The organism is Seonamhaeicola maritimus, assembly GCF_008056315.1.
Taxonomy (GTDB): domain Bacteria; phylum Bacteroidota; class Bacteroidia; order Flavobacteriales; family Flavobacteriaceae; genus Seonamhaeicola; species Seonamhaeicola maritimus.
In genome coordinates this window covers 1-114329 of record NZ_VRKQ01000024.1, presented here as the reverse complement: position 1 = coordinate 114329, position 114329 = coordinate 1, and the positions used below count along the sequence as shown (strand labels likewise).

The window sequence follows — 114329 nt, the reverse complement described above, 5'->3', positions numbered from 1 at the left end:
CATCTTGGTTATGAGGATAATGTAAGTTTTGATGGTGTAACCAATGCAAATCAACTAAGCGGGTGCTATGTTTTGTCTAATGCCATTACAGTAAATAGAACAGCTATTAATGGAGGAAGTATTACTGGAGGCACAGATAACAGTTTTAGTTTTACTGTAGGTGATGAAACGGCTGATAAAATTGCAGCAGACGCTATTACTTTAACAGGCAATGTTGGGACAAATTCTAAATGGTTAGTTACTGATGAGGATGGAACAAAAATCTTAGGAGTACATGATAATTATACAGATCCAGATTTTGATGGTGCAGCAGCAGGAACTTGTAAACTATGGCATTTAAGTTATGAAGATGGCATAGAAGGTCTTACAGTTCCAGATGAAGGAGATCATTTAGTTTCAGGTTTAACTGGAGCTTGTTTTGATTTATCTAATCCAATAACCATTGTTAGAACGGCAAGCACTTCTGGTAAAATTGCATTATATCCAAATCCTTCTAAGGGAAGTGTGACAGTTAAGTTAATTAATTTTTCAGCTGATAATGTAAATATAAGCTTGTTCAATTTGAACAATTCTATGATTTATAATGAAGACATAACATTTAGAACAGTGTTCAAAAAGCAAAGTTTGGATGTAAGTGATTATGATAGTGGAATTTACTTTGTAAAAGTTACTAACCTTGATTCAGGTGCGGTAGCAATTAAACAACTGGTGATTGATTAAATTAATTAGACTTTATATAAAAAGGCTTTAAACTAGTAGTTTAAAGCCTTTTTCTTTGAATCATTCCTTTCCAGCGTAATTGTCTGATGAACTTACCTTGTTCTTCGGTTATCAATTGTTGGGGTTTTTCCTTTTTCGCCTTAAAATAACCACCTAAATAATCTATGAATAATTGTAAACTTCCTTTTTTGAAAGCCAATTTCATGGCCGATATCAAAGTGATGATGAAACCATAACGCATTTTGTACATAGCTTCACCTTGTAAATACTTTGAGGCTTTGTTGTAGCTTATACCCGTTGGTTTAAGGTGTTTTATGTGTAGGAGCTCATCAGTTAAAATCTCCCAATTATAATATTTAGCAAGAAGTTCATCAACAGTGTCCCAACCCATGGATGATTTTAACTTACCAATTTCTAAAAAACATTGTTTTCTATAGGCTTTTAGAGCACCTCTAATGTGATCTTTTCTAGTGAGATTTTCAAGAATCCATTCTCCGTTTTTTTCAATATAACAAAACCCAGAAGCCATTCCTAAGCGTTCATTCTGTTGAAAATGACTTGCTAATTGATGTAAGTAGTTGTCTTGAAAAATTAAGTCGGCATCAAACTTACAAATGACATCGTAATGCTCATCTAAAGTTTCAAACCCTTTGTAAAATGCATTAATAATTTTAGCTCCAGGTAGGTGCTGATTTGACGATTTTGAATTGACCAGTTTTACAAAATCATATTTAAAAGAATAACCTTCAACTACATCAGATGTTTTGTCGGTAGAATTGTCATTTACAACAACAATTTTCTTTGGTTTTAAAGTTTGATTGACCAAAGAATCTAAAGTTAATCCAATTGAATTTTCCTCGTTATGAGCTGGTATGACAATGTAGAAATTCACGATATAAATCTCAACATAAAAAAAACCTTATCCAAGTTTTTAGAATTATTTTAAGAGAGATCATAAAATTGTTTAGTTATTCACTCTTTCAGCATAGACAATATAATACCTTGGTATGAACCAACGTAAAATAGGGCGGATTCCAATTTTTTTTGTCGGATTAGTCCATTTTTGGTGGTCAATTATTTTCCAACCAGTTTTTTCTAATAACCAATCAAACTGCCAGTCTTCAAATTCATGATAGTGTCTATCCCACTTATCAGTTTTACTTCTATAAGCAGGAGAAAACCATAGTTTTAAAGGGATGCTGGCTACCAACTTATCTGCTTTTATATTCTTTAAAACTGTGTAAGGAGATAATAAATGTTCAAATATTTCGAAAGCAGTAACAACTTTGGCATCTGATTTTATCAGGTTACTCAAGTCTTCATCTAAATCTTCTCCCTTTGTGTTTTTAACAGAATATCCATGTTCAACCATAATTTTAGAAAAAGGATTTTCAACACCAAGGTCTAAAATGTTTTCTGAACTGGAAATGTGTTTTTTTAAGAATAAAATTGTGTGCTTAAAGCGTTTATTAGGAAAGCTTTTTTCGTACATTAAGGATAGGGCTAATATTTATAAACAATAGCGTTAATATGCATTCCGGCTCCAACGCTGGCGAAAATAACCACGTCTCCTTTAGTCAAGTTATGGTTCTCCATTTTGTTGTTTTTTACCAAATCAAGTAAAGTTGGTACTGTTGCTACTGAGCTGTTTCCTAAGGTTTGAATACTCATAGGCATTATATGTTCAGGAATTTCAGTTCTATAAAGTCTGTAAAAACGTTTTAAAATGGCTTCATCCATTTTTTCATTGGCCTGATGGATAAAAATCTTCTTAAGGTCTTTTATATCTACACCACTATTATCCAAACAGGTTTTCATTGCCTTTGGAACATTCACTAAAGCAAATTCATAGATTTTACGACCATCCATTTTGATGTATCGCGTATCTCTGCATAATTCTTGATTATTGGAGTTTCCAAAGTAGAGATAATAAGCCTCATCATAAGTGTAACTAGCTGTCTCATGAGCTAAAATTCCACCTTCTTCCTCAGTTGCTTCTATAATGGTTGCACCGGCACCATCAGAAAAAATCATAGAATCTCTATCATGTTTATCAACAACTCGGGAGAGTGTTTCTGTACCTATAACTAAACAACGTTTGGCCATTCCTGATTGTATAAAAGCCTTGGCTTGAATTACACCTTCAACCCAACCTGGGCAACCAAATAGTAAATCGTAGGCAACACATTTGGGGTTTATTATGCGCAAACTGTGCTTTATTCTTGTTGCAATAGATGGTAACATGTCACTTTGAATACTGTTACTTTTTACATCACCAAAATTTTGTGCAACTATGATATAGTCTAAAGTTTCAGGATCAATTCCTGCATCTTCGATGGCTTTTTCGGCAGCAAAGAACCCTAAATCAGAAGAATTGTGATGGTCTTTTGCATAACGACGTTCAGCAATTCCTGTAATAGCCTTAAATTTTTCTAATATAACCTCGTTTGGAGCATTAATTGAAGAACCGTCAGTATTTAAAAATTCATGATTGTGAAAGCTCTCATTCTTTTCAATGGTATCAGGTATATAGCTTCCCGTTCCGGTTATTTTAATATTCATAGAATATGTTTTGCTATTAATTTTTTACTTAAAAAGCTAATATAAGCGCTATATCCAAATTATTGAATTCACCGTTAAAATTATTACGATGTTCAACACCGTAATTTAAGCCTCTACATAATCTTCTATTGGCGCACAAGAGCATACCAAATTTCTATCTCCATAGGCATCATCAACACGTCTTACACTAGGCCAGAATTTATTATCTCTAATATATTCTAACGGGAACGCAGCTTTTTCTCTTGAATAGGGGAAATCCCATGTGTCCGCTGTTATCATATCCATGGTGTGAGGTGCATTTTTCAAAACGTTATTTGAATCTTCTTTTATAACACTATCAATTTCTGCTTTAATAGAAATCATGGCGTCACAAAATCTATCTAATTCTTCTTTGCTTTCACTTTCGGTAGGTTCAATCATTAAAGTTCCTGCCACAGGGAAAGACACCGTAGGTGCATGAAAACCATAATCCATTAAACGCTTTGCAATATCAGTTACTTCAACACCATTTGCTTTAAAAGGTCGGCAATCTACAATCATTTCATGTGCTGCTCTACCACGTTCACCAGAGTATAATGTATTAAAATGACCATCTAATCTATGCTTAATATAATTGGCATTTAAAATTGCCACTTTAGTAGATTCTGTTAAGCCCTCGGCTCCTAACATTTTAATATAACCGTAGGATATTAAACAAGCTAAAGCAGAACCAAAAGGAGCGGCAGAAATAGCAGTAATAGCTTTATTTCCACCAGTTTTGAGTACTGGATTTCCTGGTAGGAAAGGCGCTAATTGTTTGGCAACACAAATAGGGCCAACACCTGGTCCACCTCCACCGTGCGGAATTGCAAAGGTTTTGTGTAGGTTTAGGTGACAAACATCTGCACCAATATTTCCAGGGTTTGTTAAACCAACTTGAGCATTCATGTTGGCGCCGTCCATATAAACTTGACCACCATTATCATGAATAATCTGAGTAATTTCTTTAATGGCAGATTCATATACACCATGTGTTGAGGGATATGTTACCATTAGAGCTGATAAATTGTCTTTGTGCTTAATAGCCTTTTCGCGTAAATCGTCAACGTCAATATTACCCTCGTCTGTAGATTTGGTAACAACTACTTTCATGCCCGCCATAACAGCACTTGCTGGATTTGTTCCATGAGCAGAAGAAGGAATCAAGCAAATGTTTCGATGACCCTCACCACGTGATTCATGATAAGCTTTAATGACCATTAAACCAGCAAACTCACCTTGGGCTCCAGAGTTTGGTTGTAAAGATGTTGCTGCAAAACCTGTGATTTCTGTTAACTGATTTTCTAACTCTTTTAACACTCTTCTGTATCCTTTTGCTTGTTTTTTAGGAGCAAAGGGGTGAATATTACCCCATTTAAACCAACTTAAAGGTAACATTTCGGATGCTGCATTTAACTTCATAGTGCAAGAACCTAATGAAATCATAGAATGATTAAGCGATAAATCCTTACGCTCTAAAGATTTTATATAGCGCATCAATTGAGTTTCTGAATGATGTTTATTAAATACATCAAGCGTTAAAAAAGTTGACTTTCTTTGAATAGATGATTCTATATTATTTACTTGTTCTACATCCGCAATAATAATTGTGTCTTTATCAGCAGCTTCAGCAAAAACGGATATTAGATAATTTATGTCTCTGATTGAAGTAGCTTCATTTATGGAAATAGTCACCGTATTTTTATCCGGATAATATAGATTAACCTTTTTCTCTCTTGCTACTTCTTTAATCTTTTTAGCATCTGTTTTAATTTGAAGCGTATCAAAGAATGATGAGTTTACCTGGTTATAGCCTAAAGTCTGAATAGCTTCAGCTAATTTCGATGCCTTGTTGTGTACATTGTTAGCTATGAATTTTAAGCCTTTAGGACCATGAAAAACAGCGTACATTCCTGCCATAACGGCTAGCAATACTTGTGCTGTACAGATGTTAGATGTAGCTCTATCTCTTTTAATATGCTGCTCTCTGGTTTGAAGAGCCATACGAAGTGCTCTGTTTCCATTGGTGTCTTTTGTAACTCCAATAATTCGACCAGGAATATCTCTTTTATAGGCTTCTTTCGTTGCAAAATATGCGGCGTGAGGTCCGCCATAACCCATTGGGATTCCAAAACGTTGCGTAGTTCCCACAACAACATCGGCACCAAAATTACCAGGCGCTTCAAGTTTAACAAGACTTAAAATATCTGCGGCTACAGCTACCTTAATATTAGTTTCTTTCCCCTTTTCTATGAACGATTTTATATCTGTAATTTGACCATCTTTTCCAGGATACTGTAAAATAGCTCCGAAGAATTCTGGAGAAAAATCAAATGATTCTTCTTTTCCTATAACTAATTCAATACCAATTGGAGTTGCTCTAGTTTGCAATAGCGAAAGCGTTTGAGGTAATATATTTTCAGAAACAAAAAACTTATTTATACCAGCTTTTTTCTGAGCGCGTTCACGAACAGCAAACAATAAGCTCATAGCCTCGGCAGCAGCTGTACTTTCATCTAGTAATGATGCATTGGCAATTTCCATTCCGGTAAGTTCTATCACCATCGTTTGGAAATTTAGAAGAGCTTCCAATCTCCCCTGTGCTATTTCAGCTTGGTAAGGAGTGTAAGCTGTATACCAACCCGGATTCTCTAATATATTACGTTGTATAACAGCAGGCATTACTGTTGGGTGATATCCTAAACCAATATAGGTTTTGTAAGCTTTATTAGTTTTAGAAACATCATGAATATGCAATAAATATTCATGCTCTGTCATTGGTTCATCTAAATTCAACCCATCCTTTAGACGAATTTCATCAGGAATGGTTTCATAAATTAACTGTTCAAAAGACTCTAGACCAAGAGCGTTTAACATTTTCTTTTGGTCATCTTCATTTGGACCAATATGACGCAGAGCAAAAGCGTTTGTATTCATTCAATTACAATTTGTTATACAATCCGCAAAAATACGTAATATTTAATGTTGTTAATTGCATTAATTGGAAAGTTTTTAACCGTTTGATGACGTTATTAACAGTTTCTTTATTTTTGTTTAATGGGCATAGTTAAACAGGTATTTAATTTCTACATTAATAGTAGTATTCATGTTGCTTTGGCAGTATGTTCTTTAACATGGATAACCCTTATTGAATTTCAAGTTCCGATAGATAAAACCCTATTGTTTTTTGTTTTTTTTGCATCTGTAACCGGATATAATTTTGTGAAGTATTTTGGAATTGCAAAATTTCACCATAGACGGTTGGCAAGCTGGTTAAAAACCATTCAAGTTTTTTCGTTCTTCTGTTTTTTATGTCTGGTGTTTTATGCATTGAAATTGCCAATGAAGACTTTGTTGTATATGGTTTTATTTGGAATGCTTACTTTTTTTTACGCGATACCTTTTTTACCAAAACGTTTTTTTGTTGATAAGCAACAGAACTTAAGAAGCATTGGTGGTCTAAAAATTTATTTAATAGCTTTAGTATGGAGTGGTGTAACCGTTTTTATTCCCTTAATTAATAACGAGTTTCAATTAAATACAGATGCTTTTATAACAGGTGTTCAGCGTTACATGTATGTTATTGTTTTAATGTTGCCCTTTGAAATTAGAGATTTGCGGTTTGATAGTTTAAAACTCTCTACTGTTCCACAAAAAATTGGGGTTATAAATACTAAAGCGGTAGGAGTCATTTTATTACTCGGTTTATTTACATTGGAATTATTTAAAGACGAATTAAACTTAGTTCAAGTTTTAGCTTTAGGAGTAATTCTTCTCTGCACACTATCATTAGTTGTTTTGGCTACAAAAAAGCAGGGGAAGTATTATAGTTCTTTTTGGGTAGAAGGGTTGCCTGTTTTATGGCTAATAATTTTGAAAATAATGATTTAGGAAGCTTGTTCTTCAATAGCTCTGTCAAGTTCTTTTTTCATATTTTTTTTGCAATTTGGGTCTAAACATTCAACTTTAGACTGCTTTATTTTCTTAGTAAGCTTACCGTTGTTATTAGAATACTCTCTGCAAACCTTGCAATAAATTAAATGTAAATTCAGTTTTATTTTTTCCCATAACGTTGATTCCTTGTACTGTGTCTTATCGCATACATGATTTGCTTCTTCACACGGAATCATTATCCTAAACTTCTTACTCATAATTAAAACCAATTTTCTTTTAAGCAACTTGCCATAGCTGTACGCGCTCTATGAATAATTACCCAAAGGTTAGACGCTGTAATATTTAGTTCATTACAAATAACTTCGGTTTCAAAACCTTGTATTGTTTTCATTTTAAAAACCTCGGCTTGTTTTTCTGGGAGTTTACTTAAACAGTTGTAAATGGCATCCCCTAATTCGCTGTTCTGCATTTGGTCTTCTGCAGTTTTATCAAATGGGTCTGCAACTCGCTCTTCTAGCCAATCGCCTTCAGTTTCATCGTCTTTATAATTAATTCTAACTTCAGCTTTACCTTTATTAGAATTAATTTTCCGATAGTGGTCAATAATTTTTCTTTTTAAAATTGATATAAGCCATGTACGTTCACTGGCTTCTCCTTTAAAATTTTTCATTGACTTTAAGCCCGCCAAAAAAGTATCTTGAACCAAATCTTGAGCAATCTCTCTATCACTAACACGCGTTATAGTGTAGTTGTATAGGTAATCAGAATATAAATCGATCCATTTATTTGGATTAATTTGATGGTTGGGCATTGTCTAGCAATTGTTTTAATACTACCAAAAATAAGATAAATAAATGAATATTCTGTATAGCTTGATTGATATTAAAAATTACTGAGGAACACCTCTTTGAATACTAACTTGAGAACCATTTATTAAATAGGTTGAGAGATGCTTTAAGTTCTTAAAATTTGTTGGAAGAAGTTGTAATAAACGGTTATCAAGAACTGATTTACTTAATTGATATGTTTTCCAAGGTTTATGGTAGATGTTATATCTAACTGTTTTATTTTTTTTATTCTTAATAAAGGCAATGTATCTATCAACAACAAAATGTTTTAGGGTATTTTTTTTGAGGTCCTTGGTGCTATAACTAGCTTCAGCTTTAATAGCGGCATCTCGGAAATTATAGCTTAGTTTTAAACTATCTTCTTTTATTTGTTTTTTTAAACCGATATCTTTAAAAAAATAAGGCTCGTTATATAATGTGTTGCCTACTAGGGCTATTAAATGCTTTGGTGCAAATTCTTTTATAAAAACAACTCCTCTAGAGCCATCTGTTTTTGATTTTGCATAAAAACGAAAATTTATTTGTCCAAAGTGTTGATGAAATGGCACTTTAATACCAAAGAATTTTACTTTGGAAAAGGTGAAAGCAACTAGGCTAATTAATGCTTTTCCATTATATAGATCTATTGCTGTATCTTTTGGCAAGTAAGGTTCAAGGACTGACTTTTCAACTTCAAAAGTAGACATGATTAGGTCTCTCCATTCACATGTCATAAATATTCTTTTTTGATTCATTTTTATTATTTTTAAACTTTCAGAAAATATTGAAAGATGTATTTAAATTTTTTATTTTATCAGTTTTAGTAAAGATTTTGTTACCCAGTTTTGCTCTTGACTTACTAGTTTGTTAATCATACTATCAGCTGTTTCTGTTAAGTCATGGAGGGCTTTTGTTTGTTTAATAAGTTCTTTAGTTTTTGCCGTACCATCATTTTTAATAGAACTTACCTCTTTTAAGGTTTTAATAACTGGTTTTATTTCACGTCGGCTTCGTTCTTTAGCAATATGTCTCGCCAATTCTTCCACATCTTTTTCCGTAGTGAAGAATTCTCTACGTTCACCTGGAACCAATTCTTTAGTAACAATACCCCAATCCATGAGCTGGCGTAAATTCATACTTGTATTGCCTCTAGAGATTTTAAGTTCCTTCATAATGTCCTCCATCGAAAGCGGTTTCGTAGAAATAAATAACAGTGCTTGTATCTGTGCCATGGCTTTATTTATACCCCACATAGAACCCAAACTCCCCCAAGTACTAATAAACTTTTCCTTTGCTTCTTCGTAATTCATATAACAAAGATATAATTAATTTCTAAACTTTCAATAATTATTGAAAGTTTATTATTTACTTAGAGCTTAAAACCTTAAATTTCATTGCAGTTACTTTAGTTTCTATAACCCTTTTGTGTGCTGATTGTCATTTCGAACATAGTAAGAAATCTCATTATGCTGTCAAAATTATGAGATTCCTCTTCGTACCTCATTCGGAACGACAAAGTGCTTATAACAAGAATTTCATTCTTTAATTAAAACTGTAGATTTCCAATCCATAGTGGTTTATTTGATTTGAAGAATGACATGATTAATATACTTTAGACTTTAATAGTGAGGCTAAAATTATTTTCATTAATTTTAGAATGTGATTAATAAGGAATATAATAGGAGAGATGTTTTAAAACTATCTGGACTTGCCGGATTGGGAATGGCGTTGTCTCCGTTACTGTCTTCATTTAATTTTAAAGATGAAATTTTGTTAAGAAAAATACCGTCTTTTAATCAAAGTTTGCCGGTTATAGGTTTGGGCACATGGCAAACTTTTGATGTTGGAAGTTCTATGGCAGAAAAGACTCGCTTAACAGAGGTTTTGGAAGAAATGAATACCTTAAAAGGAACTGTTATCGATTCATCTCCAATGTATGGGACTTCAGAATCTGTAGTTGGTGATTTAACTCAAGAATCAGATTTTAAGGATGATTTCTTTTACGCCACTAAGGTATGGACCAAAGGCAAAGACGAAGGAATTGGTCAAATGCAGAATTCATTCAAACGAATGAAACGAGAGCAAATGGATTTAATGCAAATTCATAATCTAGTTGATTGGAAAATTCATGTAAAAACACTGCGCGATTGGAAAGAGCAAGGTAAAATTAAATATTGGGGCATCACGCATTACACCGATGATTCTCATGCTCAATTGGAACAAGTAATTAAAGCTGAAAAACCCGATTTTGTACAGTTCAATTACTCAATTTTATCACGTCATGCAGAAAAGTCATTATTTGAAACGGTTGATAAATACAATACAGCTACCCTAATTAACAGACCTTTTGAAACTGGTAGATTGTTTAGAGCTACCAAAGGAAAAGAAATTCCAACTTGGGCTAAAGACTACAATATCAATAGTTGGGGACAGTTTTTCTTAAAGTTTATTTTATCTAATGAATTGGTGACCTGTATCATTCCCGGGACTTCCAAACCGCACCATATGATTGATAATATGATGGCTGGTTATGGTAAAATGCCTGATCAAAAGGGTAGAGAGAAAATGTATAACTATATTAAATCGTTGTAAAAGAATTACTTTTCAATTAACCCTGCACGTTTTAATAGTGCTTCAGGTTTTGGTTCTTGCCCTCTAAAACGTTTATAAAGTGTCATTGGGTTTTCTGTTCCACCTTGAGATAGAACATGGTCTTTAAATTTCGTGGCAACTTCTTTACTAAAAATCCCTTCTTCTTTAAAGTATTCAAAAGCATCAGCATCCAAAACTTCAGCCCATTTATAGCTGTAATAACCGGAAGAATATCCACCTTGAAAAATATGGGCAAAAGCTGTACTCATACAGTTTTCCTGAACTTCAGGGTAAAGCGTGGTGTTCACAAAGGTTTCCGATTCATGTTCTTTTACAGAATTAATTGTTTCAGGTGATGCTCCACCGTGCCAACTCATGTCTAGTAAACCAAAACTCAGTTGGCGCAAGGTTTGCATGCCTTCGTGAAAAGTAGCCGATTCTTTAATCTTCTCAACTAAATCCATGGGGATGAGTTCACCAGTTTCATAGTGCTTAGCAAACAATTCTAAGGCCTCTTTTTCGTAGCACCAATTTTCCATTACCTGACTTGGTAATTCCACAAAATCCCAATATACACTGGTCCCCGATAAACTTGGGTAAGTAGTATTTGCTAACATACCATGAAGTGCGTGCCCAAATTCGTGGAATAACGTAGTTACTTCGTTAAACGTTAAAAGAGATGGTTTGCTTTTTGTAGGCTTGGTAAAGTTGCAAACTATAGAAACGTGAGGTCTTGAGTTATATCCATCTTTGATATACTGTGGTTTAAATGAAGTCATCCAAGCACCGTTTCTTTTGCCTGCTCTCGGGAAAAAATCGGCATAAAAAATAGAAACTAAATTGCCATTATTATCTGTTACTTTATAGGTAAGCACATCTTCATGATATTTATCAATGTCATGAATTTCTTCAAAGTTTAAATCGAATAATTTATTGGCAACAATAAAAGCACCATCAATTACATTTTCTAATTTGAAATATGGTTTTAATAGTTCATCATCTAAACTAAACAGTTTTTGCTTTAGCTTTTCGGCGTAGTAAGCGCCATCCCATTTTTGGAGTTGATCCAAACCATCTAGTTCTTCAGCAAATTCATTTAGGTTTTTAAACTCTCGTTCTGCAGCTGGTTTAGCTTTTTCTAATAATTCATTTAAAAAGCTTTGAACTTTTTCTGGCGTTTCAGCCATACGCTCTTCTAAAACAAAATGTGCATGGGTTTTATACCCTAAAAGATTTGCGCGTTCATGCCTTAGTTTTACAATGTCTAGAACGATTTTTTGATTGTCTAACGCGTCATTTTTAAAACCTTTACTACCGGCAGCCAAAGACAATTTTTCACGTAACTCTCTTTTATCAGCATAAGTTACAAAGGGAATATAACTTGGGTAATCCAAAGTAAATAACCAACCTTCTTTCTGTTTAGATTCGGCTAGTTGTTTGGCAGCTTCTTTGGCTCCGTCTGGCAAACCGGATAAGTCAGATTCATCCGTTATAAGCATTTCAAACTTATTAGTTTCCGCTAATATGTTTTCTCCGAACTTAAGTTTTAACTGACTCAGCTTTTTGTCAATTTCACGGAGTGTTTCTTTCTTGTCTTCGGGTAGATTAGCCCCATTTCTTGAGAAGCTTTTGTATTTTTTATCAAGTAAGGTTTGCTGTTCGATAGTTAAGTCTAATTCGTTTTTAGATTTGTAAACGGATTTAACACGTTCAAATAAATCTTCATTTAAAGTAATGTCATTACTAAACTCTGACAATAAAGGTGAAACTTCTTGAGCTATTTTCTGAATAGAATCATTAGTTTCTGCAGAATTTAAATTGAAAAATATACTTGAAATTCTATCTAATTGTTCACCTGAATAATCTAAAGCTTCAATTGTGTTTTCAAAAGTAGGTGAGTCAGAATTATTGATAATTGCATCAATTTCTGCCTTTGCATCTTTGATACCCTGCTTAAAAGCTGGTAAAAAATGGGAATGCTTTATTTTTGAAAAAGGAGCTGTGGTATAAGGTGTTTCAAAAGTATTTAGTAATATGTTTTGTGACATTTTTGTAGGAAATATGTTAAAATCCAGAATTTACTATGCGTACATAATAAATTTTTTATATTTTAGCTAGTGAAAAATTTTAAGAGTGACTAACTCAGAAAAGATTATATGTTTATAGCTAGAAAGCCTCGAGTGTATTCTCGGGGCTTTTTTTATTGTAAATCTTTGGCAGATTCGTTTACCTTAATCTTAAGACCTTCTTTATAAGCAACAATTTTATCGAGCACACAAGAATCATTAGATCCGATGATTTGAGCTGCTAAAATTCCTGCATTTTTTGCGCCATTTAAGGCAACCGTGGCAACAGGTACTCCTCCAGGCATTTGCAAAATTGATAATACAGAATCCCAACCATCAATAGAGTTACTACTTTTAACGGGAACACCAATTACAGGAAGTGGTGACAATGAGGCAATCATACCCGGTAAATGAGCTGCTCCACCTGCACCAGCTATAACTACGGCAAAACCTCTGGTGTGGGCATTTTTACCATAATCGAATAATTTTTCTGGAGTACGGTGTGCCGAAACAATATCAACTTCAACCTCAATATCAAATCCTTTTAAGATGTCTATAGCATCTTGCATAACAGGAAGGTCACTTTTACTTCCCATAATTACGCCTACTTTATTCATAATTATTTGCTTATAACTTTTATCGATTTTTTTACTTCTTCAGCAATTCTTCTGGCCTCGTTTAAATCTTCATTTACAATGGTTACATGTCCCATTTTTCTAAAAGGTCTGGTTTGTTGTTTTCCGTAAATATGCGGTGTAACACCTTCCATTCCCATTATAGTTTCAATGTTTTCATAAACTACATTTCCTGTATAGCCTTCGGCACCTACTAAATTAACCATCACACCACCAACTTTACTATCGGTTCTGCCTAAAGGTAAATCTAAAATGGATCTCAGGTGTTGCTCAAATTGAGAAGTGTAACTGGCCTCAATAGTTTGATGGCCCGAGTTATGTGGTCTTGGAGCTACTTCATTTACCAAAATTTCGTCTTCTTCAGTTTGAAACATTTCAACAGCTAATAAGCCAACGTGGTCAAAAGCTTCAGAAACCTTTAAAGCTACTCCTTCGGCTTTTTCAGCTACTTCAGCATCAATCCTAGCTGGACAAATTACGTATTCAACTTGGTTAGCTTCTGGGTGAAACTCCATTTCAACTACGGGGTAACTTTTAATATCTCCAGAAACATTTCTGGCTACAATAACCGCTAACTCATTTTTAAATGGAATCAAATTTTCAGCTATACATTCTACATTTGGTAAGCCTTCTAAATCTTTAATAGATCTTACAATTTTCACACCTTGTCCGTCATATCCAAATTGGGCACTTTTCCAAACAAATGGGAGAGACAATCCACCATGATTTATAGCTTCTTTAATCTCAGAGCTGTAAGCAAAACGAGAAAAAGGCGCCGTAGGAATGTTATTGTCAACATAAAACAACTTCTGTTTCGCTTTATTCTGAATAGTCTTTAATGTCTTTGAAGCAGGATAAACTTTAATACCTTCTTTTTCTAAAGTTTCTAGTGCATCAACATTTACATTTTCAATTTCAATGGTTAGAACATCTACCTGTTTTCCAAAGTTATAGACGGCGTCATAATCCATCAAATCACCAAGCGTAAATTCATTACAAGCAATCTTACAAGGCGCTTCGTTACTTCCATCCATTACCAAAGTTTGAATGTCAAATTTTCTGGTATTATAAAGTACCATTTTACCAAGTTGCCCACCACCTAGAATGCCTAGTTTAAAATCAGAAGAAAAGTAGTTCATTAATGCAGTTTTTACTGAAACTTTTAAAGTACTGCAAAAATACACTTAAATATGAAATTCCTTGGAAATCATAAATCAAAAAATCGGTATTACTTAATCTATTGATTATCTTTGCCACTTCTAAAAGCTATTTTAGATGATTAAGCTACACGATAAATACTTTAAACCATTTGTTTCTGCAAAAGAAATAGATGCTGCCTTGGATAAATTAGTTGCCCAAATCTCTAATGATGTTGGTGATGAAATTCCTGTTTTTGTGGGAATTTTAAATGGGTCGTTTATGTTAACAAGCGACTTTGTGAAAAAATATCCTAAACCGTGCGAAGTTCAGTTTATTAAATTGGCTTCGTATGAAGGCCTGAAATCTTCGGAAGATATTCAAAGATTAATTGGGCTAACACAAGACCTTACAGGTAGAACGGTAATAATTCTTGAGGATATTATTGATACGGGTAAAACCTTAGCTGAAGTTCATCGTATTTTTAAAAATGAAAATGTAAAATCGCTTAAAATAGCAACGCTTTTTTACAAACCAGAGGCTTATAAAAAAGATTTTAAATTACATTATGTAGGTATTGAAATTCCGGATAGATTTATTGTTGGCTATGGTTTAGACTACGATAATTTAGGAAGGGATTTACCAGAAGTATATCAAATAAAAGAAAAACAACACATGACTAACTTAGTGCTATTTGGCCCTCCGGGAGCAGGTAAAGGAACACAAGCAGAATTTTTAAAAGAGAAGTATAATTTAGTACATATCTCCACCGGTGACGTTTTTAGATTCAATATTAAAAACGAAACTGCTTTAGGTATGTTAGCTAAATCTTTTATGGATAAAGGACACTTAGTTCCAGATCAAGTTACTATTGATATGCTTAATGCTGAAGTTGAAAAGAATGCTGATGCAAACGGATTTATTTTTGATGGTTTTCCTCGTACAGATGCTCAAGCGAAGGCTTTAGACCAATTAATGGATACCAAAGATTCGGCAATTAATGCTATGATTGCTCTTGAGGTTGATGATGAGATTTTAGTAAAGCGTCTTCTGGAAAGAGGAAAGACTAGTGGTAGAAAAGATGATGCCGATGAAAATGTGATTAGAAATAGAATTAAAGTTTATTATGATGAAACGGCTATTTTAAAAAACTACTACACTGGTCAGAATAAATATTACGGTGTTGATGGTGTTGGAAGTATTGAAGAAATCACTGAGCGTATAAGCGCTGTTATTGATAGTCTTTAGTTAAGGAGTTTATTCGTTTAGTTGTTTAGAATTTAAACTCACAACTAAGCAGCTTAACAGAGAACAAATAAACCAAAGAAATGACTGAAGGCAATTTTGTTGATTATGTAAAGATTTATGTGGCGTCCGGAAACGGAGGTAAAGGCTCTGTGCATTTGCATAGAGAAAAGTACATAACAAAAGGAGGGCCTGATGGAGGAGACGGTGGTCGTGGAGGTCATGTTATACTTCGGGGAAATCCTAACCTTTGGACACTCTTTCATCTTAAATTTAAAAAACACGTTCGTGCGGGTCATGGTGCCCATGGAAGTAAAAGTAGAAGTACTGGTGCTGATGGTGAAGATATGTATATTGATGTTCCTTTAGGAACCGTGGTCAGAGATACTGAAACTAATAATATTCTTTTTGAAATCACAGATGAGGGAGAAGAAAGAATCATTGCGCAAGGAGGAAAAGGTGGTTTAGGAAACTGGCATTTTAAATCTTCTACTAATCAAACACCACGTTATGCACAACCTGGTTTACCATTAGAAGAAAAGCACGTTACACTTGAGTTAAAGGTGTTGGCAGATGTTGGTTTGGTTGGTTTTCCTAATGCAGGAAAATCTACATTGCTTTCAGTAATTACTTCAGCAAAACCTAAAATTGCTGATTATGAGTTTACCACACTAAAACCCAATTTAGGCATAGTTGAGTATCGAGATTTCCAGACCTTCGTAATGGCAGATATTCCTGGAATTATTGAAGGTGCTGCAGAAGGAAAAGGCCTAGGTCATTACTTTTTACGCCATATTGAGCGTAATTCAGTTTTACTATTTTTAATTCCAGCAGATGCTGATGATATTAAGAAACAATATGATATTCTTCTTGATGAACTGAGACGTTACAATCCTGAAATGTTAGATAAAGAACGCTTAATTGCCATCTCAAAAAGTGATATGCTAGATGATGAGCTAAAAGCAGAACTTAAGGAAGAATTAGATAACGAACTTCCAATTCCATACTTGTTTATTTCGTCAGTTGCTCAACAAGGCATTCAACCACTTAAAGATGCTTTGTGGAAAATGTTGAATGATTAAGCGTTACCACAAGGGTCGGGCTTTACGTTACAATCTTTTTTCGTGCCTCAAAAAGGATTTCTACTGGAATCCCTAACGCACATGTCTGCTACTTTTAGCTTTACTTAAAAACATGTTTCGTTTTGAAATGTTGTACTAAAAGTATGTATAAACTATTGGCTTAGATTAATTCAAGAGCAGCCTTAATCTCATCTTTTATTTTTTGAATCTGTTTATAGGTGGATGCCTTTCTCGAATAGTTTATATTAAATAGGGTACGGTTGGCATCATACAAACTATAAAGTGCCATAGCTAATCGATGGTCATTTTTAACCAAATCCCTTAAATCTGAATCAGACAATCTACTATTAGGCGGAATTCCTAATTCTTTAAGAAGCTCTATAAGATAGTCTAGATGTGGTTTAAGAATGCTTTCTTCGTTTCCAATCGCACTTAACATACGGGCATAATAAAACTGTATACTTTCTCTTAATTTTTTGTCTCTTATAACTTCTATGTTTCCAGTAGATGTCAAATCAGTAATTGTTGTTTGTGTAAGGTCAAAAATTCTAAATTCTGTTAGCAAGGTTATTTGTTCTCCAAAACATTTTAAATCAAATTTTCTAGTTGTTAATAGAGAATCTTTATAAGTAACCTCATTATTATTAATGTTTACGCCTTTATATGCTAATTTATGTGGTTGTCCTTTTAACAAAATTGAAGAATCAGCTCCTAGTTTGTTTAAAGCATCTTCGGCTAAAATTAAATTTATAGCATTATTTGTGATTACTTGTGTTAGATCTTTTTGGTCATGTTCCAAGTCTTCAAGTAACCGGATAAGGTACTCTTTTTCAAGTACCCTATTTTTTCGTGCTTCATTCCAATTGTTAATTTGTAATGCTAATAAAATACCAATTACAACAAGTATTATTTCACCTATTGCATATTTGAGATACTTTCCTGTTTTACCTTCAGAAAGTGAATTTTGTCTTATTTTTCTAAAGAATTTTATCATTGGTTATTAGTTGGTTATAATAAGACTCAATATAAAGATAAATCCCGCTTCAATAAATTTTATCCACAGTTATTCTAAAGTCTCGTTTTTTTGTCAAAATCAATGCATACAAAATCTAGGTATTATTAGTGACTATTAAAAAACAAAATTCAACATTGGAATTATTTTTCATTAACTTTAATCAAAAATTTGCTGCAAATGAAATCTTTCAAATTATTATTACTTGCCTTACTCATAGTTGGTTGCGCACCTATACGTGTTAGTTATGATTTTGAAAAAACTACTAATTTTTCTAAATATAAAACTTACCAATACTATGGTGATATGAAGACAGGTTTGAGCGAACTTGATACCAAACGCTTATTAGATGCAATAGATTCAAAAATGAACGCATTGGGAATTAAAGTTTCTGAAACCCCTGACTTTTTAATCGATATAAAAAGCGCCGAATTACATGGAGCACCGGGTCAAACAGTTGGTGTTGGTTTAGGAGGTGGTGGCGGTAATGTTGGCGGAGGTATTTCAATTGGTATTCCGGTTGGTCAGTCTAATGTAAACAGACAAATTACCCTTGATTTTGTTGATGAAAAGGGGAAGGGTTTGTTTTGGCAAGCTATTAGTGAATCTAGTTTTAATCCAAGTGCAACTCCAGAAAGTCGTGAAGCACGATTAAAATCAATCGTTGAAAAAATATTAACTAATTATCCACCTAAAAATTAAAATTATGAAAAAAATCTTATCAGTTCTAGTGTGTTTTGTATTGACTTTGTCTATACATGCACAAAGAGAAATAAAAGCAGAAGAAGGGTTTACACCAAATGTAGGTGTGCTTGTTTCCATGTTAAATGATATGAAAAATCGGGTTGAATATACTGTTAAAGATTTAGACGTTGAATCCACTGACTTTTTATTAGATGAAAATGCAAACTCTATTGGAACTTTGATTTTGCACTTAGCGGCAACTGAAAAATTTTATCAGGTTTATACATTTGAAGGTAGAGAGTTTAATGACAAAGAGAAAGAAGTTTGGGGAACAAAAATGTCTATGGGTGATGAAGCGAGAAAACAATTTAAAGGGAAACCTATCAGTGAATATTTGGATGTTTTTACCAAGGTAAGAGAAAAAACATTAGAATATTTAAAAGAAAAAGATGATGATTGGTTGGCTTCTACTCCTGAAGGTTATAGAATGAATAATCATTGGTCTTGGTATCATGTTATGGAACACCAATCAAGTCATTTAGGACAAATACTTTTGATTAAAAAGAGAATTCCTTAAAAAATGTTTACTTTAAAGCAATAAATATTGATTAGTCTTACCTAATAATTTTTGGTAGTTTTGTTTGCGATTGTACCTAAGTTCGCAATTTACTAGTTTCTAAATTCTCCCTAATTATTGTTTTAAAATGACGCAATGTGCATAAGAATTTATTAAATAACACCTTTTTTAAGGTTATTACTTATAACAGTATAGTTGTTTTTGGACGGCTAATTACTTCATTTATTGTTTCAAAGGTCAGTGCGATTTATCTTGGTCCATCAGGATACGCTATAGTAGGTAATTTAAAAAGTATTTTACAAGGCATCTTGGGTGTTACTTCTACAGGGTTTCAAAGTGGTGTCATAAGATATGTTACCGAGAATAAAACGAATAAGGAAGAACTTAAAATTGTTGTTTCTTCAATTACATTTTTAAGTATACTTATTTCAGGTATAATTGGTATACTTATATTTTTCTTTTCAGAACAATTAAGTATTTATATTTTAAAGGATGTTTCTTTTACTGATGTTTTTAAGTGGTTTGCATTATTACTACCATTTGTTTCATTAAGTTTTTTAACAGTTTATATAGTTAATGGCTTGCAAAGGTACAAGCTATATACGGTAGTTGTAAGCTTGTCTAACTTTTTAAATGCTTTAATTTCATTTATTTTAATTTACTATTTTGATCTTAAAGGAGCCTTATTTGCCAGTATAATTGTACCTGCTTTTAGCTTTTTATTTGGTTTTGCTTTCAAGGAAATTCGCAATATTTATTCGGGTGTTATTAAATGTTATAAACAGCTTTCAATAGCTTTTGTGAAATCAATCTCAGCTTATCTATTCATGGCGGTTTATTCCTCCCTATTAATCAGCTTTTCTTATTTGTTTATTAGAAATGAATTAATTGATGGTTTAAGTGCTTATAGTGCTGGTTTATGGGAGGCAATGAATAAGATTTCATCATTTTATATGATATTTTTCTCTTCATTATTTACGCTTTATTTATTGCCTCAATTGACACTTAATAAAACTGTAACTGGATATTATGGAATAATGAAAAATTATTTTAAATATTTGATACCTTTCATGATAGCTGTATTTTTAGGTCTATATATTTTTAGGATAATTGTAATTAAAGTGTTTCTAACAGATGAATTTAAATCTATAGAGCAATATTTTATTCTTCAATTTATCGGTGATTTTATAAAAATTGTTGCTTTTTCTTTGGCATACCAGTTTCATGCTAAAAAGATGGTTTCTTCATATTTTATTAGTGATGCAATTCTTTATGGAACTTTTTATTTTTTTAGTACTTATTTTATAGAGCAATTTAATCTGCAAGGTGTTTTTTACGCTTATATTGTTAGTACCTTATTGTATTTATCTTCAGTTAGTTATTTTGTATATTTCAAACGTTCTAATTATTTAAACAGTGAAATTTAAATACTATAAGATTTTCATACTTTTTTTTCTGACTATACTGCTAAAGTATCTGTTTTTATTTCTTTTTATAGACTTTTATTTTGTTGAAAAAGGAGATTTTATGGAAGACGTTTTATTCTGTTTTTCAATTATTGCTATTTATTTTGGCAATATTTTTAAAAGACAATTTCTATATGATTTATTGTCTCTCACATATCTGTTTTATTTTGTTTTAGAGACCACTTCTTATATTGCAGTTTCTTCAAACTTTTCTTCTTCATATATGTTTCTTTTAATAGAATCTAACAAAGAAGAATTAACAGAATTTTCTGCTTCATATATAACCTTACCAATTATTTCTTTTATAATATTAATGGCCACTTTATTTTTTCTAATTAGAAAAGTGAGAATAACATTAAATCTACCAAAGAAACATCTTATTGGAGTATTTTTATTTATTGGAGTAATTGTTGTTTTAAAGATGACTGGTTTAATAGAAAGAAATGCTTACCATAATGTTGTTAGAGGTGTATACGGTTATATCGAGTTGCAAAATAGCGTCAAGTTTAATAATAATATTTTAAAAGAAGATATTAATATAACTTCAGATAATGAGGTTTTCGTTTTTGTTCTGGGAGAATCGACTACAAGTCAACATATGCAGCTTTATGGTTATGAAAGAGAAACAACTCCTTTTTTGGATTCTCTTAAGGACAATCTTCATATTTATGATAACGTTATTTCTAGTCACGTGTTTACTCTTAAGGTTGTGCCAAAAATAATTACCTCTTTAGACTATAATAGTTCAGGTGATAGCACTACTAGTCTTATACAGATTTTTAAGGGGGCTGGTTTTAAAACCTATTGGTTAGCTAATCAAAGAGCAATTAGTTTTCATGATAATGTAATTAATAAAATAGCTTCTTCTTGTCATGAGTTCAGGTTCTATACTCACTTGGATGATGTTAAAACTACTACCCTCGATGATGTGATTTTTCCAGATTATAAAAGAATTTTAAAGGAACCTGGTAAAAAAGTGATTTTTATTAAATTGTTAGGAACTCATTTTGATTATAACAAGCGCTATCCTGAAGATTATGATAAATTTACAAATAGCAATAAATCCACAAAAAAGCAACGTATTATTAATTATTATGATAATGCTGTATTATATAATGATTATATAGTTTATTCATTTATAGAAGAGCTTGAAAAGCATAATAAGAAAAGTGCACTTTTATATTTATCAGATCATGGAGAAAATGTTTATGATGATTCTGATTTTTTTGGACGTTCAGAAGCTGTGTTAAGAGAAAGTATGTTTGAAGTTCCATTTTTTGTTTGGACCTCTAAAGACTTTGAATTTCCTAATGATTTTGAATACAAACCAAATAGAGCTTTTATGACAGATAATACATACGAAAGTATAGGGCATCTTTTTGGTGTTTTGTATAGTGATATGGATAAAGATAAGAGCATTTTTAGTAAGTCATTTAAAGAAAGAAAAAGAATAGTAATTGATAGTATAGATTACGATTCTTATTTTTTAGAAAAGCATGAGTAAAAAAATATGTATACTTACAGATAGCTTAAGCTTTGGTGGTGCTGAAAAAGTGGCCGCTAACATGTCTATCTCTTTAAGTAATAAAGGATATAATGTATTTATAGTGTCAATGTTAAATGACGTTGACTATAAGTATAAAGGAACCTTGTTTAATTTTGGTGTGATAAAAAGGGATTATAATAATTTAGGAGCTTTTTTAAAATTTATTTCATTTTTTAGATCTGAAAAATTTGATGTCATTATTGATCATAGGACAAGAAATTCATACCTAAAGGAGCTAATTTTTTCCAAGTTTATTATACCAAAATCTAGAGTATTTTATTGTGTGCACAACTATAAATTGGAATATTATTTTTCGATGTTGAAAACATCTTGGATTTCTCTTTTACCTCACGTAAAGAATAATACATTTATTTCAGTTAGCGATGAAATTGGAATTCATATGGAAGAGAAATTGAATTTAAAAAGTAAGACAATATATAATTATTTAAAATTAAGTAAGCAAGGTGATGAGTCGCATCAAAAGAAAGCTTTTATAAAAAAATACATTATTGGAGTAGGTAGGTTAACCGAAATCAAACAATTTGATAAATTAATTAGGTCTTATCATGCTTCTTGTTTAGTAAGAAAAGGAATCAAACTGATTATACTAGGCGAGGGGGTTGAGAGGTCTAATTTGGAACGACTTGTTTTTGATTTAAAACTTCAAGATTTTGTTGACTTTTTACCTTTTACAAATAATCCTTATGATTTAATTAAAAATGCCATGGCATTGGTCTTAACTAGTAAGGTAGAAGGGTTTCCGATGGTGTTATTGGAAGCCTTATCCTTAAATGTTCCTGTTATTGCCTTTAATTGCAAAAGTGGACCTAAAGAAATCATTGTAAACGAAAAAAATGGTTTATTGGTGGAGAATCAGAATGAAGAGAGATTTGTAGAAGCATTAAATAAACTTCTTGATGAGTCTTTATACGAAAAAATAAAAGCAAACACTTCTATTGGTTTAGAGAAATTTTCTGAAGAAAAAATTATTCAAAAGTGGGTTAGCCTAATAGAAAACCATAAATAAATACGTTTAGTAATATAGAATAAATTTGTTGGTAAAAAATATTTGATTTTTTGAATACTATTTAAATTAGAAACAGTAATTTTCTCTTTATAAAACCTAACTTTTTCTTTGTTTCTTTCCATTTTAAACAGAACTACTAACCTAAAGTGAACAAAGTCCACGAATTTTTTTAAGTCTTGGCTTTGATTGTTTGATAAGTATTTCTCATAATCAGGGATTTTACGAACAAAACCTTTATTAGGAGCTGTTAATTGGTTTTTGATACCAGTTCTATAATATGTTTTATGCCCAGTGTAATAAATTAAATTGTAAAGACTAAAGCATCTTATGTAAAAATCATCCTCTTCGCCATAATTGATTGTCTCGTCAAAATTGCCTGTTTTTTTAAAAACACTTTTTTTTATTACCAAGGAACTTGGACCCATTATGTTTTTCAAAAGCCTGAAATAGTTAGTAATTACTTTTACATGGCCAATATCAAAATTATTAGCTTTTAAAATAGCAGTAACATTTGGGTAAAGCAATGCCACATTAGTAGCAAAAATTTTATGAGTCTTATGTATGGTAATTAAAGTGTAAATTGTTTCTAAAAAATCTTCAAACCATAAATCATCTGCATCAAGAAAGGCGATATAATCACCTTTTGCCAGTTTAATACCATTATTCCTAGAAGTACATAAACCACTATTTTTTTGGTTTACTATCTGAATTCGTTTATCCTTAAATTCGGATGCGATTTTTAAACTTTTGTCTGTACTGCCATCATTTATAATGATTAACTCAAAATCTTTAAAGGTTTGGTTTATAACACTATTTAAAGTGTTTTTAATAAACTTTTCCTTATTGTAAAGTGGTATTATTACAGAAAATAACGGCATTATTTTTTTAAGTTAATATCACAAAAATAACTTAATCTAAATAAATCAAACACATAGATAGAGGGGTTATTTGATGTTAAATTATATTCTAAAATAGAATAAAATAACCTATTTATTAAGGCTAAGCCATAGTTTAATTTAAATAGCTTTATTTTTTTAAAAAGTTTTAGAAAAGTCACGAAATCTGGATCAATCAAGTCATTTTTATAAATGAAATTAAGATTTTCTAACCCTTTTTTTGTTTTATTTAGGTAAACTGTATTTAAATCTACATCTCCGTGTAAAACTGGATTGTCTATATGTTTTATACTTGCTTTTATTTTATATAAATTATATGAAAATATGGTGTCTTCATGTCCATATTGAGTAATCGACTCTTCGAAGCCAATTTTGTTAAAAACTTCTCTTTTTAATAAGGTATTATTAAAAAGAATGCATTTGTATGGGTGTTTATTTCTTTGAGTAAAAGTTCTGTCTTCCCTATAAACTCCATATTTCCATCGTAATTTTCTTTTAGAATTAACTGTTTTAGGGTGAATACGACCTCCATAAATCACATCAGTTTGACCAATATACTCAACATATTTTATTATAAAACTTTCATCTATTATACTAGAATCACTATCAATGAATAACAAATAATCATAATTGGAGACTTTTGCTAGTTCGTTCCGATTGTTGCTTAATCCAGCATTTGTATTTAATGAAAAAAATTTTGAATATTTTAACTGATTAATTTTTTTATTTTCAAGATTAAACGAAGAATGGGATCCATCATCAATACATATAATCTCATATTTTATACCAGCTTCAAAGGCTTGCTTCTCCAATTTTGAAATAAGTGGATAAGCATTATAATTGTACGTGGGTATTAATATAGAGAGCATATTATTTTATTGTTTTCTTATAAATTCCAAAAATAAAATCACTTTTATGCGTTTTTAAATAGTTGTCTTCAAACTGAAATAGATTGTTTAAAATATCTTTTTTTTCAAAATCTAATTCAATAAAATGATGTGCAATATCCTTAAGTGTTGTCATTAAAATATTACCACCATATGAAGCTTCATAAACAGTCTGATAACTTTTATGAATTGCTGGTAAAATTTTTTCAGATTCAATACATTCAGATGGGTCAGCAATTTTCATTCTAATTATTCCTGAACCATAAACTTTGTTTTTAGTAATATTTAAATTAAGTCTTTGTCTGTATTTTTTTGGTATAAGCTTTATAGCTTGGTTTATCTCTCTTATTTGATGTTTTGGAAACTGAACTCTATTAGGACCAACATATTCATCAATTATTAGGATCCCTTCAGTTTTTAAACAAGCTTTAATTTTTTCACTTACTAATTTATCAATGTTTTTAAAATGATGTAAGGAAGCTCTAAAGTAAACAATATCAAAATGATTTTTAGGAAAATTAAAGGAGTTCGCATCTTGCACACGGAATTCTATGTTATTTAAATTATTTGTTGTAGCAAACTCTTCTGCTTCTTTTAATAGAATATCAGAAATGTCACAACATAATATTTTTCCGAAGTTGTCATAAGAAGCAAACTTTAATTCTGTGGCGCAATTGCCACTTCCTAATGAAAGCATTTTTATGTTTTTTTTACCTTTTAAGTAATTTTCCAATGTAAAATCTACAAATTCTAAGTGTTCGTTACCAGTAACCAACTTATTCCAGCGTTTTCTAACTTCAGGGATTATCCACCAATTTGAAGAGTTAATAATTTCATGGTTAAAGGCTGACTTGGCTCTATTAACCTCATTAATATTCATTTTTGAGGTAATAAAGCTTAAACCACGCTGATTTAATTTTACATAAGTATCAATTATATCATCTATAGTTATAAGTCTCATAAGGGAGTAGCCGTTAAAACAGTTTCAGGAGATTTCAAACCGAAGAAAAAATCTTCATTATTCTTTTTAAAATTAATTGAAGAAATTTTAAAACCAGTTTTTTCTAGTCGCATTTTCAGTCCATTAACAGAATAAATCCTAACATGATCTTGTTGTCCAAAGTGATTTAGTCTTTCCTTTGCTGAAGTAATAGAATAGTCTTCATAAATTTCACCTTCTTTAAAAGGAGTTTGAATATAAATGACGCCATTGGGTTTTAACACCCTATAAAGCTCACTCATTGCTGTTATATCATCTATTATGTGTTCTAAAATATGATAGCAAATTATAGTGTCAAATTTATTAGCTGGTTGATCAATTTTGGTAATATCAAATTGATAATCTGCTAAAAACTGATTCTCAAAATCTGTGCTAAAATAATTGAGGTCTCTATACTTTTTGAAATTTCTATATAGACTTCGTGAGGGAGAAAAATGTAGAAGATTACCTTTTATTTTCTTTTCATCAATTAATAATTTCCAAAGTCTTCTGTTTCTAGATAGACTACCGCAAAAAGGGCACAAAAGGTCTTTGTTTTTTAGCCTAATAAAGCGTCTTATTTTTTTGTTACATATATTACATTTATTCTTATTCCCTAAAAAAAACAAACCATAGAAAGAGCGAAAAAATAATTCATTTTTGAATAGAAATATATCAGGAATAATTGTTTTAATACTTTTCTTAATCAATTTGTACATAAATCAACCTTTCCTTTGCACCACTTCATAAACCTGATTATCATCACATTTTAAAGTTTTGCTAGGGTACTTTAAAAGTAAAGCATAATCATGAGTAGCCATTAATATAGTGTTGCCATTTTTGTTAATGTCTTGTAAAACTTTCATCACCTCAACACTTGTCTGTGGATCCAGATTTCCTGTGGGTTCATCAGCAAGTATAAGTTCAGGATTATTTAATAAAGCTCTTGCTATAGCAATACGTTGTTGTTCTCCTCCAGAAAGCTCATGTGGAAATTTAAAACCTTTTGTTTTCATACCTACTTTGTCCAATACTTCCTCAACTCTGGTCTTCATGTTGTTTTTATCTTTCCACCCCGTTGCCTTTAAAACAAAAAGTAAATTGTCATTTACGGTCCTATCAATTAGCAATTTGAAATCTTGAAAAACCACACCCAATTTTCGTCTTAAAAATGGAATATCTTTTTCCTTAAGATGTTTTAAGTCATAGTCAACTATGTGACCTTCCCCTTCTTGTAAAGGCAAGTCACCATAAAGCGTTTTCATAAAACTACTTTTGCCTGTTCCAGTTTTTCCAATTAAATAGACAAATTCCCCTTTATTAATTTCAACGTTGACGTTTGATAGTACCAAGCTATCACCTTGATAGATAGATGCTTCTTGTAATTGTAGAATGGGGTTCGACATAAGGAATTCATGATTTTGAGTTGTAAATGTATTACTAAAAAAGTAAAAAGTAAAAAGTTAACGATTCAAACTTCAGGATTTTAAAGATGGAACGTATTCAAATGTTTAAAAGTATAGGTTTTGGATTGGTACGGTAATTGTAATTGACGAAACATGAAACAGTTTTTATTAAATATTGTAGTATTCTTTTTGTGCTTTCAGGTTATGTCCCAAAGTCAATTTCATGTATTTCCCAAAAACGATAAAGTTAATCCAGGAACACCTTATGGTAACGGCAGTATAGAAAAACCTTGGGATTTACAAACTGCTTTAAATCAAAAAAACAATATTGTGAATGCTGGGGATGTTATTTGGATGCATGAGGGTATATATACCGGGCATTTCGTTAGTAATTTAAAGAGTGGTTCATTAAGTAATCAAATTACTTTGTCTTCTTTTCCTGGAGAGTGGGCTGTTTTAAACGGGAATATTTCAAAAAAAGGCACTGTACTTACTGTTAAAGGAGACGGTGTTACTTTTAAAGATTTTGAGATTACTTGGTTGGGGAATTTTTCTAGAAAAGAAGGCCAAAAGAACTTTGGTAGGGGAGATGGTATTAATCACCTTAGTGGGATTGACTGTAAATTTATAAATCTAGTGATTCATGATAACCCTGGGTTAGGTTTTGGCTCTTGGAAAAGCACGGGTGGAACATTAATTGATAACTGTTTAATTTTTAATAATGGTTTTGTTTCTAAAAATGGTAAGGGAAGGGGTGAAGGTATGTACGTGCAGAATAAAAGTGAAGCCCAAAGAATTATTAAGAACAATATTATTTTTAATAATTACTATAAAGGCATTGAGGTGTGGTCTGCAAATAAAAGGGGCAGTTATTTGTGGGTAAAGAATGTTTCCTTAACTAACAATGTTATTTTTAATAGTGGTAATCCTTCTGGAGCATTGAAGGATAATTTAATAGTTGCTACAGATGATAGAAACGGAATTAACATTGCTAAAAACATCAAAGTAATTGATAATATTTTTTATCATAATGCAGACTTTTCCAAAAACCAAATAGGAGGTGATGCAGCTTCATTAACTTTGGGATTTCATAGCAATGCTCCAATAGAAAATACTGAGGTTCTTGGAAACATTGTAATAGGAAGAAATAATGCTTTAAGAATTTTATATGCAAACTCTTTATCTTTTAAAAACAATATAGTTTATAGCGGTTATACTCATGTTTTTAAGCCTTCTTTAAATGATATTAAATTAAAAGATTGGGATTTTAGTAATAACATTTATTACACCAAAAACTCTACACCGTTTATAATTTCCAAACAAAAAATTTCATTTCCTGACTGGAAAAAGACTTTAAAATTAGATTTAAACAGTCAGCATAAAAGAATTAAAGATTTTAACTTAAAACCTATACTAGATATAACTAGAAATGAATACAAACCTAATAATTATCGAGTTGTATTGTTCGATAAATTTGGTGAAGATATTAAAGTCGATTTTTCAAAATATAATATTCCTAAAAACACTACATATAAGATTTATGATATAGAGAATAGAAAAGAGGTTTTAATATCAGCAAAAATAACTTCTGATTTTATGATTCATTTTCCAATGAATACGAAGCCTTTTCAAAAACCTCTTCATAATGAGAAATCACAAAAGACCCTAAATAATTTTGGTGTGTTTATAATTGAGTTTGAAACTACACAAATAAAAAAAAGAAAAGGTTTTTTCAAGAGATTGTTTGAGAGGCTTTTTTAGTATTTAATAACTCGGTTTATAATTATGGCACGATTATTTCGTTATAGGGTTTATATTAAATTATCTTTGATTTCAAATTAAAAAACGAATACTTAATGAGTAAAAAAAGTTTTGTTTCCCTTTTAGTAGCTTTTAGTTTTAGCTTTCATCTTATAGCTCAACAATCTGCTGCTTATACCAGTAATACGGTAGATTATCAAAAAGCACTTTCTTTATATAATAATCAACAATATTTAGCGGCTCAATCACTATTTGGTAGTGTTAAAAAAACAGCCAAAGAAGAATTGTTAAAATCAAATTGTGATTACTATATAGCTAATTGTGCGGTTAGATTGAATCAGCAAAATGCCGACCAATTGGTTGAAGATTTCGTAAAAAACTATCCTACTAGTACGAAGCGAAATACGGCCTATGTTGATGTTGCTGATTATTATTTTGAAAACTCAAAATATGCGCATGCCAGAAAATGGTATAGTAAAGTTAATGAAGATGCATTAGCCAGAAATGAAAAAGAGAAATTCAATTTTAATAACGGATATTCTGCATTTTCTTCAAAGCAATATAGAGATGCTAAAAAGTATTTGTCACGTGTTGAAACTTCTCAAGAATATGGCTCACAGGCAAAATACTATATTGGGTTTATGGCTTATGAAGGTGATGATTATGATCAAGCCAATGAATATTTTGACCAAGTAAGTGACCAAGAGCGTTACAAAGAAAAACTATCTTACTATCAGGCAGATTTAAACTTCAAATTGGGAAATTTTGAAAAGGCTATTGAATTAGCAAAAGAAAGGTTGCCAGAAAGTGATGAGGAAGAAGTTTCAGAATTGTCAAAAATCATTGGTGAGAGTTATTTTAATTTAGAAGAATATGCGGCCGCCATTCCTTACTTAACAGCCTACCAAGGCAAGAAAGGAAAACGTGATAGAACAGGTAAATGGAATAATACCGATTATTATCAGCTTGGGTATGCGCATTATAAACAAGGCGATTACGAAAAAGCCATATCAGAATTTAATAAAATAATAGGAGGTAATAATTCAATTGCTCAAAATGCTTATTATCATTTGGGTGAGAGTTATATCAATCTTGATAAAAAACAAGAAGCTTTAAACGCATTTAGATATGCGTCTCAAATGGACTTCGATTTAAAAATTCAAGAAGATGCTTGGTTAAACTATGCTAAGATTAGTTACGAAATAGGGAATCCTTATCAATCGGCTCCACAAGTTTTAGCTGGTTATTTAGAGAAATATCCTAATACAAGTTATAAAGAAGAAATAGAAACACTATTAATAGACTCATACATTACTTCAAAAAACTATAAAGAAGCTCTTAAATTGTTAGAAGGAAAAAAGAGTTTTGAAAATAAAGTAGCATATCAAAAAGTGTCTTTTTATAGAGGGGTTGAGTTATATAATGAAAATCAATATTTAGAAGCTGAATCGTTATTTGATGAATCTTTAAAAGAACCAAGAGACGATAAATACACAGCAAGAGCAACGTTTTGGAAAGCCGAGGCAGATTATAATTTAACCAATTTTGAAGATGCATTAATTGGCTTTAAACAGTTTCAGCAGACAGGTTCAAGCACTCCTGAAACTCAGAATTTAGATTATAATTTGGCTTATACCTATTTCAAATTGAAGAATTATGGAAAAGCTACTGATCATTTCAATGATTTTATTGATACTAAAAAGGATGATAAAGTTAGGTTGAATGATGCCTATTTACGTTCAGGAGATGTTCACTTTGTAACCAGTAATTACAGTAACGCCATTAAAGCCTACAATAATGCCATTAAATTAAGTGAAATAGATTCAGATTATCCGGCATTTCAAAAAGCTATTAGTGTTGGGTACTTGGGGCAATCTTCGAAAAAAATTAAAGAACTAGAAGCTTTTATTTCAGATTATCCAAAATCTAAACTTCGTGATGATGCTATGTATGAATTGGGTAATTCGTATGTGAAGACAAATGAGACCGATAAGGCTATGAGGGTATATGATCGTTTAAATTCAGAATATAGAATGAGCACTTTTGTGCCGAAGGCTTTATTACGTCAAGGTTTAGTGTATTATAATGGAAATGAAAATGAACGGGCTTTAACCAAGTTTAAAAAAGTTGCAGGAAGTTACCCTGGAACACCAGAATCTATCCAGGCAGTCTCAACAGCAAAACTAATCTACATTGATTTGGGGCGTGTTGATGATTACGCTAATTGGGTGAAAACGTTAGACTATGTTGAAGTTACAGACTCTGAATTGGATAATGCCACTTACACAGCAGCAGAAAAGCAGTATTTAGATGGAAATACAGACAGAGCCATTAGGCAGTTTAATGGTTATGTGAATGACTTTCCAAACGGATTACATATACTTCAGGCACATTTCTATTTGGGTCAGTTATATTACAAGAAAGGATTAGTTGCCAATGCTGCACCTCATTATAAATATATAGTTGAAACGTCACAAAGCGAATATACCGAAGAAGCATTATCGCGTTTATCTCAATATTATTTAGAAGAAAAGACTTGGAATAAAGCTATTCCAATATTACAACGTTTGGAAGAGGAAGCTAACTATCCGCAAAATGTAGTATTTGCACAATCTAATTTAATGAAAGCAAATTATCAATTAGAGAACTTCGGCGAAGCTGTTTCTTATGCCGATAAAGTATTGGCAAGTTCAAAAATTGATAATAAAATTAAGAGTGATGCTTATATCATTATTGCGCGTTCTGCAATAAAAACGGGTGATGAAGACAAGGCAAAAACAGCGTTTGCGCAAGTAGAAAAAGTGGCAACTGGTGAAGCCGCTGCAGAAGCACTTTATTACAATGCCTACTTTAAAAATAAAGAAGGAAAGCATGAGGCATCTAATAAATCGGTGCAAAAGTTAGCTAAAGATTATTCAGGTTATAAATATTACAGTGCTAAAGGTTTAGTGCTAATGGCTAAGAACTTTTATGCTTTAGATGATGCTTTTCAAGCCACTTATATTTTAGAAAGTGTTATTGAGAATTTTGCTGAATTTGAAGATTTAGTTGATGAAGCTAAAGAAGAACTAAGTAAAATTAAAGCCGAGGAATCTAAGACTAATTCATCTATTCAGCCAGAATAAATCATCAATCGTAAAAATTTAGAATATGCGCAAGCACGTAAAACATATATTAAGTGTCATCACCATATTAAGTGTAACCATTGTTTTTTCTCAAAAAAGAGATAAAGACACCATTAACACTGGGGTTATAGATGTTGTAAAACCATATACACCTTCAATTTCTGACGCCTTTAAAGTAAAGGAAATTCCATCACTAGATGATGAAACTACGGAGAATAAGAAAGATGTTAAGTATAATATTTTCTCCTTTCCAGTAGCGTCAACCTTTACGCCAGCAAAAGGGAAAGCGGCGGTTGTTGAAAAAAGAAAACCGTTAAAGTTATATGATAATTATGCCACAATAGGCGTGGGTACTTACACTACTATCTTGGGCGAAGTATATTTAAACCATGCCATTAGTAGAAACGAAAGTGTTGGCGGTTATGTTAGCCATAATTCTTCGCAAGGAGGCATTGATGGGGTTTCTTTTGATGATAATTATTCCATATCTAAAATTAATTTGAACTATGCAACTAGGTTGAGAGACTTGTCTTGGAATGTGGAGGCTGGCTTTAAACAACAGAGGTATAATTGGTATGGTGTTCCAGAATCTTTTATTAACACGGCTATAAATGATAATATTGATGAGGAGCATAGTTTTTATGACGCGCATTTTGGAGGGGACATTTCTTTTGAAGATACTTATATAAATTCAGGTAGTTTCTTTTTTAGACGTTTTGGAGATAATCAAGGTTCTGGTGAAAATAGATTTTCGGCAAGCACTAAAATTGATATACCAGTTAATAGAGAAGAAATATCAACTACGTTTAAGTTTGATTATCTAAAAGGATCTTTTGATAGAGATTATTTTGACAATGAGGAACTTAAGTATGGTAATTTCATAATTAGTGCATCACCAACATATGAAATGAAACAGGATGATTTAACTGTTAATGTTGGAATAACTGCAGCTTATTTAAGAGATTCAGAATCTAAAGAAAGTAAATTTTATATCTATCCGAATGTTACCGCCACTTATAGATTAGTAAATGATATATTGATAGCTTATGGAGGTATTGAAGGTGAATTGAACCAAAACTCTTATTTCGATTTTGCTTCTGAAAACCCATTTGTGTCTCCAGATTTAGGGAGTAATCAGGGAGATCTTTCACTTGGAATAATACCAACAGATCAACAATACAATGCATATGTTGGACTAAAAGGAAAGTTATCTAGCAATATGAGTTATAATATTAGCGGACTCTACAAGGCCGAAAGAAACAAAGCCTTATTTAAAAACAATGATATTACTTTAATGGCAGATCAACCCTATTCTTATGGGAACTCTTTTGGAGTAGTATATGATGATGTTGATACCTATGGCGTTGCTGGCGAAATTAATGTAGATGTAAACCGAAACTTTAAATTAGGGATTAAAGCGGAGTATTTTAGTTATTCTACTGATGATGAAGCTGAAGCTTGGAACTTACCAGACTTTAAGGGCTCTCTGTTTTTGGATTATCAAATTAATGAACATTGGTTCACAGGAGCAAACTTGTTTTACATAGGCGAAAGAAAAGATCAATATTTTTTAAATGATGGTATTACAGTAGCTTCTCCATTTACAGTGGTGTTAGATAGTTATTTTGATGCTAATGCCCATTTGGGTTATCATATTAATGATCAAATTTCGGTGTTTGCTAAAGCTAACAATATTGCTAATAATGCTTATCAACGTTGGCAAAATTTCCCAGTACAAAGTATTCAGTTTTTAGCAGGTGCTACTTTTAAGTTTGATTTTTGACGCTAGCGTCACCCTGAATTTATTTCAGGGCCTCATAATTTAGTCAATTGGATGAGTCTTAGTCTCAAATTTAAGAAGAGAATTTGTTCTTAAAATTTAGTATGAAACGATTTGTGATAATTCTTTTTATAATAACATTTTGTAAATCAGATAAGATTCATAAATCAGATTTGGATACTTTTTCTGATTTAAAAATTAGATTTATTACAGGAGATGAAAGTATTGAGTTTTATTCAATGCATGTGATTAAAAAGAAAAACAAGATAAAGGCTTACAAGAGAAGCCCGTTTTACTATTTTGGTTCACAAACTGATTCTATTTGGGAAAAGAATATTTCTAGTTCAGATTTGAAATTTATAAAAGAGTTTATTAAAACAGCTAAAACTTTTGGAGATAGTTGTTTGTTTTCTTCAAGCTCGATTGATCATTATAGAATTGAAATAAAAAATGAAAAACCTATAGTGATTGATGGTAATTGCCAGTGGGGTAATTATGATTATAATAACTTATCAAAAGCTATATTTAAAAATGACTTTGTCGAACTTGAAAAGAAAAGGCGAAAAGTTTTGGATTCTATTAAAAAATCTGTTTTAGGAAACTGGCATATTACGGGTTGGGAACATGGTGTTTTGGAAAATAAAGAAGTTGTAATGTTAAGGACTGATGATAAGAAACCCAATGAAGGGCGGTTTTTATGGATACTAAGGGAATCACCAAATAAATATTTTAATGAACACGGAATTAAAATATATTCAAAAGAAAAAAGTCATTATCAAGTAACTCTTTCGGGTAAGGAAGTTTTACTTAAAATAGGAGGTTCAACTTATAAAGTTTTAACTGTTGAAAAAGATATTATTAAATTGAAATGTCTTTGGTGAAATATAAATCTGTTATTCTCGCCAAATAATCAAAATGCTCCCCTTCCTTAATCAATTCACAATGTAAACCAACGGTTTCACAAGCCAACTTTAATGTGTTAAAATCTAAATAAAGCCATTTTAGCGGTGTTTCTTTTTCACCTTTATAACTAATAAAATAATCTAGTTCACCATAATATTCAGCACTGGTGTCAACCCAAAAACCACCATCTTCATCTTCGTACATATATTTAATGTCAGACGAATCAATTAAAATTTGACCATTAGGTTTTAATAGACTTTTTAGGTGTTTTAAATATTTAGAAACCTGAATTAATTCTTGAAAAATTCCGGTGCCATTCATCAACAAAAGAATAGTGTCAAACGTTTCGGTTTCATCAAGTATATCTATAGCTTCAGCATTTGTAACTCCACGTTGTTTTGCAACATGAATAGCTCCTTTAGAAATATCAATAGCTTTTACGTGGAGTCCTTTCTTTTCTAAATATAAACTATGGCTACCTGTACCACAACCAACATCAAGCACATAGCCTTTAGCCAATTGTAGTGCTTTTTGTTCTAGTTTAGGCATTTCAGAAAAACTTCTGAATAAATAGGGTAGTGGCAAGATGTCCTCATCAGAAATACTTGTAGACGTGATGATGTCTTCGGTATAATTACCGTTTTGATAATCTAATAAAGCTTTACCAAAAATGTCTTTCATTTAAATTACTTTTGCGCTATGCAAGACATTATTGATAATCTTCCAAAGCAGGCCAAAGATAAACATAACGAGAACAAAAAGTTCTTTCAAAATCTTAAAAAGAAAGCACCAAAAAATCTAGACTATATCATGCAAGAATTGAATGAGAATGAGTTTGAAAAAACCGATTGTTTGGAATGCGCCAATTGTTGTAAAACTACAGGGCCTTTATTTACTGATAAAGATGTTGCCCGTATTTCAAAATCTTTTAGAATAAAGCCTCAACAGTTTATTGAACAGTATTTGAGAGTAGATGAGGAAAACGATTATGTATTACAAAGTGTACCCTGTTCTTTTTTGGGTGCAGATAATTATTGCTCCATCTATGAAGTAAGACCAAAAGCGTGTAGAGAATTTCCGCATACCGACAGAAAAAAGTTTCAGCAAATATCTAACCTTACTCTAAAAAATGTGGCTATTTGTCCTGCGGCTTTTAATATTGTTGAGGAAATGAAAAAGCGAATAAAATAGGCTGTTTAGGCTAGTAAATATGAATTCACATCAATTTTGGCCATATTAAAAGAGTGGTATCCAAAAGTTCATATGTTATGTAACTAGTTAATAATTAAAGGTAATATGCAAACACAAACTGATATTTCCGTTCAATTATGACCACTATGCCATATTTAAATAACCTTACTGCTTTTAGAGGAATAGCTGCAATCTTAGTAGCTCTATTACATTTTCATTTTTTCTTAGGTCCGGTAATGCCTTATGGTAGAGCAAATGTTATAGACAATCTTTATTTAATGGTAGATCTGTTTTTTATTCTCAGTGGTTTTATAATGTGCTATGTCTATGAGGATAGTTTTATAATTGGGATAAAGAAAAAGAAATATAAAAATTTCATGGTGGCAAGATTAGCTAGAATTTATCCTTTACACATATTTACTTTATTAGCAGAAGTAGGCATTTTTCTCTTTTTAATTGTTGTTGGGAAGTTGGAGTTTTTACCGCTTCCAAGTCAAAATATGTATAACTTAAATGCCATCCCAACAAATTTGGTATTTATGCACACTATGGGTTTTCATGATTTTGTGTCTTGGAATTCTCCATCATGGAGTTTGGGTGCAGAATGGTGGGCTTACGTATTATTCCCATTTTTATTTGTTGTTTTTAAAAAGTTAAATTTTAAAAACTGGTTTATCGGTATGGGTATTGCCCTTGTAGGCTGGTTGTGTATTGAGTTTATTTTGGCAACTATGGAGCCTTTTATGCATTTTCCTTCAGATCCTAACAAGAGGTCTTTGGATGTAATTTGGCATTTTGGTACTATACGAGGTATAATAGGCTTTATTGCAGGTATGTCTATTTGGCAAATTTTTAGAGAATCTAGATTTAAGAAACTTTTTGGAAATGGTTGGGTTTTTTCTGTTTTAACTGTGTTGGCATTGTTATCAATGCATTTAAAATGGTATAACACTATTACGGTGATAATTTTTGCTTTTATGATTTTGTCTTCTGCATACGGAAGTAAGAATATTGATAGATTTTTTGCTGTCAAAATATTGAAAAAATTAGGAGACTGGTCGTTTTCAATATATCTATGGCATATGGTGCTTATAAATATAATTCTGGTGTCTTTTGTTTATCAAAAAGAGGAACCTGTAAAGGCATTCTTGCTTAGGCCTTTTCAGCATGAAAGCCCCGTAATGATTATTTTAATGCTGGTAGTATTTTTAGGTATTACAAGCTTTGTAGGTTGGTTGTCTTTTAAATACATTGAAACACCAACGCGGAAATGGATAAGAAGAAAGTTTGCTAAATAAAGTTCTTAAATTATATTTATAAAAAAGTATTAAATGGAACACCTTATAAGTTATTTTGAAAACATTCCGTCTCATCATCGAGCTATCTTAATTATTGGAGGCCTAACTATATTTTGGATTATTGAGGGAATTATTCCATTATTTAAATTCAAGTATAATAAATGGAGACATGCACTTCCAAATTTGTTTTTTAATCTAACCTTGATGTTGGTTAATTTTCCATTGGCATTTATGCTACTTAAAACTTCGGATTGGGTAAGGGATAATGATTTTGGAATCATAAATTGGTTACCAGAAATGTCTTTAGGGTTATATGCGTTTCTTGGTGTTTTTTTCTTAGACTTTTTCGGAGCATATCTTCCACATTTAATAGAACATAAAGTGAAACCACTTTGGATGGTTCATTTGGTACATCATACCGATCATAAAGTTGATACCACTACGGCTAACAGGCATCATCCTATTGAAAGTGTTATTAGGTTTTTCTTTACGCTATTAGGTGTTTTTGTGGTTGGAACTCCAATTGGTATCGTGTTTTTATATCAAACTGTCTCTGTGATAGCAACACAATTTAGTCATGCCAATATAAAATTGCCTAAACGCGTTGATAAGGCTATCAGCTATGTCTTGGTATCACCTGATATGCATAAAGTTCATCACCATTTTAGATTACCTTATACCGATTCTAATTACGGTAATATTTTTTCGGTTTGGGATAGACTTTTAGGAACCTATATGGAATTGAATCCGGATAAAATTGTTTATGGAGTAGATGTGTTTCCAGATGAAAAGAAGAACCAGCATATTGGTGAGTTATTAAAACAACCTTTTCAGAAATATGATAAGCCAACAGTAACTCCAGGTGAAGACTAAAATATGAAGAAGTTAATTTGGAAAGTTGTTTTGCCACTTACAATTATTTCATTCTTTTTGTTTAATAAATGGTGGTATGCTGAGGTCAATGATGCACCAAATACTATTTTACTTGGATTTCCATTAATTTTTTTAAGTGAAGGTTGGCATACTTCAATGTCACTACAAATATTTGTTTTAGAACTTTTTATTGATTTTAGTGTTTATTTTTTCTTTTGGTTCATAGTGATTTTTGGGATAAATCGATTCATAGTAAAAATTAAACCGTCAAAGATAGTCACTGTTGTTTTGGTGCTAATTAGTTTGGTGATTTTATTACTTGCTATATATTTAGGAACCTTTCCGGAGCATGTATATAAAATAAAAAGGGATTTTGAAATAGAAGTAAAAAACTCTGGGACAAGTTTCATGTATTCTAGTCCAAATAGACAAACTCTTGAAAAACAATAGTTACAAGTTTAAGTTTTACGGTTGGTCATTAATCATAAATCAAATACTTTTCTCTGATTTTCTTAAAAGCTTCTATACCTTCTTGCCATGTAGCTTTAATTTCCGCTTCACTTAAACCATTTACTATTTGCTGTTGAAGTTTGTCTGTTCCAGCATGTTTGGTAAAGTTAGCGGTATTAAAAAACTTAGATTTGTCAGTCGAATTTTGATATGCTTTAATCACCCATTTTAGAGTCATTTCTCCATAAAGATTTTCATTTTTTAAATCTTCACCATAACACAATTCATTTTGATGCTTCGGGTATTTAGAACCAAAATTGGCAATAGGTGTATATGTAAAACTCATGGTTTCCTTGTCTAAGAAAGGAGCACCATAACGTTGGAATTGAAACTCGGTACCTCTACCAGCATTAATGTTGGTGCCTTCAAACAAACCTAAACTTGGATATAATTCAATAGACTTATCATTGGGAAGGTTGGGCGAGGGGCGTATTGGTAAACTATAAGATGTATTGTGAGTGTAGTTTTTAACGGGAATTACTGTAATTACACATTGTAACACATCAACCAGCCAGTTTTCGCCATTAATCATTTTAGCGTATTCACCAATAGTCATTCCGTGAACTAATGGAATAGTGTGCATTCCTAAAAAACTTTGATTTTCAATTTTTAATGTTGGACCGTCAATATAGTGTCCGTTGGGGTTTGGTCTGTCAAAAATTATCATCGGAATATTGGCCTCTGCACAGGCCTCCATAACATTATGAAGCGTAGAAATGTAAGTGTAAAAACGAACGCCTACATCTTGAATATCAAAAACAACAATGTCCAAACCTTCTAAGTGTTCTGGTTTGGGTTTTCGGTTCTTTCCGTGTAGCGATACAATTGGTAAATTGGTTTTTTTGTCAAAGCCATCTTCTACGTGTTCACCAGCATCAGCTTTACCTCTAAAACCATGTTCTGGTGAAAATACTTTTTTAATAACTACACCTTCAGAAAGTAAAGAATCTACCAAATGAGTATAGCCTTTATCATTAAAAATAACCGATGTCTGATTAGCTACAATCCCCACGCTTTTTCCTTTTAACAAAGGTAAATAAGCTTCTGTTTGGTTAGCTCCAACAATAACTTCTTTTAATTCATGTTCAGGTTTAATAAAATCATTCTCTTTCTTCACCTTAGAAGCGCAAGAAATAAGTACTAAAACAAATAATAAAACTGTATTTTTGAAAACATTAAACCGCATTATAAAATTGAATTTCGAGTATTTTATAGCTAAACGCATAATTAGTAGTAAGTCGTATAAAAGTAGTATTTCGGCACCAATAATAAAAATTGGAATTGCGGCAATTGCCATAGGTTTAATTGTTATGATGATTGCTATTGCCACCGGTATTGGTTTACAACAAAAAATAAGAGATAAGGTAGTGGCTTTTAACGGTCATGTACTAATCACGAATTATGACAGCAATAACTCTGAAGAAAGTATAACACCAATTTCTACAGATCAAGAATTTTACCCAGATTTTAAAGCGGTTGAAGGGGTAGATCATATTCAAGCGGTAGCCTCAAAATTTGGAATAATTAGAACCGAAACCGATTTTGAAGGTGCTTATTTAAAAGGTGTTGGAGCCGATTATAACTGGAAATATTTTCAAGAATTTTTGATAGAAGGTAAACTTCCAAATTATACAAATAAACGAAACGAAGATGTTTTGGTATCTCAGTATTTAGCAAATAGGTTAGAGTTAAAACTTAACGAAACCTTTCAAATGGTATTCCCTAAAGAAGATCCTGAAAAGCTTCCAAATATTATTACTTATACTATTGTTGGTGTTTATAACTCTGGATTTCAAGATTTTGATGCTAATTACTTAGTAGGTGATATACGTCACATACAGCGAATAAATAAATGGAAAAAAGACCAAATTGGTAATTTTGAAGTTTTTATAAATGATTATGACGAATTAACTGAAAAGGGGATAGAAATTTATGAAAATACGCCATCAACCTTAAACACTCAAACCATTACCCATAAATACGGATCCATTTTTGAATGGATTAAAATTTTTGATACCAACATCTATGGTATTATGGGAATCATGATTTTGGTGGCGGGTATAAATATGATAACAGCCCTATTGGTTTTAATACTAGAACGTACCCAAATGATTGGTATTTTAAAAGCCTTGGGAAGCAGCAATTGGAGCATCCGTAAACTATTTCTTTACAATGCTTCTTACCTAATTATTTTAGGTTTGTTTTGGGGTAATATTTTGGGGTTAGGCTTGCTATTTGCTCAAAAGTACCTAAAGTTATTTCCGCTAGATCCAAACGTGTATTACGTTACTGAAGCTCCGGTTTTTATAAGCGCTAGTTATGTAATTGCTCTAAATTTTGGCACACTAATTTTATGTTTACTTATGTTATTAGTGCCATCTTATATAATAACAAAAATATCTCCCGTTAAAGCAATTAGGTTTGAATAATTAGGGCGTTACTTTTTTGCAAAAAGGCGTGCTTTCACAAGTCGCTTTTTGTTCGTGCCTCACAAAAGAGCTTCAACAATTGCTCAATCACTAACGCATTTTGATTGTGTTTTTGAGAATTTTGTTTTACGTTGTTATATAATTAAATCTCAGAAACGGTTTTATATCTATTAATTTTCGATTGGTTTAGCATTAAAGTCAAGCAGATCTAAATGGATTAGAACTCCGTTAAATCCGCTGTGATTGACGATGTAAATGTTGTAGCAAGTTTTAATCAGACAATGATATTATTTCAATTTTCCAACCCTTATCTATTTTGTGATTTTTATTAAAATTTGTTGATTTTAATCCTGCATATACCATTCCCGCTGCTGGTATAGTTAACAAAAAAGCCGTTGATTCACCGAAAACGCCAACTAAAATACTAAATCCAGCTAATACAACTCCGCCGTAAACAAGAACTCCAGTAGTGAAAATAGACGTAAATAGAGGATTGCGTTTTAATTCTTCAATATCAGCTAAATTTATTAATACATCATTAATAATAAAGGTTTTATCATTTTCTAGTTTTAAACGACCTTTAATTTTTCGCCCGTCAGAAGTTTTGAGTGTTATTCTTCTGTTTTCCTTGATAATTTTTTCTTTATTGGTATTTAAGTTGGTGATTTTTATAGCATTATTTTGTGCTATAGCTACATTAAAAAAAAAGGCACTAATAATGAATAAAAGTATATTTTTCATAAAAAATTGTTTTTGATAAAATGTGAAAATATGATTGCGACAATTGTACTACAATAGTCTTTTGAGGCTAATATGTGCTGAATTTTGTTTTCCCCTTGATGTTAAGCGAAGGTAGCTGAAATTATTTACAATAACAAAACCGCTAATTTCCTTCAATATCGCTAATATGAAGTTCTAATGCCTTTACAGAAATTTGTATTTCCTTAATTAAAAGGGCCAATGAAACTATCAATAAAATTAGGGCTACGCCAAACACCCAAATAGCTACAATTTGTTGTTCTATATAAATTAAAAACATGGTTAGCACGCATAAAAGCAAACTAGAAATACCTAAAATTTGCATAGAGCGTGTTAAGTAGAGCCGTTGTTTAATATTTTGTATTTGCGCCATTAGTACACCGTCTTTATTTTTCAGATACTTAGCATGTAAACTTCTTATGGTAGCTGCATAGGCCAAAAACCTATTGGTGTAGGCTAACATAATTAATGAAATAGCAGAAAATAGTAATGCAGGCGTAGTAAGTGTAAGTTCTTCCATGTAAATGTGCTTTATAACAAAACTACAAAGTTTAGGTTTAATGATTAAATTACAGATGATATGATAATTAGATTTTATAGAAAAGGATAGTTATAAGTGTAACAGAATTTCTGTGATTTAAACGCTAGATATAATTAGAAATGATGTAATATTTATAATATCTGAACGTTGTGTTAAACAACTTGTATTATAGGTTTATATTAGTATTTTTGTATCCGTTAGAATAAAATTTATACCCTGTGAAATTAAAATATTTTTTAACTCTTTTAGTCGCTTTTTTAATAGTAAATATTAATGCCCAGTCTGAGAATGACGACATACTTTTTGTAGTAGATAATGAACCTGTATATACTTCAGAATTTATAAGGGTTTATAATAAAAACCTTGATCTGGTTCAGGATGAATCTCAAAAAAATGTAGATGAATATTTAAAGCTTTTTACAAGCTATAAATTAAAATTAAGAGAGGCAAAAGAGCTTGGTTTTCATAATAAGCCATCTTATAAAAGAGAATTGGCTAACTATAAAAAGCAACTGGCTAAAAGTTTTATGAAAGATACTAAGGTAACTAATGCTTTAGTTGAAGAGGCCTATGAAAGAATTTCATATGACGTAAAAGCCAATCACATTTTAGTAAAAGTTGCCGAAAGTGCAAACTCGCAAGATACTTTGAAAGCCTATAACCAAATTGTTAGCCTAAGAGAAAGAGCTTTGAAGGAAGGATTTGACTCTGTTAGGAAGGAAGTGCACAATGGACAAACTCTTTTTGGAGAAGAATTGGGGTATTTTTCAGGGTTTAAAATGGTATATAAGTTTGAAACGGCTGCTTTCAATACTAACGTTGGTGATATTTCACAGCCTTTTAGAACACGTTTTGGTTATCATATAGTTGATGTACTGGATAAAAGAAAATCAAGAGGAGAACGTACGGTAGCTCATATTATGTTGGTAAACAAAAAAGGGGATACTATAAATAAACCTGAGGTTAAAATACAGGAGATTTATAAAAAGATTCAACAAGGTGAAGATTTTGCTGCCTTGGCAAAACAGTTTTCAGATGATAAGAGTTCAGCACCAAAGGGGGGTGCATTGGCTCCTTTTTCTAGCGGTCAGTTAAGTTCTCCTGAGTTTGAAAATGTTGCTTTTGGTTTAGAAAATAAAGATGATATATCTGTGCCATTTAAGTCTGCCTATGGTTGGCATATTGTTAAATTGATTAATAAGAAGTTAATCCCACCATTTGAAGCAATGAAGCCGGAGCTTGAAGTAAAAGTAAAACGTGATGATCGTTCAAAATTAATTGATGAAGCTCTTAATGAAACACTAATGAAACAATATAAAGTTAATAAGGCAATACCAGATTTGAATTATTTTGTTTCCATTATGAATGAAGATTATTTTAAGAGATCATGGAAACTGCCAAGTGATTTTAATAACGATAATCCTTTACTAAAAATTGGGAAGAAACAGTTTTATTATAGAGATTTTGGAGATTTTTTACTTAAAGGTCAAAAAGGAAGGTTAGTGAGAACAGATTTCAAATCGTTTGTAATAAATAAATATAATGCCTTTTTAAGTGAGAGTTTGGTTAAGTACAAAGAAGAGAATCTGGAATATGAAAATGAGGAATTTGCACATATTCTTGCAGAATATAGAGATGGCCTTTTACTGTTTGATCTTATGGAGAACACTATATGGAATGCCTCTAAAACTGATTCAGTTGATATACAAAATTATTATGATTCTCATAAGGAGAATTATGTTTTGCCAGAGCGTATAAATGCAGTAGTAGCTTCTTCAACAAAGCAGAAAACGCTTAAGAAAGTTTCTAAATTGTTAGAACAAGGAATGCCTATTGATGAAATAAAAAACCTTGTTAACAGTAACGATAAAATTGAAGTTATTTTTACGGCTGGGATAATGGAATCAAATGATAAGGCACTACCAAAATCAATTCCATTTAAAAACGGAATTTCAAAAATCTACAATCATAATGAATCTTTCGTATTAGTTCAAGTAAAGGAAGTATTGACAAAAACTCAGCAAACTTTTGAAGAATCCAAAGGTAAAGTTGTCAGTGATTACCAAAATTTTAAGGAAGAAAATTGGATAAATGGATTAAGAGAAAAGTATAATGTAGTTTTAGATCAACAAGCATTAAATAGAGTTAAATCTCAATTAAATAATTAAAAGTGCGCGTAAAATTTGTCATAATTTTTGTATTAGTATTAGTTTATTCTTGTGATTTTTTTAAAAAGAAAGATAAAACTGAGGCTGTAGCGAGAGTTAATGATTCGTATTTGTATTATGATGATATTGAAAACTTGGTTTTAAAAGACACAAGTGTAGAAGATAGTACGCTTATAGTTCAAAATTATATTAACCGTTGGGCTACTCAGCAATTATTAATAGATGGAGCCATTCTTAATTTAAGTGAATCTAAGCAAGATGCTTTTAATAAATTGGTGAATCAGTACAAAAACGATTTATATACTAAAGCTTATATTGAAGCTTTAGTGAAGCGGAATATTGATACATTAGTAAGTACTGAAGAAGTACAAGAATATTATGATAATAATAAAGAGGTGTTCAAGTTAAATGAAGACCTCATAAAATTCAGATACATACATGTTGATGAAAATATAATTGATTACAAAAATATTAGAGAAAAGTTTGAACGTTTTAATCAAGACGATAAAAAAGAGTTAGATTCTATATCGCTACAGTTTAACTCTTATTCGTTAAATGATTCTATTTGGATAAAATTAAATCAGGTAGTTGAAAAAATTCCTGTAGTGGGTTCAGAAAATAAAGATGAACTGTTAAAAAAATCTAATTTTGTGCAACTCAAAGATTCATTAGGAGTATATTTGATGCAAATTAATGATGTGTTGTTGAGAAACAATATTGCTCCGCTTGAATATGTTAAACCTACCATAGATCATATAGTTATTAATAAAAGGAAGCTAGAGCTAATTAGGCAATTGGAAAAAGATATTACAAAAGATGCTATTAAAAACAAACAATTTGAAATTTATAAATAACCAGATACTTTACAAGGTTTTTTTCATAGCCTTGATTTCTATAAATGCATTATCTGCTCAAGAAATCATTGAAGATAAGAAGGAGGAAAAACCTATTGAGAAAAAGGAAAAAGTTTTGGGCGACTTTAAACCTGTTAAAGTAGATGGTGTTGCATCTGTTATTGGGGATTTTATTGTTTTAGAATCTGATGTTCCTAAAAGAAGAGAAGAAATTAAAGCAGCAGGAGGGAATGTAGATGGTGTTTCAGATTGTGAATTAATGGGATCAATTCTAGAGGAAAAATTGTATGCGCATCATGCTATTCAAGACAGTATAATAGTATCAGATATAGAGGTTCGCGGACAGGTAGATTATCAAATTCAACAGTTTTTACAATATTTTCAGGGAGATATGGAAAAGCTTGTTGCTTATTATAAAAAAGATGATGAGGAAAGCTTAAGGGATGAAATGTTTGAAATTACTAAAAACAATGAACTTGCTAAAAGAATGCAGGGTAAAATTGTTGAAGAAGTTGAAATAACTCCAGAAGAAGTTCGTGAGTATTTTAATAAAATCCCAGTTGATAATCGTCCTGTTTTTGGGACAGAATTAAAGGTAGCTCAAATAGTTGCTGAACCTAAAGTTTCTGAGGAGGAAGAAAAGAGAATTATAGATAGGTTGTATGGATTCAGAGAAGATGTGATGGTAAAAGGGGCTAGTTTTAGGTCTAAAGTAGTGCTTTATGGCGAAGATCCAGGATTGAAACAATCAGGATATGTATACACACTTGACAGAAAAAAACCTAAAATGGTTAAAGAGTTTAGACAAGCTGCTTTTGCTCTTCAGGAAGGAGAGGTGTCAGAGCCGTTTAAAACAGATTTCGGTTATCATATTGTGTATTGCCAGAAAATTAGAGGACAGCAATATGTAGTTAGTCATATACTTTTAAAACCAAAAGTTTCAACACAGGCAATAAATGAGGCTAAAGAAAGGCTTGAAAAAGTTAGGCAACGCATTGTGGATGGTGATATTTCCTTTTCCGATGCAGCAAAGGAAGCTAGTGATGAAAAAGAGACTAAAAATGATGGAGGTCAGTTGATAAATCCAGAAACACAAGATTACAATTTTGAATTGACCAGAATGGAACCTTCGTTATATGCTCAAATTCAAAATTTAAAAGATAATGAAGTAAGTTTGGTGTTAACAGATCAAGATAATAGAGGAAATACTAAATTTAAAATTTTGACTGTTTCAGATAGAATTGATGAGCATAAGGCGGATTATGCTAGAGATTTTTTAAAAATTAAAGAGTTAGCTCTTAAGGAAAAACAGTTAAGAGCAATTGATAAATGGCAATCTGAAAAGATAATGGACACTTACATTAAAATCAGTGGATCCTATAGAGATTGTGATTATTCAGGTAACTGGTTAAAAAAATAGAATTATGTCCGACGTTGCTGCCGTAGAACAGTTTGTAAAAAAATATCGAGAATTAAAACAAGAGATAGCTAAAGTTATTGTTGGACAAGATGAGGTTGTAAATCAGATTTTAATTTCAATTTTTTCAGGTGGCCATTCATTACTTATAGGAGTGCCTGGTTTGGCCAAAACTTTAATGGTTAATACTATAGCTCAAGCCTTAGGTTTAGATTTTAAACGCATTCAATTCACTCCAGATTTAATGCCTAGTGATATTTTAGGAAGCGAAATATTGGATGAAGATCGCCATTTTAAATTTGTTAAAGGCCCCATTTTTGCTAACATTATACTAGCGGATGAGATAAATAGAACACCTCCTAAAACACAAGCAGCACTTCTAGAGGCCATGCAGGAACGCGCTGTTACAGTAGCAGGTCATCATTATAAATTAAGTTTACCTTATTTTGTTTTGGCTACACAAAATCCTATAGAGCAAGAGGGTACGTACCCTTTACCTGAGGCTCAATTGGACCGTTTTATGTTTGCTATTAATTTAGATTACCCTTCCTTTGAGGAGGAGGTACAAGTGGTAAAGGCAACTACTAATGATGAAAACTTAACAGTAAATGCACTTTTTACGGCTGAAGAAATTTTAAACTTTCAACATGTTATTCGTCGTATTCCAGTGGCTGATAATGTTATTGAATATGCCGTTACAATGGTTGGAAAAACAAGACCAGATAGTGATGCTGTATCAGAATTAATAAAACAATATGTTGATTGGGGAGCAGGACCTAGAGCGTCACAAAACCTTATACTAGCCGCCAAAACACATGCGGCCATTAAAGGTAAGTTTTCACCTGATATTGAAGATGTTCAAGCAGTGGCTAATAGCATTCTTCGTCATAGAATTATTAAGAATTATAAAGCTGAGGCTGAAGGAATAACTGAGGCTCAAATTATTAAAAGTTTATTTTAATAGTTTTTTTAGATCTTTTTTTAGCTTGTTTACTGAAGCAGGTTCAAGTAAATTGTAAAAACCTCTTATGTGTTTTTGCCTATCTACTAAAGCTACGTAAGAGGAGTGATAAAAATCTATACTATCTTCTTTTTGAGAAAAGCTTGTTCTAAATAGTTTAGCAGTATGGTTTAGTTCTTCATTGCTTCCTGTTAAGAAAAACCATTTATTATAATTTACATTAGTAGTATTCGCATACAACTTAAGAACTTCTGGAGTATCATATTTTGAATCGATACTAAAAGAAGTGATTTTAAAATCAGAAGCTTTTTCATACTCATTTGCTATATCTTTTAAAACGGTTTTCATTCTAGGACAAATACTAGGGCAACGTGTGAAGAAGAAATTGGCTATATATATCTTGTTATTAACATTTTTTTCACTGAATATCTGGTTGTTTTGGTCAATGAAGTTTAGATTCTCTATTTTATACATTACCTCGTTTCCCTTATCGTCAATATATTTACTTAGTACGGGAAGCTGTTTCACAGAAATTGAACAGGATTCTAACAAAGAAATGACTAAAATTACTATAAGTTTCCTAGTTTGCATTGCGGTATGCCTTAATTTTTATATCCAATTCTTTATCATAGAAAAATAAAAACATACTTGCCATCATATCTTGCGGTTTGTTCGTAGTATTATTGGTTGTTAGTATGAGTTCATATTCATGTGAAGGGAACATTTTTAGTCCTTTACTACTGGAGAATTCAGGGGTTTTGGTTAAGCCAATTTTGCCACTGTGATTTTTAACTTCACAATTGTATATAATTTGATTGCTGGTTATGTCCTTTAAAATGAATTGGTTTGCAAATGGATGTAAATGAGGAGTTATTTGGTGCAATCTCATAGTGTCTTTAATAGCAAGCTGCTGCGTAACATTTGAAGAATAAGTGGTTTCCCCTTTAAAAAGTGTCCAATGCCCTGACATAGCTTGACCATTTTCATTAATATAGGTGTGGTTTTTTGTTTCGACGGGTATGCAAGAATTATCAAAAGACTCATTTATAACACCGGGGTTATCAATGTCAAATGGCAACATCATAAAGATAGTTTTTGGCATTAATGGTTTATTAGTTTCATTGTTATTATAGTTGATTGAAATATCATGTTTTATTTGAAAAATACTATCCTTGACATTGTGATTTAAGGACTGAGTCGTCATAAAAAAAGTTTCATTTCCAAAGAAGGGTATTCCGAAACCATTAGGGAAATTAACAGATTCAATTCCATGAGATATAGATATTAATCTAGGATACTGTGTATTAATTCTATTTAGTAAATTCCAACGTCCGTGATGTTCTTGTTCGATGTAATCTATATTCATATGGCAAATAAAATCATTAGAAAGAGGAAGACCACTTTTAGTGTGTTTTGCCTTGACCTTAAATCCTGTCATATAAAACAAAGAGTTGTTTGTTTTGTCTAAATTGAAGTAATTCATGGCCTTAGGTCCTTCCATTGATTTGTATATACCATCAATTAGTAGAGAAGGGGACTCAAATTTTAATTGTTCATTAGAAAGTGTTTTTTCCCATTTGGAATCTATAATATTCAAAAAGTGTAAAGCTCGAGTTTTTACAATAGCTTTATGTCTGTTAGATAAATTAAAATAGTATATTAGGCCAATTGAAGAAATAAATATCAAAAAGATTAGTGATATTTTATACCATTTATTAAAAACCATTTTTGTTTGATTGATTTTCAAAATTACTAATATTTTTAATGCAAAATAAAAGTGTTTCTAGGATATTTGGATTAGATTGCGTTAGAGCTCTAGCCATAACTTTAGTAATACTTTCTCATTGTTCATTTTTATTGTTTCCGGGCGAGACTTCTTTGTTTTTAGATTCTGTTAGATTAATGGGAGCTATTGGGGTTGATTTATTTTTTGTTTTAAGTGGGTATTTAATTGGGGGCATTTTATTAAAGCAGTTAATAGATAAAAAAACTTCTTGGTCGTTTTTCTTAAATTTTTGGAAGCGTCGATGGTTTAGGACATTGCCAAATTATTTTTTAGTTTTAATTTTGAATATTTTATTGTTTTTAATAATAGGGCACTCTTTACCTAAGGATATATTTCTGTATTATCTGTTTTTTCAAAATTTTGCATGGAAACACCCAAACTTTTTTACTGAGGCATGGAGTTTATCTGTTGAGGAGTATGCTTATTTACTTTTGCCTATTATTTTTTATATAGGAATGATTATTAATAAAAAATGGAAGGCGACTAAATTCTTTTTATGGGTTACAATTTCAACAATTGTAGCACTTGCTTTAATAAAATTAGAATATTTTTTTAATAATGAAGTTTCTTCATATAAAGACTGGAGCACTTCATTTAGAAAGGTAGTTATTTATAGATTAGATAGCATTTATTATGGTTTTCTTGCCGCTTACTGTGTAAAGTTATATCCAGAATTTATCAGTAGAAATAAAAAAGGTTTTCTTGTTTTTGGATTATGTTTATTTGCGGTTCTACATATTTTTATATACATGTTTAATCTACTGCCCCAAAATAATATGTTTTTCTATACTTTCTTCTATTTACAATTGATATGTATTTCATTGATTGCTCTTTTTCCAAATTTCATAGAATTGAAATCTCAGACACCATTTAAAAGTATTGTATTATTTGTAAGCACTCGGTCATATGCTATGTATTTAGTTAATTATTCCTTGATTTTACTAAGTCTTCAGCGTGTTTTCGATTTGGAAGAAACATCTGTGTTATCTAAGGTAGGATTATTGTTTTTCTTTCTAGGGATATGTATAATAATTTCTAATTTAATTTATGTGTATTTTGAAAAACCAATATTAAAATATAGAGATACGAAATTTCCAAGGTAGTTAATGAAGCAGAAAGATAGAATATATGGTTTGGATTTAATGCGGGCTATTGCAATTTCTATGGTTGTTTTATCTCATGCGCTCTACATTTTTCATGAATATAATAATTCCATAACCCAAGCTATGCAGGTTATTGGTGTGCAGGGGGTTGAAGTGTTTTTTGTGTTGAGCGGATTTTTAATTGGAGGAATACTTTTAAGGTTACTCAAGGATAGAGATTTTACTATGAAAGTTATGTTGCATTTTTGGTTAAGGAGGTGGTTTAGAACATTGCCTTTGTATTATTTAATGCTTTTGATTAATATCATAGTTGGCTTAATTATTGGATATAATTTACCTCAAGAAATTTGGAAGTATTTTTTCTTTTTGCAAAATTTTCATGAATACCATATTCCTTTTTTTCCAGAATCTTGGAGTTTGTCTGTTGAAGAATATGCCTATCTGTTAGCTCCACTATGCATTTATTTTTGGTTTATTTTTTTTAATGGAAAAGCTAAGCGAAGGGATGACTTTTTTTTGTACGCATCTTTATTTTTAGTTTCTGTTTTTTTTGCTTCAAAAATTGGCTACTATATCTTGACTATTGGAGAGCCCAAGTCATTAGACTTATGGAATTCAAACTTAAAAGCTATAGTTGTTTATAGGTTGGATGCCATTTTTTATGGTTTTCTTTTAGTATATGTTTTCAAGCGCTTTAATGCCAAAATTATAAAGTTAAAGAATAAGCTTTTTATACTTGGTATGGCTTTTTGGCTTATTGTTTTAATTGTTTTGCCTGTTTTTGGGGTTACCATCGAGAAATTTCCTTTTTATTGGAATGTTCTTTACCTGCCTTTTAATTCAATTGCAATATGTTTGATGTTACCATATTTATATTTCCTAAAAAAGCCACATAAAAGATGGTCAAAAGTTATTGAAAGCATTAGTTTGTATTCATATGCCATATATTTGGTACACTATACATTTTTTCTTTACTTGATTAGATTGTACTTCGATTTCGAAAGTTTTAGCTTATTTGAATGTCTTGTCTGTGCTGTTTTTTACTTGGTAATAACATATTTATTATCCAAATACATGTATTTGTATTTTGAGAGACCTATTACAGATTTAAGAGACTCAAAGTTTGTTAAGAGTAAATTTGTTTAAGCTTTAAAGAATGGATACATATTCTTATCATGAGGAAGCAACTAAATATTAAATAAATGAAACTTAAAGAGTTTATTATTCCGATAATAGTTTTCTTAGTTGGGTTAATATTAACTTATTTAGGTGCTTTATTAAAGATTATTCATTTTTTAACAAGTAATATTTTGCTTGCAATAGCAACCTTTATTAAGGTTGTTGCTGTCATTTTGGTAATGATTAAGTTGATTATCATCTATAAAAACAAGTAAGTTTGATAAATTGTCAATTTAGTTTAAGATTACTGTTAAAATAACAATCATTTTATTTTAAAATAACACTATAATAAATTCATATTATTAGCTATTGTATTAGCCAGTTTATTTTTAAAACTTTGCATTAAATTCGTATTTTGCGGAGCTTTTTTAAGCAAAAATTTAATTTCACATGTTGGCATTTGATATTTTTTAAACAAAAGCCTTTACTTTAAATACAGAAAGTTTTATGAACACTTACAACGATTACATCAAGGAGATCGAGGAGCGAAAAGGTCAAGGACTTCATCCTAAACCAATCGACGGTGCGGAATTACTAAGCGAAATTATTTCGCAAATTAAAGATTCAAGTAATCCACACAGAGAAGATTCTCTTAAATTCTTTATTTATAATACATTGCCAGGAACCACCAGTGCTGCAGGAGTAAAGGCTAAATTTTTAAAGGAAATTATTCTTGGTGAATCGGTTGTTGAAGAAATTATACCTGCTTTTGCATTTGAGCAATTATCTCACATGAAAGGTGGGCCTTCAATAGAAGTTTTATTAGACTTAGCTTTAGGAAGTGATGTTGCTATTGCAGAAGAAGCTACAAAAGTTTTAAAAACGCAAGTGTTTTTATACGAAGCTGATGCAGAGCGTTTAGAAAATGCTTATAAGGCAGGAAATGCTATTGCTAAAGAATTGTTAGAAAGTTATGCTCAAGCAGAATTCTTCACAAAACTTCCAGAAGTAGAAGAAAAAATTGAAGTAGTTACTTTTATTGCTGGAACAGGTGATATTTCAACAGATTTATTATCTCCAGGAGCCGATGCCCATTCTAGATCAGACCGTGAGTTACATGGTCAATGTCTTTTTGAGCATAATAAAGAGATGCAACAAGAGCTTTTAGCACTTAAAGCACAACACCCAGATAAACGTGTAATGCTTATTGCTGAAAAAGGAACCATGGGAGTGGGGTCTTCAAGAATGTCTGGGGTAAATAATGTGGCATTATGGACAGGAGTATCTTCAAGTCCTTATGTGCCATTTATAAATATAGCTCCAGTAATTGCTGGTACTAATGGTATTGCTCCAATTTTCTTAACTACTGTTGGTGTAACTGGCGGTATTGGTATCGATTTAAAAAACTGGGTACAGCAAAAAGATGAAAATGGTAATACTATTGTAGATGCTGATGGTGAACCAGTTTTAAAGCAAACATATTCAGTAGAAACAGGTACCGTGTTAACAATTAACACAAAGACTAAAAAATTATATAGCGGAGATATAGAGTTAAAAGATATCTCAACTGCATTAACACCTCCGAAAATGGAGTTTATTAAAGCAGGAGGATCTTATGCTGTTGTATTCGGTAAAAAACTACAAACCTTATCTTGTAAAATATTAGGTATTGATATCCCTCAAGTATATGCGCCTTCTAAAGAGGTTTCTATTGAAGGTCAAGGTTTAACAGCTGTAGAGAAAATATTCAACAAAAATGCTGTAGGAACAACTCCAGGTAAAACATTACATGCTGGTTCTAATGTGCGTGTTGAGGTAAATATTGTAGGATCTCAAGATACTACAGGGTTAATGACATCTCAAGAATTGGAGATGATGGCAGCAACTATAGTTTCCCCTATTGTTGATGCAGGTTATCAATCAGGATGTCATACGGCTTCTGTTTGGGATGATAAGTCTAAAGCTAATATTCCTAGATTAATGCAGTTTATGAACGATTTCGGTTTAATTACTGCCCGTGACCCTAAAGGGCAATATCACGCCATGACTGATGTAATTCACAAAGTATTAAATGATATTACTGTTGATGATTGGGATATTATCATTGGTGGTGATTCTCATACACGTATGTCAAAAGGTGTTGCTTTTGGAGCAGATTCAGGAACCGTTGCCTTAGCATTAGCTACCGGTGAAGCCACAATGCCTATTCCAGAATCAGTAAAAGTTACCTTTAAAGGAGATATGAAGAGTTTTATGGACTTCCGTGATGTAGTTCATGCAACACAACAACAAATGTTAAAGCAGTTTGGTGGTGAGAATGTATTCCAAGGAAGAATCATTGAGGTTCACATAGGAACACTTACAGCTGATCAAGCCTTTACATTTACAGATTGGACTGCAGAAATGAAAGCAAAAGCCTCTATCTGTATTTCAGAAGAAGAAACTCTAGTTGAATCTTTAGAAATTGCTAGAGATCGTATCCAAATCATGATTGATAAAGGAATGGATAACGAAAAGCAAATGCTTCAAGGTTTAGTTGATAAAGCTAATAACAGAATTCAAGAATTAAATTCAGGTTCTAAACCAGCTTTAAAACCAGATGCTGATGCTAAATATTATGCTGAGGTTGTTATTGATTTAGATGAAATTGCTGAACCAATGATTGCTGATCCAGATGTAAATAATGATGACGTATCAAAGCGTTATACGCACGATACTATACGTCCGTTATCATACTATGGAGGAACTAAACAAGTAGATTTAGGGTTTATAGGATCATGTATGATTCATAAAGGAGACATGCAGATTTTGGCTCAAATGTTAAAGAACATTGAAGCACAATATGGTAAAGTTGAGTTTAAAGCACCATTAGTAGTTGCGCCTCCAACTTATAATATTGTTGACGAGCTTAAAGCTGAAGGAGATTGGGAAATATTACAAAAATACTCAGGTTTTGAGTTTAATGATAATGCACCTAAGGGATTAGCGCGTACTAAGTATGAAAACATGTTATACTTAGAGCGTCCTGGTTGTAACTTATGTATGGGTAACCAAGAAAAAGCAGAACCAGGAGATACAGTAATGGCAACATCTACACGTTTATTTCAAGGTCGTGTTGTAAAAGACACCGATGGTAAAAAAGGAGAATCTTTATTGTCATCAACACCAGTGGTGGTATTATCAACTATTTTAGGTAGAACACCTACTATGGAGGAATACGAAGCAGCAGTTGATGGTATTGTATTAACTAAGTTTAAACCATCTCAAAAGCAATTGGTTTTAGCATAAGTTCAATTAACTATAAATCAAAAGCCTGAGTTTAACGCTCAGGCTTTTTTATTTAAAATAAACTTTGGTGTTCCCCTCTTAGGTCGTAAGGTCCGGGTGCCTTTCCGTTAATTTAATTTTTCCAATTCCTCTTCAATTTTTTTCAGTAAACTGATAACAGCTTTTTTCACTGTTTTATTTTCAACTTCAAAATACCAAAAGTGTCTGTTTTTTAAACTTTTTAAAAAGAAATGATACGCTTGATCATGCTTTAGTGCTTCATAATTCAATGGGGTCATTTCGAGTATTAAACTATCTGTGGAATAATTAGCTCGTTCCGCCCAATCATTTTCCTTAAACCAACTCTCATAATTGCCATTCCACATCTGGTCAAATCTTGAACTTAGAATAGTAGCCCCTTCATTATCTATTATATCTCTATATCTATCGTTTCTTTCTTTTTGACCTATAATAATAATATCATAAAGATTTGTAATATGTTGCCTTAAACCCTTATTAGTAATAAGGTCCAAGCCCTCAGATTTTAAGGATTCATAAACACTTCTATTAACATTACTTGTCCACGTGCTCATAGTCATCCCAAAATGATACTTAAGTGAATCTGAATATGGTAAGTCTGACTCTAAATGAGCTAGTATTAATTTCATGGAAGACTTAGTCTGTTCTTCACGCTTTATAGAGATATTTAAACCGAATAAGTCATTCTTGAGACTACTTTTAAAGTCATTCAGTATTTCAATTTCCTTGGCTTTTAATTTATTTCGTTCGTTCAGATTATTTAATTGTAAAGCAATTAAAATCCCTATAACCACAAGCACAATTTCTCCAAGTGCATACTTTAAATACTTTCCAGTTTTATTTTTCTCCATAAGGTCGTACCGTATTTTTCTAAAGAATTTGAACATTAGTTTTGGTTGGTAATGATTAAGCACATATGACTCTCTGATAAAAACATGAAATGTTGGTTGTCAAGTGTTAGACTAATAACGTCATTTTTTCTGACAAAGTCAAGCAATTAGTTTATGGCTCAAAAAGTATGAACCGTTCCTTAGTAAAACTACCAATTTTCTGTTTTCCAATAGCATACTTATTTTGTATCTTAGAAAGCATTTAAGCAAAAAAATAATATAGAATTTATGGTATTTGACATTGATATGATAAAAGGGGTTTATGCACGAATGAAAGAACGTGTAGATGCTGCCCGAGAAATTGTTGGAAAACCACTAACACTTTCCGAAAAAATATTGTACAATCACCTTTGGGAGGGTACACCATCCAAAGCATTCCAAAGAGGAAAGGATTATGTAGATTTTGCACCAGATAGAATTGTATGTCAAGATGCTACAGCTCAAATGGCATTATTGCAATTTATGCAGGCCGGAAAAAGTAAAGTTGCTGTACCTACAACCGTACACTGTGATCACTTAATTCAAGCCAAAGAAGGTGCCGCGGTAGACTTAAAACATGCAAACAGTGTAAGTAGTGAGGTGTTTAATTTCTTAGAGTCTGTATCTAATAAATATGGCATAGGTTTCTGGAAACCTGGCGCAGGAATTATTCATCAAGTAGTTTTAGAAAATTATGCATTCCCAGGAGGTATGATGATAGGTACAGATTCGCATACGGTGAATGCAGGTGGATTGGGAATGGTAGCCATTGGTGTTGGTGGAGCCGATGCTGTAGATGTTATGGCGGGTATGGCTTGGGAATTGAAGTTTCCAAAACTAATAGGGGTGAAGTTAACCGGGAAACTATCTGGTTGGACAGCACCAAAAGATGTGATTTTAAAAGTTGCTGAAATTCTAACCGTAAAAGGAGGAACGGGTGCCATAGTTGAATATTTTGGACCTGGAGCTATTGCCATGTCATGTACCGGTAAAGGAACCATTTGTAATATGGGTGCTGAAATTGGTGCAACAACATCAACCTTTGGATATGATGACTCTATGGACCGTTATTTACGTGCCACAGACAGGGAAGGTGTTGCTGATGCTGCTAATGAAGTAAAAGATTATTTAACAGCAGATGCTGAGGTCTACGAAAACCCAGAGCAATATTTTGATCAAGTTATTGAAATCAATTTATCAGAATTAGGCCCATTATTAAACGGCCCTTTTACACCAGATTTATCCACCGAGGTTGGTTCAGATATGACTAAAAAGGCAACCGAAAACGAATGGCCTTTAAAAGTAGAGTGGGGATTAATTGGGTCCTGTACCAATTCCTCCTATGAAGATTTGTCTCGTGCCTCTTCAATAGCGCAACAAGCATTAGATAAAGGACTAAAAACTAAAGCAGAATTTGGTATCAATCCAGGTTCTGAACAAGTACGTTATACTGCAGAACGTGATGGTATTTTAGAAGTGTTTGAAAAACTAGATGCTAAAATATTCACTAACGCATGCGGACCATGTATTGGACAATGGGCTCGTTATTCAGACCCAAAGAATGCACCTAAAAATAGCATTGTACATTCATTTAATAGAAACTTTGCAAAACGTGCCGATGGAAATCCAAATACGCACGCCTTTGTAGCATCTCCTGAAATTACGGCAGCTATTGCTATTGCCGGTCGTTTAGATTTTAATCCATTAAAAGATAAATTAATTAATGAAGATGGTGAAGAAGTGATGTTAGATGAACCAACAGGATGGGAATTACCACCAAAAGGGTTTGACGTAAAAGACAATGGTTATTTAGCACCAGAGGCAGACGGAAGTCATATAAATGTTGTGGTGAACGACAGCTCAGAGCGTTTACAATTACTAACACCATTTGTACCTCTAGGAGATTCTATTATTGGAGCAAAATTATTAATTAAAGCCTTTGGTAAATGTACCACAGACCATATATCTATGGCTGGCCCTTGGTTACGTTTTAGAGGGCATTTAGATAATATTGCCAACAATACCTTAATTGGAGCTGTTAATGCCTTTAACAAGCAAACAAACTTTGTTAAAAACCAATTAACAGGAGATTATGCCGGTGTGCCTGATGTACAGCGCGCTTACAAAGCAGCGGGTATAAATACTGTGGTTGTGGGAGATCATAACTACGGCGAAGGTTCTTCAAGAGAACACGCCGCAATGCAACCACGTCATTTGGGAGTAGCTGCGGTAATTGTAAAATCGTTTGCACGTATTCATGAAACAAACCTTAAAAAACAAGGGATGTTAGGCTTAACTTTCGACAATGAAGCCGATTACGATTTAATCCAAGAAGATGATACCTTCAACTTTATAGATTTAAATGAATTTGCTCCCGGCAAACAGTTAACGGTTGAGGTAGCGCATGCAGATGGTAGTACAGACACCATTAAATTAAACCACACGTATAATGATTCTCAAATAGAGTGGTTTAAAGAAGGTTCTGCATTAAACTTAATTAAAAAGGAAAATGCTTAAAATTTTTATTCAGGCGTAGATAGGAATCCATAAAAAAATCCAACGTTTAAACGTTGGATTTTTTTATACGGTATTGTTGTATTGAATTGTAAATATGTATCGTCTTAAGCGGTAGCTTTTCCATAATATTTTTTCCGTAGCCAAAATGAAACTCTAACTAACAAAATAAGCGCAGGAACTTCAACTAAAGGACCAATTACACCAGCAAACGCTTGTCCAGAATTTAATCCAAAAACTGCTATTGCAACTGCAATTGCTAATTCAAAATTATTACCTGCAGCAGTAAAAGCCACAGAAGCTGTTTTGTCATATTCGGCTCCCATTGCTTTGGTAAAGAAAAAGCCAATTATAAACATTAGCGTAAAATATACTAAAAGCGGTATAGCAATTATTAAAACGTCCATTGGTATCTCTACAATCAACTCACCTTTTAAAGAGAACATTACAACAATTGTAAATAACAAAGCAATAAGTGTTAATGGTGAAATTGTAGGAATAAATTTTTTAGTATACCATTCTTCTCCTTTTAATTTTACTAAAATAAGTCTGCTTAAAATTCCCATTACAAACGGAATACCTAAATAAATAGCTACACTTTCGGCTATTGTTCCAATAGAAATATCTACAATAGCGCCTTCAAATCCAAAATAGGGCGGAAGAATTGTTATAAAAATCCAAGCATAAAAACTGTATGCAAACACCTGAAATATACTATTTAGAGCAACTAATCCTGCACCGTATTCACTACTTCCTTCTGCAAGATCATTCCAAACCAAAACCATAGCAATACAACGTGCTAAACCAATTAAAATTAACCCAACCATGTATTCAGGATAATCTCGTAAAAATGTAATGGCCAAAACAAACATTAAAACAGGACCAATTATCCAATTTAAAATGAGTGAAATAGAAAGAATTTTTGTGTTTTTAAAAACCTTAGGTAATAATGAATAATTAACCTTTGCCAAAGGCGGATACATCATTAAAATCAAACCAGTTGCAATCGGAATATTTGTTGTTCCGCTACTAAAAGAGTTTATAATATCCGGGAAACTTGGAATAAAATAACCAAGTCCAACCCCAAGAGCCATTGCTACAAATATCCAAAGGGTTAGGTTTCTGTCAAGAAAACTTAATTTTTTTGAAGCCACTTCTATGAGTTTCTTAGTGAAAAAGGTAAAACATAAGGTTTTACAATAATCATTTATTAATACATTCCAATATTACAATTAGTATTTTTAATGCGCAATGATATTTTTCACCTGCGGGCCAAAAAAATCTATTAAATTTTAATACAATTAACTAGTATGCTGATACGTTTTGTTCTTTTCTTTTAACGTAGCCAATTGCTTTTCTAAAAATGTAATGGCTTGCTCAGTTTTATAACTGGCTTTAGACCTAAAGTCTTTAAAATCTTCGTTAAATTTTTCCTTACCAGATTTTGCAGCCTTATTTACATCTTCTTTAACCTCTTTAAAATCTTCGGTTATCTGGTCTTTTATGTCCTTACCTTCTTTTTTAAGCTTGTCTCTGGTTACTTTACCTTTTTCAGGTGCTAATAACACACCTAATCCGGCACCAACCAATAAGCCCAAAACTATGGCTCCTTTATGAATCATGTTTTTTTCTTTTTAATGTTAAACTTGTTTTACTTTATTAGTAGTAAAAATTACTAATCTGTTACAAACAAATTCAGTGCCAGACATTTAGAGTAGTTTTCTATATGATAAAATTGTTTTGGGCGTTCCCCTATTGGGTCGGGCTTTCCACTATATCTTTTTAAAACGTCATTCTGAGGGAGGTACGACTGTAAGAATCTGTTAAATTCAAGTCACAAAGCCATTTTTGTTTCCTTGTAATTTAAAAAGGATGCCGCTGCAATCCCTAACGCGTGTGTTTGCTAGTAAAAGTTTTAAGCTAAAACTATTTTAGTTTTTGGAAGGTTCGTTTAACGGTTTATGTATGCGGCGTGGCGGCGTTTAGCCGACATGAACGACATACACTTTGTTACAGCTCGTTTTTATTCATTTCGTTCTAAAAAATATTCCGATTCATCAATCCCAAACTCTTCGAGAAGTTCTTTCCTGACTCTTGTGTTAATTGGATTTCTGAGGTCTTTTTTCATCTTATAAATTTTCTGATTCCAATATGGTTTATTGCTATTCTGCTTAATACAATCAATAATCGTTTGCCTATCTATATCTAACTGAAATCCTATGCTGTTTTTGGAATATGGGTTACTGATATTATAACTGGATGATTCTTTTGGAACTAATTCATTTATCCCTTTTAAATGTTTATCGTATAAACTTAAAGATTTTTGTTTATGGATTATTCCCCATTGCAAATATACCTCTGGAGAGGCATACAATACTCTGCCATATGATATTGGAAAATCTATTTCGTTTTTAGGAATTTGGAAGTTCCCAATAATTGAATATTCTCCGTAAAAAATATGATTATCAAAAATATATTGACTTGGAGTAGTTTTTAATCCCTTTAGAAAATTTATATCTTTTTTGATTCCCTCGCTTTTGTAATGGAAAATTCTAATTACAAGAGGTTTACCCATTATATTACTCAATCCATGATTATCTGGAAGGGTCTTTCGAAGTTTATCTATTCTCTCTATTACTTGTCCATAACCGTAATTATTTCTGTCAACCTTGAATGCAAATACATCCCCATTCTTTGATTTAATATTTTTCCGTTTTGCTGCCTTAAAGACTTCAATTTGTCTTTTATTAAATTCAGTAGTTTCATCAATGAATTTCTTCAACCAAAATTTGAAATCCTTAATTGTTGGCAGTATAATCGATTCCATTTTTGAGGAATAGAATGTTGTTTGAGTTGCATAACTCGCAATTGTAAAATTTTCTAATTCATAACTGAAATAAACTCCTTTTGGGGTTAATTTTTCGAATGTTGAAGGAGTTAACTTCTTTTCTTTTCCTCTACTTGTTTTAGGAAGTAAATACTTTCTTTCTCTTGTTAAATCATCATATTGATATTCTTTGTAGGAGTTTTCAGTTGATATTATATGCCTTTTTATCGTTTCGTTCTTAAAAACTAATACACTATCTGGTCGATATTTGTCTCCTTTAAATTCAACATAATCCCAATCTGGGTTGATTGGTTCAAGTCCTAAATATTGTCTTTCTGTATTTGAAAGTTGGTATTTCATTTTTTTAATGAGCTGTAACTTAGGGATATGCGTCGTTTTAATGACTTATATCCGACGTTAAACGAAGTTAGCAAAATTTTCGTACAAAATCAAGTAAATCAAGGGCTGTCTGTAGTTTTATAAGTGAGTTGTTTTTTGAATAAATTATTTCCAATTCAAAACATCCAAAAACCCTATTTTTACAAAAACTTCAAATATGAATTCCAGACAAGACCAGCTTAAAGCTTTTGATAGATTGTTAACCGTTATGGATGAGTTGCGTGAGCAATGTCCGTGGGATAAAAAACAAACTATGGAAACGCTTCGTCATTTAACCATTGAAGAAACCTATGAGTTGGGAGATGCTATTCTTGATAACGATTTAGAAGAGGTTAAAAAGGAATTGGGTGATGTTTTACTACATATTGTATTTTACTCTAAAATAGGCAGTGAAACCAATGATTTTGATATAGCTGATGTATGTAATGAAATATGTGAAAAACTAATTAGCAGACACCCGCATATTTATGGCGATGTTGAAGTTAACGATGAAGAAGATGTAAAACGCAATTGGGAAAACCTAAAACTTAAAGAAGGTAAAAAAAGTGTATTAGAAGGGGTGCCTAAAAGTTTACCAGCTTTAGTAAAAGCCAATAGAATTCAAGAAAAGGTTGCCGGTGTTGGTTTTGATTGGGAAAAACCAGAACAAGTTTGGGAAAAGCTGCAGGAAGAACTGGCTGAATTTCAATATGAGGTTAAAGTGGGGAATAAAGACGCTATGGAAAGCGAATTTGGAGACGTTATGTTCTCTATGGTAAATTATGCACGCTTTTTAAATATAAACCCGGAGAACGCTTTAGAACGCACTAATAAAAAGTTTTCTAAACGGTTTCAGTATCTGGAGTCTAAAGCCAAGACTCTAAACAAACCACTTAAAGACATGACCCTTGCTGAAATGGATGTATTTTGGGAGGAAGCTAAAAAATTATAACGTCATTCTGAGCGAGGTACGAGCGTGAGAATCTGTCAGTTCAACTAACTAAATTTTAGTTTATGATTTAAGAGATTGCCACGTCACTTCGTTCCTCACAATGACGTAATATTTGTTGTGTTTCGTCATTGTGAGCTTTAGCTAAAAGCGTGAGAAACTGTTTAATCAATTGTTCATATTAATTATGAAGCAATCATATGTTTATATAATAACCAATAAGAACAATACGGTTTTATACACTGGAGTTACAAGTGATTTGGTGAAGCGGATGTATCAGCATAAATCAAAAACTTTTAAAGGTTTTGCTGCCAAATACAATTGCGAAAAATTAGTCTATTTTGAAGCTTTTGATTCTATAGAAATGGCAATTGGAAGAGAGAAGCAAATTAAAAAGTACAAAAGGTTTAAGAAGATTAACCTCATTGAGAAAGAGAATTCAGGATGGAACGATTTGTCCGATGGGTGGCTTTTTTACTTTGATTAGTGTTTAATATAGTGAGATTGCCACGTCACCGCGTTCCTCACAATGACGGCATATTTGTTGTATTGCGTTATTCTTAGCGAGGTACGAGCGTAAGAATCTGTTAAATGAATAGAATATATTCCTAAAACAAAAGAGATTGATATGTCAATAAGTTCTAAAAAATGATAAAATAGGAAGTTTAATAAAACTCTTTAATTTTTTTTAGTTTGACTTTCCAAAGTTTTAAAGACTCTTTGTGTGCTTTAATGTTTTGATGAACTTCTTTAACAACCGGATTATCATCTTCAACATTAGTAAAGAATTCTAAGTTATTCTCTAGCTGATTAATTTTACCTTTTAACTCATCAATCTTTTTACGAATAAAAGAGCGTTCATTATCAAGATTTCTAGTATCTTCAGTAGAATTGATGTTATCAAGTTTATTTTCAAACTTAATCATTTCAACTTCGTCTTTATCCATCTTTAAACCAGAAAGTAGTTCATCAATCGTCTTTTGGAATTTACCTTCTATATAACGCTTGTCATTAGGAATTCTGCCAATAGATTTCCATTGATTGATATATTCTTTAATGGTGTTGATACCCGCTTCCTTATCGTCATCTAATTTCAGATCTTTTAAGGTATTCAATAGCTCATTCTTTTTATTAAATGCCTCAAGAGTTTCTTTGTTGGCGGCATTTCTAGTAGCATGAATTCTATCAAAATAGTAGTTACAGGCCGCCTTAAATTGCTTCCATATTTTATCACTGTCTTTTCTAGGAACATGACCAATTCTTTTCCAATCGCTTTGAATTTTTTTCATCAAAGGGGTTGTTACATTAAAATCTTCACTTTCCTTATTGTCTTCAGCTATTTTAATCAACTCCAGCTTTTTCTGAAGATTGGTGTACTGTTCTTTCTTTAAATCTTTATAAAAGGCATTCTTTTTTCTGTTAAAAGTTCTAACAGAATCTTTGAATTTAGCCCAAGTACTTTCATTTACTTTAATAGGAACTTTTCCAGCATTAAAGAAGTCATTTCTTAAGCTTTCAATTTCTTTTATTTTCTTTTGCCAAATATTATGAGAGTGACCATTTTCTGCATTTACTGCATCTATTTTAGCAATTATTTCAAGTTTTTTATCAAGATTTTTTTCGTAAACTTTATCAATCTCTTTAAAGTAAACCTGACGTTTATCGTTTATTATTTTGGTGGCCGCTTTAAACTTTTCCCATATAACCTCTCTATGTTCTTTTCCAACAGGTCCAAGCTCTTCCTTCCACATTTTGTGCAGCTCCTGTAACTCTCTAAAAGAACCTAAAACATTATCATCTTGTGCCAATTCTTCGGCGCGTTCAATGATTTTTAATTTCTTGTCAAGGTTATGTTTAAAATCTAAATCACGTAAATCTCTATTGAGGTGAAGAAAATCATAAAACATTTCTACATGGTGATGATAACTATTCCATGCATTATTGTATTTATCACGAGGAATCGGTCCTGTGTTCCTCCAACGCTCTTGTAATTCTTTAAAGTGCTTATAAGTAGTATTTATATTTTCTTCTACATTAATTAAACCCTTTAACTCTTCAATAATTTCAAGCTTTTGAACTAAATTATCTTTTAGATTTTTCTCTAAATTTTGATAGTGATCATTAAGGAGTTTTCTATAATCTCTATAAGCAGCCTTAAATCTTTTTTGAACAGGAGAGGAGTAATAGAAATCTATTTCATTGCCACCGTCATTTATGAAATCTTGTTTTTTCTCGTCAATTAAAGCTTGGAATTTAGCTTTAAAGACACCATTTATTTTATCAACATGAGACCTTATTGCCTGAATTTTTTCGTTTTTTAAAAGCTTCTCTAATTCAATAGCTAAAGCTTCTAAAGACATGGTGTCATATTCTTTTACAGTAATGGTATGTCTTTCCTTATTACCCTCGTCTTCAGCATCTTCGGCGTTAGATTCTTCAATTTCATTTATAACCTCATCTTCCTCTGATTTTTCAGTTGATTCAGCTGCTTCATTTTCCTCATTACTTTTATTAGCTACTTCTTCAACAGTATCATCAGCCGTAGCTTCTGCTTCAACAGGCTGCTCTTCAAGCTGAGGTTCATTAGTTTCTAATGATTCGTTGTTAGCTAAATCTGTTCTTTCAGTAGTATTAGCGTTTAAATTATTCTTATCAACTTCCTCTGCGTTTGGCACGTTACTAATATCAGACATTTTAAAAAATGTTAAGGTTCAAAATAGAATTGTTCAGTCATTAAAGATACTAACAACTATATATATTTACAAAGATAGATGGGTGTTTTAACTATTTAGCAAACGTTTCTTACTTTAAATTCCAGATAGACCAAGCTTTTTCTGCTTGTAACTCTAGCATTTTAAGTCCGTTAATAGTAATAGCGCCATTTAATTTACCTTGTTTTAAGAATTTTGTTTCTTCAGGATTGTAAATTAAATCGAACAAAATGTGTTTATCAGTAATGCCTTTATAAGGTATGTTAGGGCATTGTTCAATATCAGGAAAGGTCCCCAAGGGTGTACAGTTTATAATAATGGTGTTTTTAGCAATAACTTTTTCTGTTAAGTCATCATAAGTAAAACCAATATTTTCACCCGGTCTTCTTGATACATTTTTATAGGTTATTCCCAGTTCTTTTAAAGTGAAAGCTATTGCTTTACTGGCACCACCAGTACCTAGAATTAAGGCTTTTTTGTGATGTGGTTTTATGTGTGGTTTTATAGATTTTTTGAAACCGTAACAATCTGTATTATAACCAACCAGTTTACCTTTTTTAGTTATTCTAATGGTGTTTACTGCACCAATCTCTTCTGCTTTTTTATTTATTTTATCAAGAAAAGGCATTACAACCTCTTTATAAGGAATAGTTACATTCATGCCTTTTAAACCTTCGATATTCTTTACAATTGAAGGAAACAAATCAATAGATTCAATATCAAAATTTTCATAAGAAGTATCTGTAATCTGTTCTTTTTCAAATTTAGATTTGAAATAGGTTCTTGAAAATGAATATGAAATGTTTTTTCCTAAAAGGCCTAGTTTGTTCATGACTTTACTTTTCTTGTTTTTTGTCCGTACCATTCAAGGGCCAAAACTATTAAAATTCCAACAACTATAAAACCAATTGCTAAATAGGTTTCTCCACTTAAGTCTGGCATAAATCGTTCATAATTCTCTATGATTTTTTCTCCTCTAGAATCTAAAATAAAACTTCCATCAGTAGCTGTTTTATGGATGGTTCTTTTCCAAGGCCACACAACACCTAAAGACCCAATGATGAATCCCATCAATAGAGAAAGTGTAATGTTTCTGTAATGTTTTAAAACATAGTTTAGTATATGAGAAAAGGTTACCAATCCTGCTACAGAGCCCAAAGTGAAAACCCCAAGAACTTTTAACATTCTTATTCTTTCTGCATTTGCGGTAAACGAAAAATCGCCTGAAAACACATCAAAAATAGTATCATATAAGGCGTTCACAGAATCTACTAATAGCAAAACGTAGTTACCCATTAGTATTAAAATAAAAGAACCCGAAAACCCTGGAAGTGTCATTCCTGATACACTAATTATTCCACAGAAAAAGACAAATAAGAGATTGTCATTTTCGGTTGCGGGGTCTAGAAAACTAATACTGATACCTATAATAATTCCTTTTACAAGAAAAAGAAAAGTTTTAGTACACCAATCTTCAAAATCTTTACTTATATAATAAATAGAGCCTATTATCATTCCAAAGAAAACACTCCAAACATGCAATTCATAATGGATTATGAGGTAGTCCAATATTTTAGAAACACTAAAATAACTAATAATCATTCCTGAAAAAAGAAGACAAATAAAGACACCATTAATATATCTGAAGAAACTTTTAAAACGACCATTGATTAAAAGTTTAAAGGCTTTACCGTTAAATTTTTGAAGCGAATAAATAAACTCTTCATAAAATCCTGCAACAAAAGCCACAACACCACCAGACACCCCAGGAACTTTATTGGCAGCACCCATGCCTAGGCCTTTTAGGACTAGAAATATTTTGTCTCTAAATCTTCTGGTACTTTGCATTATTGTTTTTTAGAACCTAATTTTTCAAGAATGAAAATGGTGGCAAAACCAAGAATTATTAAGCAAACTGCAATGGCCAATTGATTATCTCCTTCAAAAGAAAGAGGGGAGATGCTTTCTTCTAAAAAAGGAACTTGTTCTCCTTTAGAATTTGTTCTGAACGATAGAACTTTTTTCCAAGGCCAAATTTTGTTTAATGAGCCTAAAATAAACCCTGTTAAAATAGCCAGTGTTAGGTTGTGATAATTTTTAAATAACCATTTTAAAAGTTTTGAGAATAACAATAAACCAACAATGGCACCCAAACCTATAATTAAAATAGTTTTTATGTCTTTATTATTTAGAGCTTCTAAAACGGGTTGATAGGCCCCAAGTAAAACTAAAATAAAAGCTCCCGAAATACCGGGTAAAATCATGGCGCAAATAGCTAAAGCTCCTGCAAGAAATAAAAATAAACTTCCAGAATTAGAACTTGCTAATGAAGGAATAGTTGTAATATAATAGGCTACTAATGCCCCCGCAATTAAGCCAATAATAATTGGAATATTCCATTTTTTTATTTGCTTTCCTATAAAAATAATACTTGCTAAAACAAGTCCGAAAAAGAAAGACCATATCAATATGGGATGATGGTGCAATACCCATGCTAACCCCTTGGAAAGAGATAAAACACTTATTCCAATACCAACGAATAAAGCCAATAAAAAGTTGCCGTTTAATTGACTCCAAGCAGCTTTAAAACCTTCGTTTTTTAAAGTCTTAAAAAGTGAAAAATTGATGTTGTTTAGTGAGGTAATTAACTCTTCGTATATACCAGAAATAAAGGCTATAGTCCCACCAGAAACGCCTGGAACAACATCGGCAGCTCCCATGGCTAAACCTTTTAAAGAAATAATTAAATAATCAGAAAAACGTCTTTGCATTAATTCGGTTTTTAAGCGAAAACCAAAGGTATGCAATTTAACTTAAGGTTTTAAATTATAAATTTTGTTTTAGTAGGTTTCTGACAAGTATTCTATTTGAAACTTTAGGGAAAAGTTCTTCCAAAATAAAAGAGTACTCATTGTTATATTTAAGCCCGTTTTTTAAATGAAACTTGCCCTTTTCATTTTCATTAAGTAAGAAATATAATCCTGCAAGTCTATACTCAATTTCTGCATTTTCTGGATAAAATTCATTGGCTTGTTCAAAATTGTAAATTGCTGCTTGTGGTTCGCCAAGTTTAATAAGTAAGTCACCTCTAGATAACCAAGTATTTAACTCATAATTACCTAATTCCAGAGTTTTTTTAAAGCCTCTTTCAGCTTCTTCAAAAAGATTTAGTCTTTGATTAATGTGAGAGTATAGTTTCCAGTATGTGACATTTTCAGCATCAATATTAATAGCTTTGTTTATATAATAAAGTGCTTTTTGATAATTTTTCTTTTTATTGTAAAACTTTGTGATGGCTATCCATCCTTTGTCTAGTAAAGGGTCTTCATGGACCGTTTTATAATAATATTGTACTGCTAAATCATCATTTTTTAATTTCTCATAGCACGATCCGATGCGTAACAGCGCAAACGAAGTGGGTTCGTCAAGTTTTAAAGTAATACTATAATTCTCAATGGCATCTTCGTAACGGTTTAATTTCTCTAGTACTTTACCGCGTTCTAAATAGGCGCCAACAAATGTGTCATCAGAAATTATTGCGAAATCATAAGCGGTTAGTGCCTTCTCATAATTTTTTAAGAACATGTATTGTTTACCTAATTGATGCCATGCTACTTCACAATATGGGTTTTTGTCTAAAAACACATTTAAATATGAGATAGCATCTTCATTCTGATTTAAAAACTCAAAACAATAAATGATGTTATATAGAGCAGAATAATCTTGTAAATCTGCTTCTAAACATTTCATGAAATAGGTTTTGGCCTCTTCATACTTGTCTAGGAATAGGTATTCCATTCCAATCAAAGAGTACAAATCAACCAAGTCATCAGTTAAGGTAAGGGCTTTTTTTAAGACATCAATAGCTTTTTGATGTTGGTCTTTTTTTGATAAAACATTAGCTTTTTGAATGTAGATTTCTTCATTCGTTGGGTCTAAGCTATAAAGTTCGTTTAATAGGGTATCTGCGTCTACAAGTTTGTCTTCAAAAACATAAACTTCAACTTTGAATAGCCTTAAATTAATAGAGGTTGGATGTTGATCCAACCCTAGTTTAATGGCCTTTTTAGCTAAAGCAATTTTTCCTTGATTTAAATAGTGATGGATGATGTTTTCGAATTCTTCAGAATCGAAGAACAATATATGATTTGTTTTTAACATCGATTCAAACTTGGTAAGAGGCAAATTGTTGTTGTCGTTATGACTAAACTCCATAAGCACATTAGTAAGTGTTCTACTTTAATAAATTTAAGCTTCTATTTGCTTTATTTTGTTAAGCAACCTAAATGTTTTTAACAAAGTAATGAACAGATGAAACTTTAATTAATAAGAGTGTTTTGAATTGATAATCAGAATATTGGTTATGAAAGTTTATTGCTGTATAGAATTTAAAACACCAATAATTACGGAGCAGCCTTTAATAATTTCATCATTTGAAATGGTTAATGGCGGAGTTATTCTCACTGCTTTTAGTTCAAAAAGAAGCCAGAAGAGTATTAACCCTTGGTCCTGAGAATTTAAAATTAAAGCGTTTGCAATTTCGGCAGAGTCTGTTATAATAGCTAGCATTAATCCCTTTCCTCTTATTTCTTTTATAAGAGGATGGATTAATAACTTTCGAATAAGCTTTTCTTTTTCTAATGCTTGCTCCATTAAATCACTTTCTGTTATTTCTTTTAATGTAGCTAAAGCGGATGCTGAAATAACTGGGTGCCCACCAAAAGTGGTAATATGCCCTAATTTGGGATTGTCCATTAATAAATCCATCAATTTACTAGAAGCAGTAAATGCTCCAATTGGCATTCCTCCTCCTAGGGCCTTACCAGTTACTAAAATATCAGGAATGCAATTATAATGCTCAAACCCAAAAAGCTTACCAGTTCTTCCAATGCCAGGTTGAATTTCATCTAAAATTAAAAGCGTTCCAGTTTCATTGCATCTTTGTCTAACCTTGTGTAAATAATCATTTTTTGGTTCAATAAAACCTGCACCACCTTGAATTGTTTCAAGAATAATACAAGCCGTTTTCTCGGTTATTTGAGGTAAATCTTTTTCAGAATTGAACTCTATAAATTTTACATCAGGAAGTAGTGGTCTAAAAGCTTGTTTCCGTTCTTCAAATCCCATGACGCTCATAGAGCCCAAAGTATTACCATGATATCCTTTATTAGCTGCTATAATTTCACTTCTTCCTGTTGCTCTTTTAGCTAGTTTTAATGCACCTTCAACGGCTTCAGTACCTGAATTGGTTAAATAAGTTTTCTCAAGTGACTCTGGAAGTTTTTTAGCCAGTAGTTTTACCAATTCTACTGCTGGTTTTTGGATATATTCACCATAAACCATAACATGCATATACTTATCAAGTTGTTCTTTTATGGCGTTTACAACTTTTGGGTGACTATGCCCTAAAGAACAAGCAGATACTCCAGCAACAAAATCTAGGTAAGCTTTATTTTTTGCGTCGTATATAAATGAACCAGTAGCATGCGAAATTTCCATTGCCAACGGATGTGGTGTTGTCTGTGCTTGGTATTTAAGGAAGTCTGAGGTCATCGTTTTATTCATCAAATATCTTTACTAGTTCTGCTTTCCAAAACTGGACACTTTCCGAAGAATTAATTTGATTAATAATTACTTTAATTTTATTTCCATCATCTTCTTTTGAACATGTAATTGAATGTTCCGTCCATTTAGAATTTAGTTTTATTTCCAAAGATTCATAAGTTGTATCATCTCCTCCACCTTCTTGAAGCCAAATCTTCATTGTCCCTTCTCCTTTAACCCATACTGTCATTTTAAAAACTCCTTTATATTTTGAGACGAATTGAGCAATAAAAGCTGTATTTGGTTTTATAGCCTCTATTATTGAGGCTGTTTTGGATTGATCAGGAGCTAAAGTAGCATTTCTCAATATTTTGGTATTAGATTTATACCAATAATTTGATTCTAAATTATCAGGAGATTTTAATAAATTTTCAGGTTTATAATCGTTTGAAATTACATTCGAAGTTGTCTGCTGGAATGGGGAAGTGTTATCGGGGTTGATAAATGGATTATGTTTGATGTTTTTTGGTGCATGCCCACCAGCTTGACTAATCCGTTCCAATAATTCCAAATCAAAAAAATCATCTTGTGGAACATAATCTTCAAGCCCTTTTATAATAGGTAATTCTAAAGGAGGATCATCTTTAAATAAATCTTCTATACTATTAAGACGTTCTTCTTCTCTCCAATCAAAGCCTCTTAGCAGTTTATCCCTTTCATCATATTGTGATTCCGGAGATAAGCTTCCATCTACTTGATTTAATCTTGTATATTCTTCAATGCCTTCTTCGGCAAAGAGAATGGATATACTTCCAGATTTAGCTTTGTCAATACCAATTAATTCTTGTTGGTCATTTCTGGCGTAAAATATAGATTCTGCATTTTGGGTTATATCTACTTGACGAAGTTTGTTTTCGTCATTAAACAAACCTTTTAACCTCATTCCGAAGATTTGATTGAAACCTGTTTTACTTATGGTGTCTTTACTTATAATAAAGGCATTTTCGAAAACTAAAAGTGAATCAATTTTTTCTGAATCAGGATTGGAGATTAAATGAATTGTGTCTCCGGTCATTTGGTTTTCTAGATTCCAAAGAATAGGTTTCCGTGCTGTAGAGAACCTGTCATTAGATCCTAATTTATTTAAATTGATTAGCTCTGTAATTCCGGTTTTTTGATTTGAATGTATTGAATCTGATTTCCCACTTAAATCAGATTTGTAAATTTTAGCGTTATAGAATGCCCTAATAATTCTGTTGTCCGGTTTACCTGTTACCATAATTTTATCGGCATGCATATAAATAGAGTCATTCTCTTGAACCGTGATTGCTAAGGCTCTTTTGGTGATAAAAACAGAATCTTTTTCTTCACCTTTAAATACTTCCGCATAATGTCCTTTAATAATACTATGGTTTATGGTATCAGTTACTTTAATATTATTTGTGGCTGATGCAAAGTCTTTAGTTGTATCAAAATAAAGACTATCACCTTCAATAATTCTATTATCGTAGTCGATTCTTGCATTTTTCAGCGCATAACCAACTTCAATTTCAGAATCATAAAACCCTTTTTCACAATAGGTAGTACTCTCAGGAGTTGTAATAGTTGAAGGTCCAAATAAAAAGGCTTGCCCAGTATCTGAATAGAAATCAAAAAAGTTAGATTTTATGGTGGTACTATCGTTAACTAAAACTACATCTTCAACAAACTTGAACTTATTTTCTTGCATGTAGTGCCTTCCAATTTTACTAGTAATAGTAGTAGTTGAATCTTTAACAACTGTTCCTCCACTTTTATAAAAAGCTTCTTGTCTTAATCTATCAAAATACAGCGTATCTGATGAAACTGTGGTTTTAGGGTCTTGTAAAATCACTTCACCTCTAGCTAAAGCTAATTGCGTTATACCGCTATATTCCACATACTTAGAGGTCATGTTAACGGTGTCCGCTTGTTTCATCCTTACATTTCCATAAGCCTCAATATAGTTTTCTTTACCATAATGAATGGCTCTATCACACCACATTTCTATGCTCTCATGGGTTATATGTACTTGTTGAGAATCATCTCTTGTCAGAATTCTAGCTCCTGGATGCTTCTCTTCATCAACATTAAGTCTTCCAGCATATTTTATTTCAATTTTCTTTTTCTCTTGAGAATATAAATTTGGTGTTGAAATGAAACCTATAAAAAACAAAAAGAATATAAGGTGTGCTTTGTTCAAAATAAAAATGTTTGAGGCAAAAATAACGATAATTATAATGTATGATTATTTAAAAAACGAAAAACGCTTCAAATTATTTTGAAGCGTTTTTTATATTAAATTCTAAAGTGTTTACTTGGTGAATATAGTTTGTTTTCTATCTGGACCAACTGATACTATTGTAATTGGAATTTCTAATTCTTTTTCTAAGAAATCAATATAATCATTTAATTCTTTTGGAAATTGAGTAGCTTCAGTCATTTCAGTTAAATCTTCTTCCCATCCGTTCATTTCAGTATAAACTGGCTCAACATTTTCTGGCTCTATATTATAAGGTAAATGTTCAATAATTTCACCTTTATATTTATAGGCAGTACATACTTTTAAAGTTTTAAAACCAGAAAGCACATCACCTTTCATCATATTTAGTTGTGTAACACCATTTACTTGACAAGCATACTTAAGGGCAACTAAATCTAGCCATCCGCAACGTCTTCTTCTTCCTGTTGTTGCTCCAAACTCATTTCCTACTTGTCCCATTGTTTCTCCATCTTCATCAAATAGCTCTGTTGGGAATGGACCGGAACCTACACGTGTAGTATATGCCTTAAAAATACCGAAAACTTCACCAATCTGGTTAGGAGCAACACCTAAACCAGTACATGCTCCGGCAGCAGTTGTGTTACTTGAAGTTACAAATGGATATGTTCCAAAGTCAATGTCTAAAAGAGAACCTTGTGCACCTTCCGCAAGAATTGTTTGTCCAGATTTTTGCGCTTGATAAACGTACTCCTCAGAATCTATAAATTTTAAAGATTTTAAAACATCAATTGCTTTAAAAAAATCAGATTCCAATTCTTCTAAATCATATTCAATATCAACATTGTAAAAATCAATCATAGACTCATGCTTATCAGCTAAAGTTCTATAACGTTCTTTCCAATCTGATAACTCCAAATCACCAACTCTAATGCCATTTCTACCAGTTTTATCCATATAAGTTGGACCAATACCTTTAAGCGTAGAACCAATTTTAGCTTTTCCTTTTGAAGCTTCACTTGCAGCATCTAACAATCTGTGAGTTGGTAAAATTATATGCGCTTTTCGGGAAATTAGAAGAGATTTTCTGTAATCAACATCTTGTTCTTCCAATTTATCAAGTTCACCTTTAAAAATCACAGGGTCAATTACTACACCGTTACCTACTAAGTTGGTTGCGTCATCATGAAATATTCCTGAAGGAATCGTATGTAAAACATGCTTTTTCCCGTTGAAAACTAAGGTGTGTCCTGCGTTAGGTCCACCTTGAAAACGTGCAATAATATTATAGTTTTTAGTTAGTACGTCAACAATTTTCCCCTTGCCTTCGTCTCCCCATTGTAGTCCTAGTAGTAAATCTACTGCCATTGTAAATTAATTATTTGGTTGATTTTCTATTTCCGTAGAAATAAAGTGAATGGTTATTAATTTCGATATCGAAAACTTCTTCGATAGTTTTTTTTATTGATTGAATTCTTGGATCGCAAAACTCGATAACTTCACCGGTATCAGTTAAGATAACATGATCATGTTGTTTATCGAAATATGATTTTTCATAATGTGCTTGATTTTGACCAAACTGATGTTTTCTAACTAAACCACATTCAAGAAGTAATTCTATAGTATTATAAAGCGTAGCACGAGAAACTCTATATTTTTTATTTTTCATATTAAGATATAGAGACTCTATATCAAAATGTTCTTTGTTATTATAGATTTCTTGAAGTATAGCGTAGCGTTCGGGTGTTTTACGATGTCCGTTGCTTTCTAAAAAGCTGGTAAATACACTTTTAACTATCTCTTGATTCTTAGTATCTGTCTTCGCATTCATAATTGCGTCGCAAATTTACACTTTTTTTACACTCTAGTAACCTTATCTATACCATTAATTTTTTTAAGTTTCTCAATGAGCTTTTTTATAATGGTGTTGTTCTTTACAACCAGGTGGATTTTTCCTGAAAAAAGACCGTCATCACTTTCAAAACTTAGCGTCTTCATGTTCACATTCATATTAGATGAAATCACTTGAGTAATTTCATTAACAAGCCCAATATGATCGATACCCGAAATAGCAATTTTTGCTAAAAATTCTGTTTGAGATGAATCAACCCATTTGGCGGTCATGATTCTATAGGCATAATTAGATTGTAAACTTACTGCATTAGGGCAATTCTTTTTATGAACTTTAATGCCATCAGAAACCGTTAAAAACCCAAATACTTGATCACCAGGAATAGGGTTACAACAATTTGAAATTTTATAATCTAATTTTTCTTCTTCTCTACCAAAAACAAGTGAGTCATAGTTAGCTGTAACTTCTTCTTTTTCAATATCCTCTTTACTAACAGTAGCCTTCCTTTTAATTTTGTTTTTAATAAAACTCATTAAGGCATTACTTCTAGAAGCAGCAAAGTTTTTAAGCATAGAATTGTCTATAGTTCCTATGCCAACTCTATAAAATAAATCTAAACTTGTTTTAAGTTTGAAGAAGTTAACAAGCTCATTAATAGATGCCTCATTAAGAGTTATTTTAAGTTGCTTAAGCTTTCTTCTAAGAATTTCTTTGCCTTCTTCACCAATACGTTTTTTATCTTCTCTTAGCGCTGATTTTATTTTACTTCTAGCTCTTGCAGTGGATGTGTAATCTAGCCAGTTTGAATTAGGTTTAGCACTTTCAGAAGTTAATATGTCTACTTGGTCACCACTCACTAATTCATGACTTAGTGGAACTAGTTTTCCGTTAACTTTAGCTCCTCTTGTTTTCATCCCAACCTCAGTATGAATACTAAATGCAAAATCTAAGGCAGTTGCTCCTTTTGGTAAAGATTTTAAGTCACCCCGAGGTGTGAACACAAATATTTCTTTTGAGTAAAGGTTTAACTTGAATTGCTCTACAAAATCTACAGCATTAGTTTCTGGGTTTTCAAGGGCTTCTTGTAGTCTGTTAATCCAAGTTTCTAGGTTGTCTTCCTTTTCATTGCCTTGTTTATATTTATAATGAGCAGCATAACCTTTTTCGGCTATTTCATTCATACGCTCACTTCTTATTTGTACTTCAACCCAACGACCTTTTGGTCCCATTACAGTAATATGCAGAGCTTCGTAACCAGTAGATTTAGGTGAAGATATCCAATCTCTCAACCTAATAGGGTTTGGTCTAAAATGATCAGTAACTATGGAATATATTTTCCAAGCAAAGAACTTTTCATTTTCTATATCACTTTTATAAATTATTCTTATGGCAAACTTGTCATATACTTCATCAAACGAAACTCCTTGATTCTTCATTTTCTTTTTAATCGAAAAGATAGACTTCGGACGTCCCTTAATAGTATAATCAAATTGTTCTTTATCTAAGGATTTTTGAATAACACTACTGAACTGTTTAATGTATTCATCTTGTTCTTCTTTACTGTCTTTAATTTTACTTAAGATGTCTAGGTAAACATCGGGTTCTGTGTATTTTAACCCTAAATCTTCAAGTTCAGTTTTAATGTTATACAATCCTATTCTATGAGCCAATGGCGCATATATGTACAGCGTTTCAGATGCTATTTTTTCCTGTTTATCCGGACGCATAGAGTCCATTGTCTGCATATTGTGAAGGCGGTCGGCAATTTTAATAATGATAACTCTAACATCATCATTAAGGGTAAGCAGCATTTTCCTAAAGTTCTCTGCTTGTAAAGACACATCCATGTCTTTTTCTTTACTCAAAGAGGATATTTTGGTAAGTCCATCAACAATTGTGGCAACTGTTTTTCCGAAGCGTTTTTCGATGTCCTTAACAGTGTATTCAGGACTGTCTTCAACAACATCATGTAATAAAGCTGCAGCAATTGAGGTGCCATCTAAACCAATTTCTTGGGCAACTATTTTGGCAACCGCCAGAGGATGAAAAATATATGCTTCACCCGATTTTCTACGTTGGTCTTTATGACCATCCATAGCAACTTCAAAAGCACTTCTAATTAATTTTTTATCATCATTAGAAAGGGTTGTATAACTTACCTGTAATAGTTCTTTGTAGGCTCTGGTTATGGCTGCATTTTCAATTTCAATATCTTCCGCTGTCATCATAGATTAAAAGTAACATAAAGAATATTAACAGCCAACAAGATGGCTGATTTTTGTAAGGCTATTTACTATAGGTTTAAGAATTTAAAAAATCGACTAATTGTTTAACTGCCTTTCCTCTATGACCAATTCTATTTTTTAAACTCAATTCCATTTCTGCAAAGGTTTCTTTATAATTATTTGGTTTAAAAATGGGGTCATAACCAAAACCCTTTTCCCCATATTTGGTTTTAGTAATGAATCCTTCGCATATTCCTGTGAATGTTTGTAGTTTGTTGTTTATGCATAGAGCAATAACTGTTTTAAACTGTGCATTTCGGTTTTCTACATTTATTAAATCATCTAACAGTTTATTTATGTTGTCTTGCGCATTTCTTTGTACCCCTGCAAATCTTGCCGAATATACTCCTGGAGCACCGTTTAAAGCATCAACTTCAAGCCCAGTATCATCTGCAAAACAGTTATAACCATAATTAGTTTTTACGTATTCAGCTTTTTGTTTTGCGTTACCATCTATGGTGTTTTGGGTTTCCGGAATATCTTCAAAGCAGCCAATATCTTTTAAACCTAAGAGCTTAATATGCTTAGGTATTAATGCCTGTACTTCTTTAATTTTATTAGAATTATTAGTTGCAAAAACAAGTTCCATAAAAGTCATGTTGTTTAAATTAAAAGCAAAAGTATATAAATACTTGTTTAAAGTGAAGTTTTAATATAGTTTGAAATTTTAACTATCTTTAGACAGAACACTTTCCCAATCCAACCATGTTTTTCTTTTTAATTTAAATTATTAGTATGCAAAGAATTTTATTTTTTTTGATAGTTATTGTAGTTGTTTCTTGTAAGAAAGACAAAAAGAAAATAGATTATTTGGGAGTTGTTAATTTAGAAGTAAGCGGAAATGAAAATGCTATACCACACTTTGAAAAAGGTCTGTTGTTACTGCATAGTTTTGAATATGAAGATGCCAGAGAAGCATTTTTAAAGGCTCAAGAAATTGATTCTACCTTGGCCATGGCTTTTTGGGGAGAGGCAATGACTTTTAATCATGGTTTGTGGAGAGGACAAAATTATGAAGAAGGATATGCTGCAGTTCAAAAAATTGGTGAGCTAAAAGAGACAACTAATCTAACTTCATTAGAAAGAGATTTGTTAGAGGCAGTCGAGCTATTGTATAAGCCAAAGACGCCAAAAAATGAACGTGATCAGGATTACATGAAATACATGAAAGCACTTAACAGTAAGTATCCAGATAATCATGAGGTGGCGGCTTTTTACGCTTTGTCTTTATTGGCTTCAGCATCAGAAGGAAGAAATGACTCTATTTATGGTTTAGGGGCTGATATTGCGAAAAAAATTCTAAAAGAGAATGCTAAACACCCAGGTGCATTACATTATTTAATTCATTCTTATGACGACCCAGATCATGCTGAGTTGGCACTTGATGCAGCAAATTCATATTCTAAAGTGGCGCCGGATGCAAGTCATGCATTGCATATGCCATCACATATATTTGTGGCTTTAGGAATGTGGGATAGAGTTATTGCTTCTAATATTGACTCTTACGGAGCAAGTGTAAATAGAATGAAAGCAAAAGAACTTGATAATGATGCTAGAGGGTATCACGCTTATCATTGGTTGGAATATGGATACCTGCAGAAGGAAGAATTAGAAAAAGCAGAAAAAATGGTTTTTGATATGCAGACCTATTCCAGAGAAACACCGTCAAGAAGGGCAAGAGTCCATCTTCTGTTTTTAAAAAGTACATTTTTAGCTGAAACAGACCTTTGGGATCATGATATAGCAAATATTGAAATTGATGATTCTGGCTTTAATATTAGCCTTAAAGCAAAAAAATACTTTCTGGAGGGGATGAAAGCTTTCAAAACCAATAATAAAAAACAGATAGATTTTGTGATTGATAGTTTGAGTGCTAAGATTAAGGGTGAAGCTTTGTTAATGCAAAATATTGAGAGTGGATTTTCTGTATGTGCTTCTGTTAATAGGTCAATGCCTAGTGAATCGGATATTGATGAGTCCGAAGTATTCAAATTACAACTAATGGCATTACGCTCTTGGATGCACAATGATTTAAAAAAGGCTAATGACCTTTTAGCAGAATCAGTTAGTTTAGAGGATAAATTAAGCTATAGTTATGGTCCGCCATCAATTACCAAACCCACAAAAGAATTGTATGCTGAGTTTCTTCTATCTCAAGGAAGGTATGAGGAAGCTGTTCAAATGTACAAGGGTGCCTTGAAAAAAGGACCAAAACGATTAGTGCCATTAAAAGGAATTAAAAAAACTGCTTTACTGTTAAAAGATGACGCCTTAGTAAAAGAAGTTGATTTAGAATTGAATAGCATTTGAGAGGGAATTTAAATTATCAATTATAGTATAGTTAATTTTTTTAATTAGATTTATCTACTAACAACTCAAAAATAATATCAAGTTATGAAAAAAATAATAGTAGTTATTTTTCTTTTTTTGTTTTGTTCTTCTTATGCTCAAAACAAGAACATTAGAGGGGTTAGCCCTAAGGGAATGTATGAAAATGTATTTTACAGATCCACAGAGAGCCCTGGTAAAGATTTTCCGTTCAAGGTAAATAAAGTCAATTTTTCAACTAGCTTTAAAAGCTCTAAAGGAAAGAATATATATCAGGTTTCGGTTTACGGAATTGTAAACAATAAAAAGGAAGAAGTTCACTATAATGCGGCTTCAATAGAAGAAATAGAATATTACGCTAAGGTTTTTAAAGGCAGGTTTAAAAGAATCCTTCTTTTTGAACATGACTATAACGTTGGTTCTAAAAAACATCATGACACCTCTATTGTAGTAGAATATTAATTTTTTAAATGCTAAAATTTAATTCACCTCTTGAAGCTTTCTTGCATTGGGAAAGTAATGCTCCTAGTTTAGTTTTTTTAAACCAGCCAATTGCGAATAAAACAATAAGTTTTACATATAAAGAGGCTGGAGAGGAGGCTAGAAGAATGGCTTCGGCCTTAAAAGCATATAATTTAGTTGAAGGCGATCATGTGGCTATTTTGTCAAAGAATTGTGCGCATTGGGTATTAGCAGATTTAGCCATAATGATGTGTGGTTTTGTTTCTATACCCATTTATCCAACGCTTAATGCCAATTCTATAAATCGTATTTTGGAGCATAGTGAGTCTAAAGCTATTATTGTAGGAAAGCTTGATAATTTTGATACGCAGAAGGAAGGTGTTCAAGACATACCAATTATAAGCGTTAACTTATACGGTGAATCAGGAGGTGATTTATGGGAGAATTTAGTAGAAGAAAATGAACCTTTACAAGTTTTGAACAGGCAAATTCCTGAAGCATTACATACTATTATTTATACCTCCGGTACAACGGGTACGCCAAAAGGAGTAATGCATACGGTGAGCAATTTTATGGAAAGCTCTCATATATTACCACCAATATTTAATTTACCTCAGCACTTAAGAGTGTTTTCATATTTACCCTTGGCTCATGTTGCGGAAAGAGTCATGATTAATGCTGGTATGTCACTAGGAGGAACTATTTTCTTTATACATTCAATAGATACTTTTGCATCAGAATTAGAAAAAACTCAACCTCATGCCTTTTTTGCAGTTCCAAGAATTTGGACAAAATTTAGAGAGAAAATATTAGAGAGTTTACCACAAAGCAAACTAAATGTTTTACTAAAAATACCGTTGATTAATAAACTTTTAAAGAATAAATTAAAGAAAAAATTAGGTTTAAGAGATGCACACATAGTTTGTTCAGCAGCAGCTCCTATTGCGCCCAGTTTGATAGAATGGTTTCAATCTTTGGATATTCGTATTATGCAAGGTTACGGAATGACGGAAGATTGCTGTGTGTCTCATTTCAATACACCTATAGATAATAGAATAGGCACAGTTGGGAAGACTTTAAATAATGTAAATGCTAAGCTTTCTGCTGAAGGTGAAATTTGTATCAAAAACAATTGTCTTATGAAAGGGTATTATAAAGCGCCCGATTTAACTGCAGAGGTTTTTGATGATGAAGGTTACCTAAAAACGGGGGATATTGGTGAATTTGATCATGATGGATTTTTAAGTATTACGGGGCGGGTTAAAGACCAGTTTAAAACAGATAAAGGAAAGTATATTTCACCTTCTTATATGGAGCTGATAATATCTAAAAACACAGATATTGAACAAGTCTGTGTAGTAGGGTCTGGTATTCCGCAACCTATTGTTTTAATAACTCTTTCTGAATTGGGAAAAGCAAAGCAAAAAGATAAATTAATTGAAAGTTTAAAAGAGACGGTTGCCCAAATGAATCCAACACTTGAGAACCATGAGAAAATTGAAAAGATTATTATTATGAAAGAAGAGTGGAGTGTAGATAATGGTTTGTTAACTCCTACATTAAAGGTTAAAAGAAATAGTATAGAGAAGATTCATAAAGCTTTTTATATAGAGTGGTTTAAAATGAATAATACAGTAATTTTTGAATAAATTAGGTATGAGTCTTAAAAAGTTAGCATGTGTTGGAGATAGTATTACTTTTGGTTATGAAATTCCAGAAGAAAATAAATGGACAAAACTTTTAGAAGAAAAGTTAAAGATTGAAGTTCTAAATTTTGGTATTAATGGGGATACAACAAACGGTATGTTGAGTCGTTTTAATAAAGTGCTTGAAGAACACCCTACTCATATATTAATTACCGGAGGAACAAACGATTTGTGGTACGGGTTAAAAGATGAAGAAATAGTAGCCAATATTAATGCAATGGTAAGACATGCTAAGCATGAAAATATAGAATGTTTCGTTGGAATTCCAATACCTTTTCTAAATCTTAATGAACCTAATTTAGTTGATGAAGACTATGCAGAATGTGTTAGAAGTTTTCAGGCAAGATTGATTAAATTTTGTAGACTTAAAGAGCTTCCGTATATTGATTTTTCAAAAGGGATGAAAAAACAACATTTCATGAATGATGGATTGCATCCCAATATTTTGGGGCAAGAAATTATGGTGAATAGTGCAGAAAAAGTTTTAAAAAACTGGTTCTAATATGATAAAAATCATCTTTAAAAAAATAGAACTAAATTAAATTTGAAATAGATAAAAGATAAATGGTATGACAATAAACATTCAATACGTTCATATAGGAAATAGTGAGGCTATGAACGATTACGTAACGGAAAAATTAAATAATCTTCATAAAAAATTTGATTGGATTATTAAAGCCGAAGTTCATTTTGAAGTTGAGCAAAACGCAAAACAAAAGGGAAAGATTTGTAAGATTGAATTAAGTGTTCCTGGACCAAGAATTTTTGCTAGATCAAATGAAGATCAATATGAAGAAGCAGTTAAACGAACCATTAAAGATTTAGAAACTCAGCTTAAAAAACGTAAGCAGGTTTTTAATAGCCATTAAAAGCTAATATTTTATTTGAGCCTTATCACTATTTAAATTAGATTCTAATTATCTATGGTGATAAGGTTCATTTTTTAATATGGTAAAACCTCTATACAACTGCTCAATAAAAAACAACCTTACCATTTGATGTGAAAACGTCATTTTAGATAATGATATTTTTCCGTTGGCTCTTCTATAAACGTCTTCAGAAAATCCGTAAGGACCTCCAATAACAAATACAAGTTGTTTAATACCGGAGTTCATATGTTTTTGAAGGTAAGTTGAGAATTCCACAGAATTAAACTGTTTGCCATTTTCGTCCAACAGTATTAAAGAGTCAGAATTGCTTGTTTTACTTAAAATAAGTTCACCTTCTTTCTGTTTTTGTTGTTCTTCACTTAAATTTTTTACTTTTTTTAAATCAGGAATAATTTCAAAAGAAAACTTAATATAAAAGCCCAATCTTTTAGTGTAATTATTTATAAGTGCCTGTAGTTCATTATTATCTGTTTTGCCAATTGCAATTAGTTTTATAGTCATAAAATCAAAAATACTGTTTACTATTTACGAAATATTCATTTAATATTCAAAAAAATGGAAAATTCGCAAATCTAAAATTTAAAAAAGTAAATCTATTTATTATTTTTGTTGCAAATCAACAAAAAATTATGATTACACAAGAGCAGTTTGATCAAGAAGTTAGAGCTATTATTGCAAATGCTATTAGAGAGGATGTTGGAGACGGCGATCATAGTTCGTTAGCATGCATTCCTGAGAATGCTAGAGGTAAAGCTAAACTTCTAGTAAAAGATAAAGGGGTTATTGGCGGGGTTAACTTTGCGAAGAAAATTTTCGCATATGTTGATAAAAACTTAAAATTAGATGTTCGTATAGAAGATGGAACAGAAGTTACCTATGGGGATGTTGTCATGTATGTTGAAGGGCCATCACAATCTATTTTAAAAGCTGAACGCGCGGTTCTTAACTCTATGCAGCGTATGAGTGCAATTGCTACTAAAACAAGAATGTTTGTTAATTTAGTGAAAGGTACAAATACCAAAATTTTAGATACCAGAAAAACAACTCCAGGAATTAGAGTTTTAGAAAAATGGGCAGTGAAGCTAGGTGGTGGAGAAAATCATAGGTTTGCGTTATATGATATGATAATGTTAAAAGATAATCATATAGATTTTGCTGGAGGTATAACAAAAGCCATTGAGACTTCTAAAATTTATTTAAAGGAAACAGGGAAGGATTTGAAAATAATGGTTGAGGCCAGAAATTTAAGTGAAGTTGAGGAGATTTTAAGAAATGAAGGTGTATACCGAATATTACTTGATAACTTTGATTACGAAGATACTAGAAAAGCTGTTGAATTAATTGGAGATAAGTGCTTAACGGAATCTTCAGGTAATATCAATGAAACTACTATTAGACATTATGCGGAGTGTGGAGTTAATTATATTTCATGCGGAGCTTTAACTCATTCTGTGCATAATATGGATTTAAGCTTGAAAGCTATTAAATAGTTTATTTCTAAAAGAAAATATTGTTATTCTACTGTCATTATTTAATAACTTTGCTTTATAGTATTAATGCAAATTATTTATGACAAAACCCATTGAAGACAAATTAGACAAGATCCCTGTTTTAAATGTCTTGGTGCGGTTCTTAAAAAAAATCAAACTACCTGGTTTAGAAGGATTATCATTTTATGATTTGTTAGAGCTCTATGTTATTGGAATAGTTAAAGGCGCTTTAACAACTAGGGCAAGTGCTATAGCATTTAGTTTTTTCATGGCGTTGTTTCCTTTTTTGCTGTTTGTGCTTTTTATTATTCCATATATTCCTGTTGATGGTTTTAAGACTGAATTTTTAGTTTTTTTAGAGTCGTTTTTACCACCTAATACATCGGATTTTTTTATTCATAACATTTTCGAAAATATAGACCAATCTCAAAGAGGAGGGTTGCTGTCTTCTGTTTTTGTTCTGTCGATTGCCTTAATGGCAAATGGCGTAAATGCGGTTTTTTCAGGTTTTGAAAATTCATATCATGAACAGCTTACCCGGAATGTATTTAAACAATACTTGTATGCTTTAGGTATTGCATTAATATTAGCATTTTTATTAATAATTACTATTGCGTTTTTAGGATATTTTCAGATCTATATAGTTCAGGAATTGTTGGATGTTTTAGACGTTGATTCTCAAAATGTATTTTGGGCAAATTTTGCGCAATATTTGTTTTTTGTAATCATGATTTATCTGGGCACGGCAACTTTGTATTACTTTGGAACACATGAAGGAAAACATTCAAAATTCTTTTCTATTGGAGCCATTTTTACAACACTTCTTATAATGTTGTCTTCATATTTGTTTGGCATTTATATTGAAAATTTTGCGCAGTATAATAAACTTTATGGTTCTATAGGCGCGCTTCTAATCCTTCTTTTTTATTTATGGCTTAATGCTAATATATTGTTGTTGGGGTATGAGTTAAATGCGTCTTTGAACAAGTTGCGTAAAAGGTGTTAGGCGATGCGATATTTTATAGACATTATACTTCCCATTCCGCTTCAAAAATTATTTACTTATTGTATAACTGCTGCTGAAGCTGAATTTTTAAAACCAGGAATGCGAGTAGCTGTTCCTTTTGGGAAATCTAAAATATATACAGGTTTAGTTTTTAGAATTCATAATGAAGCGCCAACTGTTTATGAAGCGAAAGAGATTCATCAAATTTTGGATGAAACTCCAATTGTGAATAGTATTCAGTTAGAATTATGGCATTGGATTTCTAAATACTACATGTGTACTTTAGGTGATGTTATGCGAGCTGCTTTACCAAGTGCATTTATATTAGAAAGTGAAACAGTTGTGACAAGAAGCTCTTTGAAAGAGGTTGATGAATCTCTTTTAAAAGATGATGAGTTTTTAATTTATGAAGCTTTACATCATCAATCATCTTTAAAGATTCATGATATTTCTAATATTCTTGACAAAAAGAATGTGCTACCGGTGATAAAACGGCTTATTGAAAAAGAAGCTATTGCAGTTGAAGAAGAAGTGTATGAAAAGTACAAACCAAAATTAGTGCGCTATGTTAAATTGCACGTTAACTATTCTTCTGAAGAGGCTTTACAAGATTTGTTGGATAAACTAAGTAGAGCTCCTAAACAACGTGATGTTGTTATGACTTTATTTTCTATTTCGGCAACAACCAGAAAACCTGTAAAAGTTTCAGAATTGTCAAATGAAAGTAAAGTGTCTCCGCAAATAGTAAAGGCTTTAATTGATAAAGGTGTTTTAGAAGAATATTATATTCAAACAGACAGAGTACAATATTCTGGAGATGAAAACGAAGCTTCTAAAAATCTCAATGAACACCAGCAAACTGCCTTAAAAGAGGTGAAAGACTCTTTCAAAAATCAAAATGTTACGCTCCTTCACGGTGTGACGTCTTCCGGTAAAACTGAAATTTATGTAAAACTTATTGAGGAAGTTTTTGAGAAGGGAAAGCAAGTTTTGTATTTGTTGCCAGAAATAGCTTTAACTACACAGTTAGTAAACAGGTTACAGAATTATTTTGGAGAACAGGTGTCAATTTTTCATTCAAAATATTCAACTAACGAGCGTGTTGAGGTTTGGAATAATGTTTTGAACAATTCCGCGAAAGCGAGAATAGTTTTAGGAGCCAGATCATCTGTTTTTTTACCCTTCAAAGATTTGGGACTCATTATTGTTGATGAAGAACATGAACAATCATTCAAGCAATTTGATCCAGCTCCAAGGTATCATGCTAGAGATACAGCGGTTATTTTGGCAAATATTCATAAGGCAAAAACCTTGTTAGGTTCTGCTACTCCAAGTTTAGAAAGTTATTTTAATGCGAAACAAGGCAAATACGGTTTTGTTGAATTACTGCACAGATTCAATAATGTTTTGATGCCAGATATTGAGTTAGTCGATATAAAAGATAAGCACAAAAGGAAACGAATGACTGGTCATTTTAGTGATAGACTCATTAAAGAAATTACTGAGGCACTAGATGAAAAACAGCAGGTTATATTATTTCAAAATAGGCGTGGATTTTCACCTATAGTTGAGTGTAATACATGTGGGCATTCACCACAATGTCCTAATTGTGATGTGAGTTTAACATATCATCAATATAGAAGTCAGTTGCGCTGTCATTATTGTGGCTACAATATGTCAATGGTGCAAGATTGTATGGCATGCGGAAGTCCTGATTTAGATAGTAAAGGTTTTGGTACAGAACAAATAGAAGAAGAAGTAAAGATTCTATTCCCGGACGCAAAGGTGGCTAGAATGGATTTAGATACTACCAGAGGGAAATATGGTTATGAAAAGATAATTACCGCCTTAGAGCAGCAGAAAATAGATATTTTAGTGGGGACACAAATGCTTACCAAAGGGTTAGATTTTAGAAATGTGAAGTTAGTGGGTATTATGAATGCTGATAATATGTTGAACTTTCCTGATTTTAGAGCTCATGAGCGCAGTTTTCAGCTTATGGTTCAAGTGTCGGGTAGGGCAGGAAGAACTGAGGAACGCGGTAAAGTGTTAATTCAAACTTATAACCCCTACCATAATATATTGCAGCAGGTTTCTACTAATAATTTTATTGATATGTTCAATGAACAGATGAACGACAGGTATAATTTTAAATATCCACCAGTTTATAAGCAGATAAAAATAACTTTAAAACATAAAGACTATAATAGAGTAGAGAATGCTTCTATTTGGTTTGCTAAATCTTTAAGGCAATTTTTTGGAAATTCTGTTTTGGGGCCAGAATCACCACCAATTTCAAGAATTAGAAATCAGTTTCATAAAAACATTTTGATTAAAATTCCTAAAAAGCAATCATTGGCAAAAACAAAAGAAGCTATCATTAAAGTAAATAATAGCTTCTCTAGTATAAAAGATTTTCGGTCGGTTAAAGTAATTTTAAATGTCGATAACTTCTAATTAAATGTTTTAAATATTATTTAAAGCGTCAACCAATTGTGTCTTCTTATTTCTACTTAAAGGAATTTCATAGGCTCCAACTTCAACATTCTTACTGTTAAATCTGTCAATTTTATCAAGATTCACAATATATGATTTGTGGATTCTTAAGAACTTGCCTTCAGGTAATTCGGCTTCAAAAGCTTTCATTGTAGATAAAACTACTAAGCTTGTTTCTTCTGTAACTAATTTCACATAATCACCAAGAGCTTCAATCCATTTTATATCTTTAATGTAAACCTTACGCTTTTTAAGGTTACTCTTAACAAAGATATGTTCTCCATCTTCTTCATTATAATCTAAAGTCAGCCTATGTTGTTCTAATGCTTTTTCAACAGAAGTGTTAAATCTTTCTCTAGTAATTGGTTTGTGTAAGTAATCGGTAGCATCGTAGTTAAATGCTTTAAAAGCATATTCAGTTTTACCGGTCACAAAAATAATTTGAGGTTTTTTGTTTAATACGTCTAAAAGTTCAAATCCGTTTAGTACTGGCATTTCAATATCTAAAAAGATGAGGTCAACTTGGTGCGTATTTAAACCATTTTTAGTCTCTAAAGCACTACTATACTCTGCTATTAAATTAAGAGAAGGATGATTTTCTACTAATTTAACAATTGAGAGTCTTTGTATTGCTGAGTCGTCTACTACTACACAGTTTAAAGTCATAACATTTTAATATTTCGGTTAAGATATCGACAATAGTACGAAAAATTCGGTTAAAAACCAAAAAACATCGATAAAATGCTTATTTTAACATAATTTTAACATTTATAATAAACGATATAATTGTTAGGGCTTATGTTTGCAATATATAAATTATTTATCTAATTTTGCAGCCATTTTTAACAATAAAATAGATTTTTATGAATCATTATGAAACTGTTTTCATCTTAAATCCCGTTTTATCTGATGACCAGATAAAGGAAACAGTAAAGAAATACGAAGATTTTCTTGTTTCTAACGGAGCTAAGATGGTATCGAAAGAAGATTGGGGCTTGAAAAAATTAGCTTACCCAATTCAAAACAAGAAAAGTGGATTCTACCACTTATTTGAGTACACCGTTCCTGGTGAGGTAATTAACAACTTAGAAGTAGAGTTTAGACGTGATGAACGTTTTATGCGTTATTTAACTGTATCGTTGGATAAGCATGCTATTTCTTGGGCTGAGAGAAGAAGAGAAAAACTTAAACAAAAAGCTTAATTATGTCATCAATAGAACAACAATCAAAAGGAAAAAAAGACGGAGAGATTAGATATTTAACTCCGCTTAATATTGAAACTAACAAGGCTAAGAAGTATTGTCGTTTCAAAAAGTCTGGTATTAAATATATTGATTACAAAGATCCAGATTTCTTATTAAAGTTTGTAAACGAGCAAGGTAAAATTTTACCTAGACGCTTAACAGGAACTTCATTAAAGTATCAAAGAAAAGTGTCTGTTGCTGTAAAAAGAGCACGTCACTTAGCTTTAATGCCTTATGTAGCAGATTTATTAAAGTAAAATACCGATAACAATGGAACTTATATTAAAACAAGACGTTGAGAATTTAGGATTTAAAGACGATGTTGTAACAGTTAAGAACGGTTACGGTAGAAATTTCTTAATTCCACAAGGACAAGCTATATTAGCTACAATTTCTGCTAAAAAGGTGTTAGCAGAAAACTTAAAGCAAAGAGCTTTTAAAGAAAAGAAAATAGTTGATGATGCTAAAGCAATTGCAGAAGCATTAAAAGTATTAGAAGTTAAAATAGCTTCAAAAGTAGGAGCTGGAGACAAATTATTTGGATCTGTTAACAATATAGACGTTGCTGCTGCTTTAGAAAAAGAAGGACAATCAATAGATAAAAAATTCATCAATGTAATTGGTGGAAATGTAAAACGTACAGGGAAGTATAACGCTATAATACGTTTACATAGAGAGGTGTCTGTTGAATTACCATTTGAAGTTATTGCACAGGCAAAATAATATTAACAAATAGTTAATAAAACTTATTTGTTAAAAAGGCTACTCTTTAGAGTGGCCTTTTTTTTTCACTATTTTTGATATGCGCATTTTCTATGCGCGCATAATAGACTAACTCATTTAAAACAAATCAAATGAAAAAAACATTCCTTTTATTTTTTTTCTTATTTGTTGGTGTTCTTGGCTTTTCGCAAGTAACAACTTCAAACATTAAGGGTCTTATTGTAGACCAAAATTCTGAGCCACTTCCTGGGGCTAATGTGGTTGCTATTCATACACCAACGGGTACTAAGTATGGAGCTGCCTCTAACATGGACGGAAGATTCAACTTATTAAATTTAAGAGTTGGAGGCCCATATACCATAACAATTAGTTTTGTTGGTTACCAAGAACAAACATTTAATGATGTGTATTTAACCTTAGGTAAAACACAAAATATTGATGTTACTTTATCTGAAGATACGGCTCAGTTAGATGCTGTAGTTATACAAGGAACGGGCGGCACGGGTACTTTTGGTAGTGACCGTACTGGTGCTGAAACCAGTGTTGGTAGAAGAGAATTAACTAGATTGCCAACAATATCTAGATCGCAGTCTGATTTTACGAGGTTAGAACCATCCGCAAGTGCAGGATCTTTTGGAGGTAGAAATGATCAGTTTAATAACTTTTCTTTAGATGGTGCTATTTTTAATAATCCATTTGGTTTAGATGCTGCCACACCTGGAGGACAAACTAGCGCACAACCTGTTTCATTAGATGCTATTGAGCAAATTCAAGTCACTACAGCGCCTTATGATGTAACGCAATCTGGATTTACAGGAGCTTCTGTGAATGCGGTTACTAAAAGTGGAACGAATGAAATTCATGGTACTGTTTATGCATTTTCCAGAAATGAAAAAATGACTGGAAAGAAAATTAGAGGAGAAGAGGTTACAAGACCAGATTTAAACCAAACACAATACGGTGTAAGTATTGGTGGACCAATAGTGAAAAATAAATTATTCTTCTTTGTTAATTATGAAAACGATGATAGAGATGATTTAGGAACTAACGGTTGGGTTCCAAGTGGTGGTTCTGGTTCTATTAATGATTCTAGAGTTACTGGTGCAGATTTAATGGCTGTTCAAACCGCTTTGGCAGGATTAGGGTATGATACTGGTGCTTATCAGGACTTTACTTATGCATCAAAATCTACTAAAGGGATTATCAAATTAGATTGGAATATTAATGATAATAACCGTTTAGCTATAATTTATAACTGGTTGGAAGCTTCAAAAGAGAAGCCAGCGCATCCAACAGCTCTTGGTTTTAGAGGGCCAAATGCAAACACACTTCAATTTGAAAATTCTGGTTATGAAATTAATAATAACCTAAAGTCCTTTCAAATAGAATTAAACTCCACATTATCAGCTACATCTTCTAATAAGCTTCAAGTAGGGTATACGCATTTTGATGACTTTAGAAACCCATTATCAAGTCCAATACCAGCTATTAGTATTCAACAAGACGGTTCAAACTATATTATTGCAGGTCATGAACCATTTTCTATTAATAATAGATTAGATCAAAAGGTATTTCAGTTTACGGATAATTTAAACTTTTTTATGGGAGACCATACCATAACCATAGGTACATCATTTGAAAAATTCCAATTTGACAACTCCTTTAATTTAGGTGTATATGGTTTTGGTGATGCAAGAGGTTATGTGGGGGCATTTGGTGCATTTGGTTCACTTGCAGACTTTCAGACAGCTGTTGGAAATGGTTTAATAGGAGATGCAATTGCGAATGCAGAAAGTGTTTTTGCCAATAATAACGCTAATGATTCATGGGCACTTGCCGAAACTAATGTTGGTCAAATGTCTTTCTATGTTCAAGATGAATGGAACATGAATGAAAAGTTTAAGTTAACTTATGGTTTACGTTTAGATAAGCCGTTGTTCTTTAATTCAGCAGATAAGGCCCAAGATGTTATTGATGGAACTGGCGATTATGCACCTAATACACCTTATATAAACCCCAATACAGGGCAAGTGCAACTATTGGATAACACACAAATGCCAAACAGTGATTGGTTAATTTCTCCTAGAGTAGGTTTTAACTATGATGCTAAGGGAGACCAAACATTACAAATAAGAGGTGGTTCGGGATTATTTACAGGGCGTTTTCCTTTTGTGTGGTTAGGTAACCAGATAGGAAATCCAAATTGGTGGTTCCATCAAATGGTTGATCCAGATTATAAGTTTCCTCAAGTTTGGAGAACCAACATTGGTGCAGATAAAAAATTTGATGATGGTTTAATTTTAACCGCAGATGTTTCATACACAAAGGATGTTAATGGAGCCCATGTTCAAAACTGGGGGTTAACTGGTCCAACAGGTACGCTTAACAGTGTTGATAATAGACCTGTATATACTGCTTCAGATTATGTGCAAGTAGCTGTTCCGTTTCCAGCTAATGCTAATGCTTACGTTATGTCAAATTCAGATAAAGGACGTATATGGAATGCATCTGTGAAGGCACAAAAAACATTTGAAAACGGTTTTTACACCATGTTAGCTTATAACTATTTGAATTCTAAAGATGTAAACTCAATTGAGGCTGAAATTACAGGGGATGCTTTTGCATTTAATCCGGCTTATGGTAATGTAAATAATGATGTTCTAGCTTATTCTAGATATGGAGATACGCACAGATTTATTGGTGCAGCCTCTAAAAAGTGGATCTATAATAATGATAAGATGGCTACTACTATTTCTACATTCTTTGAATATGCACAGGGCGGACGCTTTAGTTATACCTACGGAGGTGATATTAATGGAGATGGTTCTGGTTTAAATGATTTAATTTATATTCCTACTTCTAGTGAGATAAGTCAAATGAATTTTACTGGTGGAGGTGATCATGCAGCTCTTGAAAATTATATTCAACAAGATGATTATTTAAGTAGTCGTCGTGGACAATATGCTGAGCGATATGGCGCATTAGCACCTTGGAGAGGTCGTTGGGATATTAAGATTTTACAGGACTTTAATATTAATGTTGCAGAAGACAAAACAAACACAATTCAGTTCAGTATTGATATATTAAATTTTGGAAATCTTTTGAATTCTGATTGGGGCGTTATTCAGCAACCAAATAACGTTCAGCCCATAGGTGTAACTGTTGATGGTACCGGAACTCCAACCTATACTTTCAATAATAGCCAAACAAATACGTTTGGTTATGACTCTAGTTTAGCATCTAGATGGCAAGCTCAGTTTGGATTACGTTATATTTTCTAAGAAAATAAAAGATATATGCTTAAATTTGCGCTCCTAAATTAGGGGCGCATTTTTTATTATGAAATATTCTAGACTTACAAAAGAACAATTTGAAGAATTACACCAAGAGTTTATTAATTTTTTGGCAACACAATCTATTACAGCAGATGAGTGGGCTAATTTAAAAGTAAACAAACCTGAATTAGCAGAAACAGAATTGGATGTTTTTAGCGATTTAATTTGGGAAGGTGTTTTAAATAAGGCGGAGTATTTAGAGCATATTTCTGCACAACATATGTATTTGTTTAAATTGGGCGAAGATAACATGCAAGCTATTGTGCTTAATGTTAAAAATGATATGGATATCACAACAAACGAAGGGTATAATTGGTTGCGAGAGCATTTGATGGATGATAGCGTAGAGTTTTTTCAGGCAGATAAGGCCTATTCGGAAGATAAGAATTTAGATAAGTTTAAAATGATTGAACAGGGCGCTGTAATTACTAAAGGCGATTTGTTTAAATATTTTAATAAGTTGATAAGTTAGTTTATCATTCTTTCTAAAGCTGGAATCTATTTTCAATATAATCTGTTATTTTTGCCCTATTCACATCACATAGTTACAGATGTTTTAAAATGATGTGTATTGTTGTATTAAATAATTATTAAAAGAGATACCTGTATTTACAGGGTGTATTATGGCTCAAAAACCAAGCATACCAAAAGGAACTAGAGATTTTAATCCAGAGCAGGTAGCAAAGCGAAATTATATTTTTAATACTATTCGTAGCACATTTGAAACGTTTGGGTTTCAATCTATAGAAACACCTAGTTTTGAAAACTCTAGTACCCTTATGGGTAAATATGGCGAAGAGGGAGACCGTTTGATTTTTAAGATTCTTAATTCTGGCGATTATTTATCTAAAGCCAATTCTGAAGCATATGAGACTAAAGACTCTAATAAGCTAACTTCCAGTATCTCTGAAAAAGCTCTTAGATATGATTTAACAGTCCCTTTTGCTCGCTATGTGGTACAACACCAAAATGAGATTGAATTCCCTTTTAAACGCTATCAGATACAGCCTGTTTGGAGAGCAGATAGACCCCAGAAAGGACGTTTTAGAGAGTTTTACCAATGTGATGCCGATGTAGTTGGAAGTAAGAGTTTGTGGCAGGAGGTAGAGTTTATTCAATTATATGATACTGTCTTTAATGCCTTAAAGTTGAATGGGGTTACTATTAAAATCAATAACCGCAAAATATTATCGGGAATTGCAGAAGTTATTGGTGCTAGTGATAAGTTAATTGATTTTACAGTAGCACTTGATAAACTTGATAAAATAGGAGAGGAGAAGGTAAAAGAAGAAATGCATTCAAAAGGAATTTCAGAGGAAGGAATTTCTAAATTACAGCCTTTGTTTACACTTTCTGGTACTTTTGAATCTCAAATAGACAGTTTAAAAGCTATATTATCTACTTCGGAAGAAGGTCAAAAAGGAATAAAGGAATTAGCCTTTATAAATGATGCTATTTCAGAATTAGGATTAAGGACTGCAGCATTACAATTGGATGTGACATTAGCACGTGGATTAAACTATTATACGGGTGCTATTTTTGAAGTTTCTGCTCCCAGTGAAGTTAATATAGGCTCTATTGGTGGTGGTGGTCGCTATGATGATTTAACCGGAATCTTCGGAATGAAAGATGTTAGTGGTGTTGGTATTAGTTTTGGTTTAGACCGTATCTATTTAGTTTTAGAAGAGCTTAATTTGTTTCCTGAGACCGTTAATAAAAATGTTGAGGTGCTATTTATCAACTTTGGGGATAAAGAAGCCTTATTTAGCTTAAAAGCTATTAAAACCCTTAGGAAAGCAGGGGTTAATGCAGAATTATATCCCGATGCGGCTAAAATGAAAAAACAAATGACTCATGCTAATAGGCGTAGAATACCTTTTGTGGTTTTAGTTGGGGATCAGGAAATAACTTCAAACACCTACACTTTAAAAGATATGGTTTCTGGAGACCAATGTAAATTATCAATAGATGATTTAATTTCAAAAGTGAAATAAAAAGAGCCCTAAATTTTTAGGGCTCTTAACTAGGTTAAGTCATGGTAGATTTGGGAATCGACTAACTCAAACTAAACTAAACTAAAATTTAACTAACTATTTATTGTACTAGCACTTTTTTAGATAGTGTGCCATCTATAGTATTTACTTTAATTATATAGGTTCCTGGGTTAATATTACGAGTTTTAAATTCTTGATAGTTTTCTGATTTAATTTTTTCGAATACATAAACCGACTGTCCCAAAATGTTATAAACCTCCATAGATTTAATATCTTTCAAGTCGGGGTTATGTAGAACGAAACTTTGTTTTTCGTTAGAAAAATAAGTGTTCAGATTCTTGTTTTCTAAGTCTTCTGCACTTAATGATGGTTGAGAAGCATTTTCAAAAGTAATCTCAAATCTGTTTAGGTGTTCTCCAGCAGTTAAGAATACTTCATAATTTCCTTCTTTTAAGTTTTGATATACGTCAAGTTCTTTGTCGTGAACAAAAACATTAGTATTGATGTCAATATTTTCTAATCCATCAATCTTTATTGTAGATAAGCCGTCTATATTTGTTTTTATACCTAAAGGAAGTATTTGTTGATTGTCAAAATTATCTACTGCTTGAATAACAAGTTTACCTCCATTAAGGTTCCAGAACATATCTTCTTTATTTGTTTCAAATAAATCAGCGTCGTAACCAGGGTCAAAATCACTAGAGGCATTTTGATCAACACCAACTAATAATTGACGATGAAATCCTTTAGGAGAATCGAACATTAACCTAATTTTTTGCCTTTCGTCAATTTCTGATTTAGATGAGGTAGTTTTAGATTTGGTGTCAGCGGATTTCATAAAAGTAGAAGAACCTCCTGACTCTTTTTGGAAAATTCTCTGACTATTTTTAAATGTAATAGTACCGCCTACAGGATTTACAGTATTAGATTCACCTGTATTTCTTGCAAACACAAAGAAACCTTGTCCAACAGGTATATATCTTTTTGGTGTTTTAGTTGCTGTCAACACACCTAAATGATTAATTCTAGTGTCATTATTAATTGCTTGAGTTCCACCCATTAATGTATACATGCCATAACCACCTTGGTATTCTGCTAGTACATGTGAATTGCTGGCAAAATGCTCCCAAAAATATAATGCTCCGTTTATTACATTGACAGAGTTCCTTCCACTACCATCTGCAATATTATCTAATATAAACTCATCAGCATCAAGGGCAGATGGGTAAGGGTTCCCAACTAGATAATCGTTGCCAGAGGCTATACTTAAAGTAATATCTCCGTTGTTTGGTTTTCCATTAAACACATAATTATGTTCTAAGCCTATAGAACCACTTGTATTTTCTATACCTTTCATGGTAAACCCTTCTCCGGCATAAATAGTACCAGTACTTCTCATATGTTGCCATTGAGAATACGTGTTGCCAACTCTATTTGCATACTTCCAAACCCAATAATCAGCTATACTTGCTGCAACTGAACCAGGAGTTCCAGGACTTCCATTGTAACCGGAGCCTAAAAATGTAATCGCCAATGGGTTGGTATCTATTGCTCCATCATTTAAAATATCTTGCAATGTAAATCCAAATCTAGTTGGATTGGGGTTGCTATCTGCAGGTGGATCTGCAACTCCTACAGGAGAGCACCAATAATTATAAGTAAAAAGATCTCTTGTACCTTGTTGGTCTCCTTCAAGTTGTCCATTGGTTCCAACTGATAATGAACTATCAGGTCCTTGAACCAATTGAGATTCACCATCTAAATCAATAAACCCGTTAAGTTCCAAATACCAACTTACGTTTAACTCTGTATCATTTTGTATGCTGAATTCAATAGGGTTAGAACTTCCGTCTAATTCATCCACAATAACGCCTACGTGTTTTTGATCTACATTATACGTAACATCATCATGAGAAATTTTAATAATAGACCAATCATAATTAACCGCATCATTACCATGTACACCATGGGCGGGAATATCTAAGGCTGTAGCTAAACTTCCACTTTGTTGTGTAACAAATGGCACTGGAGCCGATTGCACATCTATAATCTTTGTGTTATATATTTTAGCACCCGTACCTACATCTATTCCAGATGTAGCGTAATCGTCGATGATATCATCTTTGTAGGCATCCATTCTAAAATACCTTCTCATATTGCTCCAAGGCAGTGCGGTAGCTGTATCAGTTCCGCTATCGTAGTCTGTAATATCTAAGGGGATCACTGCTCCTCTTGCACTCCCATTATCCTCAAGCTCTTGGTAAATCATTTTGCGTAATTCATCAGCTGTTAAAGCTTTGTCGAAAACACGCAATTCATCAATATATCCGTGGTAGTGTTTATCATTGGCAGATGATCTACCTATCATTAAATTAGATGCGCTGGTAATACCACCCGATGAGTCTGTATCTTCTGAAATACCATTGATATATAAAACTGAATTTCCAGATTCTGTGGTCACAGCAATGTGAGTCCATCTGCCATTTGTAATAGCAGTAGAAGAGGTTAGAGTTGTACCTTCAATTATAGCACTTACCGTGTTATCTGAATTATTAATTCTTAGGTAAAAATCATCTTGACCCATAATGATTCTATCATCTCCATTGGTATTAGCGCCATTGGATCTAATAAAAGCCATCATGGTAGCTGGACCAGAACTTATAACGTTGGTATCTTCACCATAATCATTTCTTCCATCAAAGAATAAATGTAGTTTTCTATCTAAATCTCTTGGTGAACCAAAGGCAGTATCATCTGTGTCAAAGGCATCTAAAATACCATCGCGTTCAGAATCTGTACCTCCATCTATAATACCATCATTGTCGGCATCAAGACTTGCATATAAAGTTCCGTCAATATCAAATGTAGAACCATCTGAAGTAATATCTAAATAGTCTGGGGTACCATCACCATCAGTATCTAAGGCGTATAAAGGACCAGTACCTTGGCTATCATTTCCATAGGAATCGCCATAGGAAGTGTTATTTTCGTAAAAATCATATATATCTAAAATACCGTCACCATAACCTTCATTGGTTCCGTCGCCATCAGAATCTTTTTCCCTAAATGTTTCAGTTTCTAAACCATCTCCAACGCCATCGCCATTGATGTCACCATCACCATTTTGGAATAAAGCGTCATTACTGTTAGTAACGCCTAATTCATCAACATCAAAAATGCCATCGTTATCACTATCTAAATCTATATAGTTTGGTACGCCATCACCATCACTATCTAAAGGTGAAATACCATCGGCACTATCGTACATGCCATTCCCATTGGAGTCAGTCCATGCGGCAACACTCGTTAATTGAGCTTCACCTTCACTTACGCTAGCAAAACCAGCTTCAACTACATCTGGAATACCATCGTTATCAGAATCTAAATCGAATACATCGGCGATACTATCGCTATCTAAATCACAAAGGGTTTGTGAAATAACAATATCATCTATCGCTAAGTCATTTCCACCACCACCTGGTGCATTGTTAACAAATTGAACAATAAAAGATGTTTCTGAAGTAGTAAGCTGTTGTGAAAACTGTTTCCATTCAGAAGTTACACAGGTATTAAATGAAGGATCTGATGGATCGTAAGCTGGATCATTAGGATCATTAATTGCACCAGAACATCTAGTAATATCACCTGTATCGAAAGTTGCAATTAATGTACTTCTGTCTGATGTGTAAAAATTCACAGTTACGTTAGGTTGAATTCTTGGAACACTTCCAGCTCCTTCTTGAGCTATAAAGCGATCATCTGCATTATCAATATTAACTACCCAAAAACTATAGGTTACGGGTACATTGGCTAAAGTTCCCTTAATTTCTGTTTCATAAAATACGCCAGGGGCATAACTGGCATTAAATATAGCCATTCTACCATCGGTATCTCCAGGGGTATGGTCTTCAATAGTTCCCCAAGCATACCAAGCCCAGGCTGCTACTGAATCACCAGAAGGGCCAATAGTTTCACCGTTAACGCCTGTAGTTAGAAAACTAGCAACGGTGTATTCACCATCTTGTAAATTAGTACTATCAAAACTAGAGTCACAAGGAGAACTTGTTCCACTATCACCATCTTCAATACAATAATTCGTTGTTGCGGTATATAAAGTACTAATAGCTGTACTTCTAGTTGTACCAGTACCAAAAGTTTCATTTAAGAATTTGTAATCGGTTGTAGAGGCAAAACCTGCTAATCGACAATTATTCTCTTCATCAGAATCGGTTATGCCGTCGTTATCATCATCGTCATCGGCATCGTCATAAACACCATCATTATCACTGTCAAAAAAGATTAAGGAACCTTGTGCCGATAAATTAATCGTGTAGGTTTCCTCACCCGAATCACCAGTAGATAATATAGTTAAGGTAGCTGTATCTAAAGTTTCTGTAGTTGTGCTATAAGCAATTTGAATAGCTTCTGAACCAAATACACCTAAAACTAATGGTGTTGTTGGAGCACTTTGTAAAGAAAACTTAGTGGATCCTGTTAAGGAAATGGAGGACACATTTAAATCTGATCCACCAATGTTTTGTAAATAGAAGGTACGTACGGCAGTTTCTGATACAATTTGAACATCCCCAAAGTGGGTGTGATCAAAAATACTTGGGGTGTTAGTACCATCTCCTATAATAGATTGCAGGTTACCTTTTACGTCAATTTCAGCACCACAGGTTGCTCCTGATACATTAAAATATCCAGTAACACCAGCTAAGGTAGCACTGTCGCCATTTGTATTAACAAAATCGGCGCCGCCACCAGTTGGATATATTCTTATGTTATCTGTTCCATCCCATCCGTTACTATTCGTATCGTACATAATATAATAGTAATTACTTAAATCTTCAACACAACTTAAGTCTACCGTGGTCGAATATGGGGCGTTACCATTTCCAGTAAAACCATTATCAATGGTTAATATAAGCTCATCTGAAGGTGAATAGATTTCAACTCTGTTTTGTTGTGAACGACTCGGCCAATTTACATAAACAGAGACCTCTGTAAACGTTGAATTAGCTCCTGTACCTTGAATATTAAAAATATAAGGGTCTTCACTGCCTGTAGTATCATTATTAGCAATAGAAACTGTTGCTGTTCTAGTTCCTAAAGCTGTAGGGTCGAATGTAATATCGAAAGTCGTACTGCTTCCACCAGAGATTGTTTGTGAAATTCCTGTAATATCTAATGTAAAATCAGCTGAGTGAGTTCCTCCAATAGTAATATATGGTGAAGGATCATCTAAAGTAAGATCTATAGGTCCTGTGTTATGAATAGTAAACGTATGTGTTACACTACCAACTGATACACCTGTAGAACCAAAGTTGGTGTCGTCTGATATTAATGGTGTATTTGTACCGTCCCCAACAATGGAGTTTCCAAGACCTCTAACATCAATTTCTGGTTGAGGTGTTAAAGCATTGGCTGTAATATTGTAAACATAGGTGCCTTCATCGGCATCATCATTATTTATTGTAACGGTAGAATTTTTTATTCCCGTACTTCCAGCGTTAATTGTAACGGTAAAAGTAGTGCTTCCTCCAGCGCTAACAGTAGCGGGTAAAGTGATTCCAGATACAGCATAATTTGTAGCATCGGATAATACAATACTAGTTACACTTAAATCTGCTAATCCTGCTGAGTTATCTATGGTATAGGTTTCACTACTACCAATGCCAACATAAACATCGTCAAAGTCGGTATCATCTGATAAAGCAGGGGTGTTTGTATTATCACCGGCTATAGAGTTTCCGTTTCCAAGAACATCAATTTCCGGATATAGTTGGTAACCTGTTCCTTGAATTGTAAATGTATAGGGTGAGTTAGTTCCATTGTCGAAGGTGACTGTTACTGTTGCAGTTTTTAAACCGACTGAACTAGGGGTAAATGTAATTGTATGGAAAACACTACTATTATTACCAGCAATTGATCCGTAATTTGTCGATGTAGTCGGTGTAAAATCACTAGAACCTGAAATAGTTACGGTCACATTGTTAAGGTCCTTTGAAGAATTACCATTAGTAATATTATCTAGTTGGAAACTATTTGCGTTACTATTTCCAACAACTATTGAACCAAAATCAGTGTCATCAGAAACGGTAGGTGTTGTGTCGCCATTCGAAATTAATGTTGAATTACCAATAACCTCTAATGTTCCTTGAGCAAAACTATTGTTACTAGCAATACAAAGTAAAAGCACAAAAATTACGAGAGTATAATTTTTCATAAATAGTTAAATTTTAGTTTGGGACTAATTATTTGGCGCAAAATAGAGCTGAATTCTATGAAAAGCAAAAATAATCGATGAAATACATGTTTTGTTAACATTTTAACATCAATTATTGTATAAAACCACCGATAATCCGACATTATCATGTATCTGTAAGAATTTATAAGTGCTTATAAATCACATGAAAACACCCATTTACAATGTTGTAAATGGGTGTTTTTTGAATATATATAATTTGTTTTTAACGCTTAATAAGCAACTTTTTGGTAGTTACTGATTTCTGGTTTAAGCCACTTACTTTAACAAAATATAAACCATTTTTAAGCGTATGGGTAGTAATTTGATTATTTTGACTTATATCTTCAAACTGTTTTACAATTCTGCCTTGAATATCAATAATCTGAATATTTATTCTTTCAGAACTAAAAGCAGATTTTAAATGTATTCTAAAACTATTTGATGCCGGATTAGGGATTAAGGAGAAATCAGGTCTATTAGATGCAAACGAATTAGTGTTTAATACGGTGCCTGTATATTCAATTTTTATGATGACTCCGGGGTTTTGAATAGAAACACTACCTGTTCCTGAAGGTCCAGAAGTACCTCCTGTATTATCGGTAATCAAATACATGGTAACACCATCAGGGTCCATAGCAATATCCCTATACCGGTCATTAGAAGAATGAAATTCTTCATAAACCTGACTTTCTAAACCATCACCAGCAACATTCAATTTAGCTCTAAATAGGGTGCCTCTTTTTAAAGTTGATATAAGTAATGATTTATCCCAATCTGGGATAAGTCCAGCTTCATAAATATCAATACTAGACGGACCTACTGTTGGCCATTCTAACCAGCTGCCAGAAGGTTCTGTTCCGGTAGTACTATTATATGTACCAATAGGCTCTTGAAGGTTCGCAACTATAGAACTGTTAGAAGCATCATTTTCAGCAATTGGGGTAACACCAATACAATTATGATCTGAAAAGTCATTTGGATTGCAGCTACCATTACTAGACCAGTTACAATATTCATAGCCTAAATTATCGTTGTACCCTGAAATGTTTGGCCAGCCGTAATTTTTTCCAGCCGATATAATATTTAATTCATCATCTACCTTAGGGCCATGCTCTGAGGAATATAAAGTGCCGTCTGAACCAAATATGATACCCTGGGCATTTCTATGTCCGTAGGTATACACATGACTTTGAACACTAGACAATGTTGGATTATCAGATGGAATCGAGCCATCTAAATTTAGGCGTAGCACCTTGCCTTTATAATCTGAGTAATCAGAATTGCTAGTTGGTAAATATTGGGCCCTAACTTCACTGCACGCATTTGAAAATTGATTAGCGCCCTGATCACCTATAGTGTAGTATAATTTTAAATCTGGTCCTATTTTTAAGCGGCCCGAATTATGGTCATTACTGGCATCAATACCCTCAATAATGGTTGTGGCGCTTCCACTGTCAAGTAGTCCTGTGCTAGAATTATAGGTGTAGCGTTCTATTCTTAGTTTTCTACCTCCGTTATCATAGGTATATGCTAAATACACGAAATTATTTGAGGTATTTAAATCTGCATAAAGATCAGGATGAATTGCCATACCCATTAATCCGTCTTGTCCTGCTGATTGGAATACTTTAGCTGATAGATCTAGCATGACTGTTTTACTTCCACCGGTTGGATCAACTTTTACCACATTTTTACCAACGCGTTCTGTAATCCATAGGAAATTATCAGGACCATATGTGATTTCATAAGGATAGTCTAATTCATTGTCGGCTGTAATATTGGTTACGGTCCAATCTGGTCCATCTGTAGTGGGTGTATAAACAATATTAGCTGATAATCCGGTTACGGTAAATGTATATGGGTCTTCACTATCATCTTGATCGTCATTGTCAATAATAATCGTGGCGCTATGAGGTCCGCCAACGCCTGTTGGGCTATATTCAATTGTAAAAGTTTGAGATGTGCCACCAGAAATGGTGTTTGAAGCTGGCTGACTTGAAACTGAGAATTCTGAATCTCCAGATATGCTAACATTAGGTGCGCCTTCTAGAGTTAGTGTTGTTGAGGTATTAGATATATTTTTAATCGAAAATGTTTCTGAGCCTGTTGAATTAGGTAGAATAGTTCCGAAGTCAAAATTCCCTCCTGAACTTATAACATTGCTGCCACTATCCTCCATTTCAATTTCAGGCGTGTTATCTGCAGAAATGGTAAATGTAAAATCATCTCCACCATCATTGGTGGCATCACTAACGATAGTTACTTTTGAAAAAGCCTCTGGGGAAAGTGCATTAAATGTAATTGTAAAGGTAGCATTCGGTCCATTTTTTGCAATTCCAACTGGTGTGGGATTAGAGGTAATTGAAAAGTCTATTGAATTTTCAAGTGATATATTTGATACATTTAGTGTTGTATTTCCTGAAATTTGACTGTTATCAATGGTAAATGTTCTAGTTGTGTTTCCATCAAAATCAGTAAAGTTATCTATGGTAGTTGTGGTTTCCCCATCGGTAATTGATTGTCCATTACCTTCTACGGTTATTTCTTGACCGTAGATGGAAGCATTAAAAAGTAAAAAACATAAAAGTGCAGTATAGCGCACCTTAAGAAGGTTAAGTAGTTTTTTTTTCATGAGAGAGAGATAAATGATTAATAGGTGTTTTTGGTATTTATATAACAATTTTACGCACAAATATAGAATAATAATTCAAAGTTAAACCCATGAAATGCAAATAAGTACGATTAAATGTATTTCTGCACTATGTATTTGAAAATTTTGGTATGATTATTAAATAGTCTTAAACTATTAAAAGGGTCTGCATAATGATACAGACCCTTTTAAAGTATTAAACTAAATCATTATTTATTTATTCAATAATAATTCGTTTCATTTCTAATTCTTCACCAGTATCATTTATAACTCGTAGTAAATATAATCCTTTCGATAAACCTTCAAGTCCAACTTTTTGAATATTTCTGGTTATCTTTATTTTTTTAACTACTTGACCAGTAATGGTGTATAAAGAAATGGTAGCTTTAAGTCCAGATTCTGGTGAGGTTACAAAAACTTCAGATTTAGCTGGATTCGGGAATATTTTAAAGTTAGATACAGTATTAATATTGGCTGAATCCTCCACTTTCGATTTACCAGATGCAACCTTTCCACTTGCAGCCTCATAGCAATAATCAACATTAGTAAAGCTCACACTCATTGTTGCTGAGGTACTACCGTCATATCCATCACTTAAAGTAACTCTAACCGCTGTTACAATACCCTGAATGTCAACCAATACATTAGATACAGAATTTCCTGAGAATGTACCATAATCTTGGAAGCCGCTTCCATTATTATATTCTACAAGTACTTGATCTATATATCTATTGTTTGGTTTACCACCTGTTCTTTGATCCAGATCACTAATAGTAAACAATACATCCTGACTTACTGAATTGAAGTTTAATGTTGTACTACTAGATCCTCCACCAGAATGCGTTAGAGGGTTTGTGCTAAAACTAGTAGTTAAATCTGAACATGTACTACAAGCTGGAGATTGAGGATCTGGGGTACATCCATCATTATCATCTGGGTCATCATTAGCACATACACCATCGCCATCTGCATCTAAAAATGTTCCAGAGCACGTATCACAATCAGTATACACATCATTAATAGTACAGGCATCCCCGTCATCACAAGTAGTGCCTATTAAATTATCGTCAAAACCAGGGCATTGGTCATCTGCATCACAAATACCATCTCCATCTGCGTCTTGGAATGTCCCTGCGCATGTATCACAATCTAAATAAACGTCATTTGTGGTACAGGCATCGCCATCATCACATACAGATCCAATAATACATCCATACTGGATTTTAACAATAACACCAGGGTTTTCAATACCAACGCTTGTAGTGCCAGAAGGTCCCGAAGTACCACCAGTATTATCAGTAATAGCATAAATAACTTGATTATTTGGGTCTATTGCTATGTCACGATATCTGTCATTTGAAGAATGAAACTCCTCATATATGCCATCTTCTAAAGCATCACCAGTAGCACTTAATTTAGCCCTGAATATAGTTCCTCTTTTTAAAGTTGTGATAAGTAAAGATTTATCCCAGCCTGGAATTTCAGTCCCTTCATATATATCAATACTAGAAGGACCAACTGTCGGCCATGTTAACCAGCCTCCACCTGGGTCAAAGCCTACAGTACTATTGTAAGTACCAATTGGTTCTTGGTGATCCAATGGTTCACCAGAAATAAACTCTTCTATTGGCGTAACCCCATCGGCACAATTGTGATCAGAAAAATTTCCTGAATTACAGTTTGTGGCGCTTGACCAGTTACAATATTTATATGATAAATTATCATAATAACCTGCAATTAATGGCCATCCATAATTTTTACCTGCAGAAATAATATTGATTTCGTCATCAACCTTAGGACCATGCTCTGAAGAATATAATGTTCCGTCAGATCCGAAAACAAGACCTTGTGCATTACGATGTCCGTAGGTGTAAATATGAGTTTGTACACCTCCTAATGTTGGGTTGTCTAAAGGGATAGTTCCATTTAAATTTAATCTTAATACTTTCCCCTTATAATCAGAATAATCTCCTTGAGTGCTTGGTAAATATTGTGCTCTAATTTCGTTACAGGCATTCGCAAATTGGTTGGCACCTTGATCACCAATGGTATAATACAACTTTAAATCTGGACCAATTTTTAGGCGTCCTGAATTATGATCATTGCTGGCATCAAATCCTTCTATTATTGTAGTGTTGGACCCGCTGTTCAATAAACCTGTTGTGCTGTTATAAGTATAACGCTCTATTCTCAATTTTCTACCACCGCTATCGTAAGTGTAAGCTAGGTAAACAAAATTATTTGTAGTGTTCAAGTCTACATAAAGGTCTGGGTGAATAGCCATTCCCATTAGTCCATCCTGTCCTGCGGACTGGTGTACTTTGGCAGTTAGGTCTAACATTACAATTTTAGAACCGCCGTCTGGACTTACTTTAACCACTTTTTTACCAACTCGTTCTGTAATCCATAAAAAATCATCTGGACCAAAAGTGATTTCATTTGGATAATCCAATTCATTGTCTGCTGTAATATTAGTAACAGTCCAATCAGGGCCAGTGGTAAGCGGTATATATTGTGCCTCAGTTGCTGTGGCTTCTATGTTTATCAAATAAGGATTCTCATCTGAATCTGAATTACTAACAGTGATAGAGGAATAATGAGTAGCGCTAGTCAAGGCATTGTAGCGTATTGTCATAGTTGTACTTCCGCCAGGAGCTATGGAAGAACTTCCAGAATTTACTAATGCAAAATCAGTAGGATTACCAAGTACTATACTTGATATATTTAAGGTACCCGTTCCTAAATTATGAATTGTAAAATCTCTATCAATTGTTGAGCCTTCATTTGTTGTTCCAAAATCTGTATTATCTGCAATGCTATTTGTAAGATTTCCACTTGCGGGTATGGCAATTCCATTTCCTCGAATCTCTATTTCTGGTATAGGAACAACAGCTTCACCTTGAATTGTAAAAGTATACGGATTGTTGGTTCCGTTTGAGAAACTTACGGTTACTGTTGCTGTCTGGATCCCCGTGGTACTAGGGGTAAAGGTAATTGAATGATTGATAGGGTTTTCATTTCCTTTAAGATTTCCTAAGTTAGCCGGTGTAGGTGAGAAATCTGAGTTATCTATAGTAACAACTATATTGTTAAGACGTCTACCCGGGCTTCCACCACCAGCGGTATTGTCTATAATAAATGTTTTATTAATTGATCCGCCTTGACCAATAGTTCCAAAATCAGTATTATCTGACGTTGACGGGGTGTTATCTCCGCTTGCGATAACGTTTCCATTACCACTTACTTGTAAAGTTCCTTGCGCTCCAACATGGGCAACAAATAAAAAAAGAATGACTGCTAGGGTTTTGTGAATGAGCAGCTTTTTGGTTGGTAAAATTAAATTCATTTAGCTGAAATGTTTATAGGGTTAAAAAATTTAACTAAAAATAATAATTTATAGAGCTAAATTGTAGTTATTATATTTAAGATGTTAAAAAAGTTATTAACTTGTGTGTTTTATCGATAAAGTCCTATAAAAAAAGGGTCTAAGTAAATTTGCTTAGACCCTTTTTTTATGATAGAGGTAACGTTAATGTATCATTAGTAGTTTGCTTGTTGCTCCAAAGTCAGTTTCAATGGAGACTATAATATTTTTAATATTTTCATACATTGGTATTTTTAAATAGCTTTTGTTAACATGACTAAGGCTTCTAATTAGTTGACCATTAATGTTAAAAATATTTATAGTCTGTACTTCTGTAGTGTTATTAGTATCAACTAAAATTTCTTTTGAATTATGTAAGTAGTTTATTCTAGTATTAACTAAAGTTTCATCGCTTGTAGATAGGCTTTTTGCAGCACTTGGTTCGGAGTTGTCTTTAAAAGCAATATAAAACCTATTTAAATATTCTCCACTCTGCATATCGTTGGTATAAGTGGTTTCATTAATCCGAGTATAGCTGTCTAATAAAGAATCGTAGATAAATACATCAACATCAGTATTAAAGTTTTCTAGTTGATTCAAGTCTATCTTTATGGTTCCTGTATTTTTTAAAAACATTCCCAATGGATATTTTTTAGTGTCCTCAAAAGCCCCAACCCCTTGTATTAAATAACGCTCATCTTCAATGATCCAATTTAAGTCATCTGCTATATTATCACGATTAAGAGCATCATAACCAAAATCGAAACCGTCAGTCGCAGCATCATCAGAGGTAAACCCCAGTAGTAAGTGCCTTACTAATCCGTTAGGAGAAGTAAAATATATACGAACACGTTGAATTTCAGATGAACTATAGCTTGCTTCAGCATAATTGCCTGCACTATAGTTATTGTTTTTTGCAAATGAGGTAGAGGTCACAACTAGCAAAAAGATAAATACGCATAAGCGGTAAGTAGGTGTCATTAGCTTTGGTCTTTTAACGATTTTTTACGTCTTTCAACGAAGCTAATATAAAAATATAATACAAAAAAACCTATAAAACGCAAAAAAATACGATGAAATACATTTTAAAATTGTTTTTGATCGACTTTTTTGCATAAAAAAGGTGGACAACGTCCACCTCTAATACAATTTTTTATAATACTATGAACCTATTGACTAATAACAACCTTCTTATTAGCACTGCCTAATTCAGTCTGAACTTTAATAATGTAACTACCTTCAGCAACATTTCCAACTGGAATCTTCATGTTATTTGAGAATGAAGGTGTGTTAGAAACATTCCAAGTCTTAACAGTTTGTCCTAGAAAATTTGTTAGATAAACCTGTTTCACCTTTGCATTGCTATTAGTTTTAATATGAATTTCTCTGCTGTTATGTAAATAGTTAACAAGAACTTGGTCTAATAATAATTCGTTATCATCATCAGAAAGTGTATTGTGTTTTGTAAATGTTATGTAGAACCTGTTAAGATAATCTCCAGGATCCAATGTCATTTCAAATGCTTTATTATTAATTTTTGTATAATTGCCTAATAGTGCATCGTACACATATACTTTCGTGTTTGGTGAAAGATTTTCTAATTTGGTTAAATGAATTTCGACAGGACCACCGGTTGTTGAGAAAATACCAACAGGGTATTGTTTAGCCTCATCAAATTCACCAACTCCCTGAATCATGTAATTTTTATCATCTATTCTGAATAACATATCATTAGGGAATGTTTCTCTACTTATCGCATCATAACCAAAATCAAAGCCATCAGAAGCAGTATTGTCAGGTGTAAATCCTAATAATAGATGACGTTTAGCACCTTCTGGTGTTCTAAATAATAATCTTACACGTTGTATATCATCTTCTTCTTGACTGTTTTTTGGAGGCTGGGCATTTATTTTCTCTTTTGTACTACTTTGCTTCATAAAAATAGATTCGGGATCTGAGCCTTGCTCAGTCTTAAATATCCGATGTTTATTATGGAAGGTTACATTTCCACCAGTACCGGCTCCTGTTGCGAAAACAACAAAGCCTTGACCAACAGGAATATAGTATTCAGGTATTTTGCCAGAATTTCCTTGTCCACTAATCTCATAGCCATCAATGGTTAAAGGTGGGGCTGCCGCCGGATTTCCTCCTGCTAAAGTAAGTTGAGCAAAGCCTCCTTGGTAATCCCTTAATATATGTGTATCGTTGGTAACATAATGGATCCAGAAATATAAAGCACCATCAATACTTCCAGAAGTGCCTGGATTTCCACCCGGTATATTATCCAAAATGAATTCTCTTGCATCGAAGGCAGAAGGGTATGGGTTACCAACCAGCGCCTCATTGCCATTAGTTATTGGAGTGGTTATTGTACCGTTATAAGGGAGGCCATCAAAAACATAGTTTTGTACTGTGCCAGATGTATCTCCACTACCTTTCATAGTAAAACTTAAACCTCGAGGTATCGGTGTAGTTTCCTGAATTTTTTCCCAATTCGCATAAATTCTAGTAGGATCATTTTTGAAATTATAAAGCCAGCGTCTACTCATTGTAACAGGAGTGGTACTTCCTATGGCATCACGACCAGAAGTCCAGTCCAAAGGGATAGGGTTATTTGTATCCGAACCATCTTTCAAAACATTTGCAATACTGTAATCTCCATTAACTCCGTTTTCGCTCACTGGAGAGCTCCAATAATTATAGTTATATAAATTAGATTGTCCCTGTTGGTCTCGCTCTAAATGTCCACTACTTGCTGTATCCAAAATACTCCCACTAATTTGATAGGTAACATCATCATTATTTGGGTTACCATCGTCATCGAAATAATAACGTTTTTGAATCAATTGTGATTCCCCAACTAAATCTATCAAGCCATCGAGTCTTAAATAACGCGTAATGTTTAATGCGTGTCCTGGGTTTGTTTCATCTTGTGTTCCGGTATTGGTAACAGTGAGTTCGGCTGTATCTACAAGCAGTCCTAATAAAGTTAGATTTTGAGTGTTAGAAGTTATATTATGACCAGTTCTTACAATATTCCAATCAATTGGGTCGCCATTTACTCCGTTACTATTTGGATGATCCCAAACAGTATCTCCATAGGTCCAAGGCGTAGAACCAGTTGTATCATTCCAATTACCATTTGCTTTTGAGGTATAAGGTAATGGCGCACTATCATCTTGCTGAGTTGTGATGTACTGAAGTTTACCATCAACACCTTTTCCTGAATAAGGTTGTAAATAACCACATGATATATTATCCATACGGTAATAGCCATCAAGGTTTGCCCAGGTAACGGGATTGTCATCAGCTCCATCACCATTGGCATCAGGCCCGTCTACTTTAAGAGGAATTACCTCCCCAATAACATTGGTACCAGAACTAACAATTTGTTGGTTCATCATATGCCTTATATGGTCCACACTCAATTTCATATTCCATATGCGCACTTCGTCAATCCATCCACTAAAATAATTTACAGGAGGGTTTGGAGGGTTCCCAGTTTGATCCATAGCTCCTAAAATACAATCTCTGCTATTGGCCGTGGGCGGATTTCCTGTTGTACTGGCAACCTGAATGCCATCTACATAGAGGACATAATTTTTTCCTGATTTTGTTCTGGTCACGGCAATGTGATACCATCTATTAGTATCAATTGGATAAGGGCAGACCAAAGAGCCTGTATTGTTCCAGTTAAATGATAAGGTAGAGCCTTCAAGCCTTAAATCATAACCCTGGTTCCCAAAGTCACTGGCATCTCGTTTGGAAATAATAGTTTGAATAGTATTATTGGCTAAACCTGTATTGCTTGTTGCGTCTGGTTTTATCCAACATTCAATACTAAATTCATCTCCTAGGTTATAATTATTTCTAAAGGTTACGTTGTCATTTTCTCCATCAAAATCCACTCTAGAACAATTTGTAATTTCAACTACGAGGTCATCAGAACAAATTTCATTATTTAGTCCAAATGGGCCAACTGTCCATCGTAATGTATAGGTTCCGGGATCACCGGTAAATGTAGCATCGGGATCAGTATCATCAGAAAATGAAGAATTACCACCACAACTAGAAACTGCACTAACAACTGTCCATTTCCCGGGACTCATTGTACCCGGATCGTCACAATTTTTACAATCAGGATCTAATAAATCAGCATGAGTTAAAGCATCTTTATAAGCACCCTTTGCAGCATTTTCAACAGCACTCTTCGTGTTGTCATAAGCATTCAGAGTTACTAGATTCTCACCACATTCACCTACCGCATAAACCACATCTTCACCTGCATAGGCATAATTTTGGATGACATCTGCCAATGCCGTGCCAGCAGGGTCATAAGCTCTACATCCATTAACCAGTATGGTAGCTCCATATTGGTGAAAACCGGGAGCATCTGGTGTAAAAGTGTAGGTAACATTCAAGGTGCCATCGGCCAGAGGTTCTTCTGTTGGATCTCCAATACCATCGGTCCATTCAATTTCATCTGCTGGTGCTCCACCAAGAGGCAAAGTAATTTCGTCTATGGCCCAAGCACTAAAAGGACTTGTGCCAAAAAATGTCCATTTGATACGAACTTGGTCATAGGAAGAATAAGCACTCAAATCAAATGTAGCAATGCTCTGGTCAAAAATATAATTATCTGATGTAGAAGGAGGATAAGAGGCCCAGTCCCATGGAACTATAGGATCTGTTAAATCCTGTAAAGGTAAAGGTTCGTATGTCAATCCTCCATCTAATGATATTTCTAATAATGCCGTATCTCCTGGGAATAAGTTCCATGCCTGGGTAAATGAAAACGTCGGTGATTCCAAACCAAGCAAACTCATAATAGGGGTTTCCAAGGTTGAGGCATTCCCTGGAGGAAACTCATCAATGTATTCCTGACTGGTATAATCCCCTTGTGCTATGGCAAACTTGAAATTATTGGAATCGTATTCAATTTTAGGTGACCAAGTCCCATCGGGGAAGGGGTGGTTATTGGTAGCTGTCCAGTTGTTTACTGAACGATTATTGGCTGCACCGGTAAAAGCTACTCCAGCCACTTGACCATCAATCTTCCACATATTCGGATTCCATTTATCCGGGAATTGTCCTTGATCAAATTGTCCGGCATCTTCGTCTTCAGGATCAATAAGATCTCCACCATATCCACTATGGGCTGTCAAGGAAACTTCATTAGGAAAACAAGTGTTGAAATAATCTTCTTCAAGTAGTGGAGGGACATCAGGTGGAACGGCATGCACACTTAAAATTTGAGAATATTCATAACAGGTTCCCCATTGAATGAGCACTCGAAATACACTGGATAACGAATTTGAAAAATCAAAATTAATATTATGAGTAGCGGTTGTATTTGCAATAATATTCCAGTTTTGGGCACCTTCTTCAAATTGTTCCCATTGTACAATGGTTCCGTTGTGTCCGGATAGATCAATTGTTACCGGATTAATATTATCAGGACAGGCTGCAATAAGCACATTGTTTGTAGGTGGGAACTCAATTGGATCCAAAGTGTCCACCTGACCCAATAAAGCACCTCCTGAAATAGCTGGTTTTGTTAAAGTTACATTTTGTTGCTGTTTTACCGTTTGTCCATTTCGGTCATCATAGGTCCAAGTAATTACGGTTGTACCAAAGGTAGTAATAGGGAAATCAATATCATTGCCGTTAGCATCAGTTGCATCACCGTTAATGGTTCCTCTACAATTATCAGTTGCGGTAGGGACAGTGACATCTACCTCACAATCTACCACGTTTACGTCAGGTAGTGATACCGCATCAGGAACAGGATCAGTAATATCATTAATGATTACGTTTTGGGTTAGAACAAAAGAATTTCCATTTCCATCGTCAAATTGCCAATTAATGGTATGATTACCTTGTGAGCTAAAGGTATAAGGAATACTAAAATCTCCAGTGGTTCCGGTAACAGTACCAGCACAGTTATCTGTAGTAGTTGGTGCAGATGAAATGGTAACAGAGCACTCATCAGTAAGATCCGGTAAAACAATTATTGCAGGGTCTTCGTTATCTGTTACATTAACATTAAAACTACAGTCAGTTGTTAACCCAGATGTATCGGTAGCTCTATAGGTTATAGTAGTAGTCCCTACAGGAAAGGCACTTCCTGAAGGCAATCCAGCAATTTGAGTAATTGAAGCTCCTGGGCAATTGTCATCAAAATTAGGCGTTGCAAAATTGACTATAGCGGTACATTCTCCAGCATCATTATTTACATTTATATCAAGAGGACAAGCAATGGTAGGTGCTTCATTATCAATAACCGTTACTGTAAAGCTACAGGAAGCAGTATTGCCAGCAGCATCGGTTACCGTAAAACTATTGGTTGTGGTTCCTATGGGGAATGTGCCGCCTGAAGCCAAACCTGCTGTTTGCGAAATCGTGCTTCCAGAACAGTTATCATCGAAAGGAACAGAATAAGTTACTATAGCGCTACATTCACCACCATTATTATTTACAGTAATATCATCTGCTGGACAAGTAATAGTTGGGTTTTCATTATCAACTACTGTTACATTAATTGAACAGCTAGCTGTATTACCGGCAGCATCCGTAGCGGTATAAGTTACGGTTGTAGTTCCTACGGGGAATGTACCGCTAGCATTAGCACCTCCAGCGTTGTAATTATTGGTTATGGTGGCCATCAAACAATTATCTGTAGCCGTCGCTAAAGGAATAGTAACGGCTGCGTTACACACTCCAGGATCTGCATTAACGGTGATGCCGCTCGGGCATGAAATAACTGGATTGGTTGTATCATTAATATTAAATACATGATCAACATCAGTTGAATTGCCACAGGCATCTGTAATGGTATAAGTTCTGGTTATAGTACCATTATAAGAATTATTTACCAAGGGGCCAGTTGTAGAACTTATTGTTAGATTATTAGTAGCCGTACAGTTATCAGAAGCGCCAGCACCAGTAAGATTAATGAAATCTGTAATAGTTGTAACTGCGGCGGGTAGGTCGCTGTCGCATTCTAACGGTGTTGGGGTTGGTGCTGAAACCGTAGGTCCTGTTGTATCCTGAACGGTTAGGGTTTGTACGTGAACGGTGT

At 32.7% G+C, this 114329-nt stretch carries 89 protein-coding genes; 44 read left to right on the top strand and 45 right to left on the bottom strand.

Features of this window, described 5'->3' with window-relative positions; translation table 11 throughout:
- A partial coding sequence (locus tag FUA22_RS18340; protein ID WP_147770063.1) for a T9SS type A sorting domain-containing protein occupies nt 1-720 on the top strand: 720 nt, incomplete at its 5' end.
- Nucleotides 721-760: 40 nt separating this feature from the next.
- On the opposite strand, the gene FUA22_RS18335 is transcribed toward FUA22_RS18340, so the two are convergent.
- The 4 genes from FUA22_RS18335 to gcvP form a co-directional block, all read right to left on the bottom strand.
- On the bottom strand, nt 761-1612 hold the full coding sequence (locus tag FUA22_RS18335; RefSeq protein ID WP_147770062.1) for a glycosyltransferase family 2 protein: 852 nt from the start codon (nt 1610-1612) through the stop codon (nt 761-763).
- Nucleotides 1613-1684: 72 nt separating this feature from the next.
- Nucleotides 1685-2212, bottom strand: a complete 528-nt coding sequence (locus FUA22_RS18330; protein ID WP_147770061.1) for a methyltransferase — start codon at nt 2210-2212, stop codon at nt 1685-1687.
- Between the two features lie 11 nt (nt 2213-2223).
- Nucleotides 2224-3282 (bottom strand): 3-oxoacyl-ACP synthase III family protein, encoded by a 1059-nt coding sequence (locus FUA22_RS18325; protein ID WP_147770060.1) that lies wholly within the window; start codon nt 3280-3282, stop codon nt 2224-2226.
- A 105-nt stretch (nt 3283-3387) separates the two neighbouring features.
- Nucleotides 3388-6237: an aminomethyl-transferring glycine dehydrogenase gene (gene gcvP, locus FUA22_RS18320; protein WP_147770059.1), complete on the bottom strand. Its 2850-nt coding sequence runs from the start codon at nt 6235-6237 to the stop codon at nt 3388-3390.
- Nucleotides 6238-6357: 120 nt separating this feature from the next.
- Between gcvP and FUA22_RS18315 the strand changes: the two genes are divergently transcribed.
- Entirely contained in the window at nt 6358-7191 is an 834-nt protein-coding gene (locus FUA22_RS18315; protein ID WP_147770058.1) for a UbiA prenyltransferase family protein, read from the top strand.
- On the opposite strand, the gene FUA22_RS18310 is transcribed toward FUA22_RS18315, so the two are convergent.
- From FUA22_RS18310 to FUA22_RS18295, 4 genes are all read right to left on the bottom strand, one after another.
- A complete protein-coding gene (locus tag FUA22_RS18310) occupies nt 7188-7451 on the bottom strand; it encodes a hypothetical protein (protein ID WP_147770057.1) in 264 nt (87 codons plus the stop codon). The two genes, FUA22_RS18315 and FUA22_RS18310, sit on opposite strands and share 4 nt — an antisense overlap.
- A gap of 2 nt (nt 7452-7453) precedes the next feature.
- Entirely contained in the window at nt 7454-8005 is a 552-nt protein-coding gene (locus FUA22_RS18305; protein WP_147770056.1) for a sigma-70 family RNA polymerase sigma factor, read from the bottom strand.
- Between the two features lie 78 nt (nt 8006-8083).
- Nucleotides 8084-8776 (bottom strand): DUF2071 domain-containing protein, encoded by a 693-nt coding sequence (locus FUA22_RS18300; RefSeq protein WP_147770055.1) that lies wholly within the window; start codon nt 8774-8776, stop codon nt 8084-8086.
- A gap of 51 nt (nt 8777-8827) precedes the next feature.
- Nucleotides 8828-9331 carry a GbsR/MarR family transcriptional regulator gene (locus FUA22_RS18295; protein ID WP_147770054.1) on the bottom strand — a complete coding sequence of 168 codons (504 nt, stop codon included), beginning with the start codon at nt 9329-9331 and terminating at the stop codon, nt 8828-8830.
- Nucleotides 9332-9680: 349 nt separating this feature from the next.
- Between FUA22_RS18295 and FUA22_RS18290 the strand changes: the two genes are divergently transcribed.
- Nucleotides 9681-10613, top strand: a complete 933-nt coding sequence (locus tag FUA22_RS18290; protein WP_147770053.1) for an aldo/keto reductase — start codon at nt 9681-9683, stop codon at nt 10611-10613.
- Nucleotides 10614-10618: 5 nt separating this feature from the next.
- Here FUA22_RS18290 and FUA22_RS18285 read toward each other — a convergent pair whose 3' ends face one another.
- From FUA22_RS18285 to FUA22_RS18275, 3 genes are all read right to left on the bottom strand, one after another.
- The gene (locus FUA22_RS18285; RefSeq protein WP_147770052.1) at nt 10619-12661 is read right to left on the bottom strand and encodes a M3 family metallopeptidase; all 2043 of its coding nucleotides are present in this window, start codon (nt 12659-12661) and stop codon (nt 10619-10621) included.
- A gap of 152 nt (nt 12662-12813) precedes the next feature.
- Nucleotides 12814-13296: a 5-(carboxyamino)imidazole ribonucleotide mutase gene (purE, locus tag FUA22_RS18280; RefSeq protein ID WP_147770051.1), complete on the bottom strand. Its 483-nt coding sequence runs from the start codon at nt 13294-13296 to the stop codon at nt 12814-12816.
- A gap of 2 nt (nt 13297-13298) precedes the next feature.
- Nucleotides 13299-14453 carry a 5-(carboxyamino)imidazole ribonucleotide synthase gene (locus FUA22_RS18275; RefSeq protein ID WP_147770050.1) on the bottom strand — a complete coding sequence of 385 codons (1155 nt, stop codon included), beginning with the start codon at nt 14451-14453 and terminating at the stop codon, nt 13299-13301.
- A gap of 136 nt (nt 14454-14589) precedes the next feature.
- On the opposite strand from FUA22_RS18275, the gene FUA22_RS18270 reads away from it, so the two are divergent.
- Nucleotides 14590-15699: an adenylate kinase gene (locus FUA22_RS18270; protein ID WP_147770049.1), complete on the top strand. Its 1110-nt coding sequence runs from the start codon at nt 14590-14592 to the stop codon at nt 15697-15699.
- An 80-nt stretch (nt 15700-15779) separates the two neighbouring features.
- A complete protein-coding gene (obgE, locus tag FUA22_RS18265; RefSeq protein ID WP_147770048.1) occupies nt 15780-16778 on the top strand; it encodes a GTPase ObgE in 999 nt (332 codons plus the stop codon).
- Nucleotides 16779-16938: 160 nt separating this feature from the next.
- Here the strand turns inward: obgE and FUA22_RS18260 are convergent, their stop codons facing one another.
- Nucleotides 16939-17772, bottom strand: coding sequence for a DUF6090 family protein (locus tag FUA22_RS18260; protein WP_147770047.1), 834 nt, complete (start codon nt 17770-17772; stop codon nt 16939-16941).
- Between the two features lie 198 nt (nt 17773-17970).
- On the opposite strand from FUA22_RS18260, the gene FUA22_RS18255 reads away from it, so the two are divergent.
- The 5 genes from FUA22_RS18255 to FUA22_RS18235 all read left to right on the top strand — a co-directional run bounded on the left by FUA22_RS18255 (nt 17971) and on the right by FUA22_RS18235 (nt 23090).
- Nucleotides 17971-18492, top strand: a complete 522-nt coding sequence (locus FUA22_RS18255; RefSeq protein ID WP_147770046.1) for a DUF4136 domain-containing protein — start codon at nt 17971-17973, stop codon at nt 18490-18492.
- Nucleotides 18493-18496: 4 nt separating this feature from the next.
- Nucleotides 18497-19051, top strand: a complete 555-nt coding sequence (locus FUA22_RS18250) for a DinB family protein (protein WP_147770045.1) — start codon at nt 18497-18499, stop codon at nt 19049-19051.
- A gap of 137 nt (nt 19052-19188) precedes the next feature.
- Nucleotides 19189-20478 carry an O-antigen translocase gene (locus FUA22_RS18245; protein ID WP_147770044.1) on the top strand — a complete coding sequence of 430 codons (1290 nt, stop codon included), beginning with the start codon at nt 19189-19191 and terminating at the stop codon, nt 20476-20478.
- 100 nt (nt 20479-20578) lie between these two features.
- Entirely contained in the window at nt 20579-22021 is a 1443-nt protein-coding gene (locus FUA22_RS18240; protein ID WP_147770043.1) for a phosphoethanolamine transferase, read from the top strand.
- Nucleotides 22014-23090, top strand: coding sequence for a glycosyltransferase (locus tag FUA22_RS18235; RefSeq protein ID WP_147770042.1), 1077 nt, complete (start codon nt 22014-22016; stop codon nt 23088-23090). Before FUA22_RS18240 ends, FUA22_RS18235 begins: the two co-directional genes overlap by 8 nt.
- On the opposite strand, the gene FUA22_RS18230 is transcribed toward FUA22_RS18235, so the two are convergent.
- From FUA22_RS18230 to FUA22_RS18210, 5 genes are all read right to left on the bottom strand, one after another.
- The gene (locus FUA22_RS18230) at nt 23054-23968 is read right to left on the bottom strand and encodes a glycosyltransferase family 2 protein (RefSeq protein ID WP_147770041.1); all 915 of its coding nucleotides are present in this window, start codon (nt 23966-23968) and stop codon (nt 23054-23056) included. The genes FUA22_RS18235 and FUA22_RS18230 overlap by 37 nt on opposite strands.
- Nucleotides 23968-24855 (bottom strand): glycosyltransferase family 2 protein, encoded by an 888-nt coding sequence (locus FUA22_RS18225; protein ID WP_147770040.1) that lies wholly within the window; start codon nt 24853-24855, stop codon nt 23968-23970. The genes FUA22_RS18230 and FUA22_RS18225 overlap by 1 nt, the downstream gene beginning before the upstream one ends.
- Before the next feature lies 1 nt (nt 24856).
- On the bottom strand, nt 24857-25834 hold the full coding sequence (locus FUA22_RS18220) for a class I SAM-dependent methyltransferase (protein WP_147770039.1): 978 nt from the start codon (nt 25832-25834) through the stop codon (nt 24857-24859).
- Complete coding sequence (locus FUA22_RS18215) at nt 25831-26397, bottom strand: class I SAM-dependent methyltransferase (protein ID WP_241664852.1); 567 nt, start codon at nt 26395-26397, stop codon at nt 25831-25833. Before FUA22_RS18215 ends, FUA22_RS18220 begins: the two co-directional genes overlap by 4 nt.
- Before the next feature lie 177 nt (nt 26398-26574).
- Complete coding sequence (locus FUA22_RS18210; RefSeq protein WP_147770037.1) at nt 26575-27258, bottom strand: cell division ATP-binding protein FtsE; 684 nt, start codon at nt 27256-27258, stop codon at nt 26575-26577.
- A gap of 153 nt (nt 27259-27411) precedes the next feature.
- On the opposite strand from FUA22_RS18210, the gene FUA22_RS18205 reads away from it, so the two are divergent.
- The 4 genes from FUA22_RS18205 to FUA22_RS18190 all read left to right on the top strand — a co-directional run bounded on the left by FUA22_RS18205 (nt 27412) and on the right by FUA22_RS18190 (nt 34805).
- Complete coding sequence (locus FUA22_RS18205) at nt 27412-29019, top strand: right-handed parallel beta-helix repeat-containing protein (protein WP_147770036.1); 1608 nt, start codon at nt 27412-27414, stop codon at nt 29017-29019.
- Nucleotides 29020-29114: 95 nt separating this feature from the next.
- On the top strand, nt 29115-32144 hold the full coding sequence (locus FUA22_RS18200; protein WP_147770035.1) for a tetratricopeptide repeat protein: 3030 nt from the start codon (nt 29115-29117) through the stop codon (nt 32142-32144).
- A 25-nt stretch (nt 32145-32169) separates the two neighbouring features.
- Nucleotides 32170-33927 carry a TonB-dependent receptor gene (locus FUA22_RS18195; RefSeq protein WP_147770034.1) on the top strand — a complete coding sequence of 586 codons (1758 nt, stop codon included), beginning with the start codon at nt 32170-32172 and terminating at the stop codon, nt 33925-33927.
- A 101-nt stretch (nt 33928-34028) separates the two neighbouring features.
- The gene (locus tag FUA22_RS18190; RefSeq protein WP_147770033.1) at nt 34029-34805 is read left to right on the top strand and encodes a hypothetical protein; all 777 of its coding nucleotides are present in this window, start codon (nt 34029-34031) and stop codon (nt 34803-34805) included.
- Here the strand turns inward: FUA22_RS18190 and FUA22_RS18185 are convergent.
- Nucleotides 34783-35508 (bottom strand): class I SAM-dependent methyltransferase, encoded by a 726-nt coding sequence (locus tag FUA22_RS18185; protein WP_147770032.1) that lies wholly within the window; start codon nt 35506-35508, stop codon nt 34783-34785. The two genes, FUA22_RS18190 and FUA22_RS18185, sit on opposite strands and share 23 nt — an antisense overlap.
- An 18-nt stretch (nt 35509-35526) precedes the next feature.
- Between FUA22_RS18185 and FUA22_RS18180 the strand changes: the two genes are divergently transcribed.
- From FUA22_RS18180 to FUA22_RS18165, 4 genes are all read left to right on the top strand, one after another.
- Nucleotides 35527-36018: a YkgJ family cysteine cluster protein gene (locus tag FUA22_RS18180; RefSeq protein WP_147770031.1), complete on the top strand. Its 492-nt coding sequence runs from the start codon at nt 35527-35529 to the stop codon at nt 36016-36018.
- Between the two features lie 146 nt (nt 36019-36164).
- Complete coding sequence (locus FUA22_RS18175; RefSeq protein WP_170309966.1) at nt 36165-37316, top strand: acyltransferase family protein; 1152 nt, start codon at nt 36165-36167, stop codon at nt 37314-37316.
- Nucleotides 37317-37349: 33 nt separating this feature from the next.
- The gene (locus FUA22_RS18170) at nt 37350-38189 is read left to right on the top strand and encodes a sterol desaturase family protein (RefSeq protein WP_147770029.1); all 840 of its coding nucleotides are present in this window, start codon (nt 37350-37352) and stop codon (nt 38187-38189) included.
- 3 nt (nt 38190-38192) lie between these two features.
- On the top strand, nt 38193-38639 hold the full coding sequence (locus tag FUA22_RS18165) for a hypothetical protein (protein ID WP_147770028.1): 447 nt from the start codon (nt 38193-38195) through the stop codon (nt 38637-38639).
- A 28-nt stretch (nt 38640-38667) separates the two neighbouring features.
- Here the strand turns inward: FUA22_RS18165 and FUA22_RS18160 are convergent, their stop codons facing one another.
- Nucleotides 38668-39885, bottom strand: coding sequence for an exo-beta-N-acetylmuramidase NamZ family protein (locus FUA22_RS18160; RefSeq protein WP_170309965.1), 1218 nt, complete (start codon nt 39883-39885; stop codon nt 38668-38670).
- A gap of 7 nt (nt 39886-39892) precedes the next feature.
- Here FUA22_RS18160 and FUA22_RS18155 point away from each other — a divergent pair, with 7 nt between their 5' ends.
- The gene (locus FUA22_RS18155) at nt 39893-41128 is read left to right on the top strand and encodes an ABC transporter permease (protein ID WP_147770026.1); all 1236 of its coding nucleotides are present in this window, start codon (nt 39893-39895) and stop codon (nt 41126-41128) included.
- A gap of 270 nt (nt 41129-41398) precedes the next feature.
- On the opposite strand, the gene FUA22_RS18150 is transcribed toward FUA22_RS18155, so the two are convergent.
- Together FUA22_RS18150 and FUA22_RS18145 are read right to left on the bottom strand one after the other, a co-directional pair.
- Nucleotides 41399-41869 (bottom strand): hypothetical protein, encoded by a 471-nt coding sequence (locus FUA22_RS18150; protein WP_147770025.1) that lies wholly within the window; start codon nt 41867-41869, stop codon nt 41399-41401.
- Between the two features lie 142 nt (nt 41870-42011).
- The gene (locus FUA22_RS18145; RefSeq protein WP_147770024.1) at nt 42012-42407 is read right to left on the bottom strand and encodes a DUF2721 domain-containing protein; all 396 of its coding nucleotides are present in this window, start codon (nt 42405-42407) and stop codon (nt 42012-42014) included.
- A 239-nt stretch (nt 42408-42646) separates the two neighbouring features.
- On the opposite strand from FUA22_RS18145, the gene FUA22_RS18140 reads away from it, so the two are divergent.
- Genes FUA22_RS18140 through FUA22_RS18125 form a run of 4 tightly spaced genes read left to right on the top strand, consistent with a single transcriptional unit; the run spans nt 42647 to nt 47828 of the window.
- Nucleotides 42647-44596 (top strand): peptidylprolyl isomerase, encoded by a 1950-nt coding sequence (locus FUA22_RS18140; RefSeq protein ID WP_147770023.1) that lies wholly within the window; start codon nt 42647-42649, stop codon nt 44594-44596.
- A gap of 2 nt (nt 44597-44598) precedes the next feature.
- The gene (locus FUA22_RS18135) at nt 44599-45450 is read left to right on the top strand and encodes a peptidyl-prolyl cis-trans isomerase (protein ID WP_147770022.1); all 852 of its coding nucleotides are present in this window, start codon (nt 44599-44601) and stop codon (nt 45448-45450) included.
- Nucleotides 45434-46870: a peptidylprolyl isomerase gene (locus FUA22_RS18130; RefSeq protein ID WP_317132121.1), complete on the top strand. Its 1437-nt coding sequence runs from the start codon at nt 45434-45436 to the stop codon at nt 46868-46870. Before FUA22_RS18135 ends, FUA22_RS18130 begins: the two co-directional genes overlap by 17 nt.
- A gap of 4 nt (nt 46871-46874) precedes the next feature.
- The gene (locus FUA22_RS18125) at nt 46875-47828 is read left to right on the top strand and encodes an AAA family ATPase (RefSeq protein WP_147770020.1); all 954 of its coding nucleotides are present in this window, start codon (nt 46875-46877) and stop codon (nt 47826-47828) included.
- On the opposite strand, the gene FUA22_RS18120 is transcribed toward FUA22_RS18125, so the two are convergent.
- Both FUA22_RS18120 and FUA22_RS18115 read right to left on the bottom strand, forming a co-directional pair.
- A complete protein-coding gene (locus FUA22_RS18120) occupies nt 47820-48419 on the bottom strand; it encodes an SCO family protein (RefSeq protein ID WP_147770019.1) in 600 nt (199 codons plus the stop codon). The genes FUA22_RS18125 and FUA22_RS18120 overlap by 9 nt on opposite strands.
- The gene (locus FUA22_RS18115; protein ID WP_147770018.1) at nt 48409-49554 is read right to left on the bottom strand and encodes a hypothetical protein; all 1146 of its coding nucleotides are present in this window, start codon (nt 49552-49554) and stop codon (nt 48409-48411) included. Before FUA22_RS18115 ends, FUA22_RS18120 begins: the two co-directional genes overlap by 11 nt.
- A 38-nt stretch (nt 49555-49592) precedes the next feature.
- On the opposite strand from FUA22_RS18115, the gene FUA22_RS18110 reads away from it, so the two are divergent.
- The 4 genes from FUA22_RS18110 (at nt 49593) to FUA22_RS18095 (ending at nt 55124) form a co-directional block, all read left to right on the top strand.
- Entirely contained in the window at nt 49593-50717 is a 1125-nt protein-coding gene (locus tag FUA22_RS18110; RefSeq protein WP_147770017.1) for an acyltransferase family protein, read from the top strand.
- 3 nt (nt 50718-50720) lie between these two features.
- Nucleotides 50721-51863 carry an acyltransferase family protein gene (locus tag FUA22_RS18105; RefSeq protein WP_147770016.1) on the top strand — a complete coding sequence of 381 codons (1143 nt, stop codon included), beginning with the start codon at nt 50721-50723 and terminating at the stop codon, nt 51861-51863.
- A 56-nt stretch (nt 51864-51919) separates the two neighbouring features.
- Nucleotides 51920-52111, top strand: a complete 192-nt coding sequence (locus tag FUA22_RS18100) for a gliding motility protein GldL (RefSeq protein WP_147770015.1) — start codon at nt 51920-51922, stop codon at nt 52109-52111.
- Nucleotides 52112-52343: 232 nt separating this feature from the next.
- Nucleotides 52344-55124: a bifunctional aconitate hydratase 2/2-methylisocitrate dehydratase gene (locus FUA22_RS18095; protein WP_147770014.1), complete on the top strand. Its 2781-nt coding sequence runs from the start codon at nt 52344-52346 to the stop codon at nt 55122-55124.
- Between the two features lie 107 nt (nt 55125-55231).
- Here the strand turns inward: FUA22_RS18095 and FUA22_RS18090 are convergent, their stop codons facing one another.
- Nucleotides 55232-55993: a DUF6090 family protein gene (locus FUA22_RS18090; protein ID WP_147770013.1), complete on the bottom strand. Its 762-nt coding sequence runs from the start codon at nt 55991-55993 to the stop codon at nt 55232-55234.
- A gap of 267 nt (nt 55994-56260) precedes the next feature.
- On the opposite strand from FUA22_RS18090, the gene FUA22_RS18085 reads away from it, so the two are divergent.
- Nucleotides 56261-58528: an aconitate hydratase gene (locus tag FUA22_RS18085; protein ID WP_147770012.1), complete on the top strand. Its 2268-nt coding sequence runs from the start codon at nt 56261-56263 to the stop codon at nt 58526-58528.
- A 104-nt stretch (nt 58529-58632) separates the two neighbouring features.
- On the opposite strand, the gene arsB is transcribed toward FUA22_RS18085, so the two are convergent.
- From arsB to FUA22_RS18070, 3 genes are all read right to left on the bottom strand, one after another.
- Nucleotides 58633-59679, bottom strand: coding sequence for an ACR3 family arsenite efflux transporter (gene arsB / locus FUA22_RS18080; protein WP_147770011.1), 1047 nt, complete (start codon nt 59677-59679; stop codon nt 58633-58635).
- Between the two features lie 147 nt (nt 59680-59826).
- Nucleotides 59827-60147, bottom strand: coding sequence for a YtxH domain-containing protein (locus tag FUA22_RS18075; RefSeq protein WP_147770010.1), 321 nt, complete (start codon nt 60145-60147; stop codon nt 59827-59829).
- A 401-nt stretch (nt 60148-60548) separates the two neighbouring features.
- Nucleotides 60549-61712: an immunity 26/phosphotriesterase HocA family protein gene (locus FUA22_RS18070; protein WP_147770009.1), complete on the bottom strand. Its 1164-nt coding sequence runs from the start codon at nt 61710-61712 to the stop codon at nt 60549-60551.
- Nucleotides 61713-61908: 196 nt separating this feature from the next.
- Between FUA22_RS18070 and mazG the strand changes: the two genes are divergently transcribed.
- Both mazG and FUA22_RS18060 read left to right on the top strand, forming a co-directional pair.
- A complete protein-coding gene (gene mazG, locus FUA22_RS18065) occupies nt 61909-62682 on the top strand; it encodes a nucleoside triphosphate pyrophosphohydrolase (RefSeq protein WP_147770008.1) in 774 nt (257 codons plus the stop codon).
- Nucleotides 62683-62866: 184 nt separating this feature from the next.
- On the top strand, nt 62867-63166 hold the full coding sequence (locus tag FUA22_RS18060; RefSeq protein WP_147770007.1) for a GIY-YIG nuclease family protein: 300 nt from the start codon (nt 62867-62869) through the stop codon (nt 63164-63166).
- Nucleotides 63167-63344: 178 nt separating this feature from the next.
- On the opposite strand, the gene FUA22_RS18055 is transcribed toward FUA22_RS18060, so the two are convergent.
- The 11 genes from FUA22_RS18055 to FUA22_RS18005 form a co-directional block, all read right to left on the bottom strand.
- Complete coding sequence (locus tag FUA22_RS18055) at nt 63345-65372, bottom strand: DUF349 domain-containing protein (protein ID WP_147770006.1); 2028 nt, start codon at nt 65370-65372, stop codon at nt 63345-63347.
- 109 nt (nt 65373-65481) lie between these two features.
- The gene (locus FUA22_RS18050) at nt 65482-66222 is read right to left on the bottom strand and encodes a shikimate dehydrogenase family protein (protein ID WP_147770005.1); all 741 of its coding nucleotides are present in this window, start codon (nt 66220-66222) and stop codon (nt 65482-65484) included.
- The gene (locus FUA22_RS18045) at nt 66219-67238 is read right to left on the bottom strand and encodes a DUF368 domain-containing protein (RefSeq protein WP_147770004.1); all 1020 of its coding nucleotides are present in this window, start codon (nt 67236-67238) and stop codon (nt 66219-66221) included. The genes FUA22_RS18050 and FUA22_RS18045 overlap by 4 nt, the downstream gene beginning before the upstream one ends.
- Nucleotides 67238-68161: a DUF368 domain-containing protein gene (locus FUA22_RS18040; RefSeq protein WP_147770003.1), complete on the bottom strand. Its 924-nt coding sequence runs from the start codon at nt 68159-68161 to the stop codon at nt 67238-67240. The genes FUA22_RS18045 and FUA22_RS18040 overlap by 1 nt, the downstream gene beginning before the upstream one ends.
- Nucleotides 68162-68216: 55 nt before the next feature.
- Complete coding sequence (locus FUA22_RS18035; protein WP_147770002.1) at nt 68217-69605, bottom strand: tetratricopeptide repeat protein; 1389 nt, start codon at nt 69603-69605, stop codon at nt 68217-68219.
- Nucleotides 69606-69761: 156 nt separating this feature from the next.
- The gene (locus FUA22_RS18030; protein ID WP_147770001.1) at nt 69762-70943 is read right to left on the bottom strand and encodes an aspartate aminotransferase family protein; all 1182 of its coding nucleotides are present in this window, start codon (nt 70941-70943) and stop codon (nt 69762-69764) included.
- Nucleotides 70944-70947: 4 nt separating this feature from the next.
- Complete coding sequence (locus FUA22_RS18025; protein ID WP_147770000.1) at nt 70948-73155, bottom strand: OstA-like protein; 2208 nt, start codon at nt 73153-73155, stop codon at nt 70948-70950.
- Nucleotides 73156-73266: 111 nt separating this feature from the next.
- Nucleotides 73267-74541 carry an adenylosuccinate synthase gene (locus tag FUA22_RS18020; protein ID WP_147769999.1) on the bottom strand — a complete coding sequence of 425 codons (1275 nt, stop codon included), beginning with the start codon at nt 74539-74541 and terminating at the stop codon, nt 73267-73269.
- Nucleotides 74542-74551: 10 nt separating this feature from the next.
- Nucleotides 74552-75004, bottom strand: coding sequence for a Fur family transcriptional regulator (locus FUA22_RS18015; protein ID WP_147769998.1), 453 nt, complete (start codon nt 75002-75004; stop codon nt 74552-74554).
- Nucleotides 75005-75030: 26 nt separating this feature from the next.
- Entirely contained in the window at nt 75031-77250 is a 2220-nt protein-coding gene (locus FUA22_RS18010) for a RelA/SpoT family protein (RefSeq protein WP_147770064.1), read from the bottom strand.
- Nucleotides 77251-77326: 76 nt separating this feature from the next.
- Nucleotides 77327-77899, bottom strand: coding sequence for a non-canonical purine NTP diphosphatase (locus FUA22_RS18005; RefSeq protein ID WP_147769997.1), 573 nt, complete (start codon nt 77897-77899; stop codon nt 77327-77329).
- Between the two features lie 146 nt (nt 77900-78045).
- On the opposite strand from FUA22_RS18005, the gene FUA22_RS18000 reads away from it, so the two are divergent.
- The 5 genes from FUA22_RS18000 to hpf all read left to right on the top strand — a co-directional run bounded on the left by FUA22_RS18000 (nt 78046) and on the right by hpf (nt 82675).
- The gene (locus tag FUA22_RS18000) at nt 78046-79620 is read left to right on the top strand and encodes a tetratricopeptide repeat protein (RefSeq protein WP_147769996.1); all 1575 of its coding nucleotides are present in this window, start codon (nt 78046-78048) and stop codon (nt 79618-79620) included.
- Between the two features lie 84 nt (nt 79621-79704).
- On the top strand, nt 79705-80100 hold the full coding sequence (locus FUA22_RS17995) for a hypothetical protein (protein WP_147769995.1): 396 nt from the start codon (nt 79705-79707) through the stop codon (nt 80098-80100).
- An 8-nt stretch (nt 80101-80108) separates the two neighbouring features.
- Nucleotides 80109-81749 carry an AMP-binding protein gene (locus tag FUA22_RS17990; RefSeq protein ID WP_147769994.1) on the top strand — a complete coding sequence of 547 codons (1641 nt, stop codon included), beginning with the start codon at nt 80109-80111 and terminating at the stop codon, nt 81747-81749.
- Nucleotides 81750-81756: 7 nt separating this feature from the next.
- Nucleotides 81757-82308, top strand: a complete 552-nt coding sequence (locus tag FUA22_RS17985) for a GDSL-type esterase/lipase family protein (protein WP_147769993.1) — start codon at nt 81757-81759, stop codon at nt 82306-82308.
- A 67-nt stretch (nt 82309-82375) separates the two neighbouring features.
- The gene (gene hpf / locus FUA22_RS17980; protein ID WP_147769992.1) at nt 82376-82675 is read left to right on the top strand and encodes a ribosome hibernation-promoting factor, HPF/YfiA family; all 300 of its coding nucleotides are present in this window, start codon (nt 82376-82378) and stop codon (nt 82673-82675) included.
- A 48-nt stretch (nt 82676-82723) separates the two neighbouring features.
- Here the strand turns inward: hpf and rlmH are convergent, their stop codons facing one another.
- Entirely contained in the window at nt 82724-83197 is a 474-nt protein-coding gene (rlmH, locus tag FUA22_RS17975; RefSeq protein WP_147769991.1) for a 23S rRNA (pseudouridine(1915)-N(3))-methyltransferase RlmH, read from the bottom strand.
- Between the two features lie 128 nt (nt 83198-83325).
- Here rlmH and nadC point away from each other — a divergent pair, with 128 nt between their 5' ends.
- The 3 genes from nadC (at nt 83326) to priA (ending at nt 87649) form a co-directional block, all read left to right on the top strand.
- Entirely contained in the window at nt 83326-84186 is an 861-nt protein-coding gene (gene nadC, locus FUA22_RS17970; protein ID WP_147769990.1) for a carboxylating nicotinate-nucleotide diphosphorylase, read from the top strand.
- Nucleotides 84187-84265: 79 nt separating this feature from the next.
- On the top strand, nt 84266-85192 hold the full coding sequence (locus FUA22_RS17965) for a YihY/virulence factor BrkB family protein (protein ID WP_147769989.1): 927 nt from the start codon (nt 84266-84268) through the stop codon (nt 85190-85192).
- A 3-nt stretch (nt 85193-85195) separates the two neighbouring features.
- Nucleotides 85196-87649: a replication restart helicase PriA gene (gene priA / locus FUA22_RS17960; RefSeq protein ID WP_147769988.1), complete on the top strand. Its 2454-nt coding sequence runs from the start codon at nt 85196-85198 to the stop codon at nt 87647-87649.
- A gap of 9 nt (nt 87650-87658) precedes the next feature.
- On the opposite strand, the gene FUA22_RS17955 is transcribed toward priA, so the two are convergent.
- Complete coding sequence (locus FUA22_RS17955; RefSeq protein ID WP_147769987.1) at nt 87659-88354, bottom strand: LytR/AlgR family response regulator transcription factor; 696 nt, start codon at nt 88352-88354, stop codon at nt 87659-87661.
- A 197-nt stretch (nt 88355-88551) separates the two neighbouring features.
- Between FUA22_RS17955 and rpsF the strand changes: the two genes are divergently transcribed.
- The 6 genes from rpsF (at nt 88552) to hisS (ending at nt 94984) form a co-directional block, all read left to right on the top strand.
- Complete coding sequence (gene rpsF, locus FUA22_RS17950; RefSeq protein WP_147769986.1) at nt 88552-88890, top strand: 30S ribosomal protein S6; 339 nt, start codon at nt 88552-88554, stop codon at nt 88888-88890.
- Complete coding sequence (gene rpsR, locus FUA22_RS17945; protein ID WP_170309967.1) at nt 88890-89189, top strand: 30S ribosomal protein S18; 300 nt, start codon at nt 88890-88892, stop codon at nt 89187-89189. Before rpsF ends, rpsR begins: the two co-directional genes overlap by 1 nt.
- A gap of 13 nt (nt 89190-89202) precedes the next feature.
- A complete protein-coding gene (rplI, locus tag FUA22_RS17940) occupies nt 89203-89655 on the top strand; it encodes a 50S ribosomal protein L9 (RefSeq protein ID WP_147769984.1) in 453 nt (150 codons plus the stop codon).
- A gap of 131 nt (nt 89656-89786) precedes the next feature.
- Nucleotides 89787-92936 carry a TonB-dependent receptor gene (locus tag FUA22_RS17935; protein ID WP_147769983.1) on the top strand — a complete coding sequence of 1050 codons (3150 nt, stop codon included), beginning with the start codon at nt 89787-89789 and terminating at the stop codon, nt 92934-92936.
- 58 nt (nt 92937-92994) lie between these two features.
- Nucleotides 92995-93462: a DUF6495 family protein gene (locus FUA22_RS17930; RefSeq protein ID WP_147769982.1), complete on the top strand. Its 468-nt coding sequence runs from the start codon at nt 92995-92997 to the stop codon at nt 93460-93462.
- Nucleotides 93463-93613: 151 nt separating this feature from the next.
- The gene (gene hisS, locus FUA22_RS17925; RefSeq protein ID WP_147769981.1) at nt 93614-94984 is read left to right on the top strand and encodes a histidine--tRNA ligase; all 1371 of its coding nucleotides are present in this window, start codon (nt 93614-93616) and stop codon (nt 94982-94984) included.
- 100 nt (nt 94985-95084) lie between these two features.
- On the opposite strand, the gene FUA22_RS17920 is transcribed toward hisS, so the two are convergent.
- The 5 genes from FUA22_RS17920 to FUA22_RS17900 form a co-directional block, all read right to left on the bottom strand.
- Entirely contained in the window at nt 95085-101213 is a 6129-nt protein-coding gene (locus FUA22_RS17920; protein ID WP_147769980.1) for a choice-of-anchor D domain-containing protein, read from the bottom strand.
- Nucleotides 101214-101457: 244 nt separating this feature from the next.
- Nucleotides 101458-103866 carry a PQQ-dependent sugar dehydrogenase gene (locus FUA22_RS17915; RefSeq protein ID WP_147769979.1) on the bottom strand — a complete coding sequence of 803 codons (2409 nt, stop codon included), beginning with the start codon at nt 103864-103866 and terminating at the stop codon, nt 101458-101460.
- A 235-nt stretch (nt 103867-104101) separates the two neighbouring features.
- On the bottom strand, nt 104102-107230 hold the full coding sequence (locus FUA22_RS17910; protein WP_147769978.1) for a PQQ-dependent sugar dehydrogenase: 3129 nt from the start codon (nt 107228-107230) through the stop codon (nt 104102-104104).
- A gap of 183 nt (nt 107231-107413) precedes the next feature.
- Nucleotides 107414-108229 carry a hypothetical protein gene (locus tag FUA22_RS17905; RefSeq protein WP_147769977.1) on the bottom strand — a complete coding sequence of 272 codons (816 nt, stop codon included), beginning with the start codon at nt 108227-108229 and terminating at the stop codon, nt 107414-107416.
- A gap of 188 nt (nt 108230-108417) precedes the next feature.
- The coding region (locus tag FUA22_RS17900) for an HYR domain-containing protein (RefSeq protein WP_147769976.1) at nt 108418-114329 on the bottom strand (5912 nt) is incomplete at its 5' end.

What these genes read in the sequence shown, in the direction of transcription:
- FUA22_RS18330 (WP_147770061.1), bottom strand. Translation starts at nt 2,212, where the DNA reads ATGTACGAAAAAAGCTTTCCTAATAAACGCTTTAAGCACACAATTTTA.
- FUA22_RS18325 (WP_147770060.1), bottom strand. Translation starts at nt 3,282, where the DNA reads ATGAATATTAAAATAACCGGAACGGGAAGCTATATACCTGATACCATT.
- gcvP (WP_147770059.1), bottom strand. Translation starts at nt 6,237, where the DNA reads ATGAATACAAACGCTTTTGCTCTGCGTCATATTGGTCCAAATGAAGAT.
- FUA22_RS18315 (WP_147770058.1), top strand. Translation starts at nt 6,358, where the DNA reads ATGGGCATAGTTAAACAGGTATTTAATTTCTACATTAATAGTAGTATT.
- FUA22_RS18310 (WP_147770057.1), bottom strand. Translation starts at nt 7,451, where the DNA reads ATGAGTAAGAAGTTTAGGATAATGATTCCGTGTGAAGAAGCAAATCAT.
- FUA22_RS18305 (WP_147770056.1), bottom strand. Translation starts at nt 8,005, where the DNA reads ATGCCCAACCATCAAATTAATCCAAATAAATGGATCGATTTATATTCT.
- FUA22_RS18300 (WP_147770055.1), bottom strand. Translation starts at nt 8,776, where the DNA reads ATGAATCAAAAAAGAATATTTATGACATGTGAATGGAGAGACCTAATC.
- FUA22_RS18295 (WP_147770054.1), bottom strand. Translation starts at nt 9,331, where the DNA reads ATGAATTACGAAGAAGCAAAGGAAAAGTTTATTAGTACTTGGGGGAGT.
- FUA22_RS18285 (WP_147770052.1), bottom strand. Translation starts at nt 12,661, where the DNA reads ATGTCACAAAACATATTACTAAATACTTTTGAAACACCTTATACCACA.
- purE (WP_147770051.1), bottom strand. Translation starts at nt 13,296, where the DNA reads ATGAATAAAGTAGGCGTAATTATGGGAAGTAAAAGTGACCTTCCTGTT.
- FUA22_RS18275 (WP_147770050.1), bottom strand. Translation starts at nt 14,453, where the DNA reads ATGAACTACTTTTCTTCTGATTTTAAACTAGGCATTCTAGGTGGTGGG.
- FUA22_RS18270 (WP_147770049.1), top strand. Translation starts at nt 14,590, where the DNA reads ATGATTAAGCTACACGATAAATACTTTAAACCATTTGTTTCTGCAAAA.
- obgE (WP_147770048.1), top strand. Translation starts at nt 15,780, where the DNA reads ATGACTGAAGGCAATTTTGTTGATTATGTAAAGATTTATGTGGCGTCC.
- FUA22_RS18260 (WP_147770047.1), bottom strand. Translation starts at nt 17,772, where the DNA reads ATGATAAAATTCTTTAGAAAAATAAGACAAAATTCACTTTCTGAAGGT.
- FUA22_RS18255 (WP_147770046.1), top strand. Translation starts at nt 17,971, where the DNA reads ATGAAATCTTTCAAATTATTATTACTTGCCTTACTCATAGTTGGTTGC.
- FUA22_RS18250 (WP_147770045.1), top strand. Translation starts at nt 18,497, where the DNA reads ATGAAAAAAATCTTATCAGTTCTAGTGTGTTTTGTATTGACTTTGTCT.
- FUA22_RS18240 (WP_147770043.1), top strand. Translation starts at nt 20,579, where the DNA reads ATGGAAGACGTTTTATTCTGTTTTTCAATTATTGCTATTTATTTTGGC.
- FUA22_RS18235 (WP_147770042.1), top strand. Translation starts at nt 22,014, where the DNA reads ATGAGTAAAAAAATATGTATACTTACAGATAGCTTAAGCTTTGGTGGT.
- FUA22_RS18230 (WP_147770041.1), bottom strand. Translation starts at nt 23,968, where the DNA reads ATGCCGTTATTTTCTGTAATAATACCACTTTACAATAAGGAAAAGTTT.
- FUA22_RS18225 (WP_147770040.1), bottom strand. Translation starts at nt 24,855, where the DNA reads ATGCTCTCTATATTAATACCCACGTACAATTATAATGCTTATCCACTT.
- FUA22_RS18220 (WP_147770039.1), bottom strand. Translation starts at nt 25,834, where the DNA reads ATGAGACTTATAACTATAGATGATATAATTGATACTTATGTAAAATTA.
- FUA22_RS18210 (WP_147770037.1), bottom strand. Translation starts at nt 27,258, where the DNA reads ATGTCGAACCCCATTCTACAATTACAAGAAGCATCTATCTATCAAGGT.
- FUA22_RS18205 (WP_147770036.1), top strand. Translation starts at nt 27,412, where the DNA reads ATGAAACAGTTTTTATTAAATATTGTAGTATTCTTTTTGTGCTTTCAG.
- FUA22_RS18200 (WP_147770035.1), top strand. Translation starts at nt 29,115, where the DNA reads ATGAGTAAAAAAAGTTTTGTTTCCCTTTTAGTAGCTTTTAGTTTTAGC.
- FUA22_RS18195 (WP_147770034.1), top strand. Translation starts at nt 32,170, where the DNA reads ATGCGCAAGCACGTAAAACATATATTAAGTGTCATCACCATATTAAGT.
- FUA22_RS18190 (WP_147770033.1), top strand. Translation starts at nt 34,029, where the DNA reads ATGAAACGATTTGTGATAATTCTTTTTATAATAACATTTTGTAAATCA.
- FUA22_RS18185 (WP_147770032.1), bottom strand. Translation starts at nt 35,508, where the DNA reads ATGAAAGACATTTTTGGTAAAGCTTTATTAGATTATCAAAACGGTAAT.
- FUA22_RS18180 (WP_147770031.1), top strand. Translation starts at nt 35,527, where the DNA reads ATGCAAGACATTATTGATAATCTTCCAAAGCAGGCCAAAGATAAACAT.
- FUA22_RS18175 (WP_170309966.1), top strand. Translation starts at nt 36,165, where the DNA reads ATGCCATATTTAAATAACCTTACTGCTTTTAGAGGAATAGCTGCAATC.
- FUA22_RS18170 (WP_147770029.1), top strand. Translation starts at nt 37,350, where the DNA reads ATGGAACACCTTATAAGTTATTTTGAAAACATTCCGTCTCATCATCGA.
- FUA22_RS18165 (WP_147770028.1), top strand. Translation starts at nt 38,193, where the DNA reads ATGAAGAAGTTAATTTGGAAAGTTGTTTTGCCACTTACAATTATTTCA.
- FUA22_RS18160 (WP_170309965.1), bottom strand. Translation starts at nt 39,885, where the DNA reads ATGCGGTTTAATGTTTTCAAAAATACAGTTTTATTATTTGTTTTAGTA.
- FUA22_RS18150 (WP_147770025.1), bottom strand. Translation starts at nt 41,869, where the DNA reads ATGAAAAATATACTTTTATTCATTATTAGTGCCTTTTTTTTTAATGTA.
- FUA22_RS18145 (WP_147770024.1), bottom strand. Translation starts at nt 42,407, where the DNA reads ATGGAAGAACTTACACTTACTACGCCTGCATTACTATTTTCTGCTATT.
- FUA22_RS18125 (WP_147770020.1), top strand. Translation starts at nt 46,875, where the DNA reads ATGTCCGACGTTGCTGCCGTAGAACAGTTTGTAAAAAAATATCGAGAA.
- FUA22_RS18120 (WP_147770019.1), bottom strand. Translation starts at nt 48,419, where the DNA reads ATGCAAACTAGGAAACTTATAGTAATTTTAGTCATTTCTTTGTTAGAA.
- FUA22_RS18115 (WP_147770018.1), bottom strand. Translation starts at nt 49,554, where the DNA reads ATGGTTTTTAATAAATGGTATAAAATATCACTAATCTTTTTGATATTT.
- FUA22_RS18110 (WP_147770017.1), top strand. Translation starts at nt 49,593, where the DNA reads ATGCAAAATAAAAGTGTTTCTAGGATATTTGGATTAGATTGCGTTAGA.
- FUA22_RS18105 (WP_147770016.1), top strand. Translation starts at nt 50,721, where the DNA reads ATGAAGCAGAAAGATAGAATATATGGTTTGGATTTAATGCGGGCTATT.
- FUA22_RS18100 (WP_147770015.1), top strand. Translation starts at nt 51,920, where the DNA reads ATGAAACTTAAAGAGTTTATTATTCCGATAATAGTTTTCTTAGTTGGG.
- FUA22_RS18095 (WP_147770014.1), top strand. Translation starts at nt 52,344, where the DNA reads ATGAACACTTACAACGATTACATCAAGGAGATCGAGGAGCGAAAAGGT.
- FUA22_RS18090 (WP_147770013.1), bottom strand. Translation starts at nt 55,993, where the DNA reads ATGGAGAAAAATAAAACTGGAAAGTATTTAAAGTATGCACTTGGAGAA.
- FUA22_RS18085 (WP_147770012.1), top strand. Translation starts at nt 56,261, where the DNA reads ATGGTATTTGACATTGATATGATAAAAGGGGTTTATGCACGAATGAAA.
- FUA22_RS18075 (WP_147770010.1), bottom strand. Translation starts at nt 60,147, where the DNA reads ATGATTCATAAAGGAGCCATAGTTTTGGGCTTATTGGTTGGTGCCGGA.
- FUA22_RS18070 (WP_147770009.1), bottom strand. Translation starts at nt 61,712, where the DNA reads ATGAAATACCAACTTTCAAATACAGAAAGACAATATTTAGGACTTGAA.
- mazG (WP_147770008.1), top strand. Translation starts at nt 61,909, where the DNA reads ATGAATTCCAGACAAGACCAGCTTAAAGCTTTTGATAGATTGTTAACC.
- FUA22_RS18060 (WP_147770007.1), top strand. Translation starts at nt 62,867, where the DNA reads ATGAAGCAATCATATGTTTATATAATAACCAATAAGAACAATACGGTT.
- FUA22_RS18055 (WP_147770006.1), bottom strand. Translation starts at nt 65,372, where the DNA reads ATGTCTGATATTAGTAACGTGCCAAACGCAGAGGAAGTTGATAAGAAT.
- FUA22_RS18050 (WP_147770005.1), bottom strand. Translation starts at nt 66,222, where the DNA reads ATGAACAAACTAGGCCTTTTAGGAAAAAACATTTCATATTCATTTTCA.
- FUA22_RS18045 (WP_147770004.1), bottom strand. Translation starts at nt 67,238, where the DNA reads ATGCAAAGTACCAGAAGATTTAGAGACAAAATATTTCTAGTCCTAAAA.
- FUA22_RS18040 (WP_147770003.1), bottom strand. Translation starts at nt 68,161, where the DNA reads ATGCAAAGACGTTTTTCTGATTATTTAATTATTTCTTTAAAAGGTTTA.
- FUA22_RS18035 (WP_147770002.1), bottom strand. Translation starts at nt 69,605, where the DNA reads ATGGAGTTTAGTCATAACGACAACAACAATTTGCCTCTTACCAAGTTT.
- FUA22_RS18030 (WP_147770001.1), bottom strand. Translation starts at nt 70,943, where the DNA reads ATGACCTCAGACTTCCTTAAATACCAAGCACAGACAACACCACATCCG.
- FUA22_RS18020 (WP_147769999.1), bottom strand. Translation starts at nt 74,541, where the DNA reads ATGGCAGTAGATTTACTACTAGGACTACAATGGGGAGACGAAGGCAAG.
- FUA22_RS18015 (WP_147769998.1), bottom strand. Translation starts at nt 75,004, where the DNA reads ATGAATGCGAAGACAGATACTAAGAATCAAGAGATAGTTAAAAGTGTA.
- FUA22_RS18010 (WP_147770064.1), bottom strand. Translation starts at nt 77,250, where the DNA reads ATGACAGCGGAAGATATTGAAATTGAAAATGCAGCCATAACCAGAGCC.
- FUA22_RS18005 (WP_147769997.1), bottom strand. Translation starts at nt 77,899, where the DNA reads ATGGAACTTGTTTTTGCAACTAATAATTCTAATAAAATTAAAGAAGTA.
- FUA22_RS18000 (WP_147769996.1), top strand. Translation starts at nt 78,046, where the DNA reads ATGCAAAGAATTTTATTTTTTTTGATAGTTATTGTAGTTGTTTCTTGT.
- FUA22_RS17995 (WP_147769995.1), top strand. Translation starts at nt 79,705, where the DNA reads ATGAAAAAAATAATAGTAGTTATTTTTCTTTTTTTGTTTTGTTCTTCT.
- FUA22_RS17990 (WP_147769994.1), top strand. Translation starts at nt 80,109, where the DNA reads ATGCTAAAATTTAATTCACCTCTTGAAGCTTTCTTGCATTGGGAAAGT.
- FUA22_RS17985 (WP_147769993.1), top strand. Translation starts at nt 81,757, where the DNA reads ATGAGTCTTAAAAAGTTAGCATGTGTTGGAGATAGTATTACTTTTGGT.
- hpf (WP_147769992.1), top strand. Translation starts at nt 82,376, where the DNA reads ATGACAATAAACATTCAATACGTTCATATAGGAAATAGTGAGGCTATG.
- rlmH (WP_147769991.1), bottom strand. Translation starts at nt 83,197, where the DNA reads ATGACTATAAAACTAATTGCAATTGGCAAAACAGATAATAATGAACTA.
- nadC (WP_147769990.1), top strand. Translation starts at nt 83,326, where the DNA reads ATGATTACACAAGAGCAGTTTGATCAAGAAGTTAGAGCTATTATTGCA.
- FUA22_RS17965 (WP_147769989.1), top strand. Translation starts at nt 84,266, where the DNA reads ATGACAAAACCCATTGAAGACAAATTAGACAAGATCCCTGTTTTAAAT.
- priA (WP_147769988.1), top strand. Translation starts at nt 85,196, where the DNA reads ATGCGATATTTTATAGACATTATACTTCCCATTCCGCTTCAAAAATTA.
- FUA22_RS17955 (WP_147769987.1), bottom strand. Translation starts at nt 88,354, where the DNA reads ATGACTTTAAACTGTGTAGTAGTAGACGACTCAGCAATACAAAGACTC.
- rpsF (WP_147769986.1), top strand. Translation starts at nt 88,552, where the DNA reads ATGAATCATTATGAAACTGTTTTCATCTTAAATCCCGTTTTATCTGAT.
- rplI (WP_147769984.1), top strand. Translation starts at nt 89,203, where the DNA reads ATGGAACTTATATTAAAACAAGACGTTGAGAATTTAGGATTTAAAGAC.
- FUA22_RS17935 (WP_147769983.1), top strand. Translation starts at nt 89,787, where the DNA reads ATGAAAAAAACATTCCTTTTATTTTTTTTCTTATTTGTTGGTGTTCTT.
- FUA22_RS17930 (WP_147769982.1), top strand. Translation starts at nt 92,995, where the DNA reads ATGAAATATTCTAGACTTACAAAAGAACAATTTGAAGAATTACACCAA.
- hisS (WP_147769981.1), top strand. Translation starts at nt 93,614, where the DNA reads ATGGCTCAAAAACCAAGCATACCAAAAGGAACTAGAGATTTTAATCCA.
- FUA22_RS17920 (WP_147769980.1), bottom strand. Translation starts at nt 101,213, where the DNA reads ATGAAAAATTATACTCTCGTAATTTTTGTGCTTTTACTTTGTATTGCT.
- FUA22_RS17915 (WP_147769979.1), bottom strand. Translation starts at nt 103,866, where the DNA reads ATGAAAAAAAAACTACTTAACCTTCTTAAGGTGCGCTATACTGCACTT.
- FUA22_RS17910 (WP_147769978.1), bottom strand. Translation starts at nt 107,230, where the DNA reads ATGAATTTAATTTTACCAACCAAAAAGCTGCTCATTCACAAAACCCTA.
- FUA22_RS17905 (WP_147769977.1), bottom strand. Translation starts at nt 108,229, where the DNA reads ATGACACCTACTTACCGCTTATGCGTATTTATCTTTTTGCTAGTTGTG.